General features: G+C 67.1%; 73 protein-coding genes and 1 pseudogene (1 of these 74 only partly in view). 28 read left to right on the plus strand and 46 right to left on the minus strand.

Annotation, left to right across the window (positions count from 1 at the left end):
• From LC490_RS08640 to purM, 3 genes are all read right to left on the minus strand, one after another.
• Positions 1-333 carry the 5' portion of a hypothetical protein gene (locus LC490_RS08640; RefSeq protein ID WP_223619905.1) on the minus strand. It extends 132 nt beyond the left edge of the window, so only the first 333 of its 465 coding nucleotides appear in the window; the start codon lies at positions 331-333; the stop codon falls past the left edge of the window.
• Between the two features lie 62 nt (positions 334-395).
• Complete coding sequence (locus LC490_RS08645) at positions 396-998, minus strand: DUF2238 domain-containing protein (RefSeq protein ID WP_223619974.1); 603 nt, start codon at positions 996-998, stop codon at positions 396-398.
• 156 nt (positions 999-1,154) lie between these two features.
• Entirely contained in the window at positions 1,155-2,219 is a 1,065-nt protein-coding gene (purM, locus tag LC490_RS08650) for a phosphoribosylformylglycinamidine cyclo-ligase (RefSeq protein WP_223619906.1), read from the minus strand.
• 430 nt (positions 2,220-2,649) lie between these two features.
• Between purM and LC490_RS08655 the strand changes: the two genes are divergently transcribed.
• From LC490_RS08655 to hda, 3 genes are read left to right on the plus strand one after another with little or no spacing between them, the layout of a single operon-like run.
• Positions 2,650-3,726, plus strand: a complete 1,077-nt coding sequence (locus tag LC490_RS08655) for a DUF2066 domain-containing protein (RefSeq protein WP_343223008.1) — start codon at positions 2,650-2,652, stop codon at positions 3,724-3,726.
• A gap of 3 nt (positions 3,727-3,729) precedes the next feature.
• The gene (locus LC490_RS08660) at positions 3,730-4,923 is read left to right on the plus strand and encodes an AI-2E family transporter (RefSeq protein WP_051884527.1); all 1,194 of its coding nucleotides are present in this window, start codon (positions 3,730-3,732) and stop codon (positions 4,921-4,923) included.
• Positions 4,920-5,645: a DnaA regulatory inactivator Hda gene (gene hda, locus LC490_RS08665; protein ID WP_223619907.1), complete on the plus strand. Its 726-nt coding sequence runs from the start codon at positions 4,920-4,922 to the stop codon at positions 5,643-5,645. The genes LC490_RS08660 and hda overlap by 4 nt, the downstream gene beginning before the upstream one ends.
• 729 nt (positions 5,646-6,374) lie before the next feature.
• Here hda and LC490_RS08670 read toward each other — a convergent pair.
• From LC490_RS08670 to cysG, 6 genes are all read right to left on the minus strand, one after another.
• Complete coding sequence (locus LC490_RS08670; protein WP_223619908.1) at positions 6,375-6,869, minus strand: O-acetyl-ADP-ribose deacetylase; 495 nt, start codon at positions 6,867-6,869, stop codon at positions 6,375-6,377.
• 4 nt (positions 6,870-6,873) lie between these two features.
• Complete coding sequence (locus LC490_RS08675; protein ID WP_031373693.1) at positions 6,874-7,428, minus strand: RNA 2'-phosphotransferase; 555 nt, start codon at positions 7,426-7,428, stop codon at positions 6,874-6,876.
• Positions 7,429-7,498: 70 nt separating this feature from the next.
• Positions 7,499-8,224: an N-acetylmuramate alpha-1-phosphate uridylyltransferase MurU gene (gene murU / locus LC490_RS08680; RefSeq protein ID WP_223619909.1), complete on the minus strand. Its 726-nt coding sequence runs from the start codon at positions 8,222-8,224 to the stop codon at positions 7,499-7,501.
• Positions 8,221-9,252 carry a phosphotransferase gene (locus LC490_RS08685; RefSeq protein WP_223619910.1) on the minus strand — a complete coding sequence of 344 codons (1,032 nt, stop codon included), beginning with the start codon at positions 9,250-9,252 and terminating at the stop codon, positions 8,221-8,223. Before LC490_RS08685 ends, murU begins: the two co-directional genes overlap by 4 nt.
• Positions 9,253-9,668: 416 nt before the next feature.
• Positions 9,669-10,649 carry a cysteine synthase A gene (gene cysK, locus LC490_RS08690; protein ID WP_223619911.1) on the minus strand — a complete coding sequence of 327 codons (981 nt, stop codon included), beginning with the start codon at positions 10,647-10,649 and terminating at the stop codon, positions 9,669-9,671.
• A gap of 37 nt (positions 10,650-10,686) precedes the next feature.
• Positions 10,687-12,147 (minus strand): siroheme synthase CysG, encoded by a 1,461-nt coding sequence (gene cysG, locus LC490_RS08695; protein WP_031373689.1) that lies wholly within the window; start codon positions 12,145-12,147, stop codon positions 10,687-10,689.
• 312 nt (positions 12,148-12,459) lie between these two features.
• Between cysG and LC490_RS08700 the strand changes: the two genes are divergently transcribed.
• On the plus strand, positions 12,460-13,443 hold the full coding sequence (locus tag LC490_RS08700; RefSeq protein ID WP_223619912.1) for a LysR family transcriptional regulator: 984 nt from the start codon (positions 12,460-12,462) through the stop codon (positions 13,441-13,443).
• Between the two features lie 239 nt (positions 13,444-13,682).
• Here LC490_RS08700 and LC490_RS08705 read toward each other — a convergent pair whose 3' ends face one another.
• The 3 genes from LC490_RS08705 to LC490_RS08715 form a co-directional block, all read right to left on the minus strand.
• Positions 13,683-14,435 (minus strand): phosphoadenylyl-sulfate reductase, encoded by a 753-nt coding sequence (locus LC490_RS08705; protein ID WP_031373687.1) that lies wholly within the window; start codon positions 14,433-14,435, stop codon positions 13,683-13,685.
• Positions 14,432-16,201 carry an assimilatory sulfite reductase (NADPH) hemoprotein subunit gene (gene cysI, locus LC490_RS08710; protein ID WP_223619913.1) on the minus strand — a complete coding sequence of 590 codons (1,770 nt, stop codon included), beginning with the start codon at positions 16,199-16,201 and terminating at the stop codon, positions 14,432-14,434. Before cysI ends, LC490_RS08705 begins: the two co-directional genes overlap by 4 nt.
• Positions 16,202-16,466: 265 nt before the next feature.
• Complete coding sequence (locus LC490_RS08715) at positions 16,467-18,323, minus strand: assimilatory sulfite reductase (NADPH) flavoprotein subunit (protein ID WP_031373685.1); 1,857 nt, start codon at positions 18,321-18,323, stop codon at positions 16,467-16,469.
• 356 nt (positions 18,324-18,679) lie between these two features.
• Between LC490_RS08715 and cysD the strand changes: the two genes are divergently transcribed.
• Together cysD and cysN are read left to right on the plus strand one after the other, a co-directional pair.
• On the plus strand, positions 18,680-19,588 hold the full coding sequence (cysD, locus tag LC490_RS08720) for a sulfate adenylyltransferase subunit CysD (RefSeq protein WP_031373684.1): 909 nt from the start codon (positions 18,680-18,682) through the stop codon (positions 19,586-19,588).
• A 71-nt stretch (positions 19,589-19,659) separates the two neighbouring features.
• Positions 19,660-21,594, plus strand: a complete 1,935-nt coding sequence (cysN, locus tag LC490_RS08725) for a sulfate adenylyltransferase subunit CysN (protein ID WP_343223009.1) — start codon at positions 19,660-19,662, stop codon at positions 21,592-21,594.
• 114 nt (positions 21,595-21,708) lie between these two features.
• On the opposite strand, the gene LC490_RS08730 is transcribed toward cysN, so the two are convergent.
• A complete protein-coding gene (locus LC490_RS08730) occupies positions 21,709-21,954 on the minus strand; it encodes a GlsB/YeaQ/YmgE family stress response membrane protein (RefSeq protein ID WP_031373682.1) in 246 nt (81 codons plus the stop codon).
• Between the two features lie 552 nt (positions 21,955-22,506).
• The gene (locus tag LC490_RS08735) at positions 22,507-24,015 is read right to left on the minus strand and encodes a M20 family metallopeptidase (protein WP_223619914.1); all 1,509 of its coding nucleotides are present in this window, start codon (positions 24,013-24,015) and stop codon (positions 22,507-22,509) included.
• A 219-nt stretch (positions 24,016-24,234) separates the two neighbouring features.
• Here LC490_RS08735 and LC490_RS08740 point away from each other — a divergent pair, with 219 nt between their 5' ends.
• Positions 24,235-24,573 (plus strand): ComEA family DNA-binding protein, encoded by a 339-nt coding sequence (locus LC490_RS08740; protein WP_036149553.1) that lies wholly within the window; start codon positions 24,235-24,237, stop codon positions 24,571-24,573.
• 505 nt (positions 24,574-25,078) lie between these two features.
• A complete protein-coding gene (locus LC490_RS08745) occupies positions 25,079-25,702 on the plus strand; it encodes a HutD family protein (protein WP_057970724.1) in 624 nt (207 codons plus the stop codon).
• 913 nt (positions 25,703-26,615) lie between these two features.
• Here LC490_RS08745 and LC490_RS08750 read toward each other — a convergent pair.
• The 15 genes from LC490_RS08750 to LC490_RS08820 all read right to left on the minus strand — a co-directional run bounded on the left by LC490_RS08750 (position 26,616) and on the right by LC490_RS08820 (position 42,329).
• Entirely contained in the window at positions 26,616-28,268 is a 1,653-nt protein-coding gene (locus LC490_RS08750; RefSeq protein WP_223619915.1) for a sulfite reductase flavoprotein subunit alpha, read from the minus strand.
• The gene (locus tag LC490_RS08755) at positions 28,265-29,179 is read right to left on the minus strand and encodes an FAD:protein FMN transferase (protein ID WP_223619976.1); all 915 of its coding nucleotides are present in this window, start codon (positions 29,177-29,179) and stop codon (positions 28,265-28,267) included. The genes LC490_RS08750 and LC490_RS08755 overlap by 4 nt, the downstream gene beginning before the upstream one ends.
• A 97-nt stretch (positions 29,180-29,276) precedes the next feature.
• Positions 29,277-30,086, minus strand: a complete 810-nt coding sequence (locus LC490_RS08760; protein ID WP_031373866.1) for a DUF4198 domain-containing protein — start codon at positions 30,084-30,086, stop codon at positions 29,277-29,279.
• A gap of 111 nt (positions 30,087-30,197) precedes the next feature.
• On the minus strand, positions 30,198-30,713 hold the full coding sequence (locus tag LC490_RS08765; RefSeq protein ID WP_223619916.1) for a DUF2271 domain-containing protein: 516 nt from the start codon (positions 30,711-30,713) through the stop codon (positions 30,198-30,200).
• 64 nt (positions 30,714-30,777) lie between these two features.
• A complete protein-coding gene (locus LC490_RS08770) occupies positions 30,778-31,410 on the minus strand; it encodes a PepSY-associated TM helix domain-containing protein (RefSeq protein ID WP_031373864.1) in 633 nt (210 codons plus the stop codon).
• A 71-nt stretch (positions 31,411-31,481) separates the two neighbouring features.
• On the minus strand, positions 31,482-32,168 hold the full coding sequence (locus LC490_RS08775) for a Fe2+-dependent dioxygenase (RefSeq protein ID WP_031373863.1): 687 nt from the start codon (positions 32,166-32,168) through the stop codon (positions 31,482-31,484).
• Positions 32,169-32,261: 93 nt separating this feature from the next.
• A complete protein-coding gene (locus LC490_RS08780) occupies positions 32,262-34,562 on the minus strand; it encodes a TonB-dependent receptor (protein WP_223619917.1) in 2,301 nt (766 codons plus the stop codon).
• Between the two features lie 508 nt (positions 34,563-35,070).
• On the minus strand, positions 35,071-35,394 hold the full coding sequence (locus LC490_RS08785; protein WP_223619918.1) for a non-heme iron oxygenase ferredoxin subunit: 324 nt from the start codon (positions 35,392-35,394) through the stop codon (positions 35,071-35,073).
• Between the two features lie 208 nt (positions 35,395-35,602).
• Positions 35,603-36,148, minus strand: a complete 546-nt coding sequence (locus LC490_RS08790; RefSeq protein WP_031373860.1) for a GNAT family N-acetyltransferase — start codon at positions 36,146-36,148, stop codon at positions 35,603-35,605.
• A complete protein-coding gene (locus LC490_RS08795; RefSeq protein ID WP_223619919.1) occupies positions 36,145-37,380 on the minus strand; it encodes a cysteine desulfurase in 1,236 nt (411 codons plus the stop codon). Before LC490_RS08795 ends, LC490_RS08790 begins: the two co-directional genes overlap by 4 nt.
• A gap of 100 nt (positions 37,381-37,480) precedes the next feature.
• Positions 37,481-38,776, minus strand: coding sequence for a Fe-S cluster assembly protein SufD (sufD, locus tag LC490_RS08800; RefSeq protein ID WP_031373858.1), 1,296 nt, complete (start codon positions 38,774-38,776; stop codon positions 37,481-37,483).
• Between the two features lie 90 nt (positions 38,777-38,866).
• Positions 38,867-39,631, minus strand: coding sequence for a Fe-S cluster assembly ATPase SufC (gene sufC / locus LC490_RS08805; protein ID WP_031373857.1), 765 nt, complete (start codon positions 39,629-39,631; stop codon positions 38,867-38,869).
• 73 nt (positions 39,632-39,704) lie between these two features.
• Positions 39,705-40,364 (minus strand): hypothetical protein, encoded by a 660-nt coding sequence (locus LC490_RS08810; protein ID WP_223619920.1) that lies wholly within the window; start codon positions 40,362-40,364, stop codon positions 39,705-39,707.
• Positions 40,361-41,851, minus strand: a complete 1,491-nt coding sequence (sufB, locus tag LC490_RS08815; protein WP_036149647.1) for a Fe-S cluster assembly protein SufB — start codon at positions 41,849-41,851, stop codon at positions 40,361-40,363. Before sufB ends, LC490_RS08810 begins: the two co-directional genes overlap by 4 nt.
• 16 nt (positions 41,852-41,867) lie before the next feature.
• Complete coding sequence (locus LC490_RS08820; protein ID WP_031373854.1) at positions 41,868-42,329, minus strand: SUF system Fe-S cluster assembly regulator; 462 nt, start codon at positions 42,327-42,329, stop codon at positions 41,868-41,870.
• Between the two features lie 263 nt (positions 42,330-42,592).
• Between LC490_RS08820 and LC490_RS08825 the strand changes: the two are divergent.
• The 5 genes and pseudogenes from LC490_RS08825 to LC490_RS08845 form a co-directional block, all read left to right on the plus strand.
• Positions 42,593-43,057: pseudogene (locus tag LC490_RS08825) on the plus strand (SET domain-containing protein-lysine N-methyltransferase); the annotation flags it as partial.
• Positions 43,058-43,639: 582 nt separating this feature from the next.
• Positions 43,640-43,957, plus strand: coding sequence for a hypothetical protein (locus tag LC490_RS08830; protein WP_223619921.1), 318 nt, complete (start codon positions 43,640-43,642; stop codon positions 43,955-43,957).
• A gap of 440 nt (positions 43,958-44,397) precedes the next feature.
• Positions 44,398-45,183 (plus strand): 3-hydroxybutyrate dehydrogenase, encoded by a 786-nt coding sequence (locus LC490_RS08835; RefSeq protein ID WP_057917286.1) that lies wholly within the window; start codon positions 44,398-44,400, stop codon positions 45,181-45,183.
• 205 nt (positions 45,184-45,388) lie between these two features.
• Positions 45,389-46,819, plus strand: coding sequence for a patatin-like phospholipase family protein (locus tag LC490_RS08840; RefSeq protein ID WP_223619922.1), 1,431 nt, complete (start codon positions 45,389-45,391; stop codon positions 46,817-46,819).
• A 230-nt stretch (positions 46,820-47,049) separates the two neighbouring features.
• Positions 47,050-49,305 (plus strand): DUF5916 domain-containing protein, encoded by a 2,256-nt coding sequence (locus LC490_RS08845; RefSeq protein WP_223619923.1) that lies wholly within the window; start codon positions 47,050-47,052, stop codon positions 49,303-49,305.
• An 18-nt stretch (positions 49,306-49,323) separates the two neighbouring features.
• Here LC490_RS08845 and LC490_RS08850 read toward each other — a convergent pair whose 3' ends face one another.
• The 15 genes from LC490_RS08850 to fusA all read right to left on the minus strand — a co-directional run bounded on the left by LC490_RS08850 (position 49,324) and on the right by fusA (position 65,974).
• On the minus strand, positions 49,324-51,429 hold the full coding sequence (locus LC490_RS08850; RefSeq protein WP_223619924.1) for a TonB-dependent receptor: 2,106 nt from the start codon (positions 51,427-51,429) through the stop codon (positions 49,324-49,326).
• A gap of 771 nt (positions 51,430-52,200) precedes the next feature.
• Positions 52,201-53,175 (minus strand): DMT family transporter, encoded by a 975-nt coding sequence (locus tag LC490_RS08855; RefSeq protein WP_223619925.1) that lies wholly within the window; start codon positions 53,173-53,175, stop codon positions 52,201-52,203.
• Between the two features lie 64 nt (positions 53,176-53,239).
• Positions 53,240-54,064: an AraC family transcriptional regulator gene (locus LC490_RS08860; protein ID WP_223619926.1), complete on the minus strand. Its 825-nt coding sequence runs from the start codon at positions 54,062-54,064 to the stop codon at positions 53,240-53,242.
• 44 nt (positions 54,065-54,108) lie between these two features.
• A complete protein-coding gene (locus LC490_RS08865) occupies positions 54,109-54,573 on the minus strand; it encodes a putative toxin-antitoxin system toxin component, PIN family (RefSeq protein WP_223619927.1) in 465 nt (154 codons plus the stop codon).
• Positions 54,574-54,593: 20 nt separating this feature from the next.
• The gene (locus tag LC490_RS08870; RefSeq protein ID WP_223619928.1) at positions 54,594-55,346 is read right to left on the minus strand and encodes a hypothetical protein; all 753 of its coding nucleotides are present in this window, start codon (positions 55,344-55,346) and stop codon (positions 54,594-54,596) included.
• Entirely contained in the window at positions 55,343-56,068 is a 726-nt protein-coding gene (locus tag LC490_RS08875; protein WP_223619929.1) for a hypothetical protein, read from the minus strand. The genes LC490_RS08870 and LC490_RS08875 overlap by 4 nt, the downstream gene beginning before the upstream one ends.
• A 179-nt stretch (positions 56,069-56,247) precedes the next feature.
• Positions 56,248-56,778, minus strand: coding sequence for a hypothetical protein (locus tag LC490_RS08880; RefSeq protein ID WP_031373298.1), 531 nt, complete (start codon positions 56,776-56,778; stop codon positions 56,248-56,250).
• Positions 56,779-56,962: 184 nt separating this feature from the next.
• On the minus strand, positions 56,963-57,694 hold the full coding sequence (locus LC490_RS08885) for a tellurite resistance TerB family protein (protein ID WP_031373297.1): 732 nt from the start codon (positions 57,692-57,694) through the stop codon (positions 56,963-56,965).
• Between the two features lie 147 nt (positions 57,695-57,841).
• Entirely contained in the window at positions 57,842-58,486 is a 645-nt protein-coding gene (locus LC490_RS08890) for a LysE family translocator (RefSeq protein WP_223619930.1), read from the minus strand.
• 305 nt (positions 58,487-58,791) lie between these two features.
• Complete coding sequence (locus LC490_RS08895; RefSeq protein ID WP_223619931.1) at positions 58,792-59,187, minus strand: hypothetical protein; 396 nt, start codon at positions 59,185-59,187, stop codon at positions 58,792-58,794.
• 156 nt (positions 59,188-59,343) lie between these two features.
• Complete coding sequence (locus LC490_RS08900) at positions 59,344-60,774, minus strand: hypothetical protein (RefSeq protein WP_223619932.1); 1,431 nt, start codon at positions 60,772-60,774, stop codon at positions 59,344-59,346.
• A 375-nt stretch (positions 60,775-61,149) separates the two neighbouring features.
• The gene (locus tag LC490_RS08905; RefSeq protein WP_223619933.1) at positions 61,150-62,412 is read right to left on the minus strand and encodes a mechanosensitive ion channel domain-containing protein; all 1,263 of its coding nucleotides are present in this window, start codon (positions 62,410-62,412) and stop codon (positions 61,150-61,152) included.
• A 16-nt stretch (positions 62,413-62,428) separates the two neighbouring features.
• Complete coding sequence (locus LC490_RS08910; protein ID WP_223619934.1) at positions 62,429-62,860, minus strand: DUF4087 domain-containing protein; 432 nt, start codon at positions 62,858-62,860, stop codon at positions 62,429-62,431.
• Positions 62,861-62,960: 100 nt separating this feature from the next.
• Complete coding sequence (locus tag LC490_RS08915; RefSeq protein WP_223619935.1) at positions 62,961-63,866, minus strand: hypothetical protein; 906 nt, start codon at positions 63,864-63,866, stop codon at positions 62,961-62,963.
• 50 nt (positions 63,867-63,916) lie between these two features.
• The gene (gene fusA, locus LC490_RS08920) at positions 63,917-65,974 is read right to left on the minus strand and encodes an elongation factor G (RefSeq protein WP_223619936.1); all 2,058 of its coding nucleotides are present in this window, start codon (positions 65,972-65,974) and stop codon (positions 63,917-63,919) included.
• 356 nt (positions 65,975-66,330) lie between these two features.
• Here fusA and LC490_RS08925 point away from each other — a divergent pair, with 356 nt between their 5' ends.
• The 4 genes from LC490_RS08925 to LC490_RS08940 all read left to right on the plus strand — a co-directional run bounded on the left by LC490_RS08925 (position 66,331) and on the right by LC490_RS08940 (position 69,633).
• On the plus strand, positions 66,331-66,762 hold the full coding sequence (locus tag LC490_RS08925; RefSeq protein ID WP_223619937.1) for an OsmC family protein: 432 nt from the start codon (positions 66,331-66,333) through the stop codon (positions 66,760-66,762).
• A gap of 171 nt (positions 66,763-66,933) precedes the next feature.
• The gene (locus tag LC490_RS08930) at positions 66,934-67,668 is read left to right on the plus strand and encodes an alpha/beta fold hydrolase (RefSeq protein ID WP_223619938.1); all 735 of its coding nucleotides are present in this window, start codon (positions 66,934-66,936) and stop codon (positions 67,666-67,668) included.
• Between the two features lie 102 nt (positions 67,669-67,770).
• Complete coding sequence (locus LC490_RS08935) at positions 67,771-68,457, plus strand: hypothetical protein (RefSeq protein ID WP_223619939.1); 687 nt, start codon at positions 67,771-67,773, stop codon at positions 68,455-68,457.
• 282 nt (positions 68,458-68,739) lie between these two features.
• The gene (locus LC490_RS08940; protein ID WP_223619940.1) at positions 68,740-69,633 is read left to right on the plus strand and encodes a bile acid:sodium symporter family protein; all 894 of its coding nucleotides are present in this window, start codon (positions 68,740-68,742) and stop codon (positions 69,631-69,633) included.
• 52 nt (positions 69,634-69,685) lie between these two features.
• Here LC490_RS08940 and LC490_RS08945 read toward each other — a convergent pair whose 3' ends face one another.
• Positions 69,686-70,567: a PhzF family phenazine biosynthesis protein gene (locus LC490_RS08945; protein ID WP_223619941.1), complete on the minus strand. Its 882-nt coding sequence runs from the start codon at positions 70,565-70,567 to the stop codon at positions 69,686-69,688.
• Positions 70,568-70,848: 281 nt separating this feature from the next.
• Here LC490_RS08945 and LC490_RS08950 point away from each other — a divergent pair, with 281 nt between their 5' ends.
• From LC490_RS08950 to LC490_RS08965, 4 genes are all read left to right on the plus strand, one after another.
• Positions 70,849-73,446, plus strand: a complete 2,598-nt coding sequence (locus LC490_RS08950) for a bifunctional aspartate kinase/diaminopimelate decarboxylase (RefSeq protein ID WP_223619942.1) — start codon at positions 70,849-70,851, stop codon at positions 73,444-73,446.
• Positions 73,447-73,573: 127 nt separating this feature from the next.
• Entirely contained in the window at positions 73,574-74,935 is a 1,362-nt protein-coding gene (murL, locus tag LC490_RS08955; RefSeq protein WP_223619943.1) for a UDP-N-acetyl-alpha-D-muramoyl-L-alanyl-L-glutamate epimerase, read from the plus strand.
• The gene (gene murD, locus LC490_RS08960) at positions 74,916-76,316 is read left to right on the plus strand and encodes a UDP-N-acetylmuramoyl-L-alanine--D-glutamate ligase (protein WP_223619944.1); all 1,401 of its coding nucleotides are present in this window, start codon (positions 74,916-74,918) and stop codon (positions 76,314-76,316) included. Before murL ends, murD begins: the two co-directional genes overlap by 20 nt.
• 104 nt (positions 76,317-76,420) lie before the next feature.
• A complete protein-coding gene (locus LC490_RS08965) occupies positions 76,421-77,218 on the plus strand; it encodes a dienelactone hydrolase family protein (RefSeq protein ID WP_223619945.1) in 798 nt (265 codons plus the stop codon).
• 1,132 nt (positions 77,219-78,350) lie between these two features.
• On the opposite strand, the gene LC490_RS08970 is transcribed toward LC490_RS08965, so the two are convergent.
• The gene (locus LC490_RS08970; RefSeq protein ID WP_152566205.1) at positions 78,351-79,328 is read right to left on the minus strand and encodes a polyprenyl synthetase family protein; all 978 of its coding nucleotides are present in this window, start codon (positions 79,326-79,328) and stop codon (positions 78,351-78,353) included.
• A gap of 766 nt (positions 79,329-80,094) precedes the next feature.
• On the opposite strand from LC490_RS08970, the gene LC490_RS08975 reads away from it, so the two are divergent.
• From LC490_RS08975 to LC490_RS09005, 7 genes are all read left to right on the plus strand, one after another.
• A complete protein-coding gene (locus tag LC490_RS08975) occupies positions 80,095-81,702 on the plus strand; it encodes a hypothetical protein (RefSeq protein WP_223619946.1) in 1,608 nt (535 codons plus the stop codon).
• A gap of 80 nt (positions 81,703-81,782) precedes the next feature.
• Complete coding sequence (locus LC490_RS08980) at positions 81,783-82,331, plus strand: hypothetical protein (protein WP_223619947.1); 549 nt, start codon at positions 81,783-81,785, stop codon at positions 82,329-82,331.
• Positions 82,332-85,004: 2,673 nt separating this feature from the next.
• A complete protein-coding gene (locus tag LC490_RS08985) occupies positions 85,005-86,600 on the plus strand; it encodes a tryptophan halogenase family protein (RefSeq protein ID WP_223619948.1) in 1,596 nt (531 codons plus the stop codon).
• Positions 86,601-86,823: 223 nt separating this feature from the next.
• Positions 86,824-87,330, plus strand: coding sequence for a VOC family protein (locus LC490_RS08990; RefSeq protein ID WP_223619949.1), 507 nt, complete (start codon positions 86,824-86,826; stop codon positions 87,328-87,330).
• Positions 87,331-87,351: 21 nt separating this feature from the next.
• On the plus strand, positions 87,352-88,674 hold the full coding sequence (locus LC490_RS08995) for a PLP-dependent aminotransferase family protein (RefSeq protein ID WP_223619950.1): 1,323 nt from the start codon (positions 87,352-87,354) through the stop codon (positions 88,672-88,674).
• A 37-nt stretch (positions 88,675-88,711) separates the two neighbouring features.
• Positions 88,712-89,851 (plus strand): alpha-hydroxy acid oxidase, encoded by a 1,140-nt coding sequence (locus LC490_RS09000; RefSeq protein WP_223619951.1) that lies wholly within the window; start codon positions 88,712-88,714, stop codon positions 89,849-89,851.
• 58 nt (positions 89,852-89,909) lie between these two features.
• A partial coding sequence (locus tag LC490_RS09005) for a condensation domain-containing protein (protein WP_223619952.1) occupies positions 89,910-90,748 on the plus strand: 839 nt, incomplete at its 3' end.

Raw genomic sequence — 90,748 nt, forward strand, 5'->3', positions numbered from 1 at the left:
GCGGCGTTCGCGCAAACGCCGCGCCGTCATGAACTGCAACCCGGCGCAGGCCAGGCTGAAAACGAAGCTGGCCAGGATGAGGCCGAACGCGATGCCGCTCGCCATCGTCGAGTCGCCCGACGAGGTCTCCGAAGTCGCTGGGCCAGCCGGCGCCAGGGCCACGATGATGGCGAAGACGCCGACGAACGACAGCAGCATGAAGGCGTTGAGCCCGGCCAGGACGTAATACAAGATGCTGAGCGTACGCAGTTGCGAGGCATCCGCCGCATCGGTCGCGGCGGCGGAGCTGTCGGCGCTGGTTGCCGGATCGAACCTGGACTCGAATTCGGACATGGCTTCTCTTGGTCTTGGTCGGATCCCGATCGAATAGCGCGATCGCCGGCCGGCCGGCGGCTTCAGCGCCGCGCGCGCGGCCAGGCGGCGAGCGCGCCCAGTGTCGCAAGAAACATGTCGGTGTGGGCGTCCCAGACGTCGCCTTGCTGGCCGTTGTAGGACTCGGCGGCTTCCGGCGACATGGTCAGGGCGATCGCCCATTCGATCCACTCGTAGATCAGGCTGGTGCACATGATCGCGGCGATCGCGAGCACGAAGGCCTGGCGCGGCGACAGCGCCGGCCAGCGCTGGCGCAGGTACTCGCGCACGGCCGGGGCGAAGCAGACGCCGTAGAGGAAATGGATCAGCCGGTCGAAATGATTGCGCTCGAAGCCGAGCGCGCGATCCAGCGACCAGCCGCTGGTCAGCGACTGAATCCACTGGTCGTAGGGCACGTAGGAATACAGCCAGCGCGCGGCGATGCAGTGCGCCACCATGAAGCCGCAGATGGCGAGGAAGTGGCCGTCGCGCAGCGGCCAGCGGCGGTCGTGGCGCCACAGCCACAGCAGGCCGACCACGGTCAGCACGCTGTGCATGCCCTGCTCGAACGGGCTGCTCGGGTCGATCCAGGACAGCGCGAACACCGCCAGCACGACGGCCAGGGCGAATTTCTTGGCGACGCTCATGCGTCCTGCCGGCGTTGCGGTCATCGGGGTCGGGTTCTGCGAAGTGAGATGCATCGCACGCTACCCGAGCGCCGCAGAGAAAGAAACCGCAACGCAGTGCGCAAAAAAAACGGCGGGCCGCGGCCCGCCGTTCGATTTTTCGCGATCGTGCGCGGCTCAGCCGATGTGCACGCGCTCGCCTTCGGAATGAGCGACCACCTCGCCGATGCGCCAGTGCGCCAGGCCCAGGCGTGCCAGGTCGGCTTCGGTCGCGGCGACCGCCTCGTCCGGCACCACCAGCACGAAGCCGATGCCGCAGTTGAAGGTGCGCCACATTTCCTCGCGCGGCACCGCGCCTTCGCGCTGCAGCCAGTCGAACACCGGCGGCAGGGTCCAGGTGGCGGTGCGGATGTCCAGGCCGAGGCCGTCGGGAATCACGCGGATGATGTTTTCGGTCAGGCCGCCGCCGGTGATGTGGGCCATGGCGTGGATGCGGTGTTCGCCGCCGTTGGCGCGCAGCAGTTCCAGCACCGGCTTGACGTACAGCGCGGTCGGTTCCATCAGCGCGTCGATCAGGCGCACGCCGCCGACGGCGACGTCGCCCGGACGGCCGGCGCGATCGAAGATGCGGCGGATCAGCGAGTAACCGTTGGAGTGCGGGCCGCTCGAGGCGATGCCGATCAGCACGTCGCCGCGGCGCACGCGCGCGCCGTCGAGCAACTGCGACTTCTCGACCGCGCCGACGGTGAAACCGGCCAGGTCGTATTCGCCCGGCGGGTACATGTCGGGCATTTCCGCGGTCTCGCCGCCGATCAGGGCGCAGCCGGCGAGCTCGCAGCCCTTGGCGATGCCGCCGACCACGGCCACGGTGGTGTCGACATCGAGCTTGCCGGTGGCGAAGTAGTCGAGGAAGAACAGCGGCTCGGCGCCCTGCACCAGCACGTCGTTGACGCACATGCCGACCAGGTCGATGCCGATGGTGTCGTGGCGGTTGAGCTGCTGGGCGAGCTTGAGCTTGGTGCCGACGCCGTCCGTGCCCGAGACCAGAACCGGCTCGCGGTACTTGCCGGACAGATCGAACAGGGCGCCGAAGCCGCCCAGGCCGCCCATCACCTCGGGACGGAAGCTGCGCTTGACCAAGGGCTTGATGCGTTCGACGACCTGGTTGCCGGCGTCGATGTCGACGCCCGCGTCGCGGTAGGTCAGCGGCTTGGGGGAGGTGTCGGAAGGAGATGCGGTCACGGCGGCCCCGGCGGTCGCGGAAGGAAACGTGGGATTTTAGCAGCCATGGGGCGTCCGAACCGGTTTGCCCTGCAGCCGGGCCGCGCAGAGCCTCCGCCGAGGCTGCGCTAGGCCTCCGCCGAGGCTAGGCAGGGCCTCCGCCGAGGCTAGGCATGGCCTCCACCAAGGTTCCGGCGGGCGTTGCCTGAACCGGTCCGTTCAGGCGCGCGAATGGACGTGCCGGCGCCACTACGGCAACATTTCGGACCTTGAGCACCGTTGGCGGAGCGCACCCGCGACCGCCGGACCGAAGCAGGAGGCGAGGGTGGGCGAGGGCACGGCCTTCGCCCGCGGTGGTGGGTCCAGCGCTACGATGCCGGGCCCGCAGCCCGGCTCGCGACTGGAACGGCGGGCGGGACGCCGGTTTTTCTACATACAGTTAAGGATGGCGATGGTTCGGGCAATCCGGAGTTTTGTGGTCGCAGCGCTGATGCTGGCGAGCTTTGCCGCCGCCGCGCAGCGCGTCGAGGGCGACCGCGCCGAGGCGGCGGGTCCGTTCTCGGCCGAGGTCCAGGTCAACGGCCAGGGCGAAGCCGAGCGCAACGGCGCCATGGCGCGTGCCCTGGCCCAGGTGCTGGGCAAGATGTCCGGCGACCGCGCCGCGGCCAGCCGGCCGGGCGTCGGCCAGGAACTGCGCCGGGCCAAGGACTACGTCACCGGCTACGACTACCGTCAGGACGAGGGCGTGTCGCGCTCGACCGGCGCGCCGACCTTCCAGACCACCCTGGTGGTCAATTTCGATCAGACCAAGGTCGAGACCCTGGCCTCGACCCTCGGCCTGCCGATCTGGCCGCAGCCGCGTCCCAAGCCGGTGCTGTGGATGGCGATCGACGACGGTAGCGGCCCGCGCCTGGTCGGTCTGCCGCAGGTCAACGCCGCGCGTTCGGCGCTGAACCGCGCCATCGACCGCGGCTACCGCCTCGGCCTGCCGAGCGGCAACGCCGCCGAACAAGCCAGCGTCGGCGCCATCTGGCGCGGCGACGCCGCGGCGGTGGCCCGCGCCTCGTCGCGCTACAGCCCGCCGATGCAGCTGATCGGCAAGGTCTACCGGGTCAAGACCGGCGGCTGGAAGGGCGATTGGACCTTCGTCGACGGCGGCAAGGTGCTCAACAGCTGGTCCAACACCGATCCCGACGCACGCAAGGTCATGGCCGGCGGCGCCGACGGCGCGGCCGACGCGCTGATGAAGCGCTACGCCAAGCGCAGCGCGGCCGGTCCGGCCGGCGTCTACCGGGTGGTGTTCACCAACCTGCACAGCGCCGACGACTACATCCGCCTGTCCGGCTACCTGCAGGGTCTGGCGGTGATCCGCAAGATGACCCCGGTGCGCGCTACGCCCGACAGCGTCGAGTTCGATCTCGACCTGATCTCCGGCCTGTCCGGCCTGAAGCGCATGGCCGACAGCGGCGATACCCTCGAAGCGCTGGAAGGCCTTGAAGGTCAGCCGCCCGTGTACCGGCTGCACTGACGCATGGACCGCGCCCCGTTGGAAGACATCGCCCTGTTCCTGCGCCGCCTGCAATGGACGGCGCTCGGCGTCGGCGCCTGTTGGCTGCTGTGGGTGCTCGCGCCAGTGCTGACGCCGTTCGTGATCGCCGCCATGCTGGGCTGGCTCGGCGACCCCTGGGTCGACCGGCTCGAACGCACCGGCCGCTCGCGCAACGTCGCCGTGTCGCTGGTGTTCGGGTTGATGGCTCTGCTGGTGATCCTGGTGCTGGTGCTGCTGGTGCCGCTGATCGAACGCCAGATCTCGACCCTGATCGTGTCGCTGCCGCGCTATCGCGAATGGTTCACCGCCACCGCGATTCCGTGGCTGGAGCAGCGCAGCGGTTTCGAGATCAGCAACTGGCTCGACCTCAACCATCTGATCGAGCTGGTGCGCAGCAACTGGGAGCGCGCCGGCGGCGTCGCCACCACCCTGCTGGGCTATCTGTCGCGTTCGGGCTTCGCGATCATGGGCCTGATCGCCAACATCGCCCTGCTGCCGGTGCTGACCTTTTTCTTCCTGCGCGACTGGGACGTGCTGGTCGAGCGCGTCGCCTCGTTGATCCCGCGCGCCCACCTTGCCACGGCGAGCCGCCTGGCCAGGGAGTCCAGCGACGTGCTCGGCGCCTTTCTGCGCGGCCAGTTCCTGGTGATGCTGGCGCTCGGCGTGATGTACGGCCTGGGCCTGTGGGCGGTCGGCCTGGACCTGGGCATCCTGATCGGCATCATCGCCGGCCTGCTGACCTTCGTGCCCTACCTCGGTCCGGCCAGCGGCATCATCCTCGGCGTGATCGCCGCGCTGGTGCAGTACGGCGACTGGAAATACGTGGCCGGCGTGCTGGCGGTATTCGGTGTCGGCCAGGTCGTCGAAAGCTATTGGCTGACCCCCAAGCTGGTCGGCGACCGCATCGGCCTGCATCCGGTCGCGGTGATCTTCGCCGTGCTCGCCGGCGGCACCCTGTTCGGTTTCCTCGGCATGCTGCTGGCCCTGCCGGTCGCCGCCGTCGCCAACGTGCTGCTGCGTTACGCGCAAGAGCGCTACACCCACAGCCGCCTGTATGCAGGCGACCACCCGACCATCCTGCTCGACCCGGCGACCGTGCCTGTGGTGCCGAAGGCCGAGCCCACGGCGAAGGACAACGCGGAGCAGGCCGACCGCGCGGAGCGCGAAACGCAGTGAGCGTCCCGCAGTTGCCGCTGGCCCTGCGCTATCCGCCGGACCAGCGTTTGGATACCTATGTCGACGCGCCCGAAGGCGCGATCGCGCAATTGCGCGCCCTGGCCACCCAGACCCAGGAGACCGCCGGCTACGTCGACCCGACCGGCGCCGATTGGGTGTATCTGGCCGGCCCGGCCGGGGTGGGCAAGACCCACCTGCTGCTGGGCGCCTGCGCCGCCGCCGAATCGGCCGGCCGTCGCGCCGCCTATCTGCCCTTGATGGCGGCCGCCGGGCGTCTGCGCGATGCCTTGTACGCACTCGAAGGCAACGACCTGCTGGCGCTCGACGGCATCGAAGCGATCGCCGGCAACCGCGACGACGAAATCGCCCTGTTCGACACCCACAACCGCGCGCGCGCCGCCGGCGCGTCGTTGATCTATGCCGCGCGCGACAACCCCGACGAACTTCCGTTGAGCCTGCCCGACCTGCGCTCGCGCCTGTCGCAGTGCACCCGCATCGTGCTGACCCCGCTCGACGACACCGGCCGCGGCGAAGTGCTGCGCCAACGCGCCCAGCGCCGCGGCCTGGCCTTGGACGAAGCGGCGCTGGATTGGTTGCTCAAGCGCGTCGACCGCGACCTCGGCGGTTTGACCGCCTTGCTCGACAAATTGGATCGCGCCTCGCTCGCGGCGCAGCGGCGGATCACGGTGCCGTTCTTGCGGCAGACCTTGGGGACGGAGTAGGCGCTGCCTAGGGTTGGGTTTGGTTGGCGAGGATTCTCGGCTCGACCCTGACACCCACTGTCGGTTGCGGTTGCGTTTGAATCACATGCGAAGTTGCATCGCGACTGAGCGAGCGCGTGTGCGAGCTTTTGCCTTGCCTTGCCTTGCCTTGCCTTGCCGTTGCCGTTGCTGTGCGCGGCTTGGCACTAGCGAAGGCAATCGAAGACCCGGAGGGCGGCCCGCAAGGATGCGGGCCGTTTTTCATCGGGACAGGGATGTCCCGTATGAAAAATCCCCGCGTATGCATCGCTCGTGCCGGCCTGTGATTCAAAGCAAAAGCACTTTTCTTTGGTGACTTTCTTTTGTTGCTTTAGACAAAAGAAAGTTACCCGCCGCTTTAGTGGCGGAAGCTTTAGGCGTTTGATCCTGATCTTGTTTCTGAAGAAGCCACAAGCAAGTACAAAGCTTCCGTCCGCTACGCGGCCGGGTTACTTTCTTTTGCTAAGCCCAAAAGAAAGGTAACCAAAGAAAAGGGCTCTCCTTGCAAGGGCACAGGCCACGAGTGCGATGCTGTCGCCGGGATTTTTCGATAGGACATCCTTGTCCTATCGAAAAACGGCGCACGTCCTGTGCGCCGCCCTCCGGGTCTACTGTTGACCGGCAAAGCAGCAAAGCGACAAAGCGACAAAGCAGATCAAAATCTCGGCAACGGCAACGGCAACGGCAACGGCAACGGCACGCGCCGACGGCTCAACCCAACAACGCCTCGTACAACCCCCGATCCGCTGCGGAGAAACAACAAAACACCACTTCGCCGAGCGTCGCATCGGCATGCGCCCGCACCGTCTCGACCGCGATCCTGGCAGCCGCATCGGCGGGGTAACCGAAGATGCCGGTGCTGATGCAGGGGAAGGCGATGCTCGCTAGCCCATGCCGCGCCGCCACCGCCAGCGCATTGCGATAACACGCGGCCAACAGCTCGGGCTCGCCGTGCTCGCCGCCGCGCCAGACCGGGCCGACGGTGTGGATGATGTGGCGCGCCGGCAATCGATAACCGCGGGTGAGCTTGGCTTCGCCGGTCTTGCAGCCGCCCAGCAGGCGGCACTCGGCCACCAGCTCCGGGCCGGCCGCGCGGTGGATCGCGCCATCGACGCCGCCACCACCGAGCAAGGAAGAATTGGCGGCGTTGACGATCGCGTCGAGGCTCAGGGTGGTGATGTCGCCCTGGATCGCGCGCAGTAGCATCGGCTCAACCTTCCGACGGCCAGTCGATGAATTCCGGCGCCACCGCGTCGGTCAGCCAGACGCCGTTTTCGGATTGAAAGAAACTCAGGCCGCGCGCGTGCATGTCGCCGGCGCGGACCGACAACACCAGGGCCTTGCCGTGACGGCTGCCGACCTTGATCGCGGTCTCGGCGTCGGAGGAAAGATGCACGTGCTGGCGGCTCTGCTTGACCAGGCCCAGGTTGCGGATCGACTTGGCGAAGCGGGTCGCGGTGCCGTGGTAGAGCGTGGCCGGCGGTTCCAGCGCGGTCAGCGCCAGGTCGACCTCGATCGAGTGGCCCTGGTTGGCGCGGATGCGGGCGCCGTCGGCGCTGATCGCGAAGCGCTGCTTGTCGTTGTCGCGCACGACTTGCTCGATCAGCGCGCGCGTGACCGGCTTGCCGCCGGCATTGGCCAGGCGGACCAGTTCGTCGAGGTCGGCCCAGCCGTTGTCGTCGAGGCTCAGGCCGATCGCTTCGGGTTCGTGGCGCAGCACCAGGCTGAGGAACTTGCTGGTCTTGGTGAGGTTTACGGCGGTCATGGGATTCCAGTTCGCAGGGGTGAGTGGCTGCGGTGGTTCAGGCCGCGCGATATCGATTCGTGTGTTGCGTTCAGCCGTGCGCCGCCGCGGTCAGCGCGGCGTCGAGTTGCTGCAGGCGCTCGGGCGTGCCGACGTCGGTCCAGCGGCCGCCATGATGCGAGCCGCTCAAACGGCCGGCATCGGCGGCGGCGCGCAGCAGGGGCACGGTGCTGAAGCGCGGCGGCTGCAGTTGCGCGCCGGCGGCATCGCCGAGTCGCTCGCGCCAGCCGTCGAACAGGGACGCACGATACAGGCCGATGCCCGAGTAGGTCAGGCGCGGTTCGCCGTGGTTGTGCAGGCGCCCGTCGTGGAGGCGGAAGTCGCCCTGCGGATGCTGCGGCGGATTGTCGACCAACAGCAGATGCGCGTCGCCATCGAAGTCGCGCGGCAGGTCGGCGAAGTCGTAATCGGTCCAGATGTCGCCGTTGGCGACCAGGAACGGCGCCTGCGGTTCGGCGTTTTCCTGCAGCAGTTGCAGCGCATGCAGCATGCCGCCGCCGGTTTCCAGCGGGGTTTCGCCTTCGTAGGAATAGCGCAGGCGCAGGCCCCAGCGCGCGCCGTCGCCGAGGATCTCGGGGAACTGCGGTGCGAGCCAACTGGTGTTGACCACGACCTCATCGATGCCGAGCGTGGCGAATTTTTCCAGATGCCATTCGATCAGGCGCTTGCCGCCCACGCTCAACAAAGGCTTGGGCGTGTGCAGGGTGAGCGGGCGCATGCGCTCGCCGAGGCCGGCGGCGAAGATCAGCGCTTTCATGCCGGGTCGGCCGCAGCGGCCGCGGTCAGGGCCGGGCGCACGTAACGTTCGACGATGTCGGCGAGCGGTGCGAGCTCCGGGTAACGCGACAGGACCACGTCGAGGTAACCGAGAAAACGCGGCGCGTCGGCCAGGTACTTCGGCTTGCCATCGCGATGGTGCAGGCGCGCGAACAGGCCGAGGATCTTGATGTGGCGCTGCAGGCCGGCGAAGTCGGCGTCGCGGCGGAAACGCGCGAGGTCCGGCAACGGAATGCCGGCGGCGGTGGCGCGCGCGTGATAGCGCGCGAGCCAGGCGTCGACGCGCGTCTCCGGCCAGCTCAGGAAGGCATCGCGGAACAGGCTGATCGGGTCGTAGGCGATCGGCCCGCGCAGCGCGCCCTGGAAATCGATCACCGCCACCCCGCCGGGCACCGGCATCAGGTTGCGCGGCATGAAGTCGCGGTGCACGAAGATCTGGGTCTGGGCGAGCACGTTGTCGAGAATGCGGCGATAGGCCAGGTCGAGTTTTTCCAGGTCGTCGCAGCTCAGCTCGATGCCGAGGTGGCGGCCGAGGAACCATTCGTCGAACAAACGCAGTTCGCGGGCGAGGAAAGCCTCGTCGTAAGGCGGCAGGTCGTCGGGGCAGGGCAGGGCCTGGATCTTCAGCAACTGGGTGAAGGCATCGTCGAACAGCGCGTCGGCGTTGCCGTCGTCGATCACTTGCAGATAGGTGTCGCGGCCGAGGTCTTCGAGCAGCAGGAAGCCGTGTTCGAGATCCTGGGCCCGCACGTCCGGCACGCGCACGCCGCCGGCGAGCAGGACCTCGCGCATGCGCAGCCAGGGGCGCGCGTCCTCGAGCTCGGGCGGCGAGTCCATGACGATGACGGTGGTTTGGTCGGCGCCGGCTGCGGTCGTCGCGCCGCGCCAGTAGCTGCGGAAACCGGCGTCGAACGAAGCGCGTACGAGTTCGAGGCGGTCGTCGCCGGTCGCGGCACGAGCCCATTCCAGGCGGGCGAGGTCGCGATCGGTAGGGTGGGATTGGGTCATGCCTGCTCCGCGCGGCGGGTGCCGCAAGCGCACAGGGTAAACGTCCGCGGTCCGGGGGTGAATCCGTGCGGTCTTCCATTACCGGCAGGAGAAGCGTCGGCCCGGCAGCTTTAACCCCTCTCCCGCGGGTGGCCACCGCAGCAACTGCAATGCTGAGAGGGGGCGAAGGCTCAAGACTCCTCGCCACGCCATCGGACAAAAGATGTAGGGCGAAGCCCACGCCGCCGTCTTCCGGATGCAGTCGCCACCGCTGCCTCCGGCGTCTCGCCATCGTGAGCCCCGCCCTACGGGTGCCCGGTTACCGCTAATGCTGGTTACTGAATAGAAGCGCGGGGCGGGGCCGGCGCGAAAGCCGATCCCGACGCGGCGGCACGTGCGCGCCAGAGGGCCGCGCTCGGCTCCGCCCCGCCTGTTGCTCAAGCCGCGACCGACTCCTCCCGATCCAGGGAAGCCAGCCACTCGTCGTCGGAGCCTTCGGCCACGCCTTCGAACAAGAAGGTCGACAGATAACGCTCGCCGGTGTCCGGCAGCATCGCCAGCAGCACCGAACCTTCCGGCGCCTGTTCGGCGACCTGCAGGGCGGCGGCGACGGTCGCGCCGGCGGAGATGCCGACGAACACGCCTTCCTCGGCAGCCAGGCGGCGCGCGGTGTCGCGCGCGACGACGTCGTCGACCGGACGGATGTCGTCGGCGATGCCGCGATCAAGTACGCCCGGTACGAAGTCCGGGGTCCAGCCCTGGATCTTGTGCGGCTGCCAGGCGTTGCCGCTCAACAGCGAAGCGCCGGCGGGTTCGGAAGTGACGATCTTCAGCTCGGGGCGTGCCAGCTTCAGCACCTGGCCGGCGCCGCTGAGCGTGCCGCCGGTGCCCCAGCCGGTGACGAAATAGTCGAGCCGCTTGCCGGCGAAGTCGCGCAGGATTTCCGGACCGGTGGTGTTGCGGTGATAGGCCGGGTTGGCCGGGTTGTCGAACTGGCGGGCGAGGAACCAGCCGTGTTTCTCGGCCAGCTCGGCGGCCTTGCGGACCATGCCGGTGCCGCGTTCGGCGGCCGGGGTCAGGATGACTTTCGCGCCGTAAGCGCGCATCAACTTGCGGCGCTCGATCGAGAAGGTTTCGGTCATCACCGCCACGAACGGATAGCCGCGGGCGGCGGCGACCATCGCCAGGGCGATGCCGGTGTTGCCCGAGGTCGCTTCGACGATGGTCTGGCCCGGCTTCAACGCACCGCTGCGCTCGGCGTCGAGCACGATCGCCAGGGCCAGACGGTCCTTGACCGAACCACCGGGATTGAAGGATTCGACCTTCGCGTACAAGGTCACGTGTTTCGGCGCGATGCGGTGCAGTTTGACGATCGGCGTGTTGCCGATGGTGTCGAGGATGTTGTCGTACAGGGGCATGAGTGAGTTCCCATGGCGTGGGTGCGAATGAGGGGCGTCAGGCGGCTACGGCGTAGGTTTCGGCCGGCGCCAGCGCTTGCGTCAGCGGCGCCTCGCCGAACCAGTGCAGACGCTCGGCCAGCGCCGCGACTTCGCCGACGATCAGCAAGGCTGGCGACTGCACGCGATGCGCTTGCGCACGTTCGGCCAGTTCGGCCAGCGTGCCGGTGACCACGCGCTGTTCCGGGCGCGAGCCGTTTTCGATCAGGGCGAACGGCGTGCTGGCGGCGCGACCGTGTTCGATCAGTTTGTCGCGCAGCACGTCGAGCCCGGACACGCCCATGTAGACCGCGAGCGTCTGCTTTTCCTGGGCGAGCGCGCGCCAGTCGAGGCCGTCGTTGGCGTCCTTCAGATGAGCGGTGACCAGGCGCAGCGATTGCGCATGCTCGCGATGGGTCAACGGAATGCCGGCGTAGGCGCCGCAAGCCAGCGCGGCGGTGATGCCGGGCACGACTTCGAAGGCGATGCCGTGGTCGCGCAGCACTTCGAGTTCTTCGCCGCCGCGCCCGAACACGAACGGGTCGCCGCCCTTGAGCCGCACCACGCGCTTGCCGGCGCGGGCGTGTTCGAGCATGAGGGCGTGGATGCGTTCCTGGGTGCTGTGATGATTGGCCGGCGACACGGTGCCGGCGAGCGGCTTGCCGACGTCGATCAGCTCGGCGTCGCGGCGCGCCAGTTGCAGCACCTGCGGGCTGACCAGGCGGTCGTGCAGGATCACGTCGGCCTCGTTGAGCACGCGCAGGCCGCGCAGGGTCAGCAGGCCCGGATCGCCGGGGCCGGCACCGACCAGCGCGACCGAGCCGACTTGCGCGGCGGCGGCGTCGGATTCGACGAGAGCGGCGCCGAAGGCGCGTTGCGCTTCTTCGCCGCGGCCCTGGCGCAGCAGCGAGGGAATCGGGCCCGACAGCACGCGGTCGAAGAAGCGACGGCGCGCACCGAGCTCGGGATAGTGCTTGCGGATGCGCTCGCGTTCGCGCGACAACAACTGCGCGAGTGCGCCGAGCGATTCGTCGAGTTGGGTTTCCAGGGTTTCGCGCAGATGGCGCGACAGCATCGGCACGCCGCCGCCGCTGGAGATCGCGATCTGCACCGGGCCGCGGACCACGCGCGCCGGGACGTGGAAGCTCGAGGCCTCGACATCGTCGACGACGTTGACCCAGACCCGGCGCGCCTCGCCGGCTTCGGCGACGGCGCGGTTGACCGCGGCATCGTCGGTCGCGGCGATCGCCAACCAGGTCTCGTCCAGCCACTGGACCACGAAGGTCCCCGGCAGGTGCTCGATGCGGCCCTCGGCGACCCAAGCCGCCAAGGCCGGGACCAGTTCGGGCGCGCCGACCCGGACCCGGGCGCCGGCATCGAGCAGTGCACCCGCCTTGCGCAGCGCCACCGTCCCGCCACCGACCACGAGCACGGTGCGTCCGCGCAGGTCGGCAAACAATGGGAACAGAGGGCTGGTCATGGCGGCGGGGCGGCAATCCGGGGACGATGGGACGACCCTACGGCGCCCGGACCGGGGCCGGAAATGACGTCGCCGCCTTTGCACATGCCGTCACGGCATGAGCCCCGTGAAGGCCGCGCAGGGGGCTGGACAAGGCGACCATACGCCGAATACGCTATAAATCGTTATATCCGAATAGAGCGATAAAGACGTGGAAGCGATCCGCAAACGAATGTCCCGGCCGCACGACCCGGTCCGCCACGGCGCGGGCTGTTGCCGTCGTCTGCGCCGACATTCCGCCGCCGATCTCCCTCTTTTACGGATAGCCACGCCATGACCCTGACCCAGCTCCGCTACCTGGTCGCCATCGCCGATTCGGGCCTCAACATCACCCTGGCCGCCGAGCGCGTCCACGCGACCCAGCCGGGTTTGTCCAAGCAGCTCAAGCAGCTCGAAGACGAACTGGGTTTTTTGTTGTTCGTGCGCAAGGGCCGCAGCCTGGAAGCGATCGCGCCGGCCGGCGAGCGCGTGCTCGAACACGCGCGCCGCATTCTCGAAGAAGCCAGCAACATCCGCGCCTACGCCGCCAACGAGCGCGGCCAGCACGCCGGCCGTCTGGTGCTGTCGACCACGCACACGCAGGCGCGTTACGTGCTGCCGCCGGTGATCGCCCAGGTCAAACGCGATTTCCCCCAGGTCAGCGTGCATTTGCAGGCGGCCGCCGACGGCGAAGTGCTGTCGCACCTGTCGCACGGCAACGCCGACCTGGCGGTGATCAGCACTGCAGGCGCCGCGCCCGAGGGCGGGCTCGCCGTACCGTTGTTCCGTTGGCGCCGGGTGGTGCTGGTGCCGCGCACGCATGCGCTGGCCAAGCTCGATCGCGCGCCGACGTTGGCCGAACTGGCAGCGCACCCGCTGATCAGCTACGAATCCTCGACCCGCCCGGAATCCTCGCTGCGCCGCGCCTTCACCGCAGGCGGCCAGGAGCCGCAGCTGGCGATGACCGCGCGCGACGCCGATCTGATCAAGACTTATGTGCGCGCGGGTCTAGGCGTCGGCGTGTTGGCCGAGATGGCGGTGACCTCGCGCGACGACGACCTGAAGGCGCTGATCGCGCCGGACGCGTTTCCCGAGTGCATCACCTGGGCGGTGATTCCGCGTGCGCGCGTGCTGCGCGACTACGCGCTGGAGCTGTTGCACGGTCTGGCCCCGCAGATCGACCGCCGCGACTTGCGCCGCGTGCTCGAAGGCAACCTGGAACCGCAGTGGCCGAAGGCCCCGACCTGGACCGAGCTGACCCAGCCGATCAGTTCGTAAGCGGTCTGCGAGCCGTTGCCGGGCTTCGGCGGGCGTGTCGCTGTGGGTGAAGAGCAAATCCCCCTCGGTCCCCCTTTTCCAAAGGGGGAAGTCCGTTAGGGAGTTGCGTGTGCGGGTGATGCTGCGCGTATGCCAAGCAATTCCGACCGATCTGCCACCGGCAATTCCCCCCTTTGAAAAAGGGGGGCAGGGGGGATTTGCTTTCCGTTACGCTCGCCGCGCAACCCGACCTGCAGCCATCAAGCCGCCTGATTCTCCGCCACCGGCTCGCTGTCGAAATGCAGGCCGCATTCGCGCTTTAGCCCGAAGAAACGCGTGTCTTCATCGCGCATGCCCGGTTCGAGCCGGCGCGTGGTGTGGATGTCGCCGATAGAGACGTAGCCGTCGTGCCACAGCGGGTGATACGGCAGGTCGTGCGTATGCAGGTACTGCCAGATGTCGCGGTCGCTCCAGTCGGCCAGCGGATGCAATTTCCAGCGTCCGTCGCGCAACTGCAGGAACTCGATGTTGGCGCGGCTGCCCGACTGGCTGCGGCGCAGGCCGGCGATCCAGGTGCGCACGCCGAGGTCGTTGAGCGCGCGCTGCATCGGTTCGACCTTGCGCAGGCGGTTGTAGCGCTCGATGCCGTCCAGGCCCTGTTCCCACAAGCGGCCGAAGCGCGCCTCCATCCAGGCCACGCCGATCTGCGGGCGATAGACCTTGAGATTGAGCTGGAGCCGCTCGCCGAGTTCGTCGATGAAGCGGTAGGTCTCCGGGAACAGATAGCCGGTGTCGACCACGATCACCGGGATCTGCGGCGCCTGCCGGGTCACCATGTGCAGGGACACCGCCGACTGGGCGCCGAAGCTCGACGATAGCGCGTGCTCGCCGGCGGTGTTTTCCAGGGCCCAGGCGACGCGTTGCTCGGCGCTTTGCGTCGCCAGCCAGGCGTTGAGTTCGGCCAGCGCGCGCGGCGATTCGGCGGCGGTGACGGGATCGGTCGGAGCGCTCATGCGTAGGCCTCTGCAACCAGTGCGATCGGTATACCGGTGGGGGTGGGATAAGGGATCGAGACGACCTGGTTGCGCACCAGGTAGTCGCCGAAACCTTCGTCGTCGTTGCGTCCGCTCGCATAGGCGGCGAACAGCGGGTCGAGCGCGGCGAGGATCTCCGGCTCGGCGATGTTTTCGCGGTACAGGGTATTCAGGCGCTGGCCGCGGTGGTCGGCGCCGAGCATCAGGTTGTAGCGCCCCGGCGCCTTGCCGACCAGGGCGATCTCGCCGAGGTAGGGGCGCGAGCAACCGTTCGGGCAGCCGCTGATGCGCAGGTTGATCGATGCATCCGGGATCGAGTGCTTCGCCAGTAAGGCTTCGACGTGGCCGAGGAAATCCGGCAGGTAACGCTCGGCTTCGGCCATGGCCAGGCCGCAGGTCGGCAGCGACACGCAGGCCAGGGCGTTGCGGCGCAGCGGGCTGGCCTGGCGATAGGCGTCGAGACCGTGCTGAGCGACCAGCGTGTCGACCTGCGCGCGCAGCGCCGACGGCACGCCGGCGATCACCAGGTTCTGGTTCGGGGTCATGCGGAACTCGGCGCCGTCGTGGCCGCTGAGCAACTGCGCGACCGCGCGCAGGCCGCTGAGGTGGGTCAGCTCGGGGCCGTGGCCGTCGAGCGCGCCGTCGACGATGCGCCCGGCCGGCAGGCGCAGGGTCAGGTGAGCGCGCGCGTCGCCACTGTTGCTGGCTTCGCTGTCGACCCAGCCGAAGCGGTCGCCGTTGTGACGGAAGGCGAACGGCCGTGCCGGGAGGAGAGGGAACCCGGCACGGCGTTCGACTTCCGCTTTGAACCAGGCGAGCCCGCGGTCGTCGATGGTGTACTTGAGACGGGCACGCTTGCGCACGGCGCGGTTGCCGAAATCGCGTTGTGCGGTGACCACGGCTTCGCCGACTGCGATGACCTGGTCGGGCGTCACGAAGCCGATCACGTCGGCGACGCGCGGATAGGTTTCGGCATCGCCGTGGGTCGCGCCCATGCCGCCGCCGACGGTGACGTTGTAACCGAGCAGTTCGTCGGCGCCGGCGGCGTTCTTGGCGAGGATCGCGATATAGCCCAGGTCCTGGGCGAACACGTCGACGTCGTTGTAGGGCGGAATGGCGAAGCCGATCTTGAACTTGCGCGGCAGATAGACGTTGCCGTAGATCGGCTCGTCCTCGCTGCCGCTGCCGTCGACGCGTTCTTCGTCGAGCCAGATCTCGTAATAGGCGCGGGTGTTCGGCAGCAAGTGCTCCGACAGCGCCGCGGCCTGCTTGAACACCTGCGCATGCGAGGCCGAGACCTGCGGGTTGGCGGCGACGGCGACGTTGCGGTTGACGTCGCCGCAGGCGGCCAGGGTGTCGATCAAGGCGGCGTTGATCGACTGCATGGTCGCCTTCAGCTCGGTCTTGATCACGCCATGGAACTGGAAGGCCTGGCGCGTGGTGACGCGCAGGCCGCGTTCGGCATAAGTCGTCGCGATGGCGTCGAGCTTGAGCCATTGCTCCGGGGTGACTACGCCGCCCGGCGTGCGGGTGCGGATCATGAAGCTGTAGGCCGGCTCCAGGCGCGCGAGGCGGCGCTCTTCGCGCACGTCGCGGTCGTCCTGCTGGTAGCTGCCGTGGTACTTGATCAGGGTCTGGTCGTCGTCGCGCAGGGCGCCGGTGACCGGATCGGCCAGGCTTTCCAGCAGGCTGCCGCGCAGGCGCGCGCTGGAGCGCTTGATGTCTTCGACCGAATGCGCGCTCATGCCGGCGCTCCGGCGGTCGCAGCGAAACGCAGCGCATGGGCACCCAGCGGATGCAGCCCGAATGGAGCGCGGCCCGGGCCCGGCGACGCACTCTTGTCGGCGCGCGCTACCGGGGCGGCGTGGTTTCCTCGTTCCATCCGGGCCGCCGGGGCAAGCAGCGATCCCTCGACCTCAGATCCGTCGAGCGCAGTAGACACGAAGCCGGATGCGTCGGCCTGCGACGCGCGACCCGTTTCGATGAAATGGCGATGGCGAAACAAATACATCAGTAAACGTCCCGGGCGTAGCGGCCCTGTCGCTGCAGTTCGTTGAGATAGTCTTCGGCGCCTTCCTCGTCCTTGCCGCCGTGCTTGGCGATCGCTGCCAGCAGTGCCGCGTGCACGTCCTTCGCCATGCGCGAGGCGTCGCCGCAGACGTACAGATGCGCGCCGCCTTCGAGCCAGTCGTACAGATCGCGGCCCTGTTCGCCGAGGCGGTGCTGGACGTAGACCTTCTGCGCCTGGTCGCGCGAGAACGCCAGGTCGAGCTTGTGCAACTGGCCGGCCTTCAACGCGGCCTGCCATTCGACTTGGTAGAGGAAGTCGGTGCGGAAGTGCGGATTGCCGAACAGCAGCCAGTTGCGGCCGCTGGCGCCGTCGGCGACGCGTTCCTGGACGAAGCCGCGGAACGGCGCGACGCCGGTGCCCGGGCCGATCATGATCACGTCGCGACTGCCGTCGGTGGGCACGCGGAAGCGTTCGTTGTGTTCGATGAACACCGGCAGGCGCTCGCCTTCGTCGGCGCTGGCGAGCAGGTGCGAGGCCGCGCCCCAGCGGGTGCCGCCGGCGCTCTGGTACTCGACATGGGCGACGGTGAGGTGGGCTTCGTCGCCGACCAGCTTTTGGCTGGAAGCGATCGAGTACATGCGCGGGGTGAGCGGACGCAGCGCGGCGACCAGTTCCTCGGCCGACCACTGGCCGTCGTAGCGCTGCAGCAGATCGATGACCTGGCTGTTGGCGAGCAGTTCGGCGAACTGGGCGGCCTGGTCGGGGGCGAGCAGGCGGTTGAGTTCGTCGCTGCGCGCATGCGCGGCATGGCTGGCGATGAACGGACGCGCCAGCTTGGTCAGTTCGCGCTTCTCGCTGAGCCACTGCCGCAACGGCAGCGACTGGCCGCCGTGCTCGACGCCGGCGTTGCCGTCGAGCTCAAGCGTGCTCAGCACCGCCTCGACCAGGGCCGGCGGGTTGCGCGGCCAGATGCCGAGCGAGTCGCCGGGCTGGTAATGCAGGCCCGAGCCTTCCAGCGAGATTTCGATGTGGCGGATGTCCTTGTCCGGCACCACCCGGTCGGAACCGCGCGCGATCAGGCGCCGATTGCTCAGCAGCTCGGCGGCGAACGGTGCATCGCGATGGAAGGCCGGCGCGGTCGCGAGGGGGCGCAGCGGCGTGACCGTGGCCAGATGCGTGGCGGCCGGCTTCAGCGCTTCCTTGGCCTGGCTCAGCGCTTGCTGCAGCCACGGCGTGGAGACGGTCTCGAAATCCAGGTCGGCGTCGCCGCGGGCGAACAAGCGGGTCGCACCGAGTTCGCCGAGGCGTGCGTCGACTTTCTGGCCGATCGAGCAGAAATCCGGGTAGCTGGAATCGCCGAGGCCGAGCACGGCGAAGCTGAGCCCCTTGAGTTCGGGCGCGCGCTTACCGGCGATGAAATCGATCAGACCGCGCGAGTCGTCCGGCGGATCGCCGTCGCCCTGGGTGCTGATGACCACATAGAGTAGGCGTTCGTTCTTGAGTTCGCGGGTCGGGTAGGCGTCGGCGCGCAGCAGGCGCACGCTGAGACCGGCGGCCTCGGCCTGGCCGGCGAGCTGTTCGGCCAGGCGCTTGGCGTTGCCGGTCTGGCTGCCGTAGACGATGCTCAGACGCTCGCTGGCGCGGGCCTCCGGCGCGGCGACCGCGGGGGTCGCGGCCGGAATCGCGAGAGTGGCGACGTTGCCGGCGCCGGCGCGGGCCAGGCCGGCGGCATAGCCCGACAGCCACCACAGGCTGTTGTGGTCCAGGCCTTCGGTGAGGCGGACGAGCGAATCGAGCCGGTCCGCGGGCAGCGGAGTGGCCAGCGAGGGCGGAGCGGACAGGGCTGGAGCGGACAGGGCGGCGGCGGGCACGGCGGTCGGCTTCTGACTTCGGGAGACTGCAGGCTACGAGCGGCTCCCGGGCCGCGGAAAGGATGCTCGGTAATGCGCTCATGCCCGGCGCTTATTTCCTCCCCGAAACCGGGGGAATTCTAATGGCCGCAAGCTCAGCCGCCGGTCCGGCTAGGCTTGGACGGTCCGAAACCCCTGGTCCGTCCGCCCCGACACCCCCTTCCGGCGGGGCGCCGCGGCCGGAAACCCGGGTGGCGAATATCGTCCAGTCCGCCCTTTTCGATACCTGCCGCCTTGATGAGTCCCTCCGAATGAGTGCGTCACCCGACCTGAGCCCGCCGCTGTCCGCTCCGCCGCCGCCGTTGTCCGCGCGGGCGTTGAGTCATCTGGACCGGCTCGAGGCCGAAAGCATCCACATCCTGCGCGAGGTGGCCTCGGAGTTCCGCAACCCGGTGATGCTGTACTCGGTCGGCAAGGACAGCTCAGTGCTGCTGCACCTGTTGCTCAAGGCCTTCTACCCGGCGCGCCCGCCGATTCCGTTGCTGCACGTCGACACCGGCTGGAAGTTCGGCGAGATGATCGCCTTCCGCGATCGCCGCGCCAGCGAGACCGGCGTCGACCTGCGCGTGCACATCAACCCCGACGGCCTGGCCCAGGGCATCGGCCCGGTCAGCCACGGCGCCAGCGTGCATACCGATGTGATGAAGACCCAGGGCCTCAAGCAGGCGCTGGACTGGAACAAGTTCGACGCCGCGATCGGCGGCGCGCGCCGCGACGAAGAGAAGTCGCGCGCCAAGGAACGGATCTTCTCGTTCCGCAATCCACAGCATCGCTGGGACCCGAAGAACCAGCGCCCGGAGCTGTGGTCGTTGTTCAACACCCGCATCCATGCCGGCGAGAGCGTACGTGTGTTTCCGATCTCGAACTGGACCGAACTCGACGTCTGGCTGTACATCTATCGCGAGAAGATCCCGGTGCCGTCGCTGTATTTCGCCGCCGAACGCCCGGTGGTGGAACGCGACGGCAGCCTGATCCTGGTCGACGACGAGCGCCTGCCGCTGCGCGACGGCGAAGTGCCGCAGACCCGCAAGGTGCGTTTCCGCACGCTCGGCTGCTACCCGCTGACCGGTGCGATCGAGTCCGAGGCCGACACGCTCGAAGCGATCATCGCCGAGATGCTGGTTGCGACCACCTCCGAGCGCCAGGGGCGGGTGATCGACCACGACCCCTCCGCTTCGATGGAACGCAAGAAACAAGAGGGTTACTTCTGATGAAGCCGGGATTCGCGAGTCGGCAGGCTGGAGTGGAACAGACTGGGTTGGAGCAGGTGGAACGTGGCGACGTGGAAGCGTCGGAGACGACGGGCAGCGTGGTGGCTTTTGCGAATCCCCAATTCCGAATCTCCGATCCCGTCGATGACAACATCGCCGGCTACCTGCAGCAGCACGAGCATAAGAGCCTGCTGCGCTTCATCACCTGCGGCAGTGTCGACGACGGCAAGAGCACCCTGATCGGGCGCCTGCTGCACGACACCCGCCTGCTGTTCGACGACCAACTGGCGGCGCTCGATGCCGACAGCCGCCGCCACGGCACCCAAAACGGCGAGATCGATTTCGCCCTGCTGGTCGACGGGCTGGCCGCCGAGCGCGAGCAAGGCATCACCATCGACGTTGCCTACCGTTTCTTCGGCACCGAGAAGCGCAAGTTCATCGTCGCCGACTGCCCGGGCCACGAGCAGTACACCCGCAACATGGCGACCGGCGCCTCGACCGCCGCATTGGCGGTGGTGCTGGTCGATGCGCGCAAGGGCCTGCTGACGCAGACGCGCCGGCACAGCTATATCGTGTCTTTGCTCGGCATCCGCCACGTGCTGCTAGCGGTCAACAAGATGGACCTGGTCGACTTCGACCAGGCCGTGTTCGAGCGCATCGCCGGTGAATACCGCGAGCTCGCCGCCCAGCTCGGCATCGAACACGTCACCGCCGTGCCCTTGTCGGCCTTGCACGGCCACAACCTCACCGAACGCTCGGCGCAGACGCCGTGGTACCACGGCCCGAGCGTGCTTGAGCATCTGGAATCGGTCGACACCGAACGCAGCGCGGCCGAACTCGGCTTCCGCCTGCCGGTGCAATGGGTCAACCGCCCGAACCAGGATTTCCGCGGTTTCGCCGGCACCATTGCCGCCGGCACGGTGCGGCCCGGCGACGAAATCGTCGCACTGCCGTCGGGCCGCCGCTCGCAGGTGCAGCGCATCGTCACCGCCGACGGCGATCTCAAGGTCGCCGGTGCCGGCCAGGCGGTCACCCTGACGCTCACCGACGAACTCGACATCAGCCGTGGCGACGTCATCGCCAACGCCGCGCAGCCTGCGCAGGTGGCCGACCAGTTCGCCGTGCATCTGCTGTGGATGGACACCCAGCCGCTGCTGCCGGGCCGCTCGTACTGGCTGAAGATCGGCGCGCGCACGGTCAGCGCCAGCATCACCGAGATCAAGCACAAGGTCGACGTCAACAGCCAGGCCCAGCTCGCGGCCAAGCACCTCGAACTCAACGAGGTCGCCTACTGCAATCTGAGCCTCGATCAGCCGATCGCATTCGAGGCCTATCTCGACAACCGCGAACTCGGCAGCTTCATCCTGATCGACCGCCAGAGCCACGCCACCGTCGCCGCCGGCACCGTGGATTTCGCCCTGCGCCGCGCCGGCAACATCCATTGGCAGCCGGTCGACGTCGACAAGGCCGCACGTGCGCGCAGCAAGCACCAGAAGCCGCGTTGCGTGTGGTTCACCGGTTTGTCGGGTTCGGGCAAGTCGACCATCGCCAACCTGGTCGACAAGCAACTGCATGCGCTCGGCCACCACAGCTTCGTGCTCGACGGAGACAACGTGCGGCATGGCCTCAACAAGGACCTCGGCTTCACCGACGAAGACCGGGTCGAGAACATCCGCCGCGTCGCCGAAGTCGCCAAGCTGATGACCGACGCCGGCCTGATCGTGCTGGTGAGCTTCATCTCGCCGTTCCGCGCCGAACGCCGGCTCGCGCGCGAGTTGTTCGAGGACGGCGAATTCGTCGAAGTCTTCGTCGACACCCCGCTCGCCGAGGCCGAGCGCCGCGACGTCAAGGGCCTGTACGCGAAGGCCCGCGCCGGCAAGATCCCGAACTTCACCGGCATCGATTCGCCGTACGAAGCGCCGGAGGCGGCGGAGCTGCAGTTGGATACCCTCGAACACGATGCCCAGGCCTTGGCGCAGCGGGTGATCGATTACCTGCGCGATTGAGCGTCTGCGACGCGGCCGTCCGGCGCAGCGCAGGCTGCCTCCATGTCCGAAACGAAACACCCCGGCCTGAGCCGGGGTGTTCTGTTTTCAGCGAAGCGCAATGCCGCGGACGCCTCAGGGTTTGGAGGTCTTGCTTCGGATCATCTCGTACAGGAACAGCAGCACGATGGCGCAGATGACCGAGACGATCAGACCGATCAGCCCGCCGCCGGCATAGAGCAGGCTGCCGATGTAGGCGCCGGCGATGCCGAGCAGGATGGTGAGTATCCAGCCCATCGGATCGGCGCCGGGCTTGAAGAAGCGCGCGAGGACACCGATGACCGCGCCGATGATGATCGTGTAAAAGATGCCGCCTAGCATGGGCTTGCCCTCCTGGGGATGGTGGGTGACGCGGCTGGAGCATGTGGCCGTCAATGTCGCCGCGGCGTGAGGGCGGGGCGGGTGGGCTGGCACGCCCGGCAGAGACGGCACGGAACCGGCTCTCGTACCGGCGCGACCCGCCTCGATCGGCATCGCTTCGTGCGACATCGAGGTCGCGGCTTACGCCGCTCTTACATAGGCCGGCGTCGTCTCCTTGTAGGAGCGGCGTGAGCCGCGACCGCGGGCGCGCAGAAAGCTCCTGTCCCACGCCGTCGATCGAAGTGGTCAAACATCCACCGCATCAGCCGGACGCAGCAAGCCCAGACAGGCGTCGCGTCGTGCAGGAATGCGGTCGCGGCTTGCGCCGCTCCTACCCAAGGGCAACACAGGCAAGGGGTAGGAGCGGCGCAAGCCGCGGCCACGGAACGCGCAGAAAACGCCGGTCCAGCGTCATCGCTCGAAGCGCACAAACGCTCGTCGCTCGTAACTCGCGCCCAAACAGAAAACGGGCCCGAAGGCCCGTTTCCTTTCACCATTGGCTAGCCGCAAAAATCAGCAGCAGCCGTGATCTCCATGCCGATCGCCGCTGTCGGCCACCGCGGCCACGCCGGTGGTCTCGCCGCGCTGGCTCGCCAGGTGATGCTCGGCGACCACGCGGGCGACGCAGGCGGTCACCCGCTTGCCCATCGGGATGTGCAGGAACTCGTTCGGGCCGTGCGCGTTGGAATGCGGGCCGAGCACGCCGGTGATCATGAACTGCGCGCCCGGGAATTTCTCGCCGAGCATGCCCATGAACGGAATCGAGCCGCCTTCGCCCATGTACATCGCCGGCTGGCCGAAGAATTCGCGGCTCGATGCGTCGATCGCGTTCGACAGCCACGACGACATCGCCGGGGCGTTCCAACCGCTCGACGACTTCTCCAGTTCCAGGGTCACCTGGGCGCCGTTCGGCGGATCGCGCAGCAGCACTTCCTTGAGCAACTCGCCGGCGCGCTTACCGTCGAGGGTCGGCGGCAAACGCAGCGACAGCTTCACCGAGGTGTGCGGGCGCAGCACGTTGCCGGCCGAGGCCAGCGCCGGCATGCCGTCGACGCCGGTGACCGACAAGGCCGGGCGCCAGGTGCGGTTGAGCACCAACTCGGCCAGGTCGTCTGGCGCGTTCTCCTTGAACATCGGTTGCATGCCGGGCAACAGCGGGAACTTGTCGTAGACCGCGGTGCCGAGCACCTTGGCGGCCTGGCGCGCCTGCTCCCGGCGCTCGGGCGGCACGTCGACGTACAGGCCTTCGATCAGGATCTTGCCGTTACTCTCGTCTTCCAGGCGCGACAGCAGCTGGCGCAGCAGGCGGAAGCTCGACGGCACCACGCCGGAGGCGTCGCCCGAATGCACGCCTTCGCTGAGCACCTTGACGGTGAAGTTGCCGCCGGCCAGGCCGCGCAGCGAAGTCGTGCACCACAACTGATCGTAGTTGCCGCAACCCGAGTCCAGGCAGACCACCAACGAGGGCTTGCCGATGCGGTCGGCCAGGTGATCGACGTAGGCGGGCAGGTCGTAGCTGCCGGACTCTTCGCAGGCCTCGATCAGGATCACGCAGCGCGCGTGCGGCTGCTGTTGTTCCTGCAGGGCCAGGATCGCCGCCAGCGAGCCGAAGATGGCGTAGCCGTCGTCGGCGCCGCCGCGGCCGTAGAGCTTGTCGCCCTTGATCACCGGCTTCCACGGGCCCAGGTCGTCGTCCCAGCCGGTCATCTCCGGCTGCTTGTCGAGGTGGCCGTAGAGCAGCACGCAATCCGCGTCGCTGCCTCCGTGGGCCGCCGGAATATCGATGAAGATCAACGGCGTACGGCCTTCCAGGCGCACCACCTCGACCTGCATGCCCGGGATCGACTGGGCGCGGGCCCAGGTCTCCATGAGCTTGACGGCATCGTCCATGTAGCCGTGCTGGACCCAGTCGGCGTCGAACATCGGCGACTTGTTGGGGATGCGGATGTATTCGACCAGTTGCGGGACGATTTCGTCGTCCCACTTCTCGCTGACGTAGCGATCGACCTTGCTGGCGTCCATTGACGGACCTCTGGAGCGGGGAAGGGGGCATTTTACGCCTCCAGGGCCGTGTAGGACTTTTCCTACCCTGCGCTGCGGCATCCCCCGGCTTCGCACAGGCGTCTGCGGCGATAACCTGTGCCGGTCGAGACATGGAGACTGTCTCCACCGGCGGACACAAGGACTCAAGGACGTAAGGCCGCCGGCCAGGAACGGAATCCACTCTCAGGAGCTTTAACCATGAAATCGTTTGCCCTCATCGCAAAGTCGCTGGTCCTGTCGCTGATGCTCGCCGGCAGTGCCTTCGCCTCGGAAAAGGTCAATATCAACAGCGCCGACGCGGCCACGTTGGACCGCGTACTGCTCAACATCGGGGCCTCCAAGGCCGAAGCCATCGTCGCTTACCGCAAGGCCAACGGGGCCTTCCGCAGCGTCGAGCAGCTGGCCCTGGTCAAGGGAATCGGTCTGAAGACGGTCGAAAAGAATCGCGAACGCATCGTGGTCGGCGGCGCCGCTCAGGTCCGCCCGACCAACACCGCCGGAGCCATCGCGGCCCCGCGCGCTGCCAGCAAGCGCTGAACAAGTCTGCCGATGCCGTAAGGACGCGGGGTCGGCAGCTAATCGGGCAAGGAAGCCCGAAAGGATTCGGGGGGAGGTCCCTGGACACGGAAGTACGTTGCCCCGCCCCAGAGGGATCTGCGGCGGGGCACACCCTTGTTCGGGATTCGGGATTCGGGATTCGGGAGTCGGGATTCGGGAGTCGGGAGTCGGGAGTCGGGAAGGGCTTCGGGCTTCGGATTTTCGGGGTAGGAGCGGCGTCCTACTGGATTTCCTTCGGTCACAAGCCGCGACCGCCATCTCCCGGCCCGCTTGATCCAGCCTGCAACCCGCACCAGCCCCCTGTAGGAGCGGCGTAAGCCGCGACCCGACCCGGGCCATAACACCCTGGCTACCGCTTCCCCCCGACGCCTTCCGGCCCTTGGCCGCGCGATCATGGTTCGATCGCTTTATCCCGGCTTTATCCCGCTTGGGCCAACCCGGCCCAACCACTAGACTGCGCCTTCGTTCAGCCGCAGCCACGCCCATGCCCGACCGCCTGACCTGGTCCATCCCCGCCAACGAATACCGCCGCGAACGCTGGCGCAACCAGTTCGGCTGGACCCGCGAGATCGTGCGCATGAGCCGCCAGAACGAGGCCGGGCTCGATCGCCCGATCCCCGGCGAGGACTGGGATTGGCGCCTGTCGATCGCCGAGATCGAGCGCGATGCGCCGTTCTCGGCGTTCCCGGGGATCGACCGCGAACTGGTCCTGCTCAGCGGCAACGGCCTGCGCCTGCGTTTCGACGACGGCGAGGTCCACGAACTGCTGCCGCCGCACGACAAGCTGCGTTTCGCCGGCGAACGCGCGGTGCAGGGCGAACTGCTCGACGGCCTGACCCACGACTTCAACCTGATGTGGCGCCGCGACCGGGTCCGTGCCGAGCTCTGGCACCGCCCGCTGGTCGGGCCGATGGTGATCTTCGCCGAGCCGGGCCAGACCTGGGCGGTGCATCTGCTGGCTGGCCAAGCGCGGTTCGCCGACGACTCCGGCCTGCCGCCGCTGCAAGCCGGCGACACCGCGATCCTTGCCGCCGGCAGCGAACGTCTGCGCAACGTGCTCGAAGGCGGTGGCGAGGTGCTGTTGGTGCGGGTGGCCCCGCTCGACTGAACCCGCACAGGACGGTCTGCACGTCACGCCGGGAGCCGTTGCCTCCTCAATAGCGGTCATCCCCCAAGAGCCGTTACCCCCAACAGCCGTCATCCCCAAGCCGTCATCCCCGCGTAGGCGGGGATCCAGAGATCTGGGCATATTCCCCCGATCCGTTACGCCCTTGTTCGGCTGAGTCGGCCTGGGTGTATGCGAAGCAAACCAAAGCAAATCCCCCGCGCTCCGACCCTCACTCAGCAGCGATGCGCGCGCCGGGCGTCGGCCCCCTTTGTCAAAGGGGGCGATGGTTCACGCGCTCGAGATCACTCAGTACGTATCGCGCCGAGAGTCGTCATCCCCAAGAGTTGTCATCCCTCAAGAGCCGTCATCCCCGCGTAGGCGGGGATCCAGAGCTCTGGGCGTATTCCCCCGATCCGTTACGCCCTTGTTCGGCTGAGTCGGCCTGGCGTATGCGAAGCAAACCAAAGCAAATCCCCCGCGCTCCGACCCTCACTCAGCAGCGATGCGCGCGCCGGGCGTCGGCCCCCTTTGTCAAAGGGGGCGATGGTTCACGCGCTCGAGATCACTCAGTACGTATCGCGCCGAGAGTCGTCATCCCCAAGAGTTGTCATCCCTCAAGAGCCGTCATCCCCGCGAAGGCGGGGATCCAGAGATCTCGGCGTATTCCCCCGATCCGTTACGCCCTTGTTCGGCTGAGTCGGCCTGGGTGTATGCGAAGCAAACCAAAGCAAATCCCCCGCGCTCCGAACCTCACTCAGCAGCGATGCGCGCGCTGGGCGTCGGCCCCTTTGTGAAAGGGGCGATGGTTCCTACGCACGAGATCACTCAGCACCCCAGAATCAGAACCCACATCCCCAGCAGCCACCATCTCAGGATCGGTCATCCCCGCGATGATTCAGACGCCCGAGATCGCTCAATACACATCGCGCCGATAGCGACCGTCTGCGGCCATGGCCTCCAGCGTGTCCACGCCGACCGCTTCGTGCAGCACCGCTTCCACGCCCGGCGCCATGCCTTCGAGGCTGCCGCAGACATAGACCGCGGCGCCTTGCGCGATCCATTCGCGCACCGCGTCCAGATGCTTGCGCAACACATCCTGCACATAGGTCCGCGACTCGCCGTCGCGCGAGAACGCGTAGTCGACGCGTTCGATCGCGCCGTCGGCCTGCCAGGCGTCGAGTTCGGCGCGGTAGTGCAGGTCGCAGGCGGCGTTGCGTTCGCCGAACAGCAGCCAGTTGCGGCGATACCCCGCGGCGATCCGGGTCTTGAGCAGCGCGCGCAGGCCGGCCAGGCCGGTGCCGTTGCCGATCAGCAACACCGGGCGCGCATCGCTCGGTGCATGGAAGGAGGGGTTGCTGCGGATGCGCAGGTCGATCGCCGTGCCTGGTGCCGCATGTTCGGTCAGCCAGCCGCTGCCGCTGCCGTAGCGGCCGTCCTCGTAACGCATCTGGCGGACCAAGAGTTGCAGCGAACCGTCGGCAGGCACCGAGGCGATCGAGTACTCGCGGTGCGACAGCAGCTTGAGCGCATCGGCGATGGCCTGCGCACCTTGCCCCCGCACGGCATTGGGATCGGGCAAACGCGAGCGCGCCAGCAAGGCCGACAAGGGCTCCTGCGCATCTGCGTGCCGCACGATTTCGGCGCCGTCCAGGCTGAGCGTCGCCAGCCACTGCACGACATCGGCGGCGCTGTTGCGCGGCCCGATCTCGGCGATATCGCCGGCGCGCCAGTCGAGCGCGTCGCCGTCGGCCGGCACCAGGCCCAGTCGGAACACCGGGCCGCCGACGCTGCCGGGGTTGGACAGCAGACGTTCCTGCAGATGCCAGGGGCGGTACGAAGGCGCGCTCCAGTCGGGCAGCTCGGTGTGGCCGGCCAACAGGCCCAGATGGTGCTGCCAATGGCGCAGGGCGCCGGGTTCGCTATTGTCGACCTCGACCAGATCGAACAGGGATTGGGCTCCGGAATGCCGCAGCCAGTGGTCGAGACGATGGCCGAACGCGCAGTACTCGGTGTACTCGCGGTCGCCGAGGGCGAGCACGCCGTAGCGTGTGGCCGACAGTTCGCCTGCCTGCGCCATGACTCGTCGGACGAAGCCGGCCGCGCTGTCGGGCGCATCGCCTTCGCCGGTGGTGCTGACGACGAACAACACGCGCGGATACCGCGCCAGTTGCGCCGCGTCGAGGGTGCCGAGCACGGCGAGGTCGGCGCTCAGGCCGGCATCGCGCAAGGCCTCGTAACTGCGGCGTGCGAGTTGTTCGGCGAAACCGGTCTGGCTGGCGAAGGCGACCAGCCAATCGCCGCGTTGTTGCGCGGAGATCGCCGGCAAGGCCTGCGCGCGCGCACGTCGCGTCCGCGAGACGGCGATGGCGGCGACGAAGCCGGCATATAGCGCGGCGACCGCGCCCGCCGCCCACACACGGCCACGTCCGGGGAAGCTCCAACGCAAGGGTTCGGCCTGCCATTGCGACAAACCGATCGCGAGCGCGACCAGCGCCAGCACGACCAGCAGATTGCCGAGGACGCCGAGGTCGAAACGCCGGCGCGGTGCGGTCGCGACGGTGCTCATGCGCTGCGCTGCCGGGCGACGAACGCCGGCGTGGTGCGAGTGACGAAGCCCTCGCCCTCGCGCAGCACGAACAAGGCGGCCAGGCCGTGGCGGTTCGCGTAGGCCATGCCGGCATGCGCGCCGAGCACGGTCAAGGCGGTGGCGAGGGCGTCGGCCTGCATGCACTGCGCGTGCAGCACGGTGACCGAAGCCAGCGGGTGCGCGATCGGCCGGCCGCTGCGCGGATCGAGGGTGTGCGAATAACGCCGGCCGTCGGCGTCGAAATAGCGGCGATAGTCGCCGGAGGTCGCGATGGCGAGGCCGTCGAGCGCGATCACCGCGGCGGCTTCGTCGTCGCTGCCACCGGGTTGTTCGACCGCGACGCGCCACGGTGTCGCATCGGGTTTGCGCCCGTGCCCGCGCAACTCGCCGCCGACTTCGACCAGGCAATCGGCGACGCCTTGTTCGAGCAGATAGTCGGCGACGCGGTCGACGCCGTAGCCCTTGGCGATCGAGGACAGGTCGACGTAGGCGCCGCCGGGTTGTTCGAGCGTGCGCGCGGCGGCGTCGAAGCGCAGCCGGCGCCAGCCCACACGCGCTTGCGCGTTCGCCAACACGATCGCGTCGGGTGCGGCCTCGCGTGCGCCGGCAGGGCCGAAACCCCACAGATCGACCAGTGGGCCGATGGTCGGGTCGTAGGCGCCGTCGCTGTCGGCGGCGAGCGCGAGCGCGGCCGCCATCACTTCGGCGAATTCGGCCGGCAGCGCGTGCACACTGCCGGCGCCGGAACGGTTGTAACGGCTGAGGTCGGAATCGCTTTCCCAGGTGCTCATCTGGGCGACGACTTGATCGAGCCGCGCCTGGATGCCGCGTTCCAACATCGGCAGCGCGCTGGCGCGGGCGATCAACTTGACCGACCAGCGCGTGCCCATGGTGATGCCGTCGAGCGCGTGCAGCGACGCCGCCTCGGGCGCATCCCATGCGCCCGACCACGTCCACGTCACCTGCGGCGTCGACACCGGCATCGGTTTACTGCGGCAGCACTTCGAACACGGCGACGTAGCTCAGGCGACGCTGCTTGGCTTCCGGCAGCGTGGTCTTGGCGTCTTCGCTGGTGGTTTCCAGCCAGTACATGCCGGCCTGCGGCCACTTGACCTCGAACTTGCCGTCGTTGCCGGTGGTGACGTTGATTTCGTTCTGCTGGTCGCGATAACGGGTCGAGCCCGGCACGATTTCGACCTTGAGGCCCGCCGCCGGCTTGCCGTCGACGAGCAACTGGAAGCTCGCGGTTTCGCCCGCGAACAGATCGTTCGGATGGGTCACCGGCACCAGCTCGATGCCCTTGCCAGTGGTCTTGAACGCGGTCGTGCTCGGCTTGCCGACGGTGGCGAAGGTCTCCACGCGGCCGAGGCTTTCGGAGGCATTGACCTCGGTGGCGCCGGCCGGGATGCCGCTCTTGAACTCGCTGGCCTTGCCGCGCCAGCGCTTGGCTTCGCCGCCGAGCTTGTAGCTGGCGAACAGACCTTCGTTGTTCATCGCGACCTTGTAGGTGCCTTCCTGCGACAGCTCGACGTCGAACACGCTGCGCAGCTTGCCGGTCGCACCGTTCTGCGGCTGCACGGCGCTGCCGTCGGGCGCGGTGATCTGCAGGCGCTCCAGCGGTAACGGCACGTGGTTGAAATAGAACAGGTCGTTGGAGACCGCGGCGTCGACGGTCAGCCACGAACCCTTGTCGGAGAACACGGTCTGCGAAGGCTGCAGCCAGGCCTTGTGCGCCTGGGCGGTGCCGGCGAGCGCGAACGTGGCGACGACGGCGGCGGCGAGAAGTTTGAGGTTCATGTTTTTATCCGGGAATGGGGAATCGGGAATCGGGAATCGTTAGGGGAAGAGCCGGGATGGAACAGGAGTCGGAGACCGCTCGCGCGATTCCCGATTCCCCATTCCCGATTCTCAAGGCTTCACCACCACCTTCACCTTGCCGAGTTCGGTCTTGCCCTGCGCCGACAGGTTCTGCGCCTTGGCCGGCCACTCGAACGGGATCGACAGCATTTCGCGGCCGCCGACTTCGCGCGCGGCTTCCACGACCAGGGTGTAGCGGCCCGGCGCGAGGCCGGCGAGGGCCTTGCTGTTGCCCTTGAACGAAACCGCGTGCTGACCGACCGGACGGGTCGCGCCGCTGACGCCGTCGACCGGCATCTGCAGGGTGCGGCCGCTGCGGCGCCACCACTGGCGCATGTCCTTGAGCCACTTGGTGCCTTCGCCGTTCTTCATGTCGAGGTCGTACCAGACCGCGAGGTTGCTGGCGACGCTGTTGTCGGCCTTTTCGATCCAGGCCGCGACATAGGGGCGGTGGTACTCGGCGGCGTTGATGCGCGGGATCTCGATGTTGAGTTCGAGATCGGCCGCGAGCGCCGGCATCGGCAGCACCATCGCCGGGATCAGCACTTTGAAAGACGACAGCTTCATGGATCGCTCCTGGGAGTTCTAAAGCGGGGAATGCGTAAAGCGACGAATGCGTAAAGGGGATGGGTCAGTGCATGAACAGGATGATCAGCAGCAGCGGCACCGCCAGGCCCGCCGCGACCAGCGGCCAGGTCTTGCCGCGCTGGCGTGCGTGCAGTTGCAGCAGCCACAGGCCGGTCGAGGCGAACAACAGGCAGGCCACCGCGAACAGGTCGATGAACCAGCGCCAGGCCGCGCCGGTGTTGCGGCCCTTGTGCAGATCGTTGAGCCAGGCGATCCAGCCGCGGTCGGTGCGTTCGTATTCGATCGCGCCGCTCTCGCGGTCGATGCTGAGCCAGGCGTCGCCGCCGGGACGCGGCAGCGAGACGTAGACGTCGGCATCGGACCACTCGCCCTTGCGTTCGGCGGTGCGCACGTCCAACGCATCGGCGAGCCAGTCGTTGACCGCGCCGGGCAAGGGCGCGTCGGCGGCATGCTCGCGCTTGAGGCCGCGCAGCAGGCTGGCCGGCAAGGTTTCCTTGACGTTGACCACGACCGGTTCGGATTCGATCTGGGCGGCGTGGTTAAGGGTGATGCCGGTCACCGAGAACAACAGCAGCGCGACCAGGCTCACCGCGGCGCTGATCCAGTGCCAGCGGTGCAGGGTCTTGAGCCAATAGGCGCGACGATTCGGATCGATCGTGCCCGAAGCGGCCTTGATCGGTTCGGCCTTGATCGGGCCGGCTTTGATCGAGCCGGTCTTGATCGCGCGATCGTCGCGGCTGGCCGCGCTCACGTCTGGCTCCAGCGCCGCAACAGGTTGTGGTACACGCCGGTCAGCTGGACCAGCGCGGGATGATCGGGCACGTCGGCGGTCAGGCGCCGGATCGACACGTCCAGCTCGAACATCAGCCGGCGCTGCGAATCTTCGGCGAGCAGGCTCTGGATCCAGAAGAACGAGGCGAGGCGTTCGCCGCGGGTGACCGGGGTGACCTTGTGCAGGCTGGTGCCGGGATACAGCACCAGGTCGCCGGCCGCCAGCTTCACTGGGTGGGTGCCGTAGGTGTCTTCGATGACGAGCTCGCCGCCGTCGTACTCCTCCGGCGCGCTCAGGAACAAGGTCGCCGACAGGTCGGTGCGCACCGCGTCCATGCCGCCGCGGCTGCGGTCGTAGCGGATCGCGTTGTCGACGTGGAAGCCGAACGACTGGCCCCCGGCGTAGCGATTGAACAGCGGCGGGTAGACCCGCTGCGGCAGCGCCGCGGAAAAGAAGGTCGGGTTGCGCGACAGTGCGTCGAGGATGATCGGGCCGAGCTCGCGCGCGACCGGGTCGTTCTCGGGCAGTTGCGCGTTGTCCTTGGCCTTGGCCGATTGGTGGCCCGCGGTGATGCGGCCGTCGCTCCAACCGGCCTGGGCCAGGCGTTCGCGGCAATGGCCGACCTGTTCGGCGGTGAGCACCTTGGGCACGTGCAGCAGCATGGGTTTCCTCAATGCGGCCGCCCGGGAGGACCCGGGCGGCGCGCCTGGACGATGGAAGTCCGATTAGAACGTGAACTCGAGGTTCGATACCACTTAGAAGGCGAAGTTGGCGCTCAGCACCACCTGGCGTCCGTCGCCCGGGGTGGCCCAGCCGTTGTTGCGGATGCGGGTGAAGTACTCCTCGTCCGTGAGGTTGTTGATGTTGAGCTGCAGCGAGGCCTGGCGGTTGATCTTGTAATTGACCATCGCGCGGTGGGTCCAGTAGCTGCCGTAGGTCGTCAGCGGGCCGTTGAGGTTGGTCGCGCTGTGCTGGGTCAGCCAGATCTTGCCCTGGAAGGTCGCGCCGTAACCGACCTGCCAACGCGGGCTGATGTCGTAGGTGGTCCACAGGCTGAAGGAGTCTTCCGGCACCTGGGTCAGACGATCGCCCTTGGTGTAGTCCCGGCCCAGATTGGCCTGGAAGTCGGACACGCCCTGCAGCACTTCGCTGTCCAGACGCGCGTAGTTGGCGTAGACCGCCCACTGGTCGGTGATCAGGCCGGACAGGCCGATCATGAAGCCGTCGACGCGCGCGCTGCCGTCGAGCTGCTGCATGCCGGACAGGTTGGCCGGGTTGTCGAGGTCGGCGACCTTGTAGTTCTCGCGCTCGTTGCGGAACACCGAGCCGGTCAGGGCGAGGCGGCCGTCGAGGAAGTCCCACTTGGTGCCGATTTCGTAATTGACCGCGGTTTCCGGATCGACCGAGCAGGTCTGCGCGGTGCACGAACCGTTGACCGAGGCCTTCGACGGCGTCTTCGAGTTGCCGTAGGCGATGTAGATGCTGCCGTTCTCGACCGGCTTGTAAACCAGTCCGGCACGGTAGGAGAACAGGTCGTCGTTGCTCTTGAACGGCACGCCGTAGCCGGTGACGGTGCCGATAGGCTGGGCCGGCAGCGGCTGGTTCGCCGCGGTCGGTGCCTGCACGACCACCGCATTGATGGTCTCGCCCTCGTTGCGCTCGTAGCGCGCGCCCAGGCTCAGCTGCCACTGCTCGTTGAACTTGAGCGTGTCGAACACGTAGATCGCGCGGTTGTCGAGTTCGCCTTCGGTGCGGCCGGTCAGGGTGCGGTTGAGCGGGCCGCGGTAGGTGTGGTCCGGACGCGCGATGTTCATCTGCGGCAGGCCCGCGAGGAACGGGTTGGTGCCGTTGGGGTTGCGGAAATCGCTGGTGACGTCGAGGTCGAATTCTTCGTGCAGCACCGAGAAGCCGGCGACCAGGTTGTGCTCGATCGCGCCGGTGTTGAAGTTCACCGTCAGGTCGGTCTGGTTGTACAGCGTGGTGTTGCGGGTGTCGCGGCCGTAACCGCGCGGGCCGCTCGGGCTGTAGTTGCCGGGGCGGGTGCTGCCGCAGCTGGTGCCGGTCGGGGTGAGGTTGTTGGCCAGGCACCAGGTGCCCTGGACCGCGTCGACCAGCGAGAACTGGTCGGCCTGCTGCCAACGGGTCAGGTTACGGATCTTGAAATTGTCGTTGAAGGCGTGGTCGAGGATCGAGGTGACCGAATCGAGCTGGATGTCCTGACGGTCGATGTTGCTGTAACCGTAGTAGTTGCCGCGGTCGATGCCCGGCAGCACGTCGCCGTTGAAGAACGGCAGGCCGTATTGCGGGGTGTTGTCGTCTTCCTGGTGCAGGTAGTTCAAGGTCCAGCTGGTGTCGCTGCCGAGGCCGAAGGCGAGCGATGCGGCCACGCCCCAACGCTCGCTCTGCTCGACGTCGCGGCCCGGTACGTCGTTCTGGTGCGCCATCGCGTTGAGGCGCAGCGCCGAGCCTTCGCCCAGCACGAAGTTGCTGTCGGTGGTGACGCGGGTGTAGCTGTCGGTGCCGGCGGCGATCGAGGCCTTGTGGAACTCGTTGAGGCCCGCGCTCTTGCTGACCAGGTTGACCGTGCCGCCGACCGAGCCGGCGCCGGAGTAGACCGAGTTGGCGCCGTTGACGACTTCGACCGCTTCCAGGTTGAAGGGGTCGGTGCGGCTGTAAAGGCCGCTGTCGCGCACGCCGTCGACGGTGATGTCGGTGCTGGCGTCGAAGCCGCGCAGGTTGATCTTGTCGCCGAAACCGCCGCCGCCTTCGCCCGCGCCGAAGGTGATGCCCGGCAGGGTGCTGAGGATGTCGGTCAACGACAGCAGGTTCTGGCCGTCGATGGTGGTGCGGTCGATCACGCTGATCGTCTGCGGGGTGTCGCGCAGGTTCGCGGTGTACTTGCCGCTGCTGGCCTTCTGTACGCGCTGGCCGTGCACCGCGACGCCGTCGAGGTCCTTGGCCTGGGGTTCGGGCGCCGGGGCGGCGAGCACGGGCAGACTGAGGGCGAGGGCAAGTGCACCGGCGAGCGGCGACACGACGAACTTCGTGGTCGACATGGGTATCTCGAGCAAGGGGGACGGAAGGGCGTGACGGTCGAAACCGTGTCAGATCGCAATCTTAATGAGATGAATTCTCATTTGCAACGAACTGTGAACAATTCGAGGGTCCGGTAACCGTTTCCGGTGTAAATGCGTGCGCAAACAGGGGTTTGGCAGGCGCAGGGGGCCGCATACGAGCGCTGGCATCGGTGCTTCAAAGGGGTAGGAGCGGCGCAAGCCGCGACCGTGAAGCACCGGACTCGCGTAACACCCTCTTGTAGGAGCGGCGTAAGCCGCGACCCAAAGCACCTAGCTCGCGCCCTAGCCCCATCGCGGCGTTCGCCGTCGCCCCCTTCGACAAAGGATGACAAAAGGGGCGAGCGCCTGGCGCAGGCACGAAGCCCGATGCAGTTTCGGCGCGGGGGATTTGCTCTTGCCCGGGTGGAGAAGAAGCGAAAGGAAAATCCCCGGCCCCTTTGGAAAAGGGGGAACAGCAACAGCGACAATGATCGAAACGAAGCGGCGCCTACTCGCGGTCGTCGCGGGTCCAGACCCCGCCGTCTTCGACCTTGACCGGGAACTTCACCACCGGTTCGTAGGCGGGCGCGCACAAGGGGCGGCCGTCGCGTACGTCGAAGCGGGCGCCGTGCAGGACGCATTCGACCGTGGCTTCCTCGCCGTCGAAGGCGCCTGCGGACAGTTCGAAGTCCTCGTGCGAGCAACGGTCTTCGAGGGCGTAGAAATCGCCGTCGTAGTTGCATACGAAGATCGCGGTGTCGCCGTCCCAGGCGACGGTCGATTCGCCGGGCAGCAATTGCGAGGTGGAGCAGACGAAAACCCAGTCGCCCATGGCTTGCTTTCCTGAAGAGCTGGCAGTGCGTTGCGAGGCATTGTAGAAGCGGGCAGGGCCGGTGTGCACTGCGCGCTTTCCTGGCCTTGCCGATGGATGCGACCGGCCAAGGGATGCAGGCCGGATCGTAAAGCGGGCGAAGTGGAGACCAGGACGACGGGGCGTCGTTTTAACCCCGACGCCTCAACCAGGCCTCAGCCCACGGACATCAGAACGTCTTTTCCAGCACCTCGAAGCGCAGATCGTCGCGCTTGGGCAGGCCGAAACGCTCGTCGCCGTAGGGGAAGGGCTTGTAGTGGCCGGTGCGGACGTAGCCGCGGCGTTCGTAGAAGGCGATCAGCTCGTCGCGGATGTCGATCACGGTCATGCGCATGGCCGGCAACTTCCAGTCCTCGCGGGCGATGCGTTCGGCTTCGTCGATCACGCGCTTGCCGATGCCGCCGCCCTGCAAGGTCGGCTTGACCGAGAACATGCCGAAGTAGCCGGCGCCGTCCTCGGCCGCGACATGCGCGCAGGCGAGCAGCTCGGGTGCGGCGTCGGCGCCGTTGCGCTCGACGATCAGGATCACGCTCTGCGGACGGTCGAGGCAGGCCTTGATGTCGTCGGCGCCGGTGCGGCGGCCGTCGAGGAAGTCGGCTTCGGTGGTCCAGCCGGCGCGGCTGGAATCGCCGCGATAAGCCGATTCGACCAGGTCGACGAGGGCGTCGGTGTCGGCCAGGGTGGCAGCGCGAAAACTCAGAGTGTCGTGGGTCATGCGAGCAGTTTGCGGACTTTGTTCAGGGCGGCCACGAACGCGTCGATCTCGTCGTGGGTGTTGTAGAACGCGAGCGAGGCGCGGCAGGTCGCCGGCACGCCGAAGTGTTGCATGAGCGGATGCGCGCAGTGGTGGCCGGAGCGGATCGCCACGCCTTCCAGATCGAGCAGGGTCGCCAGGTCGTGCGCGTGCGCGCCTTCGACCAGGAAGCTGATCACCGCGGCCTTCTCCTGTGCCTGGCCGAAGATGCGTAGGCCGGGCACCTGCGACAAGGCTTCGTTGGCGTAGGCCAGCAAGGCCTGCTCGCGGGCGTCGATGTGTGCCATGCCGAGCGCCGACAGGTAATCGACCGCCGCGCCCAGGCCCACGAAGCCGGCGATGTTCGGCGTGCCGGCTTCGAACTTGCGCGGGCCGTCGGCGAACACGGTGCCCTCGAAACGCACTTCCTTGATCATCTCGCCGCCGCCGATGAAGGGCGGCATCGCATCGAGGTGTTCGCGCCGCGCCCATAGCGCACCGGTGCCGGTCGGGCCGCTCATCTTGTGGCCGGTGATCGCATAGAAATCGCAGCCGATCGCGGCGATGTCGAGCGGCCGGTGCGGCGCCGCCTGCGAGCCGTCGACGAGGGTGGCGATGCCGCGCTTGCGCGCTTCGCGGCAGATCTCGCGCACCGGGTTGACGGTGCCGAGCACGTTGGAGACGTGGGTCAGCGCGAGCAGCTTCACCTCGGGCGTCAGCAGCGCGTACAGCTGGTTGAGGTCGAGCTGGCCGCGTTCGTCGATCTCGGCGACCTTGATGGTCGTGCCGGTGCGCTGGGCGACCAGCTGCCAGGGCACGATGTTGGCGTGGTGCTCCATGCGCGTAAGCACGATCGCATCGCCGGGGCGCAAGCGCGGCAGCGCCCAGGAGTAGGCGACCAGGTTGATCGCGAAGGTCGTGCCGCTGCACAGCACCAGTTCCTCGACGCGCACGTTGAGGAAGCGGGCGAGCTTGGCGCGCGCGCCTTCGTAGGCCTCGGTCGCCTCGCTGCCGAGCGCGTGCACGGCGCGGCTGACGTTGGCGTTGTGGTGGCGATAGAAATCGTCGACCGCCTCGATCACCGCGGCCGGCTTCTGGCCGGTGTTGGCCGAGTCGAAATAGATCAACGGCTTGCCATGGACCTCGCGGGTCAGCACCGGGAAGTCGGCGCGGACGGCGGTCCAATCGATCGAGGGAGCTTGGGCGACGGTCATCGGTAAGGTCCGGTGGAGCCAGCAACGAGTGGAGAGGAGCGAGAAACGAGTAAGAGCGTGCTGGAACTCGTTACTCTCTCCTGCGCACTCGTTCTTCGTTTCAAACGACTTGCAGGCGTTCGAGGGCGAGGTTCAAGCGCACTTCGAGCATCGAACGCGCGCTCTCGTCCTCCAGCACCGACAAGGTCTCGCGACAGAACGCCGCGGTCAGCAGCGCACGCGCCTGTTCGGCCGGCAAACCGCGCGAACGCAGGTAGAACATCGCCTGGGGGTCAAGCTGGCCGACGGTAGCGCCGTGGGCGGCCTGGACTTCGTCGGCGTGGATCTCAAGCACCGGCTGGGTGTCGATCTCGGCGCCTTCGTTGAGCAGCAGGTTCTTGTTCGACAGCGCGGCATTGCTGCCGTCGGCGCCTTCGCGGATCAGGATGCCGCCGTGGAAGGCGGTGCGCGAACGGCCGGCGCCGAGCCCGCGCCAGGTCAGCTGGCACTGACTGTCGCGGCCGACGTGGTCGATGCCCAGGCGCGTATCGAGATGGCGGCGGCCGGTCGCGAGCAGCACGCCGTTGGCATGCACCTGCGCGGCCTCGCCATGCAGCGCGGCGTTGAGTTCGTGCCGCGACAGCGCCGCGCCGAGTTCGAGATCGATGCGGCGGTACTGCGCGGCGCGCGCGAGCACCGCGTCGGTGCGTGCGACCACGGTCGCGCCGGTCGCCTCGTCCTGCACGCGCGCATGCGACAGCGATGCGTTCGGCGCCAGGTGCACGTGGGTCAGGCTGTTGGACAAGTGGGTGTGGCTGTCGGCCGCGAGTTGGTGCTCGACCAAGGTCAGGGATGCGCCTTCGCGCAACTCGACCAGGTGGCGCAAATGCCAGGCGCGGTCGCCGGCGACCGGGCTGCCGACGAAGACGAAATGGATCGCGCCTGCGACCTGCACGCCGGCGTCCACGCGCAGCACCGCGCCTTCGTCGGCCAGGGCGGCGTTGAGGCGGGCGAAGATCTCGTCGCTGCGGTCGAAGCGGCGGGCGAGGAAATTGGTTTCGCGGGCGTCGTCGATCGCCAGCACCTGCGACAGCGGCTGCAGCGAAACGCCCTGCGGCAGGCCGCTGAGGTCGCTGTGCACGGCGTCGTAGCGGCCGTTGTGGAAGACGATGCGCGGGGTCGGGATGCCGGCGATGGCCGAGGCGTCGAAGCCGCCCGGGGCGAGATCGGCGGCGGCGAACGCGCGCCGGTCGAGCGCGCGCAGCGGCGTGTACTTCCAGGCTTCGTTGCGCGGGCCGGGCAGGCCGTCGCGCAGCACCGCATCGAGCGCGGCGCGGCGGGTCGGGCCGAGGCCGGCGGCTTCGCGTGCCGACAATTGCTCGAACGAAGCGGCGAATCCTTCGAGTAGCAGACTCATGTCAGTGTCCTCGCGCAGGCGCGGCGGAACGTGTCGGGGCCCAGGCCCGGGCCTGCGTATGCAAGTCGATGGCGGCGTGGCGGGGCGGGGTCACGCGGCGCTCTCCGGTGCGACGCGGTCCTTGAGCCATTCGTAGCCGTGCGCTTCCAGTTCCAGGGCCAGCTCCGGGCCGCCGCTCTCGACGATGCGGCCGTCGGCCAGCACGTGCACGACGTCGGGCTTGATGTAGTCGAGCAAGCGCTGGTAGTGGGTGATGACCAGGAAGGCGCGGTCGGGCGAACGCAGTGCGTTGACGCCGTCGGCGACGGCCTTGAGCGCGTCGATGTCGAGGCCGGAGTCGGTCTCGTCGAGGATCGCCAGCTTGGGTTCGAGCAGGGCGAGCTGGAAGATTTCGTTGCGCTTCTTCTCGCCGCCGCTGAAGCCTTCGTTGACGCCGCGGTGCAGCAACTCGTCCTTCAGGTGCAGCACAGCGAGCTTCTCGCGCACCAGCTTGAGGAACTGCATCGAGTCGAGCTCGGCCTCGCCGCGCGCCTTGCGCTGAGCGTTGAGCGCAGCGCGCAGGAAATAGGTGTTGTTGACGCCGGCGATCTCGACCGGGTACTGGAAGGCCAGGAACACGCCGGCGGCGGCGCGTTCTTCCGGCTCCAGTTCGAGCAGGTTGCGGCCCTCGAATTCGACCGTGCCCTCGGTCACCTCATAGCCCTCGCGGCCGGCGAGGATATTGCCGAGCGTCGATTTGCCGGCGCCGTTCGGCCCCATGATCGCGTGCACCTGACCCGGCTGCAGGTCGAGCGAGAGGCCTTTGAGGATGTCCTTGCCGGCGACTTGGACGTGGAGGTTTTCGATCTTCAACATGGGGGTGTCCAGAAAACTGAGTGGCGCGGCGGCGCCGGTATCGGGTCGGAAGGCGGGCGGCGAGGGCCCGCGCTCAGGTACAGACGCCTTCGTAGGCGAGCTTGCGCTTGGCGCCGCCGGCATCGGCGTACTCCAGGCATTGCACGAAATCGGAGCCGGCGAAGGCTTTCAGCGCCGGGCAATCGAACCGGCGCGGTTCGGCCTCGGCGGCGACTTGCGCGGGCGCCAGGGTGCCGGCCGGGTCGGTCCACAGCAGTCGTTCGACGCCGTTGCCGTCGAGGCTGCGTAGGCGCAGGCGCTCGCCGTCGATGGCGACCACGTCGGCCTCGAAGGGCTTGCGCCAGCGGCGCAGTTCCTGGCCGGCGTCGTCGATTTCGATCACCTCGTCGGCGAGCAGCAGGCTGTCGTCTAGCGGCATCGCGCGCACCCGCGCATACGGGGTCGCGCCGCAGGGGTGTTCGCTCCACTGCAGCACGCGCGGGTCGTGGGTTTCGGCTTTCTCGGGCGCGATGGTGAACGGCAACAGGTACTCGCCGGCGGCGAGCGCGTGTTTGATCGTGCCCGGCGGGGCCAGCGGCGCCTCGACCGGCGCGACCGCGGTGGCGGGCGTCGGAGCCGCGGCGGCCGTGGCCGCCGGAGCCGGAGCCGACGCCGCGGTCGGCGGGGCCGGCGCAGCCGAGCAGGCGGCGAGCGCCGCGGCCAGCAGCGCCGGGAGCAAAGGCGCGGGCTTCATCCGACCGAACCTTCCAGCGAGACTTCGAGCAGTTTCTTGGCCTCGACCGCGAACTCCATCGGCAGCTCGCGGAACACCGACTTGCAGAAGCCGTCGACGATCATCGACACCGCGTCTTCCTCGCCGATGCCGCGCGAACGGCAATAGAACAGCTGATCGTCGCTGATCTTGGAGGTGGTCGCTTCGTGCTCGACAGTCGCATCGGGGTGCTTGACCTCGATGTAGGGGAAGGTATGCGCGCCGCACTTCTTGCCGATCAACAGGCTGTCGCACTGGGTGTGGTTGCGCGCGCCGGCGGCGTTCTTCTCGATCTTGACCAGGCCGCGGTAGGTGTTCTGGCCGCGGCCGGCGCTGATGCCCTTGCTGATGATCTTCGACTTGGTGCGCTTGCCGATGTGGATCATCTTGGTGCCGGTGTCGGCCTGCTGGCGGTGATGGGTCAGCGCGACCGAATAGAACTCGCCGCTGGAATCGTCGCCGAGCAACACGCAGCTGGGGTACTTCCAGGTGATCGCCGAACCGGTCTCGACCTGGGTCCAGCTGATCTTGCTGCGCGCGCCGCGGCATTCGCCGCGCTTGGTCACGAAGTTGTAGATGCCGCCGACGCCGTTCTCATCGCCGGGGTACCAGTTCTGCACGGTCGAGTACTTGATCTCGGCGTCTTCCAGCGCGACCAGTTCGACCACCGCGGCATGCAGCTGGTTCTCGTCGCGCATCGGCGCGGTGCAGCCTTCCAGGTACGAGACGTAGGCCTTGTCCTCGCAGATGATCAGGGTGCGCTCGAATTGGCCGGTGTGGCCTGCGTTGATGCGGAAATAGGTGCTCAGTTCCATCGGGCAACGCACGCCCTTGGGGATGAAGACGAAGCTGCCGTCGGAGAACACCGCCGAATTAAGCGCGGCGAAGAAGTTGTCGCCGGTCGGCACCACGCTGCCGAGGTACTTCTTCACCAGCTCGGGCTGCTCGCGTATCGCTTCCGACATCGAGCAGAAGATCACGCCCTTCTCGGCCAGTTCCTTGCGGAAGGTGGTGCCGACCGAGACCGAGTCGAACACCGCGTCGACCGCGACGCCGGCCAGCCGCGCGCGCTCGTGCAGCGGCACGCCCAGCTTGTCGTAGGTGGCGATGAGCTCTTCGGGCACTTCGTCGAGCGACTTGTACTTGGCCTTCGGCGCGCTGTAGTAGCTGAGCGCCTGGAAGTCGATCGCGGCGATGTTGAGCTTGGCCCAATGCGGCATCGGCATGGTCAGCCAGTGGCGATAAGCCTCCAGCCGCCACTGCGTCATCCACTCGGGCTCTTCCTTCTTGGCCGAGAGGGCACGGATGGTGTCCTCGTCGAGGCCCGGAGGCAGGCTGTCGGATTCGATGTCGGTGATGAAACCGGCCTCGTAGCGACGCCCGAGCTGCTCGTGGATCGCCTCGTTCTGAAGCGGGCGATTAGCGATGTCGCCCGAGGGAGCGGGCGTCTTGATGATGTCGGTGGCCATGGCGGCTGCCTACTGTCTAAGCGCCGGCCAGGCGCAGATCGATGCGCCGGCCGGCTGGTTCGGGTGAAAAGGAAGGAGTGGGGGCGAGCATCTGGGCGAGGGTGACGTTGCTCAGGGCCTCGATGACCACGTCGTTGATGCGGCGCCAGTTGGCGCGCACGCCGCACTGGTGTTCGAGGCCGCAATTGCCTTCGTGGACGCTGCACTCGGTCATGCCGAGCGGGCCTTCCATTGCCTCGACGATCTCGATCAGGCCGATTTCGTCGGCGGGGCGGGCCAGGCGATAGCCGCCGTTGGCGCCGCGGAACCCCTCGACCAGGCCGGCCTGGGCCAGCGGCTTGAGCAGCTTGCTGACCGTCGGCGCCTCCAGACCCGCCCGCTCGGCCAGCTCCGACGCGCTCAGGACGCGGTCGGACTGGGCCGCCAGGACGGTCAAGACGACCGTGGCGTAGTCGGTGAGTTTGGTGACGCGGAGCATCGGCGGGGCCGCTCGGGGTAATTCGTACCGAAATTGTACGTTTTTCTCCGGGCGCGGCCAAGCCGGGGGTTTTGCGCGATTCAGGCGTATCGCGGGGGCGGTCCGGGCCCTGGCCGCGGTGAGGGGCCTGGTCCGAGGTCCGGCCCGAGGTCTGGCCTGAGATTTGGCCCGATGCATACAGGCCGTCGGCTGTGCGGAGGGACCTGGATAGCGAAGGCCGTTCAAGCACGTCAGAATGCTGGTTCGTCATTTTGGGATTCGCTATGCCGCGCAAGATCGCCGCCCGTCGTTCCGCCATTCATGGCAATGGTGTGTTCGCCATTGCCCCGATCGCCAAGGGCGAGCGGGTCGTCGAGTACAAGGGCAGCCGCCGCACCCACGAAGAGGTCGATGCGGGCGAGACCGGCGACGCCGACTCCGGCCATACCTTCCTGTTCACGCTCAACGACGAGTACGTGATCGACGCCAACCACGAAGGCAACACCGCGCGCTGGATCAACCACAGCTGCTCGCCGAACTGCGAGGCGGTGCTGGAAGAGGACGACGGCGACGACCGCCGCCGCGACCGGGTCTTCATCGAGGCGGTTCGCGACATCGCCGCGGGCGAGGAACTGTCCTACAACTACGGCATCACCCTGGCCGAGAAGCACACCAAGGAACTGAAGAAGATCTGGGAGTGCCGCTGCGGCTCGGCCAATTGCACCGGGACGATGCTGCAGCCGAAGAAGGACAAGAAGGCGAAGAAGGACAAGGACAAGAAGAAAGACAAGAAGAAAAAGAAAGACAAGAAGAAGGGCAAGAAGAAGGATTGAGGCGTTTCCGGCCCGGCGCAGTTCCGGGCCGATGGCGCGCAGCGCGGGCGTCGAGGCGGTCCTCGGGTGCCCGCCGTGCAGTCCGAAGGCGGCATCTCGTCCCTGTAGGAGCGGCGTCCTACTGGATTTCCTTCGGTCATACGCCGCGCCCGCGGGATGCGCAGAGGCGACAATGCCGATGCTACCCACCGAAGCGGCGGGCTGTCGCAAGGGTAGGAGCGGCGCGAGCCGCGACCGCGTTGTTTCGGTCTCGCGGCGTATCGCTCAAGCAATATCAAGATCAAACGCCTAAAGCTTCCGCCACTAAAGCGGCGGGTTACTTTCTTTTGTCTAAAGCAACAAAAGAAAGGTAACCAAAGAAAAATGCTTTTGCTTTGAATCACAAGCCCGCACGAACGATGCCGACGCAGGGCTTTTTCATACGGGACATCCCTGTCCCGATGAAAAACGGCCCGCATCCCTGCGGGCCGCCCTCCGGGTCTTCGATTGGCTTCGCGAGTGCGGAATGGCGCACAGCAACAGCAAAATCTTTACGGCAACGGCAACGGCAACGGCAACGGCAACGGCAACGGCAACGGCAACGAGGCGGTTGCTGTTGCCGTGAAGCGTCTGGCGCAGCGCCAGGCCTGCGAGAACAGTTGGAGACCCGGAGGGCGGCGCACAGGACGTGCGCCGTTTTTCGATAGGACAAGGATGTCCTATCGAAAAATCCCGGCGCAGGCATCGCACTCGTGGCCTGTGCCCTTGCAAGGAAAGCCCTTTTCTTTGGTTACCTTTCTTTTGGGCCAGCAAAAGAAAGTAACCCGGCCGCTTTAGCGGACGGAAGCTCTGCTCTTGCTCGAGCAACGGAGCGCCGCGAACCCATCCCTGTAGGAGCGGCGTGAGCCGCGACCGCAATCCATCAATCTCGCGCCGATAGTGGCCGTAGCCCGTCAGGATAGGAGCGGCGTAAGCCGCGACCGCGCGGCTTCGACGCGCGACGCGGCCACCCTGCGATCTGGGCTATTCATAGGTCCGCCTGCAGAGCCCCCCCGGTCTGGCCGAGGTTCGGCGGATAACTACCTGCCATTCCCGCCCGATCCCGCAAAGCCCCCAGCCGGGTACGAAGGTCCGATAGCCGCTTCGTCGCCGCGACGGGACACTGCAATGCGCCGGCCGCCACGCCGCGATAACGTGCGGCGGCGACAATGGTCGCCGGTTCGCGCATCGCGCGGCGCAACGCCCTTCTTCCCTTCGCACCGTATCCAGGAGTCGCCATGAGTTCGATCCAAGGCAAGGTCGCCGTCGTCACCGGAGCCGCCAGCGGCATCGGCAAGGAAATCGCCCACGAGCTGGCCCGCGCCGGCGCCGCGATCGCGATCGCCGATCTCAACCAGGCCGGGGCCCAGGCCGTCGCCGACGAAATCGCCGGCAACGGCGGCCGCGCGATCGGCGTGGCCATGGACGTCACCGACGAGGCCGCGGTCAACGCCGGCATCGAACGCGTGGTCGCCGAACTCGGCGGCATCGACATCCTGGTGTCGAACGCCGGCATCCAGATCGTCAATCCGATCGAGAACTACGCCTTCGCCGACTGGAAGAAGATGCTCGCGATCCACCTCGACGGCGCTTTCCTGACCACCAAGGCGGCGCTGCCGCATATGTACAAGGACAACAAAGGCGGCACCGTGATCTACATGGGCTCGGTGCATTCGCACGAGGCCTCGCCGCTGAAGTCGGCCTACGTCACCGCCAAGCACGGCCTGCTGGGCCTGTCGCGGGTGCTGGCGAAGGAAGGCGCCAAACACGGCGTGCGCAGCCATGTAGTCTGCCCGGGCTTCGTGCGCACTCCGCTGGTCGACAAGCAGATCCCCGAGCAGGCCAAGGAGCTCGGCATCAGCGAGGACGAGGTGATCAAGAAAGTCATGCTCGGCAACACCGTCGACGGCGTGTTCACCACCGTCGAGGACGTCGCCCAGACCGTGCGCTTCCTCGCCGAATTCCCGAGTGCGGCCCTGACCGGGCAGAGCTTCGTGGTCAGCCATGGTTGGTATATGCAGTAACGGGCGTCTGCGAAAGCAGCGTGGATGGGCTTCATCGTTACAAGACGCTGAAGCTTCTGCGGCTTCCCCCCTTTGAGGAGGGGGCAGGAGGGCTGCCCTTGCCCCTTGCTGCTTCGCCGCGCAATCGGTCTTCACGGCGATAACGGCGCAAGCGAAGCACCATGGGCGCCTGACCGCCGCGAAAGTTTCCGAAGAGGCAACCGCAATGCCCAGCAGCAAGCGCTCCACACCGCCGCAGCGCGAACCCGCATCGCGGACGCCGGCCAAGCGCGATTCCAAGCCGGCGACGGCGGCCAAGAAAGATTCATCTACGAAGACCCCGGCCCGCAAAGAGCCGTCCAAGGAACCCTCCAGGCGCAGCAGCGTCGCCGCACGCTTACCCGTCGCACGCGCGCCGGCCAAGCGCGTGCCGAAGCCGGCGACTCCACCCAAGCGCGCGGCCAGCAAGCAGGCCGCCTCGCGTGCGGCCAAGGCCGCGGGCGAGCGCATCCGCGCCGAAACCTCGGTGTTGCCGGAGAACATCGCCCTGGTCCTGCAGGGAGGCGGCGCGCTCGGCGCCTATCAGGCCGGCGTCTATCAAGGCTTGTACGAAGCCGGCATCGCGCCCAATTGGATCGCCGGCATTTCGATCGGCGCGTTCAACACCGCGATCATCGCCGGCAACCCGCCGGACAAACGCATGGACGCGCTGCGCGAGTTCTGGGCCACGATCTCGCAACCGACCCTGTTGCCCTCGACCACCTTCGGCCAGGAAGCGCGGTTCGCCGATCTCGATGCCGACACCCGCGCCTGGCTCGATACCTGGGAGGCCTGGCGCGCGATCGTCGAGGGCCAGCACGGCTTCTACCGTCCGCGCGCGTGGCTCGGCCAGGACCCGTTCGCGGTGCCCGGGCCGGCGGCGGCCAGCCTGTACGACACCTCGCCGATGATCGCCACGCTCGAACGCATGGTCGATTTCGACCGACTCAACGACGGCGGCATCCGGGTCTCGGTCGGCGCGGTCAACGTGCGCACCGGCAATCTGGAGTATTTCGACAACACCCGGATGCGCCTGGACGCGCGCCACATCCTGGCCTCGGGCGCCTTGCCGCCGGCGTTCCCGGCCGTCGAGATCGACGGCGAGTACTACTGGGACGGCGGCCTGGTCTCGAACACCCCGCTGTCGCACGTGCTGACCTCGTCGCCGCGCCGCGACACCCTGGTGTTCCAGGTCGACCTGTGGAACGCGCGCGGCGACCTGCCGCAGACCCTGCTCGACGTCGCCGAGCGGCAGAAAGAAATCCAATACTCCAGCCGCACCCGCCTGATCACCGACACCCAGCGGGTGTTCCAGCATTACCGGCGTCTGCTGCGCGAACTGCTCGAGGAAATCCCCGAGGACGTGCGTGCGAGCAACCCCTGGGCCCAGCACGCCGCCGAGCTGGCCTGCGACCGCCGCTACAGCGTGATCCACCTGATCTACCGCGACCGCGCCCGTATCGGCCACTTCAAGGACTACCAGTTCGGCCGCGTGGCCATGCGCGAGCACTGGCTGTCCGGCCAGTCCGACATCGCCCGGGCCCTGGCCCATCCGGACTGGATGCAACTGCCGGCCGGCGAATCGGCTTTCGTCACCCACGACGCCACCGCGCCCTGAGCCGGGCGAGTCGGGGCGTAACCGGGCGCGCATTCAGCCCTGCGGACCGGTCGCCGAACTCAAGGATGCGCGTCGGCGGCCAAGGGTTGCCATGACTTACGCCATGCGGTGAAAAGCCGCCGCACCGCTAGTCTGCGCGGCATCGCGACACCGTTCGCCGCGATCCGTCATCGACGAGGGCCGGGGCAGGCACTCGCTATGCGGTCAATCCGCATCACCGGGGCTGCTGTATGCGCACGAATCTGTTCACCTCCCTGCTCGCGACCTCGGCTGCGATCGCCTCTCCCTGCGCCTATGGGTTGGAGATCGACGGCCGCATCGACCCGGAGGAATGGCGCGGCGCCCAGCGCATCGACGACTTCCGCCTGACCCAGCCGCTGTCGCGCGCGGCCGCCTCGCAGCCGACCGAGGCCTGGCTGCTGGCGACTCCGGACGGGCTCGCCGTGGCCTTCCGCAATCACCAGCCGGCCGGCGTGCCGCGCCTGCGCCAGCACACCCAGCGCGACGGCAACGCCACCGTCGACCGGGTCAACCTCTACGTGGACTTCGACGGCGACGGCCGTGCCGGCTACAACTTCACCGTGACCCTGGCCAACAGCATCGTCGACACCACCATCACCAGCGAGAACCAGTTCAACGACGACTGGGACGGCGACTGGCGCCACGCCACCGCCGAGGACGACAACGGCTGGTCGGCGGAGATGCTGATCCCCTGGCATATCGCACCGATGCGCGACGTCGCCGGCGGCACCCGCACCCTCGGCATCGAACTCGACCGAGTCATCGCCTCGACCGGCGAGCGCACCTCGTGGCCGGCGGTGCACTACACCGAAGCGCGCTTCCTGTCCGCGTTCAACCGCATCGAAGTGCCGGCCTACAGCCAGTCGCTGCTGGCGATCACGCCGTACGTGGTCGGGGTGGGCGACGCGGTCGGCCACGACGGCGATTTCGACGCCGGCGCCGACCTGTTCTGGAAGCCCAGCGGCAAGTTCCAGCTCAGCGCGACGATCAACCCCGATTTCGGCCAGGTCGAAAGCGACGAGCTGACCGTCAATTTCAGCGCCACCGAATCCTTCTTCAGCGACAAGCGCCCGTTCTTCACCGAGAACCAGGGCTTCTTCGAGTTGCCCTTCGGTTCGTACAACAGCAACAGCCGCCTGATCTACACCCGCCGCGTCGGCGGCAAGACCGACGACGGCCTGGGCTCGGGCGACGTCACCGCCGCACTCAAGCTCAACGGCAGCGCCGGCGGCTTCAACTACGGCCTGTTCGCGGCCAACGAAGGCGACGAGGTCGGCCGCGATTTCTATGCGGTGCGCGCCACTCGCGACTTCGCCGCGCTCGGCCTCGGCGCGATGGTCACGCGCGTGGACCGCCCGTTCCTGGACCGCCAGGCCAATGTCTACGAATTCGACCAGCGCTGGACGCCGAACCCGCAGTGGGCGATCCGCGGCACGCTGGTGGCCTCCGACGTCGAGCAAGGCGGTCGTGCCCTGCGCGACAGCGGTGGCCAGATCCGGGTCGACTACGACATGGGCGGTGGCTGGCGCCAACAACTGTACGGCCTGCACCTGGGCAAGGATCTGCAGCTCAACGACTTCGGCTATCTGGAGCGCAACAACTTCAACTACCTGCGCTACGACCTGGGCCGCCGCGTCACCGACCTGCCGGCCGATTCGTCCTATGCCTCGCACGACTGGCACTACGCCGCTTCGCGCCGCTACAGCGACGACGGCGTGCACATAGCCGACGCGTTCGCGATCACCCGCCGCGGCGAGCTGCGCAACGGCGGCAACGAGTTCGCCGAGGTCGCGCTGTGGACGGCCGGCCACGACGACCTGATCACCCGCGGCAATGGCGTGTTGCGGGTGCCGTCGCGTTTGTTCGTCAACTACGAGCGCCTGCTGCCGCGGCAGGGCGACAGCCCATGGTCGCTGGCCATCGAGGCTGGCTACAGCGCCGACGGCCTGGGCGGCATCGACGAGGGCGAAACCAGCCTGTACTTGGAGCCGAATTATCAGTTCAGCGATCGCCTGATCCTGTTTGCCGGCTTCGAGTACAGCCACGCCCCCGATTGGCTGTTGTGGCGCGGCGGCAACCGCCTCGGTGCGTTCCGTGCCGATACCCTGGTGCTGGACGCGGGCCTGCAGTGGTTCATCGACGACAAGCAGGAACTGCGCGTGCGCCTGGAAACCATCGGCCTGGACGCGCGCCTGAAACAGGCCTACCGCGTCGACGCCGGCGGCCGCGCGCTCGCGGTCGACGAAGCGATCCCGGATTTCCGCGTGCGCAACCTGGGCTTCCAGATCCGCTATCGCTACGAACTGGCGCCGCTGTCCTATCTCTACATCGCCTACGTGCGCGGCGGCGAGATGTTCGAGGAAGGCCGGGTGGACCGCGGCGTCGGACGCGAATTCCGCGATGCCTTCGACTTGCGCGACAGCGAGCAGTTGCTGGTCAAGCTGTCGTATCGGTTCGAGATCTGAGCCGGGGCGGCGGTCGCCTCAGCGCGGCCGCCACTCCAGGCCAAGATAGAGCGAGCGGCCGTCGCCGGGCAGGAAATTGCGGCCGTCCTGGCCGCGCGCATCGGCGATCACGCTGCTGCTGGCGATCCACTTGCGGTCGCCGAGGTTGCGGGCGTCGGCGAACCACGACCAGTCCTTGGCGACTTTTCCGCCGATGCGCAGCCCGGCGATGGTATAGCCCGGCGCCCTGAAGCTGTTGGCGTGGTCGATGCAGTAGTCCTGCGGCGTCCACTCGAGGTTCGGGGCGAGATAGAAGTACTCGCCCGGCGACCAGCGCAGTTCGGCGCGCAGCTGCTGCGCAGGCACGCCGGCGAGGTCGTTGTCGCCGTAGACACGGTCGCGGTCGAAGCGGAAGTCGTTGTAGAGATAGTTCGCCGACAAGGTCCAGTGCTCGGCCGGGTGCCAACCCAGGCCGAGTTCGATGCCCTGGTGAATGGTGCGGTCGGCATTGACGGTGCCGAGCGGATTGCCGCTGCCGTCGCTGAGTGAGAGCAGCTCGCCGTCGATGTGGGCGCGATACAGGGCGAAGTCGACCGACAGCTTGTCGCGATCCAGGCGCAGGCCGATTTCGCCGCTGTCCGCGCGTTGCCGGTCGACCTGGGTCACCCCGGGGCCGCCGCTGAGCTCGCCGAAACTCGGCGGCTCCAGGCTGCGGCTTATGTTGGCGTAGAGCTGGGTATGCGCATCGAGCAGGTAGCGCAGGCCGAGCTTGGGGCTGATACCGGAATAGTCGCGGGAGAAACTCTCGTCGCGGCCGCCGGTGATGAAGCGGTCCTGCGAGCGGCGCTGCGAATGCAGCGCCTGCGCGCCGACGGCCAGCACCCAGCTCGGCGCGAGCCAAGTCTGGTTCTCGACATAGAGCTTGGCGTTGCGCGCGCGCTGGTCGAAGCGATTGCTGCGCGCGCCGGCGTGCCCGGCGATGTTGAAGAAACGATCGTCCTCGATGTCGCCCTGGGCGAAGGCGGCGCCGGCGATCAGCACGTTGCGGCGGCCGAACCATTGCGACTCGCCGCGCCAACGCAGGTCGACACCGGTGTCGCGGCTTTCTTGGCGCAGCACCTGGAAGATAGGGTGGTCGAGCGACTTATCGGCGTAATAGAGCGAAAGCGTGAGCGTGCCGGTCTCGGATGCGGCCCAGGCGAGTTTGGCGGCGATGCGGTCGAGGCGGTAGTCGCGCCGCTGGTTCAAGGCGAGATTGCCCGGCGCGGCGAGGGTGGGGTCGCGTCGCGATTCGGCCAGGGTCAGATTGCCCGGCAAGGCCGAACGCGTGTCGACGTGGGTGAGGTAAACGCGTGCATCGAGGGTATCGCTGAAGCGGAAACCGGCGTTGCCGAACACGCGATAGTTTTCCTGCTCGGCATGATCGCGGAAGCCGTCCTGACGCAGACCGCTCAGGCTCAGATAACCGTCGCCACGGCCGGACACGCCGGCGAGAGCGACCTGGCCGCGACGATAGCCGAAGTCGCCGGCTTCGACGCGCAGGCTGATGGGGGCGGCGTCGTAGCCGGTCGGCGAAACGAAGTTGATCGCGCCGCCGAGCGTGGCGGCACCGAACTCGAGCGCATTGGCACCGCGATAGACCTCGATATAGCGCGACGACAAGGGCTCGACCGCCTGGAAGTCGAAACCGCCATCGGCGAGGTTGAGCGGGCTGCCGTCTTGCAACAGCTCGAGACCGCGCCCGTGGAAGGTGCGTTGCAGGCCGGAGCCGCGGATCGACAACCGTGCTTCTTCGGCGCCGAAACGCGATTGCACGAATACGCCGGCGGCGTAACCCAGCGCATCGGTCAGGGTGCTGACACGGCCGCCGCGATAGGACTCGCCGTCGACCAGCCCGGTCGCACCGGCGCGCTCGTGGAGACGCTCGCGCGCTTGCTCGATGCCGTCGACGGCGAGCGGCTGGCCCCTCAGGCCGAACACCCGCACCGAGTCGAGGGTCTTGGCCGACGATCGATGATCGGCCGGGGCCGGGTCGTTGACGGCTTGCACGTCGGTGGACTGCGCCTGTGCGCAATGGGAGTGGAGAGCGAACGTGAGGATCGTCGCCAGCGCGAGCAGAGAAGGGCGAAATGTGACGGCGCGCATGGCGGGGGCTCGGGTGAGAGCCGGCAAGCGTAGTCAGGCGGTTGTCGGGGTGGATGCGGCATAACGCCGCAGTGGGGTGCTCTTGATTTGAGGGTAGGAGCGGCGCGAGCCGCGACCGCGTCGGTTCGATGGCCGGCGTCGGTTACGGCGGCGATCGATAGGTAGCCGTGTTGCCGGTGTTGCCCCTGCCTTTGCTGTGGCTTTTGCCGTTGCTGTGCGTCGCTTTGCACTAGCGAAGGCAATAGAAGACCCGGAGGGCGGCGCGCAAGGATGCGCGCCGTTTTTCATCGGGACAGGGATGTCCCGTATGAAAAAGCCCTGCGTATGCACCGAACGTGCGGGCCGGTGATTCAAAGAAAAGCATTTTTCTTTGGTTACCTTTCTTTTGTTGCTTATGACAAAAGAAAGTAACCCGCCGCTTTAGTGGCGGAAGCTTTTAGCGTTTGATCTTTCTTGTATGAAAGCCATAAGCAAGTGCAGAGCTTCCGCCCGCTACGCGGCCGGGTTACTTTCTTTTGTCATAAGCAACAAAAGAAAGCTAACCAAAGAAAAGGGCTCTCCTTGCAAGGGCACAGGCCACGAGTGCGGTGCTGTCGCCGGGATTTTCCGATAAGACGTCCCTGTCTTATCGGAAAACGCCGCACGTCCTGTGCGGCGCCCTCCGGGTCTCCACCTGACCGGCAAAGCAGCAAAGCAGCAAAGCAGATCAAAATCTCGGCAACGGCAACGGCAACGGCAACGGCAACGGCAACGGCAGCGGTGCGATCACCCTCAATGCGCCGAACAACTCTCCGCATTCGCCAAAGGCACCGGCTTCACCCGCAATGCCCAGATCACCCCCGCGATCAGCAGGGCGATGCCGATCAAGGTCAAGGGTTCCGGCATCCGGCCGCGCAGGATGAAGGCGTAACTCAGGGCGGCGATGGTCTCGAATACGATCAACTGGCCGGCCAGGGCGGTCGGCAGGCGCTGGCTGGCTTCGTTCCAGCACAAGGTGCCGACCCAGGAGGCGAACAGGCCGATCGCCACCATCAGGCCGATGAAGAAACCCGGGCGCGGGCCGAACGGCATGGGGAACTCGTGGCCGGTCGCGCTCATGAAGGTCCACAGCGTTATGTAGCCGAGCAAGGCCAGCGGCAGCACCGCCAAGCCCTGCGCGGTCGCCCAGGTGCGCGGGCTGCGGCTGGGGTGGTCGCGCAGCCAGTCGGCGTTGCGCAGCGGATACCAGGTCCAGCACGCGACCGCGCCGATGGCGAGCACGGCGCCGATGGCGTAGCGGCGCACGTCGGCGTTGGCGTCCGCGCGCAAGGCCTGCAATTCGACTTGGTTGACGCAGGCGATGCCGGCCGCGATCAGCGCCAGTGAAGGCAGCAGGCGCAGCCATGGCAGGCGGCCGTCGCGGCGGGCGTTGCGCAGGTTCGCGCAGACCGCGATCACCACCGGCAAGGTGCCGATGATCATGGTCGGCAAGGGGCCGCCGGCGCGCTGGATGGCGCTGGCCAGGAACAGGTAATAGAGCAGGTTGCCGATAGCGGACAGCTTCAGCGCTTCGATCCAGTCGGCGCGGGTCAGCTGGCGCAAGGCGGCGCGATCGAGCCAGGCCAGCGGCAAGGCGATCAGGCCGAAAGCGAGATAGCGCCCGACCGACTGCAGCGCCGCCGGGTATTCCGGCAGCAGCAGCGGGCCGACGAAGACCAGGCCCCAGATCAGGCCGGCCGCGAGCGCATAGAGGGTTCCTAGCCACATGCGTCCAGCTTGGGCGAACCCGGCGGCGCGGTCTTGTATCAGATTGCTTTCGGCGCGGCCGCGCTCAGCGGCGGACTTGTTTCTGGTAGCGCGCTGGGGTGATGCCGTAGCGGCGCGAGAAGGCCCGGGTCAGATGGGCCTGGTCGGTCAGCCCGGTGTCGGCGGCGATGCTTGCGAGCGCAGCGCCGCCGGCGAGCAGGCGCTTGGCCTCGTACAGGCGCAGCGCCATCAGCATCTGCTGCGGGGTGACGTGGTACTGGGCGCGAAAACGGCGCAGGAAGTGGAAGGGGCTGAGGCCGGCGACCGCGGCCAGTTCTTCCAGGGTGACGCGTTCGGCCAGATGTGCGCGCAGGTAATCGACGACCGGGCCGAAGCGCGAAGCCGCTTCTTCGCGCAGATGCCGCGGCATGCGGGCGTGATCGCGGAACTCCATCAGCAGGGCGTACAACTGGCTGTCGAACGCAAGCGGTTCGCGTGCGCTCCACAAGGCATCCAGGCGCGCGGTGATGCGACGGGCGCGTTCGGGGTCGTGGCGCACGGCGTCCTCGAACCACCAGCCGGCCTCGCCGGTGATGTCTTCGACCACGTCGGGGTCGACATAGACCATGCGATAACGCCAGCCGCCTTCGGTCTCGGCGCGGCCGGTGTGCAGCACGTCGGGATTCATCAGCACCAACGAATCCGGCGGCGCGAGGTGGTCGCTGCCGCGATATCGGAAACGCTCGACGCCCGATTCGATCGCGCCCAGGCCGAAGGCCTCGTGGGTGTGCGGCTCGAAGGCGTGGCGGACGATGTGCGCGCGGTACAGCTCGACGCCGGCGCGATGCGAAGGCTGCCGGAATTCGGCGGCATCGTGGGCGTGGACGAACTGGACGGGGACGCCTTGCATGGGCCGAGTATCGCACGGCCTCCGCGCACGATCCGTGGCGCTGTTCAGGCCTCGGGCGCGGTCTCGCGCAGGGTCTGCAACGCGGCCCAGGCGCGCGGCGTCAACACTTCGAACAAGCCGTCGCGCGCGGTGCGGCGGCCGAGCACCAGCAGGGCGTGATCGCGGCTGAGCAGCCAGCGCGCGTCGGCGGCCAGGGCGAGTTCGAGGAACTTCTGGTCGTCGGGATCGGCGCAGCGGGGCAGGGGGCGCGCCGGAACGCCGTCGTGTCGGTGCAGACGCAGCAGCTCGTCGTAATCGCGCAGGCAATCGGCGCGTGCAGTGTCGTCCAGGGCGAGCTTGGGATAGGTCAGCACGCGCTGCCATTCTTCGCGGCAGGCCGTATCGGTGACGGCCTCGATGCGGCCCTCGCGCAGCGCCGCGAGCAACGAGGCGGTCAGCGGGTCCTTGAAGGCGAACATGTCCAGGCAGACGTTGCTGTCGAGGACGATGCGCGGGACGCTGGTGTTCATGCCGCCCTGCGAAGCGCGATTCAAAGATCGTCCTCGCCGGGGAACGACACCCGCAGTTCGCCGACCGACAGCAGTTCGCCCTGTTGCGGATAGCGTTTGTCGTCGCTGGAGAATTCGTTGTCGCCGGACGGGTAGGCATCTTCCGCGGTGGACGCTTGCGCATTGCGGTCCAGACGCGCATGCCGGATCACCGGGTCGCCGTCCTTGGCGGCGAGACGGCCGCCGTTCCAGTCGGTGATCGCGCCGCCGTAGTCCCAGTCCAGGCCGCTGAACCGGATCGGCTTACCGTTGAGACTGACCAGCTCGGCCAAGCGCATGCCCATGCGCACGCCGTTGTCGAGACGCCAACGCGAGTCGGGCTCGCGCACCACCACGTTGGACAGGCCGCGCAGCTGTTGCGAATCCTGGAAATACAGATAGGCGCGCAGCGCCGAATCCTTGGGGTAGAGGATCACCCCGCGGAACTCCTCGCCTTCCGCGCCCGGCAGATGATCGGAGATCTCCACCTGGTCCGCGCCGAACAAGGCGCGCAACTGGGCCGGCCCGGTGTCGGGGGCGAGAGCGCCGGGCAGGACGTGGTCGAGCTCGGCCGGCGGCGCTGTGTCCTGGCCTTTTTCGGCCGCGGTCGCGGTCGTTTGCGGCGTCGCCGCCGGCTGCGACACCTGCGCGACCGGTTCGGTGGCAGGCGCGGGCGGCGTGCGTTCGCAAGCGCCGAGCAAGGCGACGCTGGCGATCGCAACGAAGGTCCGGCTCGCCACCGCGCGCGGGTTCATTGCCTGACCTCGCGGATGTCGGCGCTGCCGATCCGCCAGGCGCGTTGTTCGTCGCTGGCGCCGTCGACGACGCTGCGACGCAGGGTGTAGGCGCCCACGTATTTGCGCTGGCTGCCGTCGAGTTGAGTGGCGGTGATCGCGACCGGCACTTCGACATAGCGCTGGCCGGCGCCGGCGTCGACCCGACCCGGTGCCAGCACTTCCACCGATACGCCGGTGGTCTCGGCGAAACCGTTGGCGAACTGCTGGGCGTTCTGTCCGCTGGCGTTGCCGCCGTCCGACCACAGTGCGTGAGCACGGGCGAAATTGCCGCCATTGATCGCGGCGTAGTAATCCCGCACGACGGCGACGGCGTCTTCCGGGGTGGGTTCGGCAGCGAGCGGCGGGGTGCCGGTCTCGGTGCCGGACTCGGGCGGCGGCAAAGTGCCGTCGATGCCGGCCGCGGGCGTGCCGGCGTCGCTGCCGGGAATCGGATCGCCGTTCTCGTCGAACAAGGGGCCGGCGGTGCTGCCTTCGACCGGCGCGCCGACCTGGCCGGGCCCGGGCGCCGAGGGCATGCCGGTGACGCCGGCAGCGCCTGCGCCGGCAGGCGCCGGCAGCGACTGGGGATCGGCACCGGCGGCGGTGCCGTCCGCGGGGCGGTCCTTGCCGCCGCAGGCGGCGAGCAGGGCGGAAAGCGCGAGGGCGAGGGCCGGGACGGCGAGGAAACGATTCGGGCGCATGACGGGGTCCGTAGAGACATAGACCGCGCGCCGTCGTTCGAGGGCGCGTCGATGGCCCAGTGTATAAGCCCCTCCTCGATTGCGGCGAGATGCCGGAAGTCGGGCACAGCGCAGGCTCAGCTCGCTGGACGCGCGCTGACCGGGGTGGGCGTCGAGTGCGCCAGCGTGGCGCGCTCGGCTTACTGCAGTTTCACCGACAGCGACGTGGCGGTCAGTTCCCAACTGCGGTCGACCGGGCTGCGTCGCATGCGATACCAGCCGGTGTAGCGCCGCGACTCGCCGTCGGCGACGTCGACCCGCAGCTCCACCGGGATTTCCAGCGATTCCGGCACCGCTTCCTGGTCGAGTGGTTTCGGCGTGTCGTTCTCGATCCGCATCGAGGTGAATTGCTTGATCGAACGCAGGTCGGCTTCTTCGTTGCCGCGCGGCATGCGTTGATAGGCCCAATGCTTGTCGGCCGCTTCGCGTTTGCCGCTGCTGAGTTGCTGCAGGTACAGATGCAGCTTGTTGACCGCTTCGTTCATCGCATCCAGGCGCTGCTGGCTCAGTGCGTCGGCGCGTTTGGCGGCATCGGCGCGGGCGCGCGCGGCGGCATCGTCGGCGACCGGCGCCGTCGCCGCATCGACAACGGGCGTATCGGTCTCGGCCTGGCGTTGGCAGGAGCAGCCGACGAAGGTCAGCGCTAACAAGGCGGGAATCAGCAAACGCATCGGCGACGGTCCGGTCGATAGGGAAGCGCCGCGCAGTAGGGCGGCGCAGCGATCCTAACGGCTGCCATCGACGAAGAGGGCGCCGCGCCGACCGGCGGCAGCGCCGGCGGTGCGGACGCGCCGCCGCCGCGCCCGCTTGTGACCGAGTTCCGCTCTGCGCAGCGGCCGGGAGCGCTCGGGGTGCTTAGGCTTGGGCGTCGCGCAACTGCTGTTCGAGCCGGCTCTTGAGCGCGTCGTCGATCTTGAGCTGGCGCGCCAGTTCGTCGAGATAGGCGCGTTCCATATAGCTCTGTTCATCGGCGGCGAGCAGGCTGGCCAGGTACATCTCCGCGGCGATTTCCGGAGTGGTCGCGGCGCGCGCCACTTCGGCCGGGTCGAGCGGTTTTTCCAGTTCGTCGTGCAGCCAGCGGCGCAGTTCCGGGTCGCCGTCGATGCGGGTGAATTCGCCTTCGATGGCCTCGCGTTCGCGCGCATCGATATGGCCGTCGGCCTTGGATGCGGCGACCAGCGCCTGCAGGATGGCCTGGCTGTGTTGCTCGGCCTGCGGCGGCGGCAGGCGGTCGACGGTCTGCGGCTCCGCGGCGCCGGCATCCTGCTGCCGCTTGTATTCGCCATAGGCCTTGTAGGCCAGCACGCCGACCGCGGCGACGCCGCCGTACAAGGCGATCTTGCCCGCGCTCTTGCGCAGCTTGCGGTGGCCGAGCAGCAGGCCGAGTGCGCCGCCGGCGAGCGCGCCCTTGCCGAAGTCGGCATTGAGCAGGCCGCGTTTCTCTTCCGTTTGCTTATCTCGTGCGTACTTGTCCTGATAGGGCACCGGCGGTTTGCCGCCGCCGAGCAGGCCTTCGAGTCCGCCCGCCCCGCCGAGGCTGCTTTGTGCGGTCTTCAGCAATTGGTCGAGAAAACCCTGTGTCTTCATGCGCGGCGCTCCTGCAATCGAGGTCGTGAATCTCCGACCTGTGGGCGCGGGACCGCCGCTTCAAGACGAAGCACGGCCTGCGCCGGCGGCGCCGTACATCCGCGGTTGGGTCCTCGCCGAAGCGCCCGGGCGTGCGGGCGCTGCGCCTCAGCTGCGCTGCTGCACCGCCAGGCGCAGGCCCAGGGCGATGAATACGCTGCCGGTCAGGCGTTCTTTCCAGCGCCCGCCGCCGGAGAAGCGCCGGCCGATGCGGCGGCCGAAATGGCCGAAGGCGACGCTCAGCAACACGCTGTGCGACAGGCCGATCAGCGACAGCAAGGCGCCGAGCACCAGGAACTGCAGCCAGACCATGCCGCGCTCGGGATGGACGAACTGCGGCAGGAAGGCGAGGAAAAACAGCGCGACCTTCGGATTGAGCACGCCGGTCATCACCGAGCGCAGATAGACGTGGCGCGCCGAGGTTGCCGCTGCCTGCGATGCGTCGTCGGTCGCGGCGGGGGCGGGCGAGGGGCTGCGCCAGGCCTTGATGCCGAGCCAGATCAGATAGGCGGCGCCGGCATATTTGATCGCCTCGAAGGCCAGCGCCGAGGTCGCGAGCAACGCCGACAGGCCGAGGCCGGCGGCGAGCGCATGGATCAGGGTGGCGGTTTCGAGCCCGAACGCCGCCTGCACGCCGCGCGAGGTTCCGCCGGCGGCGCTCTGGGCGATGATCCAGGCCGTGCCCGGTCCGGGAATCAGGACCAGCACCGCAGCGGCGGCGAGGTAGGCGGCGAGCGTGGTGAAGTCGAACATGGCGGCGGCCTGCGGTCGCGGCGGGAAGAACCGCAGTCTGCTCCGCGGCGGTGCACGCGCCAAGCCTGGGCGGTCGTTGCCGGGCGGGAAGCTGTGTTGCGCGGGCGGTGTGAGAGATGGCGACGCGCCGGGCCGAGGTTTGCCTGGGGTAGGAGCGGCGCAAGCCGCGATCAACCGCAGCGGCGCACGCGAGCGTGGTGGCCGAAGATCGGATGCCCCCAAAAGCGATCCGGAGGGCTGTCGGCTTCGGGAGCTACGTGGTATTCGGCTTCTTCGGTTTATCGCGGCTTGCGCCGCTCCTACTCTTAAAGCGCTTGCGGCGGGGCAGCCGGCGCCGGCGCCACGCGCAGTTTTTCTATCGCGGCGACGAAGGCATCGGTGCCGGGCCATTGGCTGATCCGGCCGAGCTTCTTGGCGCCGCGGAACACCAAGAACGCAGGAATGCCGTGCAGGCCGAAATGCGTGCCCATGCCCGGGTCTTCGTAGACGTTGTCGTGCAGCCATTCGACGTCGGGCCAGACGAAGCGTTCCGGCGTCAGCAGGATCTGGCCCTTGGCGATATCGCAGTTCGGGCAGTCCTTGCCCCACAGGAACAGGATGCGCAGGTGGCCGTCGTCGGGCAGCGCCTCGGCCAAACCCTTCTCGCGGATCGGCCGCATCGGGAACTGCCAGAAGAAGCGCGGGTGGGCGATTTCGGCCATTGGGTCATGCTACTCCAGCGGCGGGGACTGACGCAGCCGCCTATCGTAGGGTGGCCGGATCGGGTGGGGCGGGGCGTCGGGAAATCACCGCCAACCGGAAACGGTCGGCGGCGAGAGGCCCGCCGGAGGCCTTGTCGTCTCGATCGAGCGCGATGGTTACATCGACAGTCGGTACAGCGCGCCCGGATCGGTACTCAGCGAGACGTTGATGCTGTTGGTGCTGGTGCCCACGGTCGTCCACTGCCCGGTCCACGGGTCGAGTTTCTCGACTTGCGTCCACCAGCGGTTGAGGCCGATCGTCGCCGAACCGGCCATGGTGGGCGAGCGTCGGGCGAATGTCACAAGCACGCGGTTATCGCTCCCGGTGCCGTACTCGCCAGCCAATACTTGGTTCGAGGAGATCCAGCCGACCAGTTCGCCGCTGTTTACGCCCAGTGCGTTGTCGACGAAGCCGCGATAATTATAGTTGCTCAGTTCGCGCTGGAATTGCTGAGCAAAGCTGTGCAGATTCAGTTCGTCGCCGGCGATAGACGTCGGTTCGTTATTCCAATCCAGCAAGCCGGTCTGGAAGCCGCCGCCATTGAGGCCTCCGCTGTAGCGGTGGGTGTGGCTGGCGAAATTGGCCAGGCCGTTGCCGCCGAAGGTATAGAACCAGGAAGCGAACCAGCGCAGATGATTGAAGTCGGCGTAGTTGAATGGGTCCGGGTGGTTGGAGGGATCGGCGGTCCGCACGTTCTGCAAGTAGGCTACCGACGTGCGGGCACGGCTGCGGGCCAGGTTGGAGATGATCGACATGTTCTCGGACAACAGCAGGTCGCGGGCAGTCACGCAGTTCTGCAGTGAAGGCACGAACGGATACAGGTTGAATGCCAGATAGTCGGGGCGGATTTTATCGACCGCGTCGCGTGCGTAATTCGAGTACTTGTTGACCATCGCCGCGGTGAGGTCGGGCTGCGCGATCGAGCCGGCGCTGCAGTTCACCCCGTATTGCGCGGGCGTAAGCGCGCCAGCATGTTCGGTGCCGTTATAAGAACCTTCATTGGCATGCAGCGGCAGCAGATTGACGAAGATCTTCATGCCGTTGAGGCGGGCGTCGCTCTTCACGCAGTTGGTCTGTTGCTCAAGCCGCGCGATGTCCGCGATGGCGGGTTCGTCGGCGAAATGCAGGCCGGCGTAGGTGTCGCCGAATTCCGCGCGCAGCGGCGCGAGCAAGGGGTCGATGCGTTTGGTGGTGTAGGCCGCGCAGTCCTTGGCACCGTCCGGACCTCGGGTGCTGTACCAGTTGAAGCCTTCATAGGTGTAGAAGGTCAAACCGCGGTCCTTGATCGGGCCGCCGATCAATCGCGCAATGGCGAGCGTGTCGGTCGGCGGCAGCAGGAACCGGGTGACGCCGAGATCCGCCAGCGCATTCACGGCTTTGCGCGCCTGCTCGGGGTCGTTCTTGTAGCAGCCGCTGGTGGCTGGCGTTTCGTAACACATCTCGGCAGTCATGAACGCGAAGGTGCCGTCAACGAATTCGGCTGCCTGGGCGGACTGGAAGGGAAGGTTTGCCGACAACAGCAGTAAGGGGAGGGTGAGTCGCTTCATGTGATGACGCTTTCCATAGGTCGTGAAGTGTGCCTGGAGTTACAGGCGGCGAAGAAATGGCGCGGGTGACGCGTATCCACACGAACATCCGCAGCCTGCCGATCTTGAGCGGCACGCTATTGAAGCATCGTTCTGTCGCAACCGGCGCGTCGCAACGCGCCATTCAGCTCGTGAGCTGCATGGGCGCCTCGCGGGGCGATGCTTATTGGAAATGTGCTATGGCGACAATGTGCCATCGAATCGTTCTATGGGCTTAGTTTGTTCGCGCCCATGTCGAATCACCTAGGTCAACGCCACAGCAATCCGACGCGGACAGGATTGACGGTGGTGCGGCGAATAGCGTTCAGACCGCCGATGCGATTCGGCGGTCAAAGCTCAAGTAGCCACCAGCGCGATGCCGTTCTTGCGGAACGACTGCAGCACCGCATCGTAGATGTCGGAGACGACGTTGTGCTGGCCGTTCTCGGGGTCGTTGATCCAGAAGTGGCCGTCGAGCTGGATGCCCTTGTCGTTGACGCCGGTGACGTACATATGCGGCGGCGGTTGCTGCAGGACGCGGTCCTGCGCCTTCATCGCCTCCAGGAACAGCGCGCGTGCGGCATGGGTGTCGGTGTCGCCTCTCACCAGCACGCCGCAGACCAGGCGCAGATTGCGGTCGGACCAGGACTGGTTGACGATCACGTTGCTGGTCAGGCTGTCGTTGGGCACGATCGCCTCGACCCCGTCGCGAGTGCGGATCATGGTGTAGCGCACGGTCATGCGGGTGACGCGGCCGATGATGTTGTTGGTGGCGATGTTGTCGCCGACCCGCACCGACTGCTCGAACAGCACGATCAGGCCGCTGATGTAACTGGCCGCGAGCCGTTGCAGGCCCAGCCCGAGGCCGATGCCGAGGGCGCCGCTGAACGCGGCCAGGGCGGTGAGGTTGATGCCGCTGATCGAGAAGATCAGCGCCAGTGCGGCGATCCACATCAGCACGCTGAAGATGCGCGACAGGGCGAGGACGAAATTCGGCTGCAGGGTGCGGTTGCGCCGCAGCAGGTTGCCGATGGCCTTGTCGCCCCACAGCGCGACGATCACGATCACCACGCCGGCGGTGAGGCCGTCGAGGATGTGGCGGGTGGTCAGGCTGAAGCCGAGGACGCTCCATTGCGTCGAGAAGAACTGGCCGATCAACGGGTTGCGCGTGCCGAAGATCTGCAGCACCACATAGATCCACAGCAGCACCGTGACCACGCGCAGCATGAAGCGCAGGGTCGCGGTCGGGCGGAACAGCAGTTCGACGATCGCGCCGAGCAGGCGAATGAGGCACAGCAGCGCGATCAAGGTGCCGCCGAGATCGATCAGTGGGTTGTCGAACAGGTCGCCGAACAGGCCGAACAGCGACAGCAAGGTCAGCGACAGCACCGGCGTGGCGAGGTAGTCGAGCAGGGTCAGCCAGGCGAAGCGATGTTTGAGCCGCGGCCGGATACGGCGGACGATCAGCGCCGACGCGAGCACGCTGCCCACCACCACGAACAGGGTCGCGAGCAGGTCGGTGGGATTGGAGACGACCGTCAACGCATCGGAGACGATCTTGGTCAGCTCCGGATCGGTTTCCAGCGACGGCGGAGCGGGGGTGGTCGGGGCTGCGGTCATGGGCGGGGTGCGCGGCTCAGTCCTTGGGTTCCTTGAGCTTCGGGTCGCGGCGGCACTGCGCGAGCGGCTTGCTCTGCGCCGAGGCGATCCGCAGCACCGTCATGGTCTTGCGGTCCACCTTGACCTTCATGCAGGCGCAACCATGGCCGTAGCTGCTGCCGTTGGTGACGACCCAATCCTTGTCGGCGAACTCGGGCCAGTCGCCGTCGGCCTGGTGGCCGCCTTGCAGCGCCACCGTCCAACTGCCATCGCGATCGTCGAGCCAGGCATTGGCCGGGGTCGGGTTGATGAACCAGCCGCAGCGGTTCTGCAGGGCCGTGCGCGACGATGCCTTGGTCCCGGCGGCCGCGGCGAGCGCGGGCAGCAAGGCGACGGCGACGAGCAGACAGGCCAACGCCGCGGCAGGGCCCGGCGTGCTGCGGCGATCGGATGGCGAGGTCGTGGGCATCGTGGCGCTCCTTGATTCCGATGGTAACGAGGCGGCGCGGCGCTTGTGAGCGCCGCCGCAGCGGTGCGGACGGGACTGCGCCCGCTGCGATTGTCCGGCCTCAGGGCGTGACGTCGGCGGGAAAGGCGCGGCTGAATTCGAGCAGGCGCGCCTGCGGATGCGCGCCCAGCCAGTCGTCGAGCACGCCGCGCAGCCAGGCTTCGTCGGTCGCGGCGATGCCGAGCTGGAAGTGGGTGTGCGGGATGGGCTTGGCGCTGTCGCCGTGGTCGTGGTCGCTCTCGGCACAGGCCTTGCACAGATACCGCACGCTGTGGGTCCAGTCCTCGACCTGGCCCTTGCTTTCGCCCTGGCCCTCGCGCACCCGCTCGACCAGCGCCGCCAAGGTTTCCGGCGCCGGGGTTTCGATCAACGCCTCGTAGGTGGCGTAAGCCGAGGCCTGCCACAGCCCGAGGGCGTTGAACACCGGGTATTCGCGCCCTTCGACCTTGCGCGTGCCCTGCACGGCGCCGTCGTGCAGGACGATGTCGCCGTAGCGATGGCCGCTGCCCGGCAGCGGCACGTTGAGGATGCGCGCGCGTGCCGGGTCGATGCGTTCGGCCCAGACCGCCTCGCCGCTATCGTCCAGATCGATCCGCAGCACCATCGCGCCCAGTCCGGCTTCGATCGGGCCCTCGCCCTCGGGCAGGCCCACGCCGTACTTGCGCCAGGCCTCGCGGGCGCAGCTCCAATCGCTCAGCGCGGTCGCGGCGATGCCCAGGTTCCAGCAAGCGCCGGCATGGTCGCCCTGGCGTTCCAGCGCGGCGCGATTGGCCTGCAGGGATTCGGCCCACTCGCCGCGGTACTTGTGCACCAGGCCGAGGTTGAACCACGGTGCGGCCCAGCTCGGATCGGCCTGGGCCGCGCGTCGGTACCAGTGGAGCTCGCGCTCGCCGCCGCGATGGACGAGCCGTTGCGCGTTGCGGTTGAGGATCTCGGAGCGCTCGCGGTCGCTGCGGTGTTTGGGCATGTTCGCGGTTCGGGACGATGGACCGCGAACGTTAGCAGCCCGGGCCCCGCTCAGTCCTCTTCGTGCTTGGGTTTGTAGGCCTCCATGAGTTTTTGCTGGACGCTGCCGGGCACCGGCTCGTAATGGCTGAAGTCGAGCGAGTAGCGGCCGCGTCCGGCGGTCACCGACTTGAGCTCGGCGGCGTAGCCTTCCAGTTCCGACAAGGGCACCTGCGCGCGCACGACGATCTCGCCGCCGCGAACGCTGTCGGTGCCGTTGATGCGCGCGCGTTTGCTGGCCAGGCCGCCGCTGATGTCGCCCATGTGCTGCTCGGGTGCGTTGACCTCCAGATCGACGATCGGTTCCAGCACCTGCGGACGGGCCTTGGTGATCGCATCGAGGAAGGCTTTCTTGCCGGCGGCGACGAAGGCCACTTCCTTGCTGTCGACGGTGTGGTACTTGCCGTCGTAGACGATCACCCGCACGTCCTGGATCGGGTAGCCGGCCAACGCGCCGTCGTGCAGCACCTGACGCACGCCTTTCTCGACCGCCGGCAGGAACTGGCCGGGGATGGTGCCGCCCTTGACCTCGTCGACGAACTCGAAGCCGCCGCCGCGCGGCAGCGGTTCCACGCGCAGGAACACCTCGCCGAACTGGCCGGCGCCGCCGGTCTGTTTCTTGTGACGGTGGTGGCCCTCGGCCTTGCCGCTGACGGTTTCGCGATAGGCGATGCGCGGCGGTCGCGCCGTCACCTCGACCCCGTATTTGTCCTTGAGCCGGTCGATGTTGATGCGCAGGTGCAGGTCGGACAGGCCGCGGATCACGGTCTCGTTGGTCTCGGCCTCGTGCTCGACCTGGAAGCAGGGGTCTTCTTCGGACAGCTTGTGCAGGGCGGTGGCGAGTTTCTGCTCCTGGCCCTTGCTCGCCGCCTCCACCGCGAGGCCGAACATCGGCCGCGGGAAATTCAGCGGCGCGAGGTGGATCTGGTCTTCGTCGTGGCTGTCGTGCAGGACCGCATCGAAATGCAGGTCGTCGACCTTGGCCACGCCGGCGATGTCGCCGGGGATCGCCTGGTCGACTTCGACGTGCTCCTTGCCCTTGAGCTTGAACAGGTGGCCGACCTTGAACGGTTTCTTGCCGTCGTCGACGAACAACTGGGTGTCCTTGCGCACCGTGCCCTGGTAGACGCGGAACACGCCGAGCTTGCCGACGAAGGGGTCGTTGACGATCTTGAACACGTCGGCGATTACGTGCGCGTCCGGGTCGGGCGCGGCGACGATGGGCTGGGCGTCTTCGCCGACGCCTTTGACGAACGGCGGCGGATTGGCTTCGCCGGGGTGCGGGAACAGGCGTTCGGCGACGTCGAGCAGTTCCTTGATGCCGACGCCGCTGCGCGCCGAGCAGAACAGCACCGGCACCAGATGCCCTTCGCGCAGGCATTGCTCGAAGGCGTCGTGCAACTCGTCGCCCGACAGGCCGCCTTCGCCGAGGTCGAGGTAGTGCTCCATCACCGTTTCGTTGACCTCGACCACCTGGTCGATGATCTTCTGGTGCCAGTCGGCGACCGCGCCGAGGTCGCTGCCGCCGCCGTCGTTGCCGGGTGTGGCGAAACAATCGACGACCGCCTTGCCGCCGTCGGCGGGCAGATTGAGCGGCAGGCATTCGGGGCCGAAGCTTTCGCGGATCGCTTCCAGCACGCCGGCCGGGTCGGCGCCCTCGTGGTCGATCTTGTTGACCACCAGCACGCGGCAGAGCCGGCGCGCTTTGGCGTGCTCCATCATCCGGCGGGTGCCGTATTCGACGCCGCTGTCGGCATCGACCACCACCACGACGGTCTCGACCGCGGCCAGCGCCGACAGCGTCGGGCCGCGGAAATCCGGATAGCCGGGGGTGTCGATCAGGTTGACGTGGATGCCGGCGTGATCGGTGCTGGCGATGGCGGCGTCGAGCGAGTGGCCGCGTTGTTTCTCGATGGGGTCGAAATCCGAAACCGTGGTGCCGCGTTCGATGCTGCCTGCCGTCTGGACTGCGCCGCCGGCCTGCAGCAGGGCTTCGAAGAGCGTGGTTTTGCCGGCGCCGGGGTGGCCTGCCAAGGCCACGTTGCGAATGGATGCTGTGCTGTAGGACATGAGCGGACTTCTCCCTGAGGCTAGGGTGGGAAGGCCGTCATGGCTGTCCGCGCTGCGCGCCCGAGCGTGGCGCTCGGCGGGCGGTCATGGCGGGTTACTGCCGGCGGGGGCCGGAACCACAGACTCCCGCAGGCGCGAGGGTGGGTCAAGCCCGACGCGGCGAAGCGTGCGTGGCTTGGCGTTTGCGCGTGCTGCGGCGCCGCATGCGAGGAGCGGCAAGCCAGGAGCGAGTAACGAGCAGCGAGTAACGAGTGGAGCGAAGCCTCCCGCCTCGTTACTCACTACTCGTTCGTCTTCACTGTTTCCTAGCTCCCCCCGGTTACCCTGGCCGCCCCTCATCGTTGGAGAACGGCACCATGGGTATCTCGCGCCACGCCACCGCTCACTGGGAAGGCGATCTGAAAAGCGGCCAGGGCCGCCTGAGCACGCCGCAGAGCGGTGTGCTCGACGGCACCCGCTACGCTTTCAACAGCCGCTTCGGCGACGAGAAAGGCACCAACCCCGAAGAGCTGATCGCCGCCGCCCACGCCGGCTGCTTCACCATGGCGCTGTCGGCCAAGTTGACCGAAGCCGGGCATCCGCCGGCCAAGCTCGACACCCGCGCCGAAGTCGACCTGTCGATGGAAGGCGGGCCGACCCTGTCGCAGATCCGCCTCAAGCTCACCGCCGAAGTGCCCGGCATCGACGCCGCCAAGTTCCAGGCCATCGCCGAGGACGCCAAGGCCAACTGCCCGGTGTCGAAGGCCCTCAGCGCGGTGCCGATGAGCCTGGAAGCCAAGTTGGTCTGAGCCGGGCCGGGCGGCCGTTCCCGCATCGAGCGGGAGCGGCGCTGGGCCTGCCTCGCCCGGCAGGCGCCGAGTCCGGCGTCGCGCCGCTTCGGCGAGGCCGCCAGTAACCTGTCTTTGCACCGACCCTTCTCCCGCGTCGCGGACGAGGGCGGTCGGTCTTGGTCGAACCCGATGCCCGATCCCATGACGCCGCGCGCCTGTATCCGCCATGCCTTGCTGATCCATGGCGCCGGGGCCGGCGCCTGGGAGTGGAACCTGTGGCAGGACGTGCTGCGCTCGCGCGGCCTCGGCACGGTCGCGCCGGATCTGCGGCCGGCGCCCGAGGGCCTGGCCGCGACCACGCTCGACCACTACCGGCGCCAGGTCCGTGCCGAACTGGAGGCCTTGCCGCGGCCGCGCGCGGTGATCGGCGCCAGCCTCGGCGGCCTGCTGGCCTGGTTGTGCGCGGACTTGGCCGACGCGGTGGTGCTGATCAACCCCCTGCCGCCGGCGCCGTGGGCGGCGCGATTGCCGGCGCGCGACTGGCCCGATGTGGTGCCTTGGCGGCGCGATGCGCGTCTGGCCTCGACCCGGCGCGCCATGGTCGATGCCGACGAAGCTGCCGTGCTGTACGCGTTCCGGCGCTGGCGCGACGAGTCCGGCGCGGTGCTGCGCGAGGCGCATGCCGGTGTCGAAGTGCCAGCCGTTGAGATGCCGGCTGTAGAGATGCCCGCCGTGGAGGTGCCGGTGCTGTGCATCGCCTCGCAGCGCGACGACGACGTCGCGCCGGAATTGTCGGCGCAGTTCGCAGCGGCGATCGGCGCGACTTTGTTACCGTGGTCGTCGCCGAGCCACGTCGGCCCTTTGTTGGGGCGCGACGCCGCCCGGCTGGCCGCGCAGGCGGCCGACTGGCTGTCGGCGAGGTAAACGACACAGGCCGTACCGCCACGCCCCCGGCTGCATTCAGCCCGGGTTGACCGCTGCGGCCCGACGATCCATCCCGCGCCATGTCGGCGCCTGGAGCTCATGATGAACCGCTTGCTAGTCACCGCCCTGGGCCTGGGTCTGGCCGCCACCACCGGCGTCGCGTCGGCCCAGTCGTATGGCCAGCCGTACGGCTCGTCCTATGGCTCATCGCAGCAGGTCGGCGACTACAACAGCAGTCAGGTCGACTACGCGCGGGTGATCCGTGTCGATCCGGTGTTCGACAACTACAGCTCGCAGCCGGTCAACCAGGGCCAGCGCTGCTACGAGCGCCCGACCTACGTCCAGGGCGACTCGTACTACGGCAACGAGTACGAGCCGCGCCGCGACGATAGTTACTACGACCAGTACGGAAACCAGCGCCGCGCGGTCGGCACCGAAGGCGGCCGTACCGCCGCGACCGTGGTCGGCGGCATCGTCGGCGCGGTGCTCGGCAGCAAGGTCGGCGGCGGCAGCGCGCGCTACGCGACCTCGGCGCTGGGTTCGATGGTCGGCGGCATGGCCGGCCGCAGCATCTACGAGCAGAGCAAGCGCAGCCAGGAGCCGCGTACGGGCACGGTGCGGGTCTGCGACCCGGTGCCGGCCGGCGGCGGCAACTACTACTCGGGCGGCGAGCGTTCGGTCAGCGCCTACGACGTGACCTACGAATACGCCGGCAAGACCTATCGCACCCGCACCAACCACAACCCCGGCGACCGCATCCGCGTGCGCGTGGACGTGCGTCCCGACTGAGTCGGCTTCGGCGCGGCGGAAGGAACGGTGTGCCGCGACCGCGACTGGAACGCCGGAACCGAAAGGTTCCGGCGTTTTCGTTTGTGCGGCGCCGATTGCGTACGCCTGCGAACCGCAAGCCCGCGGCGGAACTCGCGACGCGGTATCGCGACCGCAGTGCATCGAATGTGCGACAGTCGGCAGCAACCGCCATCGCTCATCGTCGGATGAGCCGCGGTCGGTCGATGCCGCACCGACGACGGCCGCAACGACAGACGCGCGCGAAAACTCAAGGAGATCGCCATGCAGGACAGCGTGTTGCTCAAGATCGGTCTGCCGATCGCGATCGCCATCATCATGTGCGGCATCGGCCTGACCCTGCGCGGCGAAGATTTCCAGCGCATCGGGCGCAATCCGCGCCCGGTCGCGGTCGGCCTGGTCGGCCATTACCTGTTGCTGCCTTTGCTGGGCTTCGCCGTCGCCTGGCTGTTCCCGCATTCGCTCGAATTCGCGGTCGGCTTCGTGCTGGTCGCCGCCTGCCCGAGCGGCAGCAGCTCCAACGCGTTGACCTATCTGGCCCGCGGCAATGTCGCGCTGGCGGTCACGCTGACCGTGATCAGCGCGCTGGTGACCTTCCTCAGCGTGCCGCTGTTGGTGAACCTGGCTCTGCAGTGGTTCGGCGGCGAGACCCGCGAGATCCGCCTGCCGGTCGGCCAGACCGTGATGCACCTGGCGGCCTTGGTGTTGGTGCCGGTGTTGCTCGGCATGGCCTTGCGCCGCTACGCGAGCGGTTTCGCCCTGCGCGTCGAACCCTGGGTCAGCCGCTTCGCCTTGCTGCTGTTGCTGCTGTTGATCGTCGCCATCAGCGTGACCCAGAGCGAACTGTTGCTGCGCACCTTGCCGGAACTCGGCCCGGCCGCGCTGGCGATGTGTTCGGCGGCGATCGGCGGCGGTTTCCTGTTGGCGCGGCTGACCGGCCTGGCCTTGCGCGATGCGATCACGGTCGGCATGGAAGTCGGGGTGCAGAACAGCACCCTGGCGATCGTGATCGCGCTGACCCTGCTGCAATCGCCGCAGATCGCCGTACCGGCGGCGATCTACGGCTTGCTGATGTACCTGCCGGCTTTCATCGCGGTCGCGCTGGGCCGCCGTGCGGTGGCGCGTCGCGAAAAAGCCGAAGCCGCCGGCGCGGCTTGAGCGTGGCTGCCGGGCTGGCGGCCACGGCCGAAGCCCGGCACGCGCGCCGCGCTCAGCGCCAGTCGATCTGGCCGCGTACCACGTTGCTGACCCGGCCGCCCGACCAGACTTCGCCGTCGCCGTCGACACGCAATTGCAGGCGCGCATCGAAGCCGACTTCGCGGCCCTGGCTGACGGTGTAACGGCCGTCGCGGCCGGGCAGGGCGCCGTTGTGATTGAGCCAGGCGGCGAGGGTGGCGTTGGCCGCGCCCGAGGCGGCGTCCTCGAACTGCGCCGGCGCACCGACGAAGGCGCGCACCACCAGGTCGTAATCCCGGCCGGCGTCGGCGCGCGCGAATGCGCACAGGCCCATGCTTTCGGTGCTTTCGGCCAGGCGGCCGATCGCGGCCCAGTCCGGGGTCGCCGCGCGCAGGGCGCTCTCGTCGCGCAGTTCGGCCAGCCACCAGCGCCGGCCGCCGTCCACCAAGGCCGGCGGCAGGACGCCGAGCGGCAGCTCGCGCAGGGTCTCGGCCAGGCGCGGGTCGCCGGCCGCAGCGGTTTCCAGCACCCGCGCGCGCGGCGTGCGCACGGCGATGGTGCGGGCGTCGCCTTCGCCGTCGACCGACAGCGGCAACAGGCCGACCACGCCTTCCTGGACCAGATGGCCGTCGACCGGCTCGGCCAGGCCGGCCTCGAGCACGACGCAGGCGGTGCCGACGCTCGGGTGGCCGGCGAACGGCACCTCGCGGCGCGGGCTGAACATGCGGATGCGGTAGCTGGCGCCGGGCTGGGTCGGCGGGAACACGAAGGTGGTTTCGGGCAGGCGCGTCCAGCGGGCGATGGCCTGCATGGCGTCGTCGTCCAGGCCCTCGGCGTCGAGGACCACGGCCAGCGGATTGCCGGCGCCGGGCCGGTCGGCGAACACGTCCAGTTGCAGATAGCGGCGTTGCGTCATTTCGGGTGGGGTTCCGAAGAGTCCGTGCAGGTGGCGGTACACAGGCGGTGAGGGCGGCAGGGCCCGGAGTGCGGCGTCGGGAGCACGCTCGTGAGCCGGCAGGTTTCGACTAGAATCGTCGCTTCGTGCCCGGGCTCCCGGGCGAGCGCGTGATTCTAGGCGCGACGAGCCCGCAAGTGTGGAATCCCGCGCCGGCCGGACAGGTCGGTTGCGGATGGGTTTAGCTGCCCCGGCAATGTGCCGGGCCTTACGACAATGGAACGACAACCGAGGAATACGTGGTGGCGCAAGCGACAGGCTGGGTGGTGCTCAAGTTCGGTGGTACTTCGGTATCCCGCCGCAACCGTTGGGACACGATCGGGCGCTTGGCCTCGAAACGTATGCGCGAAGAGGGCCGCCGCGTCCTCGTCGTGGTCTCGGCGCTGTCGGGCGTGACCAACGAATTGCAGGCGATCGCGTATGCGCCGGCCGGCCAGGACGAGGGCTTCGCGGCGCGTTTCGCGACCCTGGTCGAGCGCCATCGCGCGTTCTGCGGCGAGCTCGATCTCGATCCCGACGCGGTGCTCGGCGAGCGCCTGGCGAAATTGATTGCATTGGAAACCGATCCGCGCGCGGCGAGCCGTGCGCTGGATTGGCAGGCCGAGGTGTTGGGGCAGGGCGAGTTGCTGTCCTCGACCATCGGCGACGCTTATCTGCGTTCGCAGGGCCACGACTTCGGCTGGTGCGATGCGCGCGACTGGCTCGATGCGGTGTCGCTGCCGAACGCCAGCGACTGGGCGCAACGGCTGTCGGTGAATTGCCGCCACCTGGGCGATACCGGTTTCCGCGAGCGCTTCGACGCGCAGCCGACCGCGATGTTGATCACCCAGGGCTTCATCGCCCGTCACGGCGACGGCGGCACCGCCATCCTCGGCCGCGGCGGCTCGGATACTTCGGCGGCGTACTTCGGCGCCTTGTTGAAAGCGCAGCGGGTCGAAATCTGGACCGACGTGCCGGGCATGTTCAGCGCCAATCCGCGCGAAGTGCCGGATGCGCGTCTGCTCGCGCGCCTGGACTACGCCGAAGCGCAGGAAATCGCCACCACCGGCGCCAAGGTGCTGCACCCGCGTTCGATCGCGCCGTGCCGCGACGCCGGCGTGCCGATGGCGATCCTCGACACCGAACGTTTCGACCTGCCGGGCACGCGCATCGACGCCAGCGCGGTCACCGTGCCCGGGGTCAAGGCGATCAGCCGCCGCAACGGCATCGTGCTGGTGTCGATGGAAAGCATCGGCATGTGGCAACAGGTCGGCTTCCTGGCCGACGTGTTCGAGCGCTTCAAGCGTCATGGCCTGTCGATCGACTTGATCGGCTCGTCGGAAACCAACGTCACCGTCTCGCTCGACCCGAGCGAGAACCTGGTCAACAGCAACGTCCTGGAAGCGCTGTCGGCCGACCTGGCCGAGGTCTGCCGGGTCAAGGTGATCGCGCCGTGCGCGGCGATCACCCTGGTCGGGCGCGGTATGCGCTCGCTGCTGCATCGTTTGTCCGACATCTGGGCGGCGTTCGGGCGCGAACGTGTGCATTTGATCTCGCAGTCGTCGAACGACCTCAACCTGACCTTCGTCATCGACGAGGCCGATGCCGACGGTCTGCTGCCGCATCTGCACCATGAACTGATCCGCAGCGGAGCGATGCCGGTGCGCGACGACAGCGTGTTCGGGCCGAGCTGGCGCGAGATTGCGCACGGCAAGCCGCAGCGCGCGCCGGCCTGGTGGCAGGGCAAGCGCGAGCGCCTGCTGGCCATGGCCGAGGCCGGCACGCCGCGCTACGTCTACGACCTGGCGACGGTGCGCGAGCGCGCCCGTTCGCTGATCGGTACCGAAGCGGTCGACCGCTGTTTCTATGCGATGAAGGCCAACTCGCATCAGGCGATCCTCAAGACCATCGTCGGCGAAGGCTTCGGCCTGGAATGCGTGTCGCTGGCCGAGATCGAACGCGTGTTCGCCGCGGTGCCGCACATGGCGCCCGAGCGGGTGCTGTTCACCCCGAGCTTCGCCCCGCGCCACGAATACGAAGCGGCGCTGCAGCGCGGGGTCATCGTCACCCTCGACAACATCGAAGCGTTGAAGCGGTGGCCCGAGGTGTTCCGCGGCCGCACTCTGTGGCTGCGCCTGGACCTCGGCCACGGCGAAGGCCACCACGAGAAGGTGCGCACCGGCGGCGTCGCCGCCAAGTTCGGCCTGCCGTTGTCGCGCTTCGACGCTTTCGTCGAAGAAGCGCGCAAGCTCGGCGTGCGCATCAGCGGTCTGCATGCGCACCTCGGCAGCGGCATCGACGACCCGCAGCACTGGCGCGGCGTCTACGCCAGCCTCGCTGGCCTGGCCGACAGCGTCGGCACCATCGAGACCATCGACATCGGCGGCGGCCTGCCGATCGCCTACACCCCGGAAGCGCCGCAGTTCGACCTGGCGCAATGGCGCGCCGGCCTGGAAGAGATCAAGGCCGCGTATCCGCGTTACGGCCTGATCATCGAACCGGGCCGTTACCTGGTCGCCGAATGCGGCGTGCTGCTGCTCAGCGTGACCCAGGTGATCGAGAAGGACGGCGTGCTGCGCATCGGCTGCGATGCCGGCATGAACGCGCTGATGCGTCCGGCCATGTACGAGGCCTACCACGGCATCCACAACCTCAGCCGTTTCGAGGATGCGCAGACCGCGACCTTCGACGTGGTCGGCCCGGTTTGCGAAAGCAGCGACGTGCTCGGCCGCGCGCGCCTGCTGCCGGCGGCGACCGCCGAGGGCGACACGATCCTGGTCGCCGATGCCGGCGCCTACGGCATGGCCATGGCCAATACCTACAACCTGCGCGCGCTGCCGCTCGAGGAGGTGATCGAGTGATCGTCTCCTCCTCGCTGCGCCTTCGCGCGTCCACACTCAAACCCCTGTTCGGATATCTCCCGGCGCCGTCGCAGGCCCGGCGTGTTTTCCGGTTTATCGCTGCAACCGCGCCCGCCGGAGCCGCCGCATGATCCCGACCCAGAGTTCCTTCAAAGCCGACGTGTTCCGCTTCGTGCGTTGCCGGCTCGATGCCGCCACCGGCGTCGCCGAACTCGTCTACGCCTTCGACGACGGTCCGGAATTGATCGAGACCATCACCGTGCCGGGCGCGCCGTTCGCCCTGGCCGGTGCGCGTCAGGTCGCGGTCGAGCGCGCCTTGCGCCTGCTGCACCTGATCGCCGGCGTCAGCTATTACAAGGCGGCGGTGCCCGAGACCATCCGCATCGATTCCTATGCGATCGATGCCGGGACCGCGGCGCTGCTGGAGCTGATCTACGTCAACGGGCTGGGCGAGTTCGCTTATCGCAACGGGCTGAACCTGCACGGCAAGATCCGTTTCCCGGTCGACGCCGCGCCGGCCGACGCCAAGGCGGGTCCGCTTGGGTTGAAGCCGCACGCCCTGGTCGCGATCGGCGGCGGCAAGGATTCGCTGGTCAGCATCGAGGCGCTGCGCACGCTCGGAGTCGAGCAGACCGTGACCTGGATCGGCGGCTCGCAGCTGATCGCCGCCTGCGCCCAGCGTACCGACCTGCCGACCCTCAACCTCGGCCGCGCGCTCGCACCGCAGTTGTTCGAGCTCAACCGCCAGGGCGCCTACAACGGCCACATCCCGGTGACGGTGGTGAACTCGGCGATCATGGTGCTGGCGGCGCTGCTGCACGGCGTCGACCAGGTGGTGTTCTCCAACGAGCGCTCGGCCAGCTACGGCAGCCTGATCGAAGGCACCGGCGAGGTGAACCACCAGTGGTCGAAGGGCTGGGCCTGCGAGCAGGCGTTCGGCGACTACGTGCAGAACCAGGTCGCCGCCGATCTGCATTACTACTCGTTGCTGCGCCCGCTCAGCGAGCTCGCGGTGGCGCGCCAGTTCGCCCGCACCGATCGTTACGACACCCACTTCAGCAGCTGCAACCGCAACTTCCACATCCTCGGCGAGCGTCCGGCCAGCCGCTGGTGCGGGGTCTGCCCGAAATGCCATTTCGTGTTCCTGGCGCTGGCGCCGTTCATGCCCAAGCCGCGCCTGGTCGGCATCTTCGGCCGCAATCTGCTCGACGACGCGGCCCAGACCGACGGCTTCGACGCGCTGCTGGAATACCGCAATCACAAGCCGTTCGAGTGCGTCGGCGAAGGCCGCGAATCGCGCGCGGCGATGGCGGCGCTGGCCGAGCGTCCGGAATGGCGCGAAGACACCCTGGTCGAACGCTTCGCGCGCGAGATCCGTCCGCAACTTGGCGGCGACGATCTGCGCATCGAACCGCTGCTGGTGCTGGACGACGAACAGCGTCTGCCGCCGGCCCTGTGGGAGCGGCTGCGTGCTTATTTCGCAGCTTGACGGGCAGCGCGTCGCGCTGTGGGGCTGGGGCCGCGAAGGCCGTGCGGCCTATCAGGCGATCCGTTCGCGCCTGCCCGAGCTGGCGCTGACCCTGTTTTGTTCGGCCGATGAAGCCGCCGACGCGCGCGGCTTGAACGACGCGCGCCTGGCGGTCGAAACCGCCGCCACCGCCGACCGTCTGAGTGCGTTCGACTGGGTGATCAAGTCGCCCGGCATCAGCCCGTATCGCGCCGAGGCCTTGGCCGCGGCCGAGCAGGGCACCCGTTTCATAGGCGGCACCGCGCTGTGGTTCGGCGAGCATGCCGATGCGCGCACTGCCTGCGTGACAGGCACCAAGGGCAAGAGCACCACCACCTCGCTGCTCGCGCACCTGCTGCGCGCCGGCGGCCACCGCACCGCGCTGGCCGGCAACATCGGCCTGCCCTTGCTGGAAGTGCTGGACCCGCCGCAGCCGCCGGAATTCTGGGCGATCGAACTGTCGAGCTATCAGACCGGCGACGTCGCCGCGGGCGGCGCCCGCCCCGAGGTCGCGATCGCTCTCAATATCTACCCCGAACATCTCGACTGGCACGGCTCGCAGGCGCGCTACGTGGAAGACAAGCTGCGCCTGCTGACCGCGGGCAAGCCGAAGATCGCGGTGTTGAACGCCAACGACGCAGTGCTTGCCGGGCTCGACCTGCCCGACAGCGAGGTCCGCTGGTTCGGCCGCGAAGACGGCTGGCACCTGCGCGGCGATGTCCTCTGGCGCGGCGAGCGCGAGGTGCTGGACACCTCGGCCCTGCCATTGCCAGGCCGCCACAACCGCAGCAACCTGTGCGCGGTGCTGACCGCGATCGAAGCCCTCGGCGTCGACGCGGCGCCGCTGGCGGCGCACGCGGCGAGCTTCCGTCCGCTGCCGCACCGCCTGCAGCAGCTCGGCGAACGCGAGGGCCTGGTTTACGTCAACGACTCGATCAGCACCACGCCGCACGCCAGCCTCGCCGCGCTCGACTGCTTCGCCGGGCGCCGCATCGCGATCCTGCTCGGCGGCCACGACCGCGGCATCGACTGGCAAGTGTTCGCCGATGCGATGCGCCGGCAGGCGCCGGTCGCGATCGTGACCATGGGCGAGAACGGCCCGCGCATCCACGAACTGCTGGCTTCGATCGCAGCGCAGTCCGACTTCCGCCTGTCCGCGGCCAAGGACCTCGCTGAGGCCATGGCCCAAGCCCGGGCCGCGCTGCGCGGGGGCGGCGGCGAGGGCGGGGTGGTGCTGCTGTCGCCGGGCGCGCCGAGCTACGGCCCCTATCGCGATTACGTCGCGCGCGGCCGTCATTTCGCCGAGCTGGCGGGCTTCGACCCGGACTCGATCAGCACCATCGCCGGGCTCGGCATAGCCTGATCCTGCGGCTTCGCGTCCGCCGCCGCGGCGCGACCGGATTCACGCGCACGCAGCCGGCGGACGCGCTAAGGTGCGCGCATTCCCACGCCACCCGGAGTCCGATCATGCGCCGTCTTGCCGCCGCGATGTCTCTCGTACTGTGCGCTTCGCCCGCGTTCGCGGCGATGCAGACCAAACCCGTGGAGTGGAAAGTCGGCAACGACAGCTACAGCGGCGTGCTGGTCTACGACGACGTCAACAAGATCAAACGCCCGGGCCTGGTGATGGTGCCGAACTGGATGGGCGTCACCGACGACGCCATCAAACAGGCCAAGAGCATCGCCGGCGACGATTACGTCGTGCTGGTCGCCGACGTCTACGGCAAGAGCGTGCGCCCCAAGGACAAGACCGAGGCCAAGGCTGCGGTCGGCAAGGCCTATGCCGACGGCGGCACCAGCTTGCGCAAGCGCGTCGGCGAAGCGGTCGCGGCGCTCAAGGCGCAGGACAAGACCGCACCGCTGGACGCCTCGAAGATCGGCGCCCTGGGTTTTTGCTTCGGCGGCTCGGCAGCGCTGGAAGTGGCGCGCACGGGTGCCAACCTCGCCGGCGTGGTGAGCTTCCACGGCGGCCTCAAATCGCATTTGCCGAGCAACGGCGTCAAGGTCAACACCCCGCTGCTGGTGCTCAACGGCGCCGCCGACAAATCGGTGCCGCAAGAAGACATCGTCGCCTTCGAGAAGGAAATGAACGAAGCCGGCGCCGATTGGCAGTTCGTCAACTACAGCGGCGCAGTGCATTGCTTCTCGCAGATCGAGGATGCCGACAATCCGGTGGGCGACAACTGCCGTTACGACGAACGCGCCGCCAAGCGCTCGTTCGCGGCGATGCGGGCGTTTTTTGCTGAGCGGTTCGGCGCGAAGTGACGTCGGCGGTTTCGTGTCCCGATGGCCGCCTTTTCGGCTGTCGTAATCGGCCGCCGCTCCGCCTTTAAAGGGTAGGAGCGACGTCCTACTGGATTTCCTTCGGTCACAAGTCGCGACCGCGTCCTGTCGTGGCGCCGGCGTCTCCGGCCGTAAGACAGCGTAGCAACATCAAGAGCAAAGCTTCCGCCCGCTAAAGCGGCCGGGTTACTTTCTTTTGCTAAGCCCAAAAGAAAGGTAACCAAAGAAAAGGGCTCTCCTTGCAAGGGCACAGGCCACGAGTGCGATGCCGGCGCCGGGATTTTTCGATAGGACATCCATGTCCTATCGAAAAACGGCGCACGTCCTGTGCGCCGCCCTCCGGGTCTCCAAATGTCCCCGCGACTTCGGTACTGCGCCAAGCTCATATGGCAACGGCAACGGCAACGGCAACGGCAATGGCTGCCGTGCTCTTAGGGTAGGAGCGGCGCGAGCCGCGACCGCAAATCTACGGCCACCGGCGCGGGGCGATTGTTGTTGCGTGGTCGCGGCTTGTGACCGAAGGAAATCCAGTAGGACGCCGCTCCTACCCTTTGATGCGCCATGGCTGTAGGGTTGCTGTTGCTGTTGCTGTGCGTAATCTCAAACTCGCGAAGGCCATCGAAGACCCGGAGGGCGGCCCGCATGGATGCGGGCCGTTTTTCATCGGGATAGGGATGTCCCGTATGAAAAATCCCTGCGTTGGCATCGCTCGTGCGGGCCTGTGATTCAAAGAAAAGCAACTTCTTTGGTTACCTTTCTTTTGTTGCTTATGACAAAAGAAAGTAACCCGCCGCTTTAGTGGCGGAAGCTTTTGGCGTTTGATCTTGATGTTGCTTGAGCGACACGCAGCGAGACCGTTGCAGCGCGGTCGCGGCTTGCGCCGCTCCTACCCTGCGCCAGCACGCTGCTTCGATGGGTAGCATCGGCGTTGTGGCTTCTGCGCGTCTCGTGGTCGCGGCTTGCGCCGCTCCTACCCCCGCGTAAGTACGCCGCTTCGATGAGCGACGTCGGCGTTGTCGCCTTTGCGCGTCCCGCGGTCGCGGCTCACGCCGCTCCTACAGGGGAAGGGGGCACCTCTCCAATGCAAATACTGCGATAGCGCAACTGCCGCGACTCAGTGATCGCGGCTGACCGCATACCGCGCCAAACCGCGCAGGGCGACGGTGTAGTCGTTCTCTTCCAGCGCGTCCAATGCCGCTTCGGCCGCGGCGGCGTAATCGCAGGCACGCTTACGGCTGTAGTCGAGGCCGCCGGTGGCGTGGATCGCCGCCAGCACTTCCGGCATGGCTTCGGTGTCGCCGTGTTCGACCGCGGCACGCAGGCGTGCGCGGGTGGTGTCGTCGCTGTGGGCGATCGCATGGATCAAAGGCAGGGTGGCCTTGCCTTCGGCGAGGTCGTCGCCGAGGTTCTTGCCCAGGGTCTGGGCATCGGAGGCGTAATCGAGCACGTCGTCGGCGATCTGGAAGGCATAGCCTAGGGCCATGCCGTAGTCGTGCATGCGTTGCTGCACTTCGGCGTCGGCACCGGCCAGCACCGCGCCCAGGCGGGTGGCGGCGGCGAACAACACCGCGGTCTTGCGCTCGATCACGCGCAGGTAGGCGGTTTCGTCGGTATCCGGGTTGCGCACGTGCAGCAGCTGCAGCACTTCGCCTTCGGCGATCTGGTTGGTGGTGTCGGCGAGGATCTTCATCACTTCCAGGCGGTCGAGTTCGACCATCAACTGGAAGCTGCGCGAATACAGGAAATCGCCGACCAGCACGCTGGCGGCGTTGCCCCAGACCGCATTGGCGGTCTTGCGCCCGCGGCGCAGGTCGGACTCGTCGACCACGTCGTCGTGCAGCAGCGTGGCGGTGTGGATGAATTCGACCACCGCGGCGAGCTGGTGCGCGTCCGGGCCGCGATGGTTCAGGGCGCCGGCGGCGAGCAGCAACAGCATCGGCCGCAGGCGCTTGCCGCCTGCGCCGACGATGTATTCGGCGACCTGGTTGATCAGTACCACGTCGGAAGACAGGCGTCGGCGGATCAGCGCATCGACGGCTGCCATGTCGTCACGGGCCAGGGATTGGATGGTCGCCAAATCGGCGACGGACATGGTCGTGGCGCTGGGAGGCATGGGACGGCCGAGTGGTTGGAATCGCGATTATAGAGTGTGAGCGCCGTCGAGCTTAAGCCTGCGTCGCAGGCCGCGAAGTCCCGGAGAAGTTCCCAATGATCTTGGCCGTGGTCCGGCAGGCATTGCCGAATGCCCAGCGGAGCCGGCAGGGGCCTGGATTCGCCGCGATCTTCGCTCGATCCTGCGGCCGGGGCGCGGCGTTCGGATGCGTTCCCAGGCCTGCCTCTCGGTCGCCACGCCATCGGATGCCGCGGCGGGCCTGGCCCGGCGAGACGATTTAAGTGCCTGATAGGGCAGGGATTGGGCGGCGGCCGCCGCAGGGGTCTTGCTGCCGGCCCTCGCCCGAGGCTCCCCACATGCTGGGTGGCGATGCCCGTATGCCCCGCATCCGTTCGCCGCACCTTCGTCGGCCTGGGCGGCCCAGCAGGAGCGCTGTCGTGCCGAACCTCGTTCATCCGATCCGCCGGCTTGGTCGCCGGCCCGCGGGCCGATGGCGCCGGCGCGCCTGCGACAACCGGACTCACCACCGCAGCGGCCGGATCGGGCCGGACGCCCATCGAATGCGCCGGCCGCGACCGCGACAACGACCACGTTGTCGACATTGGCTCCCTGGTCTGGGCCCCGTTCGGCAGGCCATTTCTAGGGTCAGCCCTAATGGAACCGGGCCGGGAGCGCGGACTAGGCTGCGTGCATTCGTGGCGACTCCCTCGAAGGGCCCGCCTATCCCCCGTGTCGGAGAACGATCATGGCCATCGATGGCGTCAAGACCACGCAAGTCCTCGACCGCGACTTCGGTGTGTTCGATACCGCCAGGCAGGGCGACCCGAGCAAGGCCGACGGCAAGATCAGCCAGGAAGACCTGCAGGCGGTCGCCGACAACGTCGACAACAAGTTCACGCCCGAGCAGCAGCAGGCGGCGAAGGACGTGCTCGGCAGCCTGGCCGTGCGCAGCTTTCTCGACGTCGGCGCCGGCAAGGGCGAAGTCGACGGCACCATCGGCCGCGGCGACGTCACCGGCGCGATGGAGTCGATCAAGAACGGCAACTACACCAGCGAATTGCTCGACACCGCGGCTGGCCGCGGGCGCTCGGACGGGTTCGCGAGCAAGGACGACGTCATCGCCGCGCTCAACGACCCGGGCGTACCGCAGCAGGTCAAGGACACGCTGCAACTGGCCCGCACCGGCGACCCCGGCGAGCTCAACGACCTGATCAAGGGCTTGAAGGAAGACGGCTACAAGGCCGGCAGCGAGCTGTACAACTCCGCCGAGTTCAAGGCCCTGTCGCCCGAGGACAAGAAGCTGGCGGCCGAGGTCTTCCGCGATGCCAAGGGCGATGCGGGGACCACCAACGATCTGCTCAAGCAAATCAAGGACCCCTCGTTCCAGGCGCTGACCGCGCCGCAGAAGAGCGCCAAGCTCGAAGAATTCGCCCTGACCCATTCGGCCGAATTCAAGGCCTTGCCGGCCGCCGACCAGAAGAACATCACCGACGCACTGGCCGGCCGCAAGTCCACCGACACGGCCTTGCCGAAGGCCTTGCACGACCTGATCGAGGACAAGAAATTCTCCGAACTCTCGGCCGGCGACAAGACCGCGGTGCTGAGCCAGGCCAAGAATTATCCGGATTCGCGCTCAGTCTCGAACATGGAGCGCACCCTGCAGAAGGAGTGGTTCCAGGACCAGGACGGCGGCGACAAGCAGCGTTCGTTGAAGCTGGTCGCGCACCTGTCGCAGCACGACAGCGGCGATCGGGCGATCATCGACAACACCTTGAACCGTTTCCTCTCCCCGGATTCGGACTATGAGCTCGAGTGGAAGGCCATCCCGGACGAGGGCGGCAACACCACCTACGGTTACGCCGACGACGAAACCCTGACCTTGAACGCCAACAAGGTGCCGGCCGACAACAACCGGGTCAGCGGCAGCGACGCCGAAGCGGTGATCGAGAACACCACCGCGCACGAGGTCAGCCACCTGGTGAACGGCGACGAGACCGACCAGACCTTCGACTACCTCAACGAGGAATACCGCGCCTGGTACGTCGGCTACATGGCCGAGAACGGCAAGCCGCCGAGCAACGAAGAGGCGGCGGACCGTTGGGAATATTTCCTTAACCCGAGCGGCGGCTATGCCGACTATGCTCACGGCATCCAGAGAGACTGGTGGTGGGACACCGACGGCGCGCTCGACAAGCCCGAGGAAGCCGCCAAGATCTTCGATACCCTGAGCCAGCTGACCGGCCTCAAGGTCGATGCGAGCAACTATCAGTCCGTCCTGAGCGATACGAGCAAATGGAAGACCAAGCCGTCCGATCCTGCCGCCTCGGTGCCGCCCGGAGACCGGGACAACTGAGTCTGTCCGGTGGCATCCTCCGGGTACTGTTCCTGGGGTGGGTTGCGACCGCTACTTCCGCTTGCAGCAAGGAGATTGCGATGGACGCCAATACCAGCGCCGATGTAGTTGCCGAAGTCAGCGCCGCCGCGCTGCGCGACCACGGCTGGAGCAAGGACCAGATCGAAGTCGGCTCGACCCAGGCCCTGGACCTGGCCGGCTGCCGTTTCTTCCGGGTCTCCAACCGCGCCCGCGCCGGCCAGCAGCCGGCCGATTACGCGGTCCTGCCGGACGGCTCGCTGGTCAGCGGCACCCAGGCCGGCGGCGCCAACGGCGCCGAAGCCGTGCTGCGCAGCTGCGGCCAGAACGCCCCGGCCGAATGGTGGGCCCAGGTCGTCTCGCGTTTCGCGGCTGTTGGCGGGGTCATGGTCGACGAAAATGCGCCCTCGGCGATCCGCCGCATCCGCAAGTCCGGCGTCAGCTCGTACGCGCCCACCCTGCAGCCGAACGGCAACGCCAAGGTGCTGACCTTCTACAGCAACGACTACGAACGCAGCACCACCTATCGAGTCACCGCTACCCTCGACGCCGCCGGCAAACTCAGCGTCGACAAGACCGCATTGGCGGCCAAGGCCGAAGCCGCGCACTGAGGGCCTTCAGGCCTGATCGATTCGGTGCGCCGGTGCGTTCAGGGTAGGAGCGGCGTCCTACCGGATTTCCTTTGGTCACAAGCTCCGACCGCGCCGCTCCAACCTCGCGGTGACCCCGGTCGTCCCTGTAGGAGCGGTGTAAGCCGCGACCCGCTGCATCCCTGTGCGGCACTTCCAGCCGCAGAGGATGAGGCTGCATTTCCCGCCCGCGGTCGTGGCCGGGCTGTCTTTCCGCGGCAGGTCCAGGGCTCTTAGACGGAAACCGCTCGACGGAGCAGGAGAGTTCGGCTGGTCCAGTCACCACTTTGGCCCCAACCCGATAGCTTGTGGCTGCCAGAGCCAGACCAGTCAAGGCTCTCGCCCCGATTCGACGGCTTCATCTCGTCCCGTCCGTCGCGCCGCCGGTCTCCCGGATCGGACAAATCCCACGCCCGACCGCGCCCGGCGCCGATGGCCGGGAGGCCGTTATAAACCATCATCGCGGCCGTTCCCCGGCAATATGTAAGGAATCCCGTGGCACGCGGCATCAACGCGGTCATCTTTTACTCGCCTCTGATGCTTTCCTGTTGGAGATGTATTCAGGCAGGCGGCAGTGCGCTCACAGGGCGCTCGCAGTGATTTTTTGACTGCAAATTTACCGGGCTTGGCACTGAACAACGGGAGGGCCATTTCGGTGTTGGACCCAGAGCCTCCGTCAAAGTTAGAAATTCAATGACATCTAACGCCTTGCTTCGGCTTCAATGGCAGAGATTCGCTGCTGCGGCCAGCCCCGCTGAGTTGTTCGTGTCCGTCCCGAGGGCGGCGTAGCGACTCAGTTTTAGCGAATCAATAATCGCAACGTTCGCGGCAATTTATTTCGAAAGCCGGAAAATCGCTTCGAAAATACTTTGGGGAGTGCATGGATTGGGCCCTTAAGTAAGGAAGCCGTTGGGAGCACGGATCGCTGCGCCACTTTCGTAGCCAAGCGGTTGGGTATCTCGTTTCCATCAGAATACGCACGCCGATGAACTTCATCATCGAAGCTGTGAGGTTTGTTCAACAGGCCGAGTCTGTGATCAGGGCCTACTGTATTGCCGGTTCCAGCAGTAAAACGGTTCCTCTCGACCGTTCTCGATAGCAAGCTTTCCTCTTTGCGTCGAGCGTTCATGGCGAGTTTTGGGTGGCTCTTCCTTGGAGCGCATCGCTAATTGCCCTTCCCGAATTGCCCTTCCCGGAAAGGGGGGGCCCTAGGCGGAGCATAGCCCCGTGCCTAATTCACGGTCTTCGCCGCAGCGCTACTAGTGTTCGCCCAATCTACGGCTATGAAGGGGCGGTACTCAAGACGATCAGTCAGGTAGTCGGATAACGGGGTTCGAACTTGGTCAAGTCCACGCTGCGCTTGGCGTGACCCTCGCAGTGCGATTGCAGTGCTGTGGCGGTCGCGCGGGCGGTTCGTTCAGCATCCGCCGACATTACGGCGAGCCCGATTAGGAAGCCGACCCCGGCAGCAGCGAATGGCGCACGGATTTCCGTCGAGTGTGCGGCTTCCGAGCAAGCCGGTCCGGCGTACAACTCGATGAGGAGACGGAAGGAGCCGCGCGGGTGCCTGAGCCGGCACGCTGAGCTGCGGCGAAGGTCAGTCCGATTGTACTTGCTCAATGATCGCCAACTACCATCGGTCCAGCAGCATCGCAATTTCTTCGGGGTCGAGCGTGGACGACGTGCCGTTGGGGTTGAGCATCAACGCGGCTTAGCAGATCAGTTCAAGTAAATTACAGCCCAGGATCGCGGCAATCTGTACGAGGCCCGTTGCAGCCACGGCCTGCTCTCGCTAGCTAAAGAACGGCTGGGCCAACGGGCCTGGGCAGAGCGAACTGAATCAAGCGCAATCTCGGACTGTGGTCATGGTGGAGCGTGCGCATAGATCGTGGCGTAGAGCAGCGCCTGGAAGAACCCGGGTTCGGCCCGCCTGTCTTCGATTGCCCGAGGCATCAGTTCGCCCAAGCTAGCTTCATCGAATCGTCGCAGCAGTCGATCCATTAGTAATGGGGTCGCCCAGAAATCCCCGGGGTAGCTCCGGCCAATACGCGTTCCTCACGGGGGCGCGATCGTCAAGAAGACCTCCAGTAGGGCGGGCCGGTTCCATTGCGAACCAGAAACGGTAGTCCTGGACCGGGAGCACGCAACAAGACCGATCGCAATGATGCGCGCGGCATGGCCCAGATCTTGGAGGCTGGTGCAATGCGACGCATCTGAAGGGCCATGGAGCACACTAGGTGCGCGTGCTGCTATCCAGCAGCAGGGCAGTGCTGGCCAGGTGTGCCTGGAGAACGAACTGCGGGGTTTGTTCAAGGTGTTCAGGACGCGGCTGTTCAGCCACGTGTCTCCATGGAGCCTATGGCAGGGTCGTGCGGCCGTTTATCGAGGCACACTCCATGCTGGTACGCGCCCTATATTTCAAAGGGGCATGGAACGCCAGTTCTGACGAAGTGGGGCGGGTGCACTAACGGCCATTCTTGTCTGAGGTCTCGACTGCAGCCGACGCTTCGAGTATGCATCCCACAGTCCCGTCGCGCTGTCCAATGATTGGGTCACAGAACACTGGCGGCCTGTCGTTTTGGCCTCTATACTCGAATTACGTATGCCGAAACTTGATCGTTGTTGGCAGCAACTCAAACAAGGATGTTAGTCGTCATGCATGAAACCGAAACGATAAGTTCCATCGGCGTCGTGGGAGGAGGAAGTGCCGGATATCTCGCTGCGCTTACGCTCCGGGCACATCTCCCCAACGTCCAGATCAGTCTGCTTGAGTCGTCGAGCATTCCCGTGATCGGCGTCGGTGAGGCCACAACGTCCGAATTCCCGCCGTTCCTGTTCAAGACGCTGAAATTCGACATCGAGGACTTCTTTAGAAAGGTCCAGCCGACGTACAAACTCGGCATCCGCTTCAACTGGGGCGGCACGGAAGAAGATCATTACTTCAATTATCCGTTCGACACCGGCACGACGGCCGAGTCGCAGGAGTACGACGGGCATATTCGGCGCTGCACGTTGCAGTCGGTTCTGATGTCCGAGCACCGTCACCTCGTCGTCAAGACCGGGTCGCAGCCGCCGTTCTCATTGGAGTCGCTGTATCCCTACGGGTACCACATCGATAACAAGCGGTTCCTTGCCTATCTGCGCGAGACGGCGCTGTCTCGCGACATCACCCACGTCGACTGCACGATCGAGAGCGTCGAGCTGGACTCTGACGGCCTGATCGAGTCGGCAGTCGATACCGACGGCAAGCGCCACCAATTCGACTTCTACATCGACTGCACCGGCTTCAAGTCGCTGCTGCTCGAGAAGACGATGAACTCTCCGTTCCGGTCGTACGGTTCCAGTTTGCTGACCGACAGCGCGCTGTTCGGCACCGCCGCGCACGACGGCACCATCAAGCCTTACACCCGCGCGCAGACCATGGACAATGGTTGGGCCTGGACAATCCCGATGCGAGACGAGGATCATCTGGGCTACGTCTTCTCCTCCGAATTCGTCTCGGACGAGGACGCTGAGGCAGAGTTCCGCCGCGTCTATCCCGGCCTAGGCCCAGTGCGCAAGGTGCGATTCCGCTCCGGCCGTCACCAAGAGTTCATCAAGGGCAACGTCGCCGCAATCGGCAACTCATACGGCTTCGTCGAACCGTTGGAGTCGACCGGCCTGTTCGTCATCTGCCGCCAGTCGTTGCTCCTTTCCATGGCATTGGCGGAGAGTGGAGGCCGGTTGTCGGCCAAGACCGCGCGCGTGGTGAACGAGGCGATCGGGGACGCGTGGGACTACATCAGAGGGTTCCTGGCTATCCATTACCGCTTCAACACGCGTCGCGACACCGAGTTCTGGAAGGCCTGCCGGAGCCGTACCGACCTGGCAGGCGCCGAGCATCTGGTGGAGCGGTTCCGTGAACTCGGTGCGCTCAGCTATTCGACAGCCGACCTCAGTGTCGGCGGCACCATCAATTTCGGTTCCTTCGGGCACGACGTCCTGTTGTTCGGCCAGCAGGTCCCGCATGCGGTGACGGGTGCGCGCGAGACCCGCGAGGCCTATGAGCGTCGTGCCGCCACCTATGATCAACTGGTCCGCGACGCTCTCAGTCAAGCCGACGCCATCCGTTTCTTGGAAGCGCATCCTGCGGTCTTGCGCGAGCCCGCTGTCAGCGGCTCCTCGTGGATGGCGAAATTCATGGGTGCCGTGACCGAGGTCTGTAACGACACGCTGCGCAATGCGCATGCCGAGGATGTCGTCGTGATATAGCGCGGCCGACATGGTGGGGTATGCCAGTTGCATGTATTGCCCATGCGGCTTGCATGCTTGAGCGTGATCCGATGACGTGCTCTGCGCTGCTATCGTGCGCCCGCCTCCTGCTGGCGGAAGTTCTCGAACACCCATTTCGATCGGAGTGTCGATCAAATATTGCGGATTCGAGCTTTGAAACTAGGGAATTGCCTCAGGCTTGGTAGGGACTATGAGTGGAAACTTGAATAACAGCATGAGCCTAGAGGGCTCTCTGTCCTACAAAAGCGTCGACCACATCGCAATTGCCGTGCGCGACCTGCCGTCGGCGATCGCGTTCTTCTCGAACGTACTCGGGTTCGCGCTGATCCAGCGCAGGGAAGTGAAAGGCACGCGCACCGGTATGATCTCCGCCGAGATGGAACACAACGGGATCAAGTTCGTGCTTTGCCAGGGCACCGAAGACGAATCGCAGGTTTCCCGTTACATCGCCGAATTCGGTCCAGGCGTCGCGCATATCGCGCTTGCGGTTGACGACGTGCATTCGACTGTCGGCGAGCTAAGCGCGCGCGGAATGGAATTCGATACATCGGTGATCGAAGGGGCGGGGCTGACGCAGGCATTCTCGTCGCGCTGCCTGAATTCCGGACTGTCCTTCGAGCTCATCAAGCGCGATCCTTCGCAGGAGGGCTTCGTCGACGGCAACGTCCAGTCGCTGTTCGAGCAGCTCGAGGCCAGCGGTGCGTATTGAGACCATCTGCCGATCCGCACAATGACCACTACTGCCTTGCTCGAATCATCGTCGTCCGGTAGCCGCGCCGCGCGCGAAGGGAGCTATGCCCGCCTGTCGGTGATGAATTTCCTCAACGAGGTGGCCGAGCGCTACCCGTCGGCGATTTCGTTCGCTTCAGGCCGCCCTGCGGATGGTTTCTTCGAGCTCGATGCCTGGCTCGGCGGAATCCCCCGACTCATCGAGCATCTGGCCGTCCGCGATGGCCGCGATGCCGATGCAGTCGCGCGCCAAATTGCGCAGTACGGCCGCACGAACGGTTTCATCAACGACTTGGTCGCGGCGCAGCTTGCGAGCGACGAGGGAATCCATGCGGACGCGGGCCGGATCATTGTCACGGCCGGCTGCCAGGAAGCGTTGAGCCTGTGCATCAGCGCGTTATGCACGGAGCGGCAGGACGTCGTGCTCTCGCGCAACCCGACCTATATCGGCGTCACCGGCGCCGCGACGTTGGCTGGCATCGACCAAGTGGTCGTGCCCGGCGGGATAAGCGAATGCGCTGCCGCGGTCGCGCAGACCGTCGAGATGCTGAAAAGACACGGAAAACGGCCGCGCGCGCTGTACCTTACGCCGAGCTTCGACAATCCGACTGGCGCGACGATGTCGGCCGAAGAGCGCATCGCGGTTCTTGACGTCTGCTACGAGCATCGCATCGTCGTGTTGGAGGACAACCCGTACGGGATGTTCGGGTTTGAGAAAGCGGCTCCCCCGAACATGGCCGAGCTCGACCGGCGCGGTGTGGTGATCTATCTAGGCACGTATTCGAAGTCGCTCTGCCCGTCGGTACGGGTCGGTTGTCTTGTCGTGCCGCAGACGCTGTTCGGCGACGAGGACGCGAGCCGCGAACTTGTCGAAGGGCTGGGGATGCGAAAGAGCTTTGCCACCGTCAATACCAGCCAGCTCAACCAAGCGCTGGTCGGCGGCGTGCTGCTGGCCGAGGGGCGCAGTCTCAAGCGCATGGTCGAGCCCGTGCGCAAACATTACTGGCGGAACCGCGACTTGCTGCTTAAATGTCTGGGCGAAGCCTTTTCGGATGACTGCGGTGTGAGATGGAATCGTCCGGATGGTGGCTTCTTCCTGTCTGTGCAAATGCCCTTCGCGTTCGGACAGGCCGAGGTGGAGCGGTGCGCGAGCGAGTTCGGCGTGATTCCGATGCCGATGTCGTACTTCGCTCTAGACAGTACGCAGAATGCGTCCGTGCGGATGGCCTTTAGCAATGTTTCGGACGAGCAGATCATCCACGGCGTGGATCGTTTCAGCAGGTTCGTGCACGGCCGTCTGGCGCGGCGACCGGTCGGTGCCTGATGGATGGGGCCGAGTCGGATTTTGGGATTAAGGTGCAATGGATTATGTCCACGATTTTCGTGAGTTGCGTCGCAGCGCTCGCCGACGGTTGCCCGGTTTCGCGTTCGACTTCATAGACGGAAGCGCGGGCCGCGAAGCCGCCGCGGCGCGCAACGTGCAGGCATTCGCCGACGCCGAAATCCATCCTGATCCGCTGCATCCGAGGGCACGCGAGACGCGTTGTGCGTTGTTCAACCAATCGTATGCGGCGCCGTTCGGCATCGCGCCCATGGGCGGCCTGGGGATCATCGATGGGCGCGCGGACATCTCCATCGCGCGCGCAGCTGCAGCCTGCGACGTCCCGTACGTGCTGTCCTCCGTCGCGAACACATCGCTTGAGGACGTTGCGCGCGCAGCGGGCCGTAGTCCGTGGCTGCAATTGTACTGTCCGCAGGACCGCTCGTTGCTGTTCGGATTGGTGGACCGTGCGAAGGATCTCGGCTGTCCGGTACTGATGCTAACGGTCGACATGCCGATGGTCGGCAAGCGGCTGCGCGATATCCGCAACCGGCTGTCTATCCCGTTCCGCTGGAGCGCGAGGACGGTGATCGATGTGGTCGCACGTCCGCGCTGGGGTCTCGCGCAGCTCGTGAACGGGCCACTGCAGTTTCCCAATTTGCGCGTCCCTGCCGATGATGCGGACGATCTCGCGACGCTGATGGCGCGCCAGACCGGCGGCATCATCGATTGGGAATTGATCGCGACGCTGCGGGATCGCTGGCCGAACGCATTATTGATCAAAGGTGTTCAGTCAGCGTCTGTGGCGCGACGTGCGCATCAGCTGGGCTGCGACGGCGTAGTTGTTTCGAATCATGGCGGACGTCAGCTTGACGGCGCGGCTGCATCGTTGCATTCGCTGTCGGCAGTGGCCGCGGCGACGCGTGGCGGCGTCACGGCGATCGACTCCGGTCTGCGGTGCGGCGAAGACGTGCTCAAAGCACGGCTGGCTGGCGCGTCCGTCGCGTTCTTCGGTCGGCCGGTTGCGTTTGCGTATGCCGCAGGCGGGCAAGCGGCCGTGGAGGCGCTGCTACGCATATTGCGTCACGAATACTTGTGCGCATGCGTGCAAGCCGGCGAGGGCAGCCCCGATGTGCAGCTGTTACTGCGCAACGAGCTCGTGCCGCCGGCGGCATCATGAAGCGCCCTCTCGAGAGCGGTAGCTGCTCTCCCTCTTGCTTTCGCCCGGATCTCGTCGAATGTCGAACTCGATCTTGAACGCTTCCAGTCACCCGTCAAAGTGGTCGCATGACGACGCGCTGCAGGCGCAGGCTTCTTTTTGGAAGCTGGCGCTTGAAGGTGCCCCGGACCTGCTGGCGCTGCCGGGCGATCGCCCCCGGCCGGTGCTGCAGGAGAATGCAGGCGGCTTCGTGCGTTGCTGTCTGGACGAGGAGCTGACGCGCGGTGTACGCGCCTTGAGCCAACGGCATGGCGTGACGCAGGGGGTGACGCTGCTCGCGAGCTGGGCGGCGGTGCTGAGTCGGCTGTCGGGCCAGGACGAGGTCGTGATCGGCATGCCGGCCACCGCTCGCGCTCGGCATTCGAATGCGCTCGCGCTGCGTATCGATGTGCGTGCCGCGGAAACGGTGTCGGCTTTACTGACGCAGGTGCAGTCGCGAGCGGCGCAGGTGCAGCAGCATCAGGACCTGCCGTTCGAACAGGTCGTCGAACTGGTCGCTTCGCAGCGCAGCCTGTCGTACAACCCGATCTTCCAGGTGCTGTTTGATTGGCGGGACTCAGTCGATGAGCCGCTGCTGCCGCTCGTGCGGCTCGATCTGACACTATCGCTCTCGGATGCAGGCGAGGTGATCGCCGGCGGCATCGAGTACGCGAGCGCGTTGTTCGATGCGACGACGATCGAACGTTATATCGAATGCTGGCGGACGTTGCTGCGCGAGATGGTGACTGATGCGCAGCGTCCGGTGTCGGCGCTGAGGTTGCTGCCCGAGGCCGAGCGGCAACTGGTGGTGGAGACGTGGAACGCCACGGACGCGCCGTATCCGGTCGACCGGCTGGTGCACGAGTGGTTCGAGGCGCA

Source organism: Lysobacter sp. ESA13C (assembly GCF_019970005.1).
Taxonomy (GTDB): Bacteria; Pseudomonadota; Gammaproteobacteria; order Xanthomonadales; family Xanthomonadaceae; genus Lysobacter; species Lysobacter antibioticus_B.

Excerpts from the sequence above, each read along its gene's own strand:
- LC490_RS08975 (WP_223619946.1), top strand. The coding sequence starts at position 80,095 with ATGGCCATCGATGGCGTCAAGACCACGCAAGTCCTCGACCGCGACTTC.
- sufC (WP_031373857.1), bottom strand. The coding sequence starts at position 39,631 with ATGTTGAAGATCGAAAACCTCCACGTCCAAGTCGCCGGCAAGGACATC.
- LC490_RS08835 (WP_057917286.1), top strand. The coding sequence starts at position 44,398 with ATGAGTTCGATCCAAGGCAAGGTCGCCGTCGTCACCGGAGCCGCCAGC.
- LC490_RS08735 (WP_223619914.1), bottom strand. The coding sequence starts at position 24,015 with ATGGACGCCAGCAAGGTCGATCGCTACGTCAGCGAGAAGTGGGACGAC.
- LC490_RS08760 (WP_031373866.1), bottom strand. The coding sequence starts at position 30,086 with ATGAACCTCAAACTTCTCGCCGCCGCCGTCGTCGCCACGTTCGCGCTC.
- cysK (WP_223619911.1), bottom strand. The coding sequence starts at position 10,649 with ATGCCCCTGTACGACAACATCCTCGACACCATCGGCAACACGCCGATC.
- LC490_RS08810 (WP_223619920.1), bottom strand. The coding sequence starts at position 40,364 with ATGAAGCCCGCGCCTTTGCTCCCGGCGCTGCTGGCCGCGGCGCTCGCC.
- LC490_RS08750 (WP_223619915.1), bottom strand. The coding sequence starts at position 28,268 with ATGAGCACCGTCGCGACCGCACCGCGCCGGCGTTTCGACCTCGGCGTC.
- LC490_RS08905 (WP_223619933.1), bottom strand. The coding sequence starts at position 62,412 with ATGACCGCAGCCCCGACCACCCCCGCTCCGCCGTCGCTGGAAACCGAT.
- LC490_RS08755 (WP_223619976.1), bottom strand. The coding sequence starts at position 29,179 with ATGGGCACGCGCTGGTCGGTCAAGTTGATCGCCCGCGCCAGCGCGCTG.
- LC490_RS08705 (WP_031373687.1), bottom strand. The coding sequence starts at position 14,435 with ATGAGCGCTCCGACCGATCCCGTCACCGCCGCCGAATCGCCGCGCGCG.
- cysG (WP_031373689.1), bottom strand. The coding sequence starts at position 12,147 with ATGACCAGCCCTCTGTTCCCATTGTTTGCCGACCTGCGCGGACGCACC.
- LC490_RS09000 (WP_223619951.1), top strand. The coding sequence starts at position 88,712 with ATGGATTATGTCCACGATTTTCGTGAGTTGCGTCGCAGCGCTCGCCGA.
- LC490_RS08655 (WP_343223008.1), top strand. The coding sequence starts at position 2,650 with ATGGTTCGGGCAATCCGGAGTTTTGTGGTCGCAGCGCTGATGCTGGCG.
- LC490_RS08860 (WP_223619926.1), bottom strand. The coding sequence starts at position 54,064 with ATGCAAGGCGTCCCCGTCCAGTTCGTCCACGCCCACGATGCCGCCGAA.
- LC490_RS08740 (WP_036149553.1), top strand. The coding sequence starts at position 24,235 with ATGAAATCGTTTGCCCTCATCGCAAAGTCGCTGGTCCTGTCGCTGATG.
- LC490_RS08915 (WP_223619935.1), bottom strand. The coding sequence starts at position 63,866 with ATGCCCAAACACCGCAGCGACCGCGAGCGCTCCGAGATCCTCAACCGC.
- LC490_RS08845 (WP_223619923.1), top strand. The coding sequence starts at position 47,050 with ATGCGCACGAATCTGTTCACCTCCCTGCTCGCGACCTCGGCTGCGATC.
- LC490_RS08910 (WP_223619934.1), bottom strand. The coding sequence starts at position 62,860 with ATGCCCACGACCTCGCCATCCGATCGCCGCAGCACGCCGGGCCCTGCC.
- LC490_RS08670 (WP_223619908.1), bottom strand. The coding sequence starts at position 6,869 with ATGCTACTGCGCGCGATCCAGGGCGACATCACCACCCTGAGCCTCGAC.
- LC490_RS08900 (WP_223619932.1), bottom strand. The coding sequence starts at position 60,774 with ATGAAGCGACTCACCCTCCCCTTACTGCTGTTGTCGGCAAACCTTCCC.
- LC490_RS08890 (WP_223619930.1), bottom strand. The coding sequence starts at position 58,486 with ATGTTCGACTTCACCACGCTCGCCGCCTACCTCGCCGCCGCTGCGGTG.
- LC490_RS08700 (WP_223619912.1), top strand. The coding sequence starts at position 12,460 with ATGACCCTGACCCAGCTCCGCTACCTGGTCGCCATCGCCGATTCGGGC.
- LC490_RS08945 (WP_223619941.1), bottom strand. The coding sequence starts at position 70,567 with ATGACGCAACGCCGCTATCTGCAACTGGACGTGTTCGCCGACCGGCCC.
- LC490_RS08675 (WP_031373693.1), bottom strand. The coding sequence starts at position 7,428 with ATGACCGCCGTAAACCTCACCAAGACCAGCAAGTTCCTCAGCCTGGTG.
- LC490_RS08775 (WP_031373863.1), bottom strand. The coding sequence starts at position 32,168 with ATGCTGCTGCACGTGCCCAAGGTGCTCACCGCCGAACAGGTCGGCCAT.
- LC490_RS08840 (WP_223619922.1), top strand. The coding sequence starts at position 45,389 with ATGCCCAGCAGCAAGCGCTCCACACCGCCGCAGCGCGAACCCGCATCG.
- LC490_RS08765 (WP_223619916.1), bottom strand. The coding sequence starts at position 30,713 with ATGAAGCTGTCGTCTTTCAAAGTGCTGATCCCGGCGATGGTGCTGCCG.
- sufB (WP_036149647.1), bottom strand. The coding sequence starts at position 41,851 with ATGGCCACCGACATCATCAAGACGCCCGCTCCCTCGGGCGACATCGCT.
- LC490_RS08985 (WP_223619948.1), top strand. The coding sequence starts at position 85,005 with ATGCATGAAACCGAAACGATAAGTTCCATCGGCGTCGTGGGAGGAGGA.
- LC490_RS08870 (WP_223619928.1), bottom strand. The coding sequence starts at position 55,346 with ATGAACCCGCGCGCGGTGGCGAGCCGGACCTTCGTTGCGATCGCCAGC.
- LC490_RS08875 (WP_223619929.1), bottom strand. The coding sequence starts at position 56,068 with ATGCGCCCGAATCGTTTCCTCGCCGTCCCGGCCCTCGCCCTCGCGCTT.
- LC490_RS08895 (WP_223619931.1), bottom strand. The coding sequence starts at position 59,187 with ATGGCCGAAATCGCCCACCCGCGCTTCTTCTGGCAGTTCCCGATGCGG.
- LC490_RS08745 (WP_057970724.1), top strand. The coding sequence starts at position 25,079 with ATGCCCGACCGCCTGACCTGGTCCATCCCCGCCAACGAATACCGCCGC.
- LC490_RS08685 (WP_223619910.1), bottom strand. The coding sequence starts at position 9,252 with ATGACCCAATCCCACCCTACCGATCGCGACCTCGCCCGCCTGGAATGG.
- LC490_RS08995 (WP_223619950.1), top strand. The coding sequence starts at position 87,352 with ATGACCACTACTGCCTTGCTCGAATCATCGTCGTCCGGTAGCCGCGCC.
- LC490_RS08820 (WP_031373854.1), bottom strand. The coding sequence starts at position 42,329 with ATGCTCCGCGTCACCAAACTCACCGACTACGCCACGGTCGTCTTGACC.
- LC490_RS08880 (WP_031373298.1), bottom strand. The coding sequence starts at position 56,778 with ATGCGTTTGCTGATTCCCGCCTTGTTAGCGCTGACCTTCGTCGGCTGC.
- fusA (WP_223619936.1), bottom strand. The coding sequence starts at position 65,974 with ATGTCCTACAGCACAGCATCCATTCGCAACGTGGCCTTGGCAGGCCAC.
- LC490_RS08930 (WP_223619938.1), top strand. The coding sequence starts at position 66,934 with ATGCCCGATCCCATGACGCCGCGCGCCTGTATCCGCCATGCCTTGCTG.
- LC490_RS08785 (WP_223619918.1), bottom strand. The coding sequence starts at position 35,394 with ATGGGCGACTGGGTTTTCGTCTGCTCCACCTCGCAATTGCTGCCCGGC.
- LC490_RS08935 (WP_223619939.1), top strand. The coding sequence starts at position 67,771 with ATGAACCGCTTGCTAGTCACCGCCCTGGGCCTGGGTCTGGCCGCCACC.
- LC490_RS08865 (WP_223619927.1), bottom strand. The coding sequence starts at position 54,573 with ATGAACACCAGCGTCCCGCGCATCGTCCTCGACAGCAACGTCTGCCTG.
- murU (WP_223619909.1), bottom strand. The coding sequence starts at position 8,224 with ATGAAAGCGCTGATCTTCGCCGCCGGCCTCGGCGAGCGCATGCGCCCG.
- LC490_RS08780 (WP_223619917.1), bottom strand. The coding sequence starts at position 34,562 with ATGTCGACCACGAAGTTCGTCGTGTCGCCGCTCGCCGGTGCACTTGCC.
- LC490_RS08885 (WP_031373297.1), bottom strand. The coding sequence starts at position 57,694 with ATGAAGACACAGGGTTTTCTCGACCAATTGCTGAAGACCGCACAAAGC.
- LC490_RS08855 (WP_223619925.1), bottom strand. The coding sequence starts at position 53,175 with ATGTGGCTAGGAACCCTCTATGCGCTCGCGGCCGGCCTGATCTGGGGC.
- cysI (WP_223619913.1), bottom strand. The coding sequence starts at position 16,201 with ATGAGCGCGCATTCGGTCGAAGACATCAAGCGCTCCAGCGCGCGCCTG.
- sufD (WP_031373858.1), bottom strand. The coding sequence starts at position 38,776 with ATGAGTCTGCTACTCGAAGGATTCGCCGCTTCGTTCGAGCAATTGTCG.
- LC490_RS08645 (WP_223619974.1), bottom strand. The coding sequence starts at position 998 with ATGAGCGTCGCCAAGAAATTCGCCCTGGCCGTCGTGCTGGCGGTGTTC.
- LC490_RS08965 (WP_223619945.1), top strand. The coding sequence starts at position 76,421 with ATGCGCCGTCTTGCCGCCGCGATGTCTCTCGTACTGTGCGCTTCGCCC.
- LC490_RS08980 (WP_223619947.1), top strand. The coding sequence starts at position 81,783 with ATGGACGCCAATACCAGCGCCGATGTAGTTGCCGAAGTCAGCGCCGCC.
- LC490_RS08925 (WP_223619937.1), top strand. The coding sequence starts at position 66,331 with ATGGGTATCTCGCGCCACGCCACCGCTCACTGGGAAGGCGATCTGAAA.
- LC490_RS08940 (WP_223619940.1), top strand. The coding sequence starts at position 68,740 with ATGCAGGACAGCGTGTTGCTCAAGATCGGTCTGCCGATCGCGATCGCC.
- LC490_RS08795 (WP_223619919.1), bottom strand. The coding sequence starts at position 37,380 with ATGACCGTCGCCCAAGCTCCCTCGATCGATTGGACCGCCGTCCGCGCC.
- LC490_RS08730 (WP_031373682.1), bottom strand. The coding sequence starts at position 21,954 with ATGCTAGGCGGCATCTTTTACACGATCATCATCGGCGCGGTCATCGGT.
- LC490_RS08790 (WP_031373860.1), bottom strand. The coding sequence starts at position 36,148 with ATGACCCACGACACTCTGAGTTTTCGCGCTGCCACCCTGGCCGACACC.
- LC490_RS08850 (WP_223619924.1), bottom strand. The coding sequence starts at position 51,429 with ATGCGCGCCGTCACATTTCGCCCTTCTCTGCTCGCGCTGGCGACGATC.
- LC490_RS08970 (WP_152566205.1), bottom strand. The coding sequence starts at position 79,328 with ATGTCCGTCGCCGATTTGGCGACCATCCAATCCCTGGCCCGTGACGAC.
- LC490_RS08660 (WP_051884527.1), top strand. The coding sequence starts at position 3,730 with ATGGACCGCGCCCCGTTGGAAGACATCGCCCTGTTCCTGCGCCGCCTG.
- murL (WP_223619943.1), top strand. The coding sequence starts at position 73,574 with ATGATCCCGACCCAGAGTTCCTTCAAAGCCGACGTGTTCCGCTTCGTG.